This window comes from Nesterenkonia lacusekhoensis, from assembly GCF_017876395.1.
Classification (GTDB): Bacteria; Actinomycetota; Actinomycetes; order Actinomycetales; family Micrococcaceae; genus Nesterenkonia; species Nesterenkonia lacusekhoensis.
In genome coordinates this window covers 1,436,705-1,552,047 of record NZ_JAGINX010000001.1, presented here as the reverse complement: position 1 = coordinate 1,552,047, position 115,343 = coordinate 1,436,705, and the positions used below count along the sequence as shown (strand labels likewise).

Below are 115,343 nucleotides of genomic sequence, written 5' to 3'. Positions count from 1 at the left end.
CGCTGACCGACCGCGTGGAGCAGCTGAGCGTGGACGAGGCCTTCCTGGACCTCACCGGCGCCCAGCGCCGTCTGGGGTCCCCCGAGCAGATCGGTCACATGATCCGCCGCGACATCCGCGAGCAGTTCGGACTGCCGGTGACCGTGGGCATCGCGGACCGCAAGTTCATCGCGAAGATCGCCTCCACCCGTGCCAAGCCGGACGGTCTGCTGCTGGTCCCTCCGCCGCGCCGCGTGGAATTCCTGCACACCCTGCCGGTGCGTGCGCTCTGGGGCGTGGGCGCCAAGACCGCCGCCGCTCTGGAGGGTCTGGGGATCACCACGGTGGAGCAGCTGGCCCATACCCCGGCTGATGCCCTGCGGCGCCGCTTCGGTGTCCACGGCGAACAGCTGCACCGGTTGGCCTGGGGTGAGGACGGCCGTGATGTGGAGACCGAGCGAGCCGAGAAGAGCATCGGAGCAGAGGAGACCTTCGCGGAGGACATCGAGGCGGAGAAGGTCCTGCGGGAGGAACTGCTGCGACTCAGCCATAAGGTGGCCGGCCGACTGCGAGCATCCTCCGTGACGGCCCAGGGGGTGGCGCTGAAGCTGCGGTATCGGGACTTCGAGACCCATACGCGCAGCGCCACCCTGCGCCACCCCACCCATTCGGGCCTGACGCTGTACTCCACCGCGGTCTCCCTGTTGGAGAGGATGGGGGAGCGCCCTCAGCCGGTCCGACTGATCGGGGTCCGCGCCGAGCGGCTCCAGCAGGACGCCGGGGCGCTGCAGCTCAGCTTCGACCGGACTGAGACCAATTGGGTCGATGCGGAGAATGCTGTCGACGCTGTGGCACGGCGCTTCCCGGGGGCCTCCGTGGCCCCGGCATCTCTGCTTTCCCGAGAGCCTCGCCCTGGGATAGAATGATTCCCCAGGTATAACCAGTTCTGCGGGGCCGCTCCGCAGGCCGGGTTGACCGCCGAAGCCGAACCGCGAGGAGCCTCACGATGCCACTGTCGGAGCGCGAGCAGCGCATGCTCAAGGAGCTGGAGGATCAGCTTCAGTCGGAGGACCCCAGTTTCGCCAGCTCGATGCAGGAAGCACCTGCCGGCAAGCTCAACGTCCGCAACCTGGTGCTCGGCCTGCTGGTGGCGGTCGGCGGCATCGGCGTCCTCATCTTCGGCATCTATAACCAGTGGATCTGGTTGGGTGTCATCGGTTTCCTGATCATGGGCCTGGGCGTCTACTTCGCGACCACCGGTGGGCCCTCAGGCAGCGACTCCTCGGCCGACGGCGGCAACGGATCCGGCGGCAACGGCGGTGGCGGAGGGGGCGGAGGCCCACGCTCCTCCACTCCGAGCCCCTCAGGCTCATTCATGAGCGGCCTGGAGCAGCGTTGGGACGAACGACGCCGCCAGGACTGACTCCACCGCACGACTGACGAAGGCCCCCTCTCCACGACGGAGAGGGGGCCTTCGTCATGCCGGTCCGGATTCCTCGGATCCAGCTCGCTCCACTTCCCACCACTCGCTCCACTTCCTCCACTTCCCACCACTCCCGCCACGCCCCTGCCGCCGCGGTCGCGTTCCGCCTGGCATTGCGACCTTCTCCTGCCCGCGTGGCGTGAAAATCCCTCCACCGTCCACCACTGCGCCATCTCTCTCCTGTTTCCCCAGGTCAGGCGCCATTCCGGGGTTCGTCACTGCGGAGAACACTCCCCGCGAGGCCTTCATGATGCGTTGCATGTGGGGGAAAGTGGGGTAAAGTGGAGGACGCAAGAGAGATGGGGGTGTCCCTACTCGGACATGTGAGGTGGTGGTGGCCGTGTTCCTCGGCACCTACACGCCTCGTATGGATGACAAAGGGCGTCTGATCCTTCCCGCGAAGTACCGCGAGGAGCTGGCCGACGGCCTGGTCCTCACCCGCGGGCAGGAGCGCTGCATCTACGTGTTCAGTGCTGAAGAGTTTCAGAACGTGCACCGTCAGATGCGCCAGGCCCCTCTGACCTCGCGCCAGGCACGCGACTACATCCGTGTGTTCCTCTCGGGGGCCTCTGACGAGGTCCCTGACAAGCAGGGGAGGGTCACCATCCCTCCCGGGCTGAGGGACTACGGGGGTCTCGACCGCGAAGTCACGGTGATCGGTGCGGGAGACCGCGCCGAGATCTGGGACACCGCGGCATGGAACGCCTACCTGGAGGAGAAGGAGTCGGAGTTCTCGGCCACGGACGAGGAAGCCATCCCCGGACTCTTCTAGGAGCAGACGGTGCTGGAGGCCTTGGATGAGTTCTCCCGCCGCCCGACGGTCCCCTGACTTCACTTCCCCGATGTCAGGTGACGGCGGAGCGGATGGGGAGCTGGTCCAAGGGTTCACGTCAGAGCAGGACGAGTGGAGGCGACATGGCAGAGCGCGCAGCGGCTGACCGGCATGTGCCGGTGATGATGGACCGCTGCGTCGATCTGCTCCTGGCCGGTGCACAGAACATCCGCGCCCAGGGCGCCGTGCCTGTGGTCATCGATGCCACGCTCGGCATGGGCGGCCACTCGGAGGCGCTGCTCCGCTCGGGAGATGACCTCCACGTCATCGGCCTGGACCGGGACCCCCAGGCGCTGGAGATGGCCGGGGAGCGGCTGCGCTCCTTCGGCGACCGGTTTCGCGGCGTCCGTACGGTCTATGACCGGGTGGACGAGGTCGCCGAGGAGCACCTCGCACAGGGCCAGCAGCTCGCCGGAGTCCTGTTCGACCTGGGCGTCTCCTCCCTGCAGCTGGATGAGGCCGATCGCGGGTTCGCCTACTCCTACGACGCTCCGCTGGATATGCGGATGGACTCCTCCGAGGACTCTCCGGATGAGTCGGTGGCCGAGCTGCTCGCTCGGGTGGAGGAGGCGGAGCTGCGCCGGATCATCCGCGAATACGGCGAGGACCGCTCAGCGGGGCGGATCGCCAGGGCCGTCGTGGCCCGCCAGCGTGTCACCCCCTTCACCACGACCCAGGACCTGGCCCGCGTCATCGATCAGGCTGTCCCCGCCGCGGCCAAGCGCACCGGAGGGCATCCCGCCAAGCGGACCTTCCAAGCACTGAGGATCGCCGTCAACCGCGAGCTCGATGTGCTCGCTGAAGCACTGCCGCACGCACTGGACGCACTCGACGTCGGAGGCAGGGCGGTGGTCCTGAGCTACCACTCCCTGGAGGACCGGATCACCAAACGGGCCTTCGCCGCGCGGACCACCTCCTCCGCGCCGGCCGGGCTGCCGGTGGAGATGGAGGAGCATAAGCCCACCTTCCGTGCCGTGACCCGCGGCGCCGAAGCCCCCGATGAGCAGGAGATCGCGGCCAACCCGCGAGCCGCCTCCGCGAAATGTCGATCAGTTGAGAAGATCAGAACGGCCAGGAGGAGCGAGCGATGAGCGCAGAAGCACGTGCAGAGGACGCACTGCAGGCTGTCCGGGGCAGCACCGCCCGACAGCTGGATGCCGCACCGCTCGAGGAGCAGGAGGGCCTGCGCTCCGTTCGGCCGGCGCTGCGCGCCCTCCCCAAGGTCAAAGAGCGCCAGCGCGGTCTGCTGGCAGGGATCATCGGCCTGCTCGCCGCCGCGCTGGCCATCGTCCTGGCGGTCAACATCCACATCTCCAGCACCCAGTACCAGGCCGTGGAGCTGCAGAACCAGTACACCGCGCTGAGTCAGCAGAACCAGGCCCTCTCGCAGCAGGTCCAGTACCGCCAGTCCCCGCAGTCCCTCTCGGACAACGCGGTGTCCCTGGGGATGGTCATGCCGGCCTCGGCCGGGTCGTTCGATCTCTCCAGCGGTGCCGTCGCAGGCGAGGCGGCCGCGGCGGACTCCTCGGACCGGCCCTCGAGCTTCGTCTCCGCCCCGGTCCAGCCCGGTGACGAGGCCGCCGCACCGGCGGACGTGGCCGAGGAGGCGGCCGGAGCGCCGTCGGGAATGCTCGGCTCCGGCGCGTTGGACACTCTGACACGCCCCGTGGGCGGGCAGAATGGTGAAGAGGCCTCGGGCGCCGAAGAGCCGGTGGAGGACCTCAACGGAGGGACCATCCCGGCCCCCGCTCTGAACTAGCGCCGATAAGGAGGAACCGCACCTATGGGAGCAGCCTCCGCGGCGCGCGGCGCGACCATGATGTCTCATCGGATGAGGATCGCTCTGGCCTTCATGGCCGTGGTCCTGCTGGTCATGGGACTCCGACTCTTCCACGTCCAGGGCCTGGACACCTCGGGCTACGCCCAGGCGGCCGTCTCCGAGCGGCTGCGCAGTGTTCCCGTCCCCGCTGAGCGCGGCGACATCCTGGACGCCCAAGGACGAGTGATGGCGACCTCAGTGGACCGCTACGACCTCATCGTTGATCAGCGGCTGGTGGACGACTTCCGGGAGTGGGATGAGGACACCGGCCTGATGACCACCGTGTCCGTCGGCTCAGCCATCGATGAGCTGGCCCAGATCGTGGACGAAGATCCGGACACCTTGGCGGAGCGGATGACCGGCGACTCCCACTACGCCGTGGTCGCCGAATCCGTGACCCCCGATGAGCAGGAGCGCGCGATGGAGATCGGCATCCCTGGGCTCTATTCCGAGCAGGTGCCTCAGCGCAGCTACCCCTCCGGGCCGGTGGCCGGCAGCATCCTGGGCTTCATAGGCGAGGACGGTCCGCTCGAAGGAGTCGAGAGCATCCATGACGACGCCCTCTCCGGCCAGGACGGTGAGCGGGTCTATGAGATCGGCGCCAGCGGCGTCCGCATCCCCACCGCGACCTATGAGGAGATCCCCGCCGAGAACGGGCAGGACGTGCAGCTCACCATCGATCAGGATCTCCAGTGGTTCGCCCAGGAGGCCATCGCTCAGAAGACCAACCAGTACAACGCCCAATGGGGAAACGCCACAGTGGTGGACCTGCAGAGCGGGGAGATCCTCGCCATGGCTGACTCGGAGACGGTGGACCCCTCCGCCCCGGGCGAGACGGAGGAGCTCTTCCGTCGGCCCCTGGCGCTGACCCAGGACTTCGAGCCGGGATCCAGCGGCAAGGCTGTGACCTTCGCCGCGGCGATGGAGGAGGGGACGATGAGCCCCACCGACGAGTTCACCGTCCCGGACGAGTACACCGTCGAGGGCGAGACCATCCAGGACGCCCGGCCCCATGAGGACTACGAGATGACCGCGGCAGGCATCTTCGCCCGGTCCTACAACACCGGCACTGTGATGATCGGCAATGAGCTGGACGAGCAGACGCGCTATGAGTACATGCGCGATGTCGGCCTCGGCGAACCCATCGACATCGGACTGGGGATCGACGGCGAATCCATCCTGCGGCCCCCGGACGAATGGGACCGGCGTCAGCCGCTGAGCACGCAGTTCGGCCAGGGCTACACCAGCACGGTTCTGCACACCGTCCAGCAGTACCAGACCTTCGCCAACGACGGAGTCCAGGTCCCGCTGAGCATCGTGGACTCCTACGTGGACTCCGAGGGCGGCGTCGAGCCCTACGAGCCCGGCGAGCCCCACCGCATCTTCTCCTCGGAGACCTCTGAGGAGATGATGCGGATGCTCGAGGGCGTGGTCGAGTACGGCAGCGCCCCCGGGGCCGCCATCGAGGGCTACCGCGTCGGCGGCAAGACGGGTTCGGCCGAGGCCGCAGGGGAGTCCGGAGGCTTCGACGGCTACACGATGTCCTTCGTCGGCGTCGCACCGCTGGACGATCCGCAGTATCTTGTCTCGGTGGCCGTGCACCGCCCCCAGGGCGAGTGGGGCGACTGGGAGGTCACCGACACCTTCCAGCAGATCATGAGCCACACGCTGAGCACCTACAACGTGCCGCCCAGCGGCGCCGAGGAGGAGAGCTACGACGGCTTCGTCGGGGATAATCAGGATCAGGCCTGGTGACCTGCAGGCCCCGCAGCCTTGGGGCGTCCGCCCCTGCCAGACCCACGACATTCCGGAATGAGAGAAGCTATGCCCCCATCAGAGACCCACCTCTCCGTCGCCGAGCAGGACAGCGTGCTCCGGCCCCAGCGGGTGGTGGGAACCGACGTCGGGCAGCTGGGCGAGATGCTCCATGGATTGGGCTACGATCCGCTGCTGACTCCGGTCAGCGGTGCGGCGGAGAAGGTTCGGCTCACCGGTGCGGCGATGAACCCCAAGGCCGTCGGGCCGGGAGATCTCTTCGTGGCCGTCTCCGGAGCGCGCGCCCACGGAGCGGACTTCGTCCGCGACGCCGTCGACGCCGGAGCCGCCGCTGTGCTCACCGACGCCGCCGGTGTGGACAAGGTGCGTGAGGCCCTGGGCTATGTTCTGCCGGTGCTGCAGGTGGAGTCGGTCCGCGACGCCGCGGGCCCGGCAGCCGCTGCCATCTACGGGAACACAGCGGACTCCGGTCCTGCCCTGTTCGGGGTGACGGGCACCAACGGCAAGACCACGACCTCCTACTTCCTGCGCTCGCTCCTGGACCAGGTCATGTCCCGCCGGCAGAAGCTCACCGGGCTCATCGGCACCATCGAGATCGCCGCCGGGCAGGAGACCATCCCTTCGCAGCTGACCACGCCGGAGGCGGTCCAGCTGCACAGTCTGATGGCCCTCTTCCGCGAACGCGGCGTGGGTGCTGCGGCGATGGAGGTCTCCTCGCACGCCATCACCTACCACCGGACCTCCGGACTCTTCTACGACGTGGCCGGCTTCACCAACCTCACCCAGGACCACTTGGACCTCCACGGCTCCATGGAGGAGTACTTCGAGGCCAAGGCCCAGCTCTTCGCCCGGCGTCGGACCCGCACCTCGGTGATCACCGTGGACGATCCGTGGGGCCATCAGATGGCCTCGGCGGCCTCCGGCGATGTGGTGACCTTGGCCACTGCCGGTCAGCCGGCGGAGGTGGACTGGGAGGTTCTCGACGTCGAGCCCTCCGGGCTAGGACATGCCTTCACGCTTCATCATGGTCGCAGCGGCGAGCGGATCAGGACTCGGACCGGACTTCCCGGACGCTTCAACGTCTCCAACGCGGCGCTGGCCGCCGTCATGGTCCTGGAGTCCAAGCAGGCCGAATACAGCCGCGACGAGGTCGTGGAGGCTCTCGAGCAGGGAGATCCCTTCACCATCAGTGTCCCCGGGCGTATGCAGGTCATCGGCACCTCGCCGGCGGCCATCGTGGACTTCGCCCATAACCCGGACGCCATGATCCGCACATTGGAGGCCGCCTCCGAGGCGCGCCGCGGCGACGGCAGGATCATCCTGGTCATCGGTGCGGCGGGGGAGCGGGACCGCTCCAAACGCCCGACCATGGGCGCGATCGCTGTGCGGATGGCCGATCATGTGATCATCAGCGATGACGATCCCCACGGGGAGGACCCCGCCCAGATCCGCGAGGAGCTCATGTCCGGCGCCCAGGAGGCCGTGGAGCTGGGCGAGCTGAGCACTGTGCTGGAGGAGGTCTCGCCCCGGGCCGACGCCATCGAGCGCGCCGTCTCATCGGCCTCTCATGACGACACGATTATCCTTGCTGGCCGGGGTCATGAGGTCTATCAGGACTTCGCCGGCGAGCGGCACCCCATCGACGACCGGGCCGAGCTTCGAGAGGCCCTGGTCCGACACGGCTTCACGCCGTTGGAGGACTCCGGTCACCAGAACGGAGGAGAGAGAGCATGATCGAGCTGACTGCCGCTGAGGTGGCATCAGCGGTGTCGGGACGCCTGCGCGGCGTCGCGGATCCGGACGGTCTGATCGTAGACGCGGCCGACACCGATTCCAGGAACATGTCCGGCGGGACCGCCGGACACGGAGCCCTGTTCATCGCCAAGCCCGGCGAGGTCACCGACGGCCACCGCTTCATCGACGCCGCGCTGGAGGCCGGCGCCCGCCTGGTGCTGGCCGAGCGGGAGACCGATGCACCCGACGGCACCGCCCATCCTGCGGTGATCGTCGACGACGTCGTGGACGCCATGGGCCGGCTGGCCGCCGAGATCGTGGCACGCCTCAGGGCTCACTCTGAGACCACTGTCATCGGGATCACCGGCTCTGCGGGCAAGACCACCACCAAGGACCTGCTGAAGTCGCTGCTCGAGCCGGAGGGTCCCACGGTCGCTCCGCAGGGCTCCTACAACGGCGAGGTCGGCCTGCCGCTGACCATCTTCACCGCCTCCCTGGACACCCGCTACCTGGTCCTGGAGATGGGAGCGGACGCGCCCGGAAACATCCGTCAGCTCTGCGAGATCGTCACTCCGGACATCGGAGTGGTCCTCATGGTGGGCTCTGCCCATGCGGGCCGCTTCGGGGGCGCGGACAAGATCGCCCAGACCAAGGGTGAGCTGGCCGAGGCCGTGCCGGCAGACGGGCATGTCATCCTCAATGCCGATGATGTCCAGGTCAGCGCCATGGCGGACCGCGCCCAGGCTCCGATCACCTGGTTCGGCGAAGGTGAGCAGGTCGATCTGCAGGCGCAGTCCCTGACCCTGGACGACGCCGGCCACCCTGACTTCACCCTGGTCCGGCACTCCGCCGCAGGCTCCGCCGGAGTCCGAGTGGTCAGCGGTCTGACCGGCGCCCATCACGTGACCAATCTCCTGGCGGCCGCGGCGGCCGCCCTGCGCGCCGGCGTCGCCTTCGAACAGATCGCCCAGCGGCTGAACGGACTGGGTCCCGGTTCCCGCTGGCGCATGGAGCGCACGGAGCGACCTGACGGGGTCACCGTCATCAACGACGCCTACAACGCCAACCCAGAGTCCATGCGGGAGGCGCTGAAGACCCTGGCTCGGATCACCCGGCCCCAGCAGGGTCCCCAGCGTCGCAGTGTGGCCGTTCTCGGGGCGATGCTCGAGCTCGGCGATGAGCACACCATCCGGCACATCCAGCTCGGTGAGACGGTGGTGCGCCTGAACATCTCCCAGCTGCTGGTGGTGGGTCAGGACGCCTATCAGCTCTACCGCGGTGCCGTGGCGGAGGGCAGCTGGAACGAGGAGGCCCACTGGGTGGAGACCCTGGAGGAGGCCGAGGAGTACCTCAGCCATGAGCTCCGCGCCGGGGACGTCGTGTTGTTCAAGTCCTCGAACGGCGCGGGCCTTAGACTTCTTGGAGAGAGGGTCGCGGCCAGTACCGGTGCTGTCGCGAGCACAGACGACCTCATCGGAGATGGGAAGGCAGGTTCGCAGTGCTAGGTGTAGTGATCGGCTCCGGCCTGGGGCTGCTCCTGACGCTGCTCGGCACCCCGCTGTTCATCCGGCTGCTGGTCAAGCGCGGATACGGGCAGTTCATCCGAGACGACGGACCCACCTCCCATCACGTCAAGCGCGGCACCCCCACCATGGGCGGTGCCGTCATCCTGGTGGCGGTGGTGCTGGCCTATCTGGGCGCCCATGCCTTCCTGCTGATGACCAACGACGCCGCCCAGGGTCCGACGGCCTCCGGGCTGCTCCTGCTGCTGCTCATGGTCGGGATGGGTCTGGTCGGCTTCGCCGATGACTTCGCCAAGATCAGCCGGAAGCAGTCCTTGGGACTGACTCCCTGGGCGAAGATCCTGGGCCAGGGTCTGGTCGGTGTGCTCTTCGCCGTGCTGGCGCTGAACTTCCCCAACGCAGAGGGACAGACCCCGGGCTCCACGGCCATCTCCTTCGTACGGGAGACCGCACTGGACCTGGCCTTCGCCGGGCCGATCATCGGCGGCATCCTCTTCGTCATCTGGGCCAACCTGATCAACACTGCGGCCACCAATGCGGTGAACCTGACCGACGGTCTCGACGGCTTGGCCGCTGCGGCCACTGCGATGGTCACCGCGGCCTATACGATCATCGCGATCTGGCAGTCCAACCAGGGCTGCGGGATGCTTCGCGCCGTGGACGAGGTCTGCTACGAGGTCCGTGATCCGATGGATATGGCCATGCTGGCCGGCATCATCACTGGTGCCCTGGTGGGCTTCCTGTGGTGGAACACCTCACCGGCCAAGATCTTCATGGGCGACACCGGGTCCCTGGCCCTGGGCGGGGCCCTGGCCGGCTTCGCCATCCTGACCCATACCCAGCTGCTGTTCATCGTGCTCGGCGGTCTCTTCGTGATCATCACCTGCTCGGTGATCATCCAGGTGGGCTACTTCAAGCTCTCCGGCGGCAGGCGCATCTTCAAGATGGCTCCGCTGCAGCACCACTTCGAGCTCAAAGGATGGGCCGAGGTCACTGTGGTGGTCCGCTTCTGGATCATCGGCGCCGTGGCGGTCGGCCTCGGCCTGGCCGTGTTCTACGGAGAATGGGTGGTCACCCAGTGACCGGGCAGGAGCCTCCGCGCGAACCTTCGGTCCTGCCCGCCCTGCGGGGTTGGGACGCGGATTGGAAGGGACTGCGCGCCGTCGTCGCCGGTCTGGGCGTCTCCGGCTTCTCCGCCGCGGACACCTTGGCGGAGCTGGGCGTCCATGTCACCGTGCTCGAGGGTCGGACCGCGCAGAAGCAGCAGAACGACGCCGAGACGCTGAAGATCGTCGGGGTCACCGAAGTGCGTCTGGGCCCGGAGCACACCGAGTCCCTGCCGCAGGTCGCCGACGCCGAAGGCAGTCTCGCCGTGCCGGACCTGGTGGTGACCTCTCCCGGATGGCGGCCTGACTCGGCCCTGATCGCCCAGGCGCGTGAGCAGGGCGTCCCGGTCTGGAGCGAGATCGAACTGGCGTGGCGCCTGGGCGCCCGCCCCGGGGCGAAGGACCCTGACTGGCTGGTGCTCACCGGCACCAACGGCAAGACCACGACGGTCACGATGCTGGAGTCCATGCTGATCGCCGACGGCAGGCGTGCGATCGCCTGCGGCAATGTAGGCGTTCCGGTGCTGGACGCCATCCGTGACCCGGAGGGCTACGACACTCTGGCCGTGGAGCTCTCCAGCTTCCAGCTGCACTACACCGAGCTGCTGGACCCGCTGGCCTCGGCCGTGCTGAACATCGCCGAGGATCATGTGGATTGGCACGGCAGCTTCGAGGGATACCGGGCCGATAAGGCGAAGATCTTCGAGAACACCCGCCTCGCCTGTGTCTACAACGCGGAGCAGAAGCTCACTGAGGACATGGTGGCAGAGGCCGACGTCCACGAAGGCTGCCGCGCCATCGGCTTCACCACCCAGACTCCCGCGCTGTCCATGCTGGGCCTGGTGGACGACATCCTGGTGGATCGGGCCTTCCTGGCCGACCGACGGCATCAGGCTTTGGAACTGGGCGCGCTGGAGGACTTCGGCCTGGCCGGCCAGGGTGGTGTCCCGCAGCACCTGGTGGCCAACACCCTGGCGGCGGCGGCGCTGGCCCGGGCCGCTGGCGTCGAGCCTGCTGCGATCCGTCAGGCCATCCTGGACTATCAGCCCGGCGATCACCGCATCCAGCCGGTGGCCAAGTCAGGCGATGTCCTGTGGGTCAACGACTCCAAGGCCACGAATCCGCATGCGGCCGCGGCCTCGCTGCGCAGCTTCGAGGACATCGTGTGGATCGCCGGAGGTCTGCCCAAGGGCGTGGTCTATGACGAGTTGGTCGCCGAGATCGCCTCGCGGCTGCGCGGCGTGATCCTCATCGGCACAGACTCCTCCCAGCTGCGGTCCAGCCTGGAACGACACGCCCCCTCGGTGCCGATCATCGGCCCCGGCGTGCGAGAAGATGAGTCCGAGCTCTCCGCAGAGCAGCTGCGGAGCACCGACGGCGATGCCGCGATGCGCGCGGCGGTGGCGGAGGCCGCACAGCTCGCCCGCCCCGGGCAGACCGTGCTGATGGCCCCGGCGGCCGCCTCCATGGACCAGTTCGAGTCCTACGGGCACCGCGGACAGGCCTTCATCGACGCCGTGGCGGAGCTGATGGACAGCAGGGAAGATCACTGACCCTGCACACCGCTGAGAAGGACGAGGACCCGGGAGGAGGATCTCGATGAGCACAGATCTCACCCCGGAGGAGCGCCGGAGGAATCTCCGCCTGGTCGGAGACTCTGATCAGCAGCCGTCTGAGGAGTCCCCGAGCGACGGCAGCCTCGGCCGGAAGTGGCGCGAGGAGCGCCAGGCTCGCCGCGCCACCCGGATCACCCGCCTCTGGGGATTCCTCGAGGGCGGCAACCCCTATACGAACTATTGGCTGATTCTGGGCTCGACCCTGGCCCTGGCCGTCATCGGTCTGACCATGGTGCTCTCCTCCTCATCGGTGCATGCCTTCGGCGAGTCGGGAAGCGCCTTCACCCTGTTCATCCGTCAGGGCATCTGGGCCGCCATCGGCGTGGTGGGGCTCTTCCTGGTCTCGCGGGTGCCCACTCGTCTGTTGGGCGCCCTGGGCTGGTTCCTCATGATCCTGTCCTCCGTCCTGCTGGCTCTGGTGGCCTTCACCCCGCTCGGTGTGGAGGGAGGCGGCTCCACCAACTGGATCCGCCTGGGCCCGGTCCAGGGGCAGCCCTCCGAGATCGCCAAGCTGGCCCTGGTCCTCTGGGGATCCGCGGTCCTGGCCCGCAAGGGCCGACTCGTCCAGCAGTTCTCCCACTGGATGATGCCCTTCGTGCTTCCGGGCTCGTTCTTCGTGCTGCTGCTGGTCCTCCTCGGCGGAGACCTCGGCACCAGCCTGATCATCCTCGTGCTGGTGGGTACGCTGCTGTTCACCGCCGGCGTCGCGCTGCGCTACTTCCTCATCAGTGCGGGGGCGGCCGCTGTCGCCGTCGCGCTGCTGATGTGGATGACGCCCTACCGCATGATGCGTGTCTACGCCTGGCTGGGCATGAACTGCGATCACCCCACAGAACCGTGTCACCAGAGCGAGCAGGGCTTCTACGCCTTGGCCTCCGGCGGCTTCTGGGGTGTGGGGCTGGGCCAGTCTCGGCAGAAGTGGGCTTATATCCCCGAGGTCGAGAACGACTTCATCTTCACCATCATCGGGGAGGAGCTCGGACTGCTCGGCACTCTGCTGGTGCTCGCCCTCTTCGCGGTGCTGACTCTGGGCATCTTCCGCGTGGCCGCGGCGTCCACCGACCGGTTCACCCGGCTGGTCTGCATGGGCACCGCCTCCTGGCTGGTGGGGCAGTCCTTCATCAACATCGGCATGGTCACCGGCCTGCTGCCGGTGGTCGGCGTGCCCCTGCCGTTCATCTCCTACGGAGGCTCGGCGCTGACCTGTGCGCTGGTCGCCGTGGGTGTGATCCTGAACTTCGCCCGGCGGCAGCGGCTGGATGCCCAGCGCCAGCAGTCATAATGGAGAGGACGAATCTCTCTGCCCACCATGAGACATAAGGACGTTATGCGCGAACCCTCTGTGGTCCTCGCCGGAGGCGGCACCGCCGGCCACATCTCTCCGATGCTGGCCATCGCCGACGCCGTCGCCCGCCTGGCCCCCGGTACACGCCAGACGATGATCGGCACCGAAGTCGGCCTGGAGACCCGTCTGGTCCCGGCCGCCGGCTACGAGTTGGAGACGATCGAGAAGGTCCCCATGCCCCGGCGGCCCTCGCGGGGCCTGCTGAAGTTCCCAGGCCGCTTCAGCGGCGCGGTCAAGGCCGCCGAGAAGATCATCCGCGACCGAGAGGCCGACGTGGTCATCGGCGTCGGAGGCTATGTCTCCACTCCGGTCTACGTGGCCGCCAAGCGTGCCGGCGTCCCGGTGGTCCTGCATGAGGCCAACGCCCGTGCCGGGATGGCCAACAGGCTCGGCAGCCGCTTCGCCGCCTTCTCCGGAGTCGCCTACGAGGGCACTGCGCTCAGAGGTGCCGAATGGGTGGGCATGCCGATGTCTCGGGAGATCTCCCAGCTCGACCGCGGCCAGGAGCGGGACGCCGCCCGCGAACGCCTCGGGTTGGATCCGGAGCGGACCACGCTGGTGGTCACCGGCGGCTCCTCCGGGGCTCTCTCGCTGAACCGTGCGGTCTCTGCCGCCCTGGACGATCTGCTGGCCACCGGTGCCCAGGTGCTGCACCTGACCGGCCGGGACAAGGCAGTGCTGGATGAGGCGGGACGGCCGGTCACCGCCGAGGGCTACCACCAGCGCGAGTACCTGGACGGGATGCAGGCCGCCTATGCCGCAGCGGACCTGATCGTGGCCCGCGCCGGCGCGGCAACCGTCTGTGAGGTCGCCGCCGTCGGGCTTCCTGCGGTCTTCGTCCCGCTGCCCATCGGCAACGGGGAGCAGGAGCTCAACGCCCGAGACCTCGTCGATGCCGGCGGTGCGCTGCTGGTCAAGGACGAACACTTCACCAAGCCGTGGATCAGTCGCAACATCGTGCCTCTGTTGAAGGACCCGCGACTGCTGCTGACCATGGAGAAGCACGCCGCGGAGCGCGGCATCACCGACGCCGACGAACGGATGGCCCGCGCCGCGCTGCGGGCCGCCGGATACGACCTCGACCAGGAGGCCGCTGAGTGACTGCCCTGAACGAACTCGGTCATGTCCATTTCCTCGGGATGGCGGGAGTCGGCGTCTCCGCAGTGGCGCGGCTCATGCAGGCCGCCGGGGTGACGATCTCCGGAACCGATGCCAAGGACCTGCCCGTCCTGGAGGAGTTCCGCTCCGGCGGGACCGCGGTGCGTGTGGGATACCGGGCCGAGAACCTCGCCTCGGTGGAGGCCGAGACCGGCACGGAGATCTCCACGATCATCGCCTCCTCCATCGCCGCCGCCGGCAATCCGGAGTATGACGAGGCGGTGCGCCGCGGCCTGACCGTGCTGCACCGCTCCGAAGGTCTGGCCGCCACGATGGCCGGCCGGCGTGCAGTGGCGGTGGCCGGGACCCATGGCAAGACCACGACCTCCTCCATGACCACCGTCCTGCTGGAGAAGGCCGGGCTCTCGCCGACCTTCGCTGTGGGTGCGACCGTCTCCGGCCTGGGCGTCAACGCCGCGGCCGGGGAGGGGGAGTGGTTCGTGGCCGAGGCGGACGAGTCCGACGGCTCGCTGCTGAACTACGCCCCTGAGGTCGCCGTCATCACCAACGTGGAGGCGGACCACCTGGACCACCACGGCACCGCCGAGGCCGTGCACCAGGTCTTCGTCGACTTCACCCGCCGCATCACCGACGGTGGGCAGCTGATCCTCTGCGCCGACGATGCGGGCGCGCGCCGCCTGTTGGAGGACGTCCGCTCCGAGCTGGCCGGTCGAGACATCAGTGTGGTCACCTACGGCTTCTCCGAGGACGCGGACCTGCGGATCGTCGATCACTCGGAGCTGCTGGCCTCCTCCGTGGGTCAGCAGCTGCGGGTCCAGGCCTTCGGAGTGCCTGCCGATATCCGCCTCACCGCCCCCGGGCGGCACAACGCCTGCAACGCCCTGGCCGCGCTGGCCGTGGGGTTGCGCGCGGGACTGGAGCCCGAGGTCTGCGCAGAGGCTCTGGAACACTTCCAGGGCGCTTCGCGCCGCTTCGACTTCCGCGGCGAGACCGGCGGAGTCCGCGTCTACGACGACTACGCACACCACCCCACTGAGGTCGCGGCCGTGCTGCAGGCCGCCCGCTCCACTGCCGCCGGGAAGGTCCGTGCGATCTTCCAGCCGCATCTGTTCAGCCGCACCCAGCTCTTCGCCGAGGAGTTCGCCCAGGCGCTGAAGGCGGCCGACGACGTGGTGGTCCTGGACATCTATCCGGCGAGGGAGGAGCCCATCCCCGGGGTCAGCGCCGAGCTGATCAGCGCTCCGCTCTTCAGCGGCGAGACCTCGCCGAGGGGCGCGCTGCTGAGCCGGGAGGGGGCGGTGGAGCATGTCTGTTCGGCCGCCGAGTCCGGTGACATCATCCTGACCCTGGGCGCCGGCGATGTGACCGCCCTGGGCCCTGAGATCACCGCGGCCCTGCAGGAACGTTCCCAGTGACACACAGGTCCGACCAGGAGGACCCGCTGAGCTTTCCCGAGCCGGAGGCTGTGGGCCGGCGGCGTCGACGCCGCCGCGGGCTGCTGCTGATCCTGGCCGGGCTGCTGGTGCTGATCGGCATCGTGGCCACGCTGCACTTCTCTCCTCTGCTGACCATCCGCACGGTCACGGTGGAGCGCAACGACCTGCTCTCCGACGAGCGGGCCCAGGAGCTGCTGGAACCGGTCTACGGCCAGCCGCTGCCCCAAGTGGGCAACCGGGAGATCGAGGAGCTGCTCGCCGAGGAGGACGTCGTCGATGAGGTCATCGTCCAGGGGCAGCTGCCGGACACGCTGCAGGTGGAGATCCTGGAGCATCCTCCGGTGGCCGAAGTCCGTCAGGACGGCGAGATCCGGTTCTTCAATGAGCACGGCGATGTCATCCGGACCTTCGACGAGGGCGAGTCGGACGAAACGGAGGGCTATGCGACTCCGGAGATCAGCAGCGATGCCGCTCTGGACAGCGGATCGGTCTTCGGCGCCATCGTCTCGGTGCTCGGTGAGCTGCCGGTTTCGGCCCGCGAGGCCATGGAGTCGGCGACGGCGGAGTCCATCGACTCGGTGCAGCTGATCCTCGAGGACGGCCGCACCATCGTCTGGGGCAGCGAGGAGCGCAGTGCCGAGAAGGCCGCGGTCCTGGAAGCCATCCTGGCCTCCGAGGCCCCGGAGTTCACCGAGGTGGAGACCATCGACATCTCCACACCGGACACACCGATCACACAGGACTGAACACTCATGGCCCGGCTGTAGGGTGGTCAGCGACGAACCGGCTCGAACCTCTAAGGTTCAAGTGCAACTTGAACGTTGCTGGGGGTTCGGGCAGAACAGAAGAATGTCATACGTACGGAGGCTCCCGTCTGCTTGGGACGAGCCGCTGCGACGTCGGAGTCGTCTCCGGCCCGGTATGACCGCGAACCATACCGGTCCGGCAGGTGACTCAGACGGGTTGAGACAGTGAGGAGTCGCGCCGCGGCTCACACAGGCAGCGGGGGCCTTCGTGCATCTGAGATCTGAGACGAGCAAGGGACTAACAACGTGGCAGCACCGAACAACTACCTGGCCGTGATCAAGGTCGTCGGCATCGGTGGTGGCGGCGTCAACGCCGTCAACCGGATGATCGAGGTCGGCCTGCGCGGCGTCGAGTTCATCGCCATCAACACCGATGCCCAGGCTCTGCTGATGAGCGACGCCGACGTCAAGCTCGACGTCGGGCGTGAGCTCACCCGCGGACTGGGAGCAGGCGCGAACCCCGAAGTCGGCCGTGAGGCCGCCGAGGACCACGCCGAGGAGATCGAAGAGGTCCTGCGCGGCGCCGACATGGTCTTCGTCACCGCCGGCGAGGGTGGTGGCACCGGCACCGGCGGCGCTCCTGTGGTCGCCCGGATCGCTCGTTCCCTGGGCGCACTGACCATCGGTGTGGTCACCCGTCCCTTCACCTTCGAAGGCCGTCGCCGCGCAACCTCCGCCGAGGCCGGCATCGAGGCGCTGCGCGACGAGGTCGACACTCTGATCGTCATTCCGAACGATCGCCTGCTCTCCATCTCGGACAAGAACGTCTCCGTCCTGGACGCCTTCCGCTCGGCCGACCAGGTCCTGCTCTCCGGTGTTCAGGGCATCACCGACCTGATCACCACCCCGGGCCTGATCAACCTGGACTTCGCCGATGTGAAGTCTGTGATGCAGGGTGCGGGCTCGGCTCTGATGGGCATCGGTTCGGCCAACGGCGAGGACCGTGCGGTCAAGGCCGCGGAGCTGGCCATCGCCTCCCCGCTGCTGGAGGCCTCCATCGACGGCGCCCACGGTGTCCTGCTCTCCATCCAGGGCGGCTCGGACCTCGGTCTGTTCGAGATCAACGAGGCCGCGCGCCTGGTCCAGGAGGTCGCACACCCCGAGGCGAACATCATCTTCGGTGCGGTGATCGACGACGCCCTCGGAGACGAGGCACGGGTGACCGTCATCGCCGCCGGCTTCGACCAGGTGGACGTCACCTCGGCGCCCCCGCAGGCCCAGGCCCAGCCGGCACCGCGCTCCTCCTCGCCGCAGCCCACCTCCCGCCCGGCTCCGGCGGTGCCGGGCACAGTGCCTGCCGCAGGAGCAGGCGCCGGCGCTCAGCCGACCCAGCCGCCGGCCCAGACGGCCTCCTCGCAGGACACCGCCCCCCAGGAGCGGGCTCTGCCCCAGCAGCAGGCCGGAGGTGCTGAGCAGGAGCAGGAGGAGGAGATCCCGAACATCGTGGAGTCCGACTACTCCGGCGGGCGCAACGATGACCTGGATGTCCCAGACTTCCTGAAGTGAGTCTTTCGGCGAGAACCTTCCCATCGCAGTGATACGGAGGCGACGTGGACACACCGTTCTGGTGGCATGAGGATGCCGCGGACGGGGTCCGCGTCGCCTTCACGTCTGTCCGGGCAGGAAACCTCGGGACCCACGTCGGTGACCCCGCTCAGGCCCTCGAGAACCGACGCCGTCTGGAGGAGCATCTGGGGCTGGAGTCGGATTCCGTCCGCTATCTGCATCAGGTCCATTCCTCGCGGGTCCTCGACGCCTCCGTCACGGAGCATCCCGACCCCGGGGAGCCTGAACCGGAGGCCGATGCCTGGATCTCGCCCAGCGGTGCGCAGCCGCTGGCGGTGATGGGCGCCGACTGCCCGCCCATCCTCCTGGCCGGGCGCACCGGCAGGTCTGTGGTCACCGCAGCGGCCCACACCGGTCGGCCGGGTCTGCTGGGCGGGGTCCTGGAGAACACTCTGCGGGCCATGCGTGCCCACTCGCCGGAGCTGCGTGAGCCCGGAACGATCACCGCCTGGGTCGGGCCCGGAGCGTGCGGGCGCTGCTACGAGATCCCTGAGGAGATGGTCGAGCAGATCGCCGCTGACCGTCCGGCCATCCGATCCCGCACCCGGTGGGGCACCTCTGCTCTGGATCTGCGCGCCGAGGCCGGACACATCCTCTCCCAGGCCGGCGCCGAGGTGGTGGACACCGGTGGCTGCACCATGGAGGATGCGTCGCTCTTCTCACATCGGCGCAGCGCGCAGCAGGGTGCGGCGCCCGGGCGGATCGCCGGGATAATCTCTCTCACGTGAACGACGAGACCTCAGACCCCCGGAGTGCGGAGCTGGCGCAGAACCTCTCCGCAGTGCAGGAGCGCATCGCGCGAGCCGCCCAGGCCGCCGGCCGCGAAGAGCTGCCGGCCCTGATCGTGGTCACCAAGCATTTCCCCGCCGAAGACGTCATCCGTCTCTATGACCTCGGCGTGCGTGATGTCGGTGAGAACAAGGACCAGGAGGCATCCTCCAAAGCGCGGCAGGTGCGGGACCGACTGCGTGCCCGCGATGCTCAGGCCTACGACGCCGACCCGCTGCGCTGGCACTTCGTCGGGCAGCTGCAGTCCAATAAGGCCCGCTCGGTCCTCGGCTATGCCGAGGCGGTGCACTCGGTGGACCGCAGCTCTCTGGTCAGGGGGCTGAAGAAAGCGGCCGTGGGCCGTGAGGCAGAGCTGCGCTGTCTCATCCAGGTGGACCTGCGCGAAGGGGCCCAGGACGGCGCCCGCGGGGGAGCGGCACCGGAGGAGATCCCCGGACTGGCGGAGGCGATCGTCGGATCGGGCGGACTGCGCCTGGCGGGACTCATGGCCGTGGCCCCTCTGGAGGAGCCCGCCGCGGAGGCCTTCGCCCGCCTGAGGCGGCTGCATGCTCAGCTGCTCGCCGAGCACCCCGGAGCAGACATGCTCTCGGCGGGGATGAGCGGTGACCTGGAGCAGGCCGTGGCCGAAGGTGCGACACACCTGCGGATCGGACGCGATGTCCTCGGGCAGCGGCACTCTGCCCGGTAGGCTCGATGTCGCGCAGCGAGAACCCGACCCTTCCCCAGGAGACCCCCTCATGGCCGGTGCATTCAAGAAGACCATGATCTACCTCGGCTTGGCCGACGGAGACGACTACAGCGACGAGAGCTTCAGCAACGAGCAGAAGAGCGCGCCGCGCAGCTCGGAATCTGTCGCAGAGTCCCGCAGCTCCGCACCGGCCGCTGCAGACCGCGAGTCCGCAGCCCGCTCCGCCGCGCCTGCTGTCAGCGCCCAGCAGGCGACAGGCGCTGTGCCGACGGCCGCTGAGAACAGCGCCGTGGTGCCGCTGAACACCGGGGAGCAGCCTGGAGCCTCCTCCGTGCAGCAGTACAACAGCAGCAGCCTGGCTGTGGATCCTGACTATCGGGCCCCCGTGACCCCGATCAAGCGTGCCCCCTCCTCCCGCGACGAGAGCTCCGAGATGCGAAAAATCACCACTGTTCACCCGCGTTCCTACAACGACGCCAAGGTCATCGGTGAGTCCTTCCGGGACGATATCCCGGTCATCATGAACGTCACCGAGATGGGTGAGGCAGAGGCGAAGCGCCTGGTCGACTTCTCCGCAGGTCTGGTCTTCGGCCTCGGCGGATCGATCGAGCGGGTGACCAACAAGGTGTTCCTGCTGACCCCGAAGAACATCGAGGTCTTGGCCGAAGAGCGGGCCGCCGCCGCAGAGGCTCCCTCCTCCGCACAGTTCTTCAACCAGAGCTGAACTGCATCTGCATCGGCACTGAAGTAGTCTGAACCACTGTGGATCTCATCACCGCGCCCCTCTACCTGCTGCTGGTCGTCTTCCAGCTGGCCCTGGTCATCCGGATCATCTTCGACATCACCCAGCAGTACGCCCGCTTCTGGCGGCCCAAGGGGGCAGCTCTGCTGCTGGCCATGGCCGTCTATGCGGTCACTGACCCGCCCATCAGATGGCTGCAGAAGCGTATTCCGCCGCTGCAGCTCGGCGGCGTCGCGCTGGATATGGGATTCCTCATCACGTTCTTCGCCGTGGTCATCGCTCAGATGGTGCTGCGGAGCTTCGCCTGAGGCTCTCCGCCGGCTGTGCCGACGCCGGGCCCCGAAACTGAAAGTCTCACTTGAAGGTTCAGGTCGAAGGTGAGGAACCGCTCTGGGTATCCTGTGCGGTGACCAATGGACTTTTTCGATGAGGTGACACCGCATGGCTCTGACACCAGACGACCTCCTGAACAAGGAATTCCCGGAGACCAAATTCCGTCCCGGCTATGACAAGGACGAGGTCGACGACTTCCTGGACGAGGTGGTTGTCGAGTGGCGACGGCTGATCCAGGAGAATGAGGACCTGCAGGCGCAGGTGACCTCTCTCGAGGAGCAGATCGAGGAGAACCCCTCGAACCTCGAGCCGGACGACCTCAACGACGCCGGCCTCTCCGGCTACGCCGGAACCGCTGCAGAGGTGACCGGCACCTTCGCCCCCGTCACCGACGAGGACGAGCAGGAGGACCAGGAGGCGGAAGACTCGGCTGAGCCGGCCGTCGAACAGTCTGCTGTCAGCGCCCAGCCGGAGTACGCTCCCGGCACCGCACCGGCTCAGCGCCGCCCGGAGGCCGCTGCGGCTCCTGCCGCGGCTGCTCCCTCCGGCGGGGACGAGGCCAACTCCGCAGCCGGCGTGCTGGCCATGGCGCAGAAGCTCCACGACCAGTACGTGGCCGAGGGCGAGCAGACCCGGGCCGCCTACATCTCCGAGGGCGAGCAGACCCGTGCACAGTACATCTCCGAGGGCGAGCAGAAGCGCGAAGAGCTGGTCAACGAGGGCCAGACCAAGCGTGATGAGCTCATCTCCGAGGGTGAGCAGACCCGCGAGGAGTACATCACCGAAGCGGAGCGCAAGCGCCAGGAGATCGTGACCGAGGCTGAGACCCGGGCGAACACCATGATCGAGGAGGCCGAGCTGACCTCGTCCCGGACTCTCTCCGCCCTGGAGCGGAAGAAGGCAGACCTGGAGGGCAAGGTCACCGAGCTGACCAGCTTCGAGCGCGACTACCGCGCCCGCCTGAAGGACTACATCGAAGGCCAGCTCAACGACCTCAACAGCCGCGGCTCCATCGAGAAGGAGACCACCGGCGCCGAGTAGCAGAGCCGCTCAGTGTCGCCTGCGAGAAGGGGCGGCAGAGGACCGAGGGGTCCTCTGCCGCCCCTTCTCGCATGTGTACAGACGCAGAGAGTAAGGTAGATGGGTGTCTGAATCGGTTGCCGGATCCTCCCACCCGCTGCGCGGCCCCTCACGCAGAGCTGCTCTGATCCTCGCCTCCCTGGTGGCGGTGGGCGCCTGGGCCCTCGACCAGGGGACCAAACTCTGGGTGGAGCGGACCCTGGAGCTGCACGAGCAGGTGGAGGTGCTGCCTCCGGTGCTCTACTGGCGTCACCACCTCAACCCCGGCGCAGCATTCTCCATGGGGACCGATCACACCTGGGTCTTCACCCTCATCACGACCGCAGTGCTCCTGGTCGTGATCTGGCAGTCCCGCAGGCTGGGCGGCTCCTGGCTGTGGACGCTGGGTCTGGGCGGCCTCGCCGGCGGCATCACGGGCAACCTGACCGACCGACTCTTCCGGCCGCCGTCGTTGGAGGACGGGTCCTTCGTCTCCTTCGGTCAGGGCCATGTGGTGGACTTCATCGCTGTTCCGAACTTCGCGGTCATGAATGTGGCAGACATCTTCATCACCTGCTCGATGATCGGGATGTGCCTGCTGATGCTCACCGGACGGACCATCGACGGCAGCATCGAAGGACAGGCGTCTGAGCAGGACAGCACTGAGCAGGACAGCACTGAGGAAGACACTGTCGGATGAGCGTGGAGGAGACCACGTTCACCGTCGACGCCGCCTCCGGGGGACGACGGGCCGACGCCGTGCTGGCCGCCCAGTTCGGGATCTCGCGCACCGAAGCCGGCCGATGGCTGAGCTCCGGCTTGGTCCGCTGGGGCCAGGACCGCACTCAGGGGCGCAGTGCGGGAGTCCCGATCAGAAAGTCGGAGAAGCTCAGCGCCGGATCGCTCGTGAGCGTCGAAGTTCCCGAGGAAGAAGACCCCCTGGCAGTGAAGGAGGAAGTCGTGCAGGATCTGAGGCTGCTGCATGAGGACGAGGACCTCGTCGTCGTGGACAAGCCGGTCGGCGTCGCGGCTCATCCTTCGCCCGGCTGGACCGGTCCCACCGTCATCGGGGGGCTGCTCGGCCAAGGGGTGGAGATCGCCACCTCCGGAGCCCAGGAGCGCCGCGGCATCGTGCACCGTCTCGACGTCGGCACCTCCGGGATCATGGTCGTGGCCAAGACCGAGCGGGCCTACAGCGTGCTCAAGGACGCCTTCCGGGACCGCACTCCTTCAAAGACCTATCACGCTCTGGTCCAAGGGCTGCCGGACCCGGTGGACGGCACCATCGACGCACCCATCGGCCGACATCCGGGGCACGACTGGAAGTTCGCTGTGCTCGAGGGCGGACGGTCCTCTCGTACCCATTACCGCCTGCTGGAGGCCTATGGGCGGGCCAGCCTGATGGAGATCCAGCTGGAGACGGGGCGGACCCACCAGATCCGTGTGCACTTCTCCGCCATGGGCCATCCCTGTGCCGGGGATCTGACCTACGGAGCGGATCCGCACCTGGCCTCGCACCTGGGCCTGACCCGGCAGTGGCTGCATGCGGTGGAGCTGGGCTTCGCCCACCCCGCCTCCGGGGAATGGGTGAGCTTCCGCTCGGAGTATCCGCAGGACCTGGCCCAGGCACTGGACATTCTGGACAACGGCTGAGGAAGAAGGCTGGAGACTATGGCGCGCAACGGTGACTTCGTCCACCTGCACAACCACACGGAGTACTCCATGCTCGATGGAGCCGCCAAGATCGGTGAGCTCTTCGAGCAGACCCAGAACCTGGGGATGCCGGCGGTGGCCACGACGGACCACGGCTTCCTCTTCGGTGCCTATGAGTTCTGGAAGACCGCTCAGCAGTACGACGTCAAACCCATCATCGGACTCGAGGCCTATCTGACGCCGGGGACCCACCGCTCTGAGCGGCGCCGAGTCAAGTGGGGAGACGGCGTCGTGGGGGAGAAGGACGTCTCCGGCGGCGGTGCCTACACTCACATGACGATGTGGGCGGAGAACACCGCCGGCATGCACAACCTGTTCCGACTGGGCTCGCTGGCCTCCATGGAGGGTTACTACTTCAAGCCTCGTATGGACCGGGAGCTGCTGGAGACCTACGGCAAGGGGATCATCGCCACCACCGGCTGTCCCTCCGGGGAGATCCAGACCCGCCTGCACCTGGGCCAGTACGAGGAGGCCAAGCGCGCCGCCGGCGAGTTCGAGGACATCTTCGGCAAGGGCAACTTCTTCTGCGAGCTGATGGACCACGGTCTGGAGATCGAGCGCAAGGTCAAGAACGATCTCCTCAAACTGGCCAAGGACCTGAATCTGCCGCTGGTGGCCACCAACGACCTCCACTACACCCATCAGCACGATCACAAGTCCCACGGGGCGCTGCTGTGCGTGCAGTCGAACTCCACGCTGGATGATCCGAACCGCTTCAAGTTCGACTCCGAGGAGTTCTACCTGAAGTCTCCGGCGGAGATGCGCGATCTCTTCCGGGACTTCCCCGAGGCCTGTGACAACACGCTGGCCATCGCTGAGCGCTGCCAGGTCGAGTTCGACGAGTCGGCCTCCTACATGCCGAAGTTCCCCACTCCGGAGGGTGAGACCGAGGACACCTGGTTCCGCAAGGAGGTCGAGCGCGGCCTGGACTACCGCTTCCCCTCCGGTATCCCCTCTGAGGTCCGCGAGCAGGCCGAGTACGAGATCGGCATCATCAACCAGATGGGCTTCCCGGGCTATTTCCTCGTGGTGGCCGACTTCATCCGGTGGGCCAAAGAGAACGGCATCCGTGTGGGCCCCGGACGTGGTTCCGGGGCCGGCTCCATGGTGGCCTATGCCATGCGCATCACCGATCTGAACCCCTTGGAGCACGGGCTGTTCTTCGAGCGGTTCCTCAACCCGGACCGTGTCTCCATGCCCGACTTCGACATCGACTTCGATGATCGGCGTCGTTCCGAGGTCATCGACTATGTGGTCCGCAAATACGGCGACGAGCGGGTCGCGATGATCGTCACCTACGGCACCATCAAATCCAAGCAGGCGCTGAAGGACTCGGCCCGCGTGATGGGCGAGCCCTTCTCCACCGGTGATCAGCTGACCAAGAAGATGCCGCCCGACGCACAGGGCAAGCCGATGCCGCTCGGGGAGATCTACGACGAGAAGTCGGCCCGCTACTCCGAGGCCGGTGAGATGCGCGAGTTCCTGGACTCGGATCCGCGGATGAAGGAGATCTTCGATCTCGCCTCCGGTCTGGAGGGCCTGAAGCGCCAGTGGGGCGTCCACGCCGCAGGCGTCATCATGTCCTCCGACCCGCTGCTGGACATCATCCCGCTGATGAAGCGTGAGCAGGACGGCGCCATCATCACCCAGTTCGACTACCCGATCTGTGAGTCGCTGGGTCTGATCAAGATGGACTTTCTGGGGCTGCGCAACCTCACGATCATCTCTGACGCGCTGGAGAACATCCGGAAGAACCGGGGCGTGGACATCGACCTGGAGACTCTGGAGCTCGATGACCGGCCCTCCTACGACCTTCTGGCCAGCGGTAAGACGTTGGGCGTCTTCCAGCTGGACGGTTCGGGTCTGCAGTCGCTGCTGAAGGCGATGAAGCCTGACAACTTCGAGGACATCTCGGCGACCATCGCCCTCTACCGGCCCGGCCCGATGGGTGCGAACTCACACACCAACTATGCGCTGCGCAAGAACGGGGCCCAGGAGGTCACCCCGATCCATCCTGAGCTCGCCGAGCCACTGAAGGAGATCCTCTCGACCACCTACGGCCTGATCATCTATCAGGAGCAGGTGATGGCCATCGCCCAGAAGGTGGCCGGCTACTCCCTGGGCCAGGCGGACATCCTCCGCCGTGTGATGGGTAAGAAGAAGAAGGCTGAGCTGGATAAGCAGCAGGTCGGCTTCTTCAGCGGCATGAAGGAGAACGGCTTCTCCGAGGAGGCCGCACAGGCCCTGTGGGACATTCTGCTGCCCTTCTCCGACTACGCCTTCAACAAGGCCCACTCCGCGGCCTACGGCCTGATCGCATATTGGACCGCCTATCTGAAGGCCAACTACCCGGCCGAGTACATGGCAGCGCTGCTGACGTCTGTGGGTGAGAACCGCGACAAGCTGGCCATGTACCTCTCAGAGTGTCGGCGCATGGGCATCACCGTCTCGGCACCCTCGGTCAACGACTCCGCGCTGACCTTCACCCCGGTCGGCGACGACATGATCCGATTCGGCATGGGTGCTGTGCGCAATGTGGGCTCCAACGTGGTCGCCGGCATGGTGGAGGCCCGAGAGGAGCAGGGATCCTATGAGAGCTTCTCCGACTTTCTGAAGAAGGTCCCCATGCATGTCTGCAATAAGCGGACCATCGAGTCGATGATCAAAGCAGGGGCCTTCGACGAGCTCGGCCACACCCGCCGCGCTCTGGTCACCGTGCACGAACAGGCGGTGGACCAGGCGATCAGCCAGAAGAAGCAGTCGCAGCAGTACGAGACGGACATCTTCGGGGCGATGGCCGGCGAGGACAGCGACATCGGAGACATCGACGGCGTCGCCGTCCCGGATCTGCCCGAATGGGACAAGAAGGACAAGCTCGCCTTTGAACGCGAGATGCTGGGACTCTACGTCTCGGACCATCCGCTGCAGGGGCTCGATCGCGTCCTGGCCCAACACGCCGATCGCTCCATCACCTCGCTGCTGAGCGAGGACGGTCCGCCGGATGGGACCACAGTGACCATCGCAGGGATGATCACCGGCCTGCAGCGGCGCATCGCCAAGAGCTCGGGCAATCCCTACGCCCGGTTGGAGGTCGAGGACCTGGCCGGCACCATCGAGGTCATGTTCTTCGGCAAGGCCTACCAGCCGGTGTCCATGGTGCTGGCCGATGATCTGGTGGTGGCCATCAAGGGCCGGCTCCAGCGGCGCGAGGACGGCGGGGTCTCCATCTCCGCCCAGGACATGGTCGTCCCGGACCTGGAGGGTGAGGGCGCGAGCACCGGTCCCGTGGTGCTCTCGGTCTCGGCCCAGCGTGCCTCCGAGAAGGTGGTCACCCAGCTGGGGGAGACCCTGCAGCGTTATCGCGGCAGCAATGAGGTGCACGTGAAGCTGCTCTCCGGGGACAAGGTCGAACTGATGCGTCTGGGCCCGGAATACCAGGTCACGCCGTCACCAGGGCTCTATGGCGACCTCAAGGTCCTTCTGGGGCCCAGCTGCCTGGAAGGATAGGATGCCCCTATGTATTGTCCGTACTGCAGGCATGACTCGTCCCGCGTGGTGGATTCGCGCATGCTCGACGACGGGTCCGGCATCCGCCGACGCCGCCAGTGCCCGGTGTGCTCCAAGCGGTTCACCACGATGGAGACCACCTCACTGAACGTCATCAAGCGATCCGGGGCCGCCGAGCCCTTCGACCGTTCCAAGGTCATCAATGGGGTGCGCAAGGCATGCCAGGGCCGTCCGGTCTCCAGCGACGACCTGGCCGTGCTGGCCCAGGAGGTCGAGGAGACGGTGCGTGCCTCCGGCAACGCCGAGGTGGACGCCAACGACGTCGGCCTGGCCATCCTGGGGCCGCTGAAGAAGCTCGACGTGGTCGCCTATATGCGCTTCGCCTCCGTCTACCGCGGCTTCGACGATCTCGACGACTTCGAATCCGCCATCGAGGAGCTGCGCCGTGAGGAGCAGACACCCTCGACGTCAGAGGGTGCAAAAGTCGTGCAGCCGCGGTTCGGCTTCCGGTAGACTTCCAGACAACCGGCGGTGCTCTCTTCAGGGGAAGGTTGAGAGCACCGCCGGTTTTCCTCTGTCCGGGGCTCTGCGATCGACCTCAGCTGAAGGGCACTTTGTGGGCCAGGCCGCGCAGTTCGGCGATGGCGGCCTCGGGGTCCTCGGCTGAGTAGACCGAGGAGCCGGCCACGAAGGTGTCGGCGCCGGCGTCGGCGGCGCGTTCGATGGTCTCCCGGCTGACTCCGCCGTCGATCTGCACGGCGATGGTCCCACCCAGATCGTCCACGGCTCTGCGTGCCTTCCGGATCTTGGGCAGCACGAGGTCCAGGAACTTCTGTCCGCCGAAGCCCGGCTCCACCGTCATCAGCAGCAGCATGTCCAGTTCGCCGAGCATATCCAGGTAGGGTTCCAGACCGGTGGCCGGCTTCAGCGCCATCGCGGCCTTCGAGCCCTGGCTGCGCAGCTCGCGGGCCAGCCGGATCGGGGCGCCCGCCGCCTCGGCATGGAAGGTCACCGATTCGCAGCCGAGCTCCGCATATCTGGGGGCCCAGACGTCTGCGTCCTCGATCATCAGGTGGATGTCCAGGGGAAGGTCGGTGACCTTCCTGATCGACTCCACCACGGGCAGTCCCAGGGTGAGGTTGGGGACGAAATGGTTGTCCATCACGTCCACGTGGACGGCGTCGGCGGATCGGATGCGGGAGAGCTCCCGTTCGAGGTTCGCGAAGTCAGCGTTGAGGATGCTGGGGTGGATGCACGGTGCGGTCATGATCTGATCCTACTGTTCCGGCTGGTCAGGAGGCTGGCTTATGCAGCAGGGCGAAGAACATCGCGTCAGTGCCGTGGGCGTCGGGCCACAGCTGGACGAGCTTGGCGCTGATCGAGTCATCCTGTCCGTCGGCTGAAGCGGCGAACATCGTCTCGGCGCCGCTGGGCAGGGCCGCGGAGGCCATCGCCTCATGGGCATCCAGCAGCTGCAGCTCGGGGTGTCGACGCAGCGTGTCCTCCACCTGGACCAGCGTCTCGGCCAGGTGCGGCGAGCAGGTCACATAGGCCAGCACACCGCCGGGGGAGAGCACCCCGACGCCGGCATCCAGCAGCTCCTCCTGCAGCACGGTCAGCTCTGCCAGATCTGCGGGCTTCCGGCGCCAGCGCGCCTCAGGGCGGCGGCGCAGTGCTCCGAGACCGGTGCATGGGGCGTCGATCAGGATGCGGTCGAAGCTCTCCCCAGTCTCTGAGATGCTGCGACCGTCGCCGGTCCGCACCGTCCAGGACTCCGCTGCCACAGGCGCAAGGGCTTTGGAGACCAGCTCAGCCCGGTGGGCCGTAGGCTCGTTGGCCAGCAGGGTGGCGCCGTGCTCGGCGGCCAGGGCCGCCAGGAGGGCGGCCTTGCCGCCGGGACCTGCGCAGAGGTCCAGCCAGTGTTCACCGGCCACATCAGGGTCTGTGGTCTCCGGGGTCCACGCGCCGGCCAGGGCGCGGGCGATCCACTGGGACCCGATGTCCTGGACGCGCAGCTCACCCTCGGGAACCCCCGGCAGGCGGCCCACATCGCCTCCGCGGAAGACCGCGGCGCCCTCGACCAGCTCGGAGGCGACGGCGCCGGCCTCGAGAGCTGAGGGCAGACGAGCCTGGCCGACTCCTGGCAGGTCCACCAGGTGGATCTCCGGGGAGGCGTTGTCGGCGGCGAGCAGCTCCTCGAGATCCTCACTGCGCCCGTAGAGCTTCAGCGACTGCCTGAGGGCGCGCACCACCCACGCGGGATGGGCGTGCCGCAGCGCCAAGGCAGCATCGCTGCCGGTCTCCTCGGAGTCGGAGATCTCCTCGACCCACTGGTCCATGGACTTCTCACTGACTCTGCGCAGCACAGCATTGACGAAGCCGGAGGGCCCTGCGCCGATCTCTGCGCGCACCAGTCCCACGGTCTCGTTGACTGCGGCGTGGGTGGTGACCCGCATGGCCAGCAGCTGGTGGACTCCGAGACGCAGCGCGTCCAGGATCGGAGCATCCAGCTGATCGAGACCGCGATCCACGCAGTGGGAGAGGATGGAGTCGTAGGTGCCCTGGGCACGCAGGGCTCCATAGGTCAGCTCGGTGGCGAAGCCGGCGTCGCGGCGATCCAGCGAGGCCCGGCGGAGCTCGGCGGGAAGCACCAGGTTGGCGTAGGCGTCATCACGGCTGACCGCGCGCAGGACTCGGAAGGCCACGGTGCGAGCCGGATCGGCTCTGCGGCTGCGCTGGGAGGGAGCCTTCTGGCTGTACTGGCGGCGCTGTCCGCCGTCGGGCCCGCGCCCGGGTCCTCGCTGACCGCGGTTGCGCTCACGCCCCTTGGCGTTGCGGCGGCTGCCGTCTGACGGGGGTGTCTGGCTCACAGTGCGTCCTCATTCCTGTTCGATCCTGCGGCGGGTCCCAGAATGGTGCGGCCCTGCAGGCCACGGAACCAGTCGGCCGCATGGAGCATCTTCTTGCCCGCGGGCTGCACGGCGCTGAGCATCACGGGTGCACCGTCGCCGGACTTCATCACCACGACTTTCCCGGATCCGTCCCGGTCTGCCGGAGCTTCGAGGATCTCCCCGGGTGCCGCGTCCTCCAAGTCCTGCGGGAGATCACCGGCATAGGCACGTGCGACACCGAGCTTCACCCGGTCCTCCCCGTTGAGCGTCCACGCGCCCGGCTCCGGGATGGTGGCGTTGATGCGGCGGATGATCTGGTGCCCGGCGGCGGACGGGTCGATGAAGGCATCCTCGCGGCTGAGCTTGGGGGCCTGGCTGGGCTGACCCTCTTGGGGCTGCGGCTGGGAGGCCCCGGCCAGGAGGTCGGGCAGCAGGGCGCGCAGCAGTGCGGAACCCGAGTGTGTCAGCGCGGTGAGCACGGACCCGGCCGACTGATCGGCGGGAAGGGGATGCTCCACCAACCCGTGGATGGGTCCGGTGTCCATGCCGGTCTCCAGCTGGAACACAGTGGCGGCGGTGACCTCCTCGCCGCCGAGGATGGAATGCTGCACCGGTGCTGCTCCGCGGTACTTCGGCAGCCAGGAGTAGTGGAGGTTGACCCAGCCCAGGGGCAGGGCATCGAGTGCAGGCTGGGGGAGCAGGGCTCCGTAGGCGACGACGACGCCGAGCCGCGCGCCGGTCGCGGCCAGCTCCTCGGTGACGGATTCATCGACCCGGGCCGCACGGATCACCGGGATCCCCGCCTCTTCCGCAGCCTGGGCGACGGGGGAGGGCGTCAGGCGCTTCTTCCGGCCCACCGGAGCATCGGGGCGGGTGAGCACGGCAGCGATCTGGACGCCCTCGGCCAGCAGGAATCGCAGACAATCTGCTGCGATCTCCGGGGTTCCGGCGAAGAGCACAGGTGCGGAGCCGACGGAGCTGGAGTCCTGCTCGGCGACGGACTCCGCGAGCGTCTCAGGGGTGTGATGGATCATCGGTCTCCTCCAGTCGTGCTGCGGCGCGGTCGTGTGCTTCGGCCAGCTTCTGCGCCGCGGCCTGCTCGTGGGCTTCGGCGGGGGCGAACCCGAAGCTGGTGATCTCCTCCAGCGTCCACTCCCGCACGCCGCTCAGGACCCTCAGCTCGTGGGGAACCACGTGGGAGGGCAGGGCATCAAGTCTGAACCACTGCAATGCGGCGGACTTCTCGGGCTCCTGAACAGTGGGAGTGCCTTCCCAGCGGCTGGCGCTGAAGAAGAAGTCGACGCGTTCGTCGATCGGATCCCCGCTGAGGCCGGTCCGGTGCATGACGGTCAGCGGGACGAGGTCCGCCTCGTGGATGTGCACTCCGAGCTCCTCGGCGGCCTCGCGCACTGCGGCGGCGCGCACGGTCTCTCCGCGCTCGATATGGCCGGCCGCCCCGAAGGCCCAGCGGCCATCCATATAACCGGTGCCCCGGCGCAGATTGAGCAGGACTTCGAGAGACTCGTCGCCGGGGCCGCCGTCTCCGGCGGGCTGGGTCAGCAGCACGTAGGCCGCGGGGACCACCTGGAAGCGTTCGGTCATGATGCCGTCCTGCCGTAGTCGCGCTCCCGCAGGGTCTGGAGAGCACGGCGCTTCTCCTCGCCTCGCAGGCGGTCCAGGAACAGCTTGCCGTCCAGGTGGTCCATCTCATGCTGGAAGCAGGCGGCCAGGAGTCCGGTGGCTTCCACTTCGAGGGGGCTGCCGTCTGGGGCCGAACCTGTCAGGCGCGCCTGCTGGGGACGTGCCACGGGACCGTAGATGTCTCTGACCGAGAGGCAGCCCTCCTGCACAAGGTTCTCTCCCTCAGCTGGCCCCCGGGCCTCCTCGCGCGGGGTCAACACGGGCTCTCCGCTGAGCTCGAGCTCCGGGTTGATCACCGCCCCGCGGACGCCGGCGACATCATAGGTGAAGATGCGCAGACCCACGCCGACCTGATTGGCCGCCAGGCCGATGCCGCGGGCATCGTCCATGGTGGCGTACATATCCTGTACCAGGGAGAGGATGCGCTGGTCGATGCTCTGCACGGGCGAGGTAGGGGTGCGCAGGACGGGGTCCCCGATCATGCGGATGTTCAGAACGGACATGCCTCTGATTCTCTCATCATGCCGCTGTGCGGAGAGCCGTGGGCACCGGCAGGTAGCCGGCGGTCTTCAGCCGGTGATGCCTGCGGCAGAGCGCCCAGAGATTGCTCGCCTCGGTATGGCCCCCGGGGTCCCGCCAGGGTCTCTGGTGATCGATGTCGCAGTTCTCGGCAGGGACCTGACAGCCGGGGGCTCGGCAGGTGCCGTCCCGGAAGCGGATCGCTTCCCGCAATATCTTCGGAACGAAACGCCCCCGATGTCTCACGCTCAGGACGTCCGGGTCCTGCGGGCCCGGGGCTTGTGGACCCAGGTTCAGAGCGTGGGGGTCCAGGGCGTCGGAGTCCGGAGCCCCCGGATCCAGAGCTCTCGAGGCCAGCGCTTGTGTGCTCTGAACTCCCAGCTCATACCAGGTGGTGTGCGTGCTGGGGTGAGTCAGGAGGGCCCGGACCACCGGCGCGGGCACGTTGAAGCTGCGGTCTCGGCTGAGGGCGGGGGACTCAGCATCACCGCTGAGGGTCTCCAGCGGCACCAGAAGTCCGACGCTCACGTCAGCCGCGCGCTCCTGGACCCCGCGGCCGGTCAGCAGCCAGGCCGAGAACAGGTCCGCCGTGCGCTGATCCAGCGTGCGGGTATCGCCGGCCTCGCGTGAGGTGGGAAGGCCAGGCGCAGTCGCTGAGGGCTCCGGCACCACCGCAGGTTCCGATGCCACCGCAGGTTCCGATGCCACCGCAGGTTCCGGTATCACCGACGGATCGTGCGGGATCTCCTGCTGAGGGCTCCGAGCCACTGCGCTGAGCCGGCGTCGGATCTGTTCGGCGGTGACCGTGGGCAGCAGCGCAGTCAGGAGGCTGACTCCGTCCTCCACGTGGGTGACGGAGACCCTGCGCTCGCCGACAGCCGCCTGGCTGCGCCGGGCCGAAGCCTCGGGCTCTCGTGCGGCGACGAAGCGCCGCAGCCAGGCCGTCAGCTGTCCAGGAGTGTGTTCTGCCGCGTAGGCGCTGCCGTGCTGATCGAGAAGGATGACGTTCTGGGAGCTGATCAGGGCGAGGGAGCTGCGGGCGATCCGCACCATCTGGGGCACACTGATCGTCCCCTGACAGAAGCTGTCCCAGGTGTGCGGCAGGTGTTGCTGCGCCTGGCTGGCTGCGGTGAGGAGCTCCCCGACGTAGCGTTCGGAGGCCTGGAGTGCTTGCGCGGCGTAGAGGACAGCCGCGCGGCGAGCCTCCGCTGCGGCCTCCGGAGCTCCAGGAGGTCGGAGGTTGGTGGTGAGATGTGCACTGCCTTCGTCGGCGGCGTGTCGATCCTCAAAGCGCCCCACATAGGCCAGGAGCTGCCGGACCTGCTCTGCCTGCGCTCGGCGTATGTCACGCTCAGTCGACCGCAGAGACGCCGTCTCCGGATCCATCAGATGCGCGATACCCCTATCCATGAATCGAATATACATTCGAATGGGTCAGGGTGCAATGCTTCGACCGAACTCTTCGTCCTGCAGATCTCAACCTGTCAGCTTCGGCCTGTCCGGCCTCAGCTGACCAGCGGCGTCGGGGCCGGCGGGGGAGCGATGGGCCGCAGGGCCGGACCGGCAGAGCTGGTGACACGAGCATGTCCCCAGACCTGCCGCAGCGCCCAAAACTTGTGCCAATGGCTCTTCAGCGCCTCCGGATTGGCCTGCAGGGGCACCACCTCCGCCTCAGAGATCGCCACGCCCAGCAGGACCGGGTTCTGGTCGGCGTGGGTCCAGGGCTCCCAGGTGCCGGAGGCGGCATCCACCAGCTGCTCCTCAGCCTGCATCCCGGCCACCAGCTGCATGACCACTGAGTCGCTGAGCGGCTTGGCCCGCCCGTCGCGGGTCAGTCCTTTGGTCTTGAAGTCCATGATGCAGAGGCGTCCGCCGATCTCGGCGATCAGGTCCAGGGTGCCGGCGTAGCCGACTGTGTGATTCCACACTGTGACTTCCGCGGCCACTGGTCTGACGCCATAGAGCTCCCACCACTCGTCGAAGCGATCGGCGAAGCGGGTCTCTCCGTGGGCGGCCAGGGACTCGCGAGCCTGCTCGGCGTGGTGCACCTGGCCCAACTCCCGCAGGGCCACCTGCTCGGCGTAATGGTGCACGCGATCGCCGCGCTCAGCGGCGGCGTCGCGGAAGCGCTCTGCTGCGGAGGAGGCTTGGCGCGCCAGCGACTTCAGCGTGGCGGCTGAGCCGACGGCGCCGGCCAGCCGTGGGTCCTGGGCAAGCTCTGTGGCGGCCATATGCCCGGCCCATCCGGTGAGGTCCTTATGCTCCTGGCCGATCACCGTGGTGATTGACGGGACCTCGGGAGCCGAGGAGGTGGACCGGGAGTACATTCGTCCATAGTCGGTGGCATGTGCGAGAGCTGGCTGTGTCATCGCGCTCCAGTCTCCCACGAGGGGGTGACACCGGACGGTGACACGGAGCGGTGGTGCGGAGCAGCGACACGGTCGGCGGTGACGTCCTGACGCGCCCGGAATTCCGGGGGACGAGGTCGCTTGAGGGGTCCGATTTGTGCAACGCAGAAAAGGTGCGCTAGAGTTTCATGTCGTTGCAAACGGCACGGAGAACCTCCTCGGAGGGGCGAAGGACCGGGGCGACATGCGGATGTAGCTCAGCTGGCTAGAGCATCACCTTGCCATGGTGAGGGTCGCGAGTTCGAATCTCGTCATCCGCTCGCGGGACAGGTAGAACCCGGTAGAAAGACCCGGTGGGGTGGCCGAGTGGCGAGGCAGCGGCCTGCAAAGCCGTATACGCGGGTTCGATTCCCGTCCCCACCTCTGAAGGTTTCGGCCAGCCGAGACCGGTACAGTTGAACAGAAGAACTGAGCAGGCGTGATTGGCGCAGCGGTAGCGCGCTTCCCTGACACGGAAGAGGTCACTGGTTCGATCCCAGTATCACGCACGGAGTCCCACGGGACTTAACGCGGATGTAGCTCAGCTGGCTAGAGCATCACCTTGCCATGGTGAGGGTCGCGAGTTCGAATCTCGTCATCCGCTCAGAGGAGAGAAGCCCCGGTCCCGACGGACCGGGGCTTCTTTGCGTTCCGTGACGTCGTTCTGCCGCCCGAGGCCGCAGGTATGGCACACTGGATCTCATCATTTTCGTGCTCCGGGGTCGGTGAAAGTCCGAACCGGCGGTCATAGTCCGCGACCCGCAGTCGTTCCAGAACCCCTGGGGCAGCTGCGGTTGAACCGGTGGAACTCCGGTACCGACAGTCACAGTCTGGATGGGAGCAGCACGAAAACCGGTGTCCGGCTTCCTTGAGGTGCACACCGGTCTCGACGTCTCACATCGTCACCCCCGGAGCCTCGGACCTCCGGAAGAGAGACGGACAGTATGGAGACGCTTCGCTGGCTCTTGGAAGCCGAGATCGTCGTCGGCGGCAGCGCTCTGGTGCTCCGCGAGGTCATCGGCAACGCCTTCGGTCTGGCCTGCGCCCTGGGCGGGATGTTCCGCAGGATCTGGGCCTGGCCCGTGGGCATCGCCGGCAATCTCATCCTGCTGACCGTGTTCATGGGCTCCTTCATCGGCCTGGACGACAACCCGGCGCTTCTCGGCCAGGCGGGGCGTCAGATCATGTTCCTCGCCGTCTCCGTCTACGGCTGGGTGCGCTGGTCCCAGAGCCGTCGGCAGCGGCTCGCCGGTGAGGACGCCGGCGCGATCACCCCACAGTGGGCCAGCTGGCGGGTCCGCATCGGTCTGGTCCTGGTGATGATCCTGGGCACCGCCGCCCTGACTCCGCTGTTCCGCGCTCTGGGCAGCTGGGAGCCGGTCTGGGCCGATGCCTGGACCTTCGTCGGCTCCCTGCTGGCCACCTACGGCATGGCCAAGGGATGGGTGGAGTTCTGGCTCATCTGGGTGGCTGTGGACATCGTGGGAGTCCCGCTGCTGTGGTCCACCGGTTATTACGCCTCGGCCCTGATGTATCTCTTCTACGGGGCCTTCACCCTCATCGGGTTCTTCGTCTGGTGGCATGCCAATGCCACAGCGAAGCCGAAACCCAGCGTGGAGACCCTGCACCTGGATCCGCGGGTCCACACCGCCGACGACTCGGCGTCCAGCCCTGAGGAGCTTCGATGAACCGGACCGACGCCCAGACGCCGATGATGCGCCGCGCACTTCAGGAGGCCCTGCGCGGAGCCCGGGGCGCCAACCCGCTGGTCGGAGCAGTGCTGGTCTCCGGCGCCGGGGAGGTCCTCGCGGTGGGACATCACCGCGGGGCGGGCAGCCTCCACGCGGAGCGCGACGCCCTGAGCCAGGTGGACCCGGAGACCGACCTGAGTGCGGCCACGCTCTACTCCACGCTGGAGCCCTGCCGCCATCAGGGGCGCCAGCCGGCCTGCACTGAGGCCATCCTCACCGCCGGCGTCGGGCGTGTGGTCTACGGGGCTGCGGACCTCACCGACATCGCCGGGGGAGGCGGACAGGCGTTGGCCGAGTCCGGCGTCGAGACCATCGGGGGAGTCCTCGCCCAGGAATGCGAGCAGCTGAATCACCGCTGGAGCCTCGCCCAGGAGCAGGGGCGCCCCTTCGTCACGGTGCACCTGGCGCAGAGCCTGGACGCGAAGATCGCGGCCTCGGACGGCACCAGCCAGTGGGTCACCTCTGCGGCCTCCCGTGCGCACACCCACCGGATCCGCCAGCGTGTGGACGCCATCCTGGTCGGCACCAACACCGCGCTGGTCGACGATCCGCGGCTGACCGCGCGGGACGAACACGGCAGCCTCACCGAGCATCAGCCGCTGCGCTGCGTGCTGGGCCTGCGCGATGTCCCTCAGGGCGCCGCCCTGCGCCGCGGCCGCCCGGAGGGGCAGGGGTGGACCCAGCTGCGCACCCGCGACCCGCTGGAGGCGCTGCAGGAGCTGGCCCAGACCATCCATCAGGGCCACCCGGTGCGTCATGTGCTGGTCGAAGGGGGCCAGAGCGTGCTCTCGGCCTTCGTGGCCGCGGATCTGGTGGATGAGATCTTCGCCTACCAGGCCCCGATCATCCTAGGCACCGGGCGCTCCAGCATCGCCGACATCGGCGTCACCACACTTCACCAGGCACCGCGCTATGAGTTGGACCCCGCCGACGGCGGTCCCGTCCGGGTCATGGAGGGTGATGTCTGCACCCATCTTCAGCCGAGCAGCGCTTCTGCGCCGCAGAAGGAGACCAGTCACTGATCATGTTCACCGGAATCGTCACGGGCCTCGGCACTGTCCTGCAGCGTCGCTCCCGTCAGGACCACAGCGGGCCCGACCAGGGCGTCGAACAGCTCACCTTCCGCGCCCCGGGCCATCTCGGCGGGCTGGAGCTGGGCGGATCCATCGCAGTCAACGGTGTCTGTGTCAGCGCCGTGGATCTGGACCACAGCGCCGAAGAGATCTCCGTGGAGCTCATCCCTGAGACCCTCCGGCGCACCTCGTTGGGGGCGCTGCAGCCTGGGCACCCCGTGAATCTGGAGCGCTGCCTTCCCTCCGGCGCCCGCCTGGACGGCCACGTGGTCCAGGGCCATGTGGACGGTTTGGGGCGTCTGATCGAGCGCGACCCCGACGACGGACGCCATCGCTTCAGCCTCAGCCCCGAGCTGGCGCCCTACCTGGCGGAGAAGGGTTCCATCGCCGTGGACGGAGTCTCGCTGACGGTGACCGCAGTGAGCGAGCCGACCTCCGGACAGCCCTGGTTCGAGGTGGGGCTGATCCCCACCACCTTGGCCGAGACGACGCTGGGTCGCCTGCAGATCGGCGGCGCGGTCAACCTCGAGGTGGACGTGCTGGCGAAGTACGCTCGCCGCATGCTCGGCTTCCAGGAGCCCGACCCCGCCGACGCCGTCCCTGCTCGCCTGCCGGCCATCGCTCAGCCGGACACCCCGGCTCCGGTGCTGGACCCGGTGGAGGTGGCCCTTGAGCAGCTGGCGACCGGCCGTCCGGTGGTCGTGGTCGACGACGCCGGCCGTGAGAACGAGGGCGACATCATCTTCCCGGCCGCGGCCTCCACTCCCGAGCTCATGGCCTTCACCATCCGGCACAGCTCCGGTGTGCTCTGCGCCCCCATGAGCGCCGAACGAGCCGCGCATCTGCAGCTGCCGCCGATGGTCGCGGAGAACGAGGACCCCAAGGGCACCGCCTACACCATCAGCTGCGACGCCGACGCCTCCCATCACCCGCAGATCACCACCGGCATCAGTGCCGCCGACAGGGCGCTGACCGCCCAGCTGCTCGCGGCTGCCTCCTCCGGGCCGCAGGACCTGACCCGCCCGGGTCACCTCTTCCCGCTGATCGCCCATGCCGACGGTGTGCTGGGGCGGCCCGGTCACACCGAGGCCGCAGTGGATCTCTGCGAGCTCTCGGGCGCACCCGCCGTCGGGATCATCGCGGAGCTCACCCACGACGACGGCGAGATGATGCGACTGCCCGCGCTGCGCGAGTTCGCCGACGAGCACGGACTGGCGCTGATCTCCATCGAGGACCTGATCCGGCATCGCGGGGGGACGCCGGCCCCGGAGGAGGCCGCGGCTCCCGTCGACGCCGAGGCGCTGACCCGGCAGGATCTGGTCGAGGCCGGGCCGGTGGTCGCTCTGCCCACGGACTACGGAACCTTCGCCGCCCAGGTGTGGACCGAGCGCCGCACCGGTCATGAGCACATGCTCATCTCGGCCGAAGGTCATCATCCGCAGCAGAACGGCACGGTGACCCGCCCGCTGATCCGCATGCATTCCGAATGTGTCACCGGAGACGTCTTCGGCTCCCAGCGCTGCGACTGCGGGACCCAGCTGATCTCAGCCCTGGAGTCCATCCAGCGCGACGGCGGGCACCTGCTCTATCTGCGCGGCCACGAGGGCCGCGGCATCGGCCTGGCGAACAAGATGCGTGCCTACCGGCTGCAGGAGCAGGGTGCGGACACCGTCGAGGCCAATGAGATGCTGGGCCTGCCTGCCGAGCAGCGTGACTTCACCGGAGCCGCGGCCATCCTGCACGGCGCCGGGATCACCCGGCTGCAGCTGCTGACGAACAACCCGGAGAAGGTGCGCGTGCTGCGCGAGGCCGGGCTCGACGTCGAACAGGTCCCCTCCACCGGCGTGGTCCATGAGGCCAACCGCCGCTACCTGGAGACCAAGCGCGACCGCATGAACCACCTGTTGGACCACCTCGGACTCACCACCACCCACGATGAACAAGGAGAGCATCAGAGACTATGAGCGGCACCGGAACCCCAGAGATCCCTGCCCAGGAGCTCACTGAGCTCACCGAATCCGCCCGGACCCTGGGGCTGCGGGTGGCCGTCGTGGCGTCCCGGTGGCACACCGAGGTGATGGACGGACTGACCGCAGGGGCCCAGCGCTTCCTGAACGACATCGGGATCACCGAGTACACGGCCCTGCAGGCCCCGGGCAGCTTCGAGCTGCCCGTGCTGGCCTCCCATGCCGCGCAGACCCACGACGCGGTCATCACTCTGGGAGTGGTGATCCGCGGCGGCACGCCCCACTTCGACTACGTCTGCGCTGCGGCCACCGACGGTCTGACCAAAGTCGCAGTGGAGAGCGGCACGCCGGTCGGGTTCGGTCTGCTGACCTGCGACGACGACCAGCAGGCGCTGGACCGTGCCGGGCTCGAGGGCTCCTCGGAGGACAAGGGATATGAGGCCGCTCACGCAGCTGTGGCCGCCGCTGTGGAGATCACGCGTCTCGACGCGTGAGAGCCTGCCGACCCAAATCGCGGGGGAGCGGGTCTTCGGCGTAGTCTGGGGGGCATGAAGACCTTCGATCAGCTCTATGCCGAACTCGCCGCCAAGGCCGCCGAACGTCCGGAAGGCTCCGGAACCGTCGCCGCTTTGGACGCCGGGATCCATCACATCGGCAAGAAGATCGTCGAAGAGGCGGCTGAAGTCTGGATGGCCTGCGAATATGAGTCGGATGCCGAGACCGCTGAGGAGATCTCCCAGTTGCTCTACCACCTGCAGGTCATGATGCTGGCCAAGGGGCTCAAGCCCGAAGACATCTATCGCTATCTGTAGAGAAAGACGAACATGCTGCGCGTAGCTGTGCCGAATAAGGGTGCCCTGTCCGAAGCCGCCATGGAGATCCTCAGAGAGGCCGGGTATCTCCAGCGCCGTGACCGCAAGGAGCTCGTCCTGGTGGACGAGGAGAACGGCGTCGAATTCTTCTATCTGCGCCCCAAAGACGTGGCCATCTATGTGGGCCAGGGCATCATCGACCTGGGCATCACCGGCCGCGACCTCTTCAGCGACGCCCAGGTGACCACCGGTGCGGAGGAGGTCATGGGCCTGGGCTTCGGCCGCGCCACCTTCCGTCTGGCCGCTCCGAAGGGCCGGTTCAGCTCCGAGCAGGACCTGGCGGGCAAGCGCATCGCCACCACCTATGACGGGCTGCTGGCCGGCTGGTTCGCCGACCAGCAGATCCCCGATGTGGAGGTGGTCCACCTCGACGGCGCCGTGGAGTCCGCGGTGCGCCTGGGCGTGGCCGATGCGATCGCCGATGTCGTCGAGACCGGCAATACGCTCAAGGCCGCCGGGATGGAGACCTTCGGCCGCCCGATCCTGGAGTCTGAGGCCATCCTGATCTCCGCCACCGGTGAGCGTTCCTCCGTGGGCGATCAGAACGGTGCGGACCGGATGATCCGTCGACTGCAGGGAGTGCTGACCGCCCGGCACTACGTGATGATGGAGTACGACGTCCGCCGCAGCGATCTGGAGGCGGTCATGGCCGTCACCCCAGGCCTGGAGTCGCCCACGATCTCCTCGCTGGCCGACGAGAACTGGGTCGCCGTGCGTTCGATGGTGCCGGCGAAGAAGACCAACCAGCTCATGGACGAACTCTATGAGCTCGGCGCCCGAGCCATCCTGGTCACCTCCATCAAAGCGTCGAGAGTCTGAGGCGGCGCCGATGAGCCTGGCCATCCGTGTGATCCCCTGTCTGGACGTCGACGCCGGCCGAGTGGTCAAGGGAGTCAACTTCGAGAACCTCCGCGACGCCGGCGACCCGGTGGAGCTGGCCCACCGGTACAACGCCGCAGGGGCCGACGAACTCACCTTCCTGGACGTCACCGCCTCCAGCTCGGACCGGGAGACCACCTACGACGTGGTCACCCAGACTGCTCAGGAGGTCTTCATCCCGCTGACCGTGGGCGGGGGAGTCCGTACGGAGGCCGATGTGGACCGTCTTCTGAAGTCCGGAGCGGACAAGGCCTCCATCAACACTGCCGCAGTGGCCCGGCCGCAGGTCATCGATGAGATCGTCAGCCGCTTCGGCAATCAGGTGTTGGTCCTGTCCCTGGACGCCCGGCGCACAGAGGACCCCTCGGTGGCCTCCGGCTATGAGGTGACCACCCATGGCGGCCGCAAGGGCACCGGCATGGACGCTGTGGCCTGGTGCCGCGAAGCCTCCGAGCGCGGGGTCGGGGAGATCCTGCTGAACTCCATCGATGCCGACGGCACTCGTGACGGCTTCGACACCGAGATGATCGCCGACGTCCGGAAGGTCACCTCGGTGCCGATCATCGCCTCCGGCGGCGCCGGCCGGCCCGAGCACTTCCCTCCGGCGATCGAGGCAGGCGCCGACGCCGTCCTGGCCGCCAGCATGTTCCACTTCGGCCCGGTCGATATGATCGCCCGAGTCAAAGACACCATCCGCTCCGCCGGATATCCCGTGAGGTGATCCCCCTGGACACTGAGACCTATACGTTGGACGAAGACATCCGCAGCCGCCTGCGCATGGACGAGGCCGGGCTGGTCCCGGCCATCGCCCAGGACGCCGCCACCGGTGAGGTCCTGATGATGGCCTGGATGAACGAACAGGCTCTGGCCGCCACTCTGGCCACCCGTGAGGGGACCTACTGGTCACGCTCGCGTCAGGAGCTGTGGCGCAAGGGAGCCACCAGCGGAAACACCCAACGGGTCACCAGTGTTGCTCTGGACTGCGACGGCGACACCGTCCTGCTGCGTGTTCAGCAGCAGGGGCCTGCCTGCCACACCGGCGCCCCCACCTGCTTCAGCGGACGGGAGCTCGCTCTGGGGGAGACCTCGTGATGCAGAGCTTCGGAACGATCGTCCCCGGCGCTGAGGAGTTCGCCCAGCTCGCCGGCTCTCATAAGGTCATCCCGGTGAGCATGACGCTGCTGGCCGATGGTCACACGCCGCTGAGCATCTACCGCGCTCTGGCCATGGATGAGGGGCAGCCGCGCCCGGGCAGCTTCCTCATGGAGTCGGCCGCCCCCGGGGCGGGCTGGTCCCAGCACTCCTTCATCGGGGTGAACTCCCTGGCCACCCTCACGGAGGCCGAGGGCCGCGCTCACTGGTTGGGTGAGGTGCCTGCGGGAATCCCTCAGGAGGGCACGACGGCCGAGGTGCTGCGTGACAGCCTCGAGTTCCTGGGCGGACGCCCCTTCCGAGAGGAGCTGGCCCATCTGACCTCCGGGCTGATCGGCTACGTCGGCTGGGAGACCGTCCGCCACTGGGAGCGGCTGCCCGACCCGCCCGAGGACGACCTGGGTCTGCCCGAGATGGCGATGAACCTGGTGGGCGACCTGGTCATCCACGACAACCGCAACGGCACGGTCACCTTGGTCGCCAATGCCATCAACCGCGACGGCAGGGACACAGGGGTCGAGGCGGCGTATGACGACGCGCTGGCCCGTCTGGACGCGATGCGCCGGAAGCTCGCCGAGCCGGTGCGGCCCGGCCTGGCCGCAGCCGAGCAGGACTGGGCCGCAGCGGTGGAGCAGGACCTGACCGACCGGGTGCAGCACACCTGGGATGAGGACGAGTACCTGGCCACGCTGCGCCGCGCCAAGCAGGCCATCGTCGACGGCGAGGTCTTCCAGATCGTGGTCTCCCGGCGCTTCGAAGTGGAGACGCAGGTGGATGCCCTGACGGTCTATCGGATGCTGCGGCTGCTCAATCCGAGCCCGTATATGTACCTCTTCCACTTCGAGACTCCGCCGGGTCCGGGCCAGGAGCACGGTGAGCCCTACCAGCTGGTGGGGGCCTCGCCGGAGGCGCTGGTCACCGTCGACGAGCGGCCCAGCGGTGAGCGGATCGCTGTCACCCATCCCATCGCGGGGACCCGGCCGCGCGGAGACACTCCGGTCCATGATCGGGAGCTGGCCGAGGACCTGCTGGCCGATGAGAAGGAGCGGGCCGAGCACATCATGCTGGTGGACCTGGCGCGCAACGATCTGGCCAAGGTCTGCGAGCCCGGCTCCGTGCAGGTCACCCAGTTCATAGCCGTGGAGCGCTTCTCCCACGTGATGCACCTGACCAGTCATGTCCAGGGCGTGGTGGCGGAGAGCTCCTCCGCCTACGACGTGTTGGCCGCGACCTTCCCCGCCGGCACACTCTCCGGGGCGCCGAAGCCGCGCGCCCTGCAGCTGCTGGACCAGTGGGAGCCCCAGCGCCGCGGCATCTACGGGGGCGTGGTCGGCTACTTCGACCTGTCCGGACGGATGGATGCCGCCATCGCGATCCGCTCTGCGGTGCTGAAGGACGGGCGCGCCTATGTGCAGTCCGGCGGCGGGATCGTGGCCGACTCCGACGATGAGGCCGAGCGCCTGGAGACTGTGAACAAAGCTGCCGCGCCGCTGCGCGCGGTGCTGGCCGCCGACCGGCTCGAGGAGGGCTGATGTCACGAGCACTCACACGCCGCAATGTGGTGCTGCTGGCGATCCTGGGCGGTGCGCTGCTGATGATCGCCACCACCCAGACCTGGGTCACCGCCAGCGGGCTCGACGATCTCAGCGATGTGCAGGAGGTCGAGATCTCCGGCACAGATGTGGCCGACACTGTCACGGCGATGGCTCTGGTGGGCCTGGCCGGGGCACTGGCACTGACCATCGCACGCACAGTGCTGCGCTATGTCATCGCAGCCCTGCTGATGGCCGCCGGCATCTTCTCCCTGATCACCATCAGCGGAGTCGTAGCCGCTCCGGAGCAGCGTGCCGTGGAGGCTCTGGGCGAGGTCACCCGGACCACTGAGCATGCCGCCGCCTATGAGATCGGCGGCTTCGTGTGGGTGGCCATGGCCGGCGGTGTGATCCTCATCGGCGCCGGGCTGCTGGTGCTGCTGGGATCCTCCCGCTGGCAGGACGCCGCGGCCTCGAAGAAGTACGACAGAAGCGCCTCCGGCGTCGCGGCCTCGGGAGCTGAGGAGGACCCGGACGAGTTCGACCTCTGGGACGGGCTCAGCGCCGGAGACGACCCCACCGATCGCGGCGCATCGAGCCAGAGGCGACGCACAGATCTGGCAGAATAGACGCGGAACACATTTCACCGAGAGGGAACCGATGACCACCACTGATCAGCGCACCGTCCGCGACGTCGAGCAGCGACCCGCCGCCGACGAGTACATCCACTATGACCACATCGGTCACGGATCGACTCCGGCCGCCTGGACGCTCAACCTGACGATCGTGCTGGGCGCCGTGGTCGCCGGCATCGGCGTCATCATCCCCAACCTGACGGTCGCCATCATCGGCGCCGCCCTGGTGCCGGTGGGCATCATCCTGGGAATCGTCATGAAGAAGATGGGGCTGGGCGTGGAGATGGACAGCAAAGCTGTGCTGCGGCGCGGGGAGGACCCCCGGGCCCACGGCGGCCCGGCCACCCCGGACAACTCCAGCGGTGGTGCGGAGAAGCGTCGTCCCGGCGCCTCCACCGACTGACCCGACGATGTCCACAGTTCTCGATTCCATCATCGAAGGGGTTCGTGAGGACCTCACCTCCCGTATGGCGGAGACACCGCTGCGCGAGATCACCGCGAGGGCGGCCGAGGCTTCACCAGCCCTGGACGCCTACGCCGCGCTGCAGGGAGGCCGTTCCGACTCCGCAGGCGTACGGATCATCTCCGAGGTCAAGCGCTCCTCCCCGTCGAAGGGCGCCCTGGCCGAGATCCCGGATCCGGCGGAGCTGGCGCAGGCCTATGAGCGCGGCGGCGCCTCGGTGATCAGTGTGCTGACTGAGGGGCGCCGCTTCCGCGGATCGCTGGCCGACCTGGCCGCCGTCCGTGCCGCAGTGGACATCCCGGTGCTGCGCAAGGACTTCATGGTGGAGGAGTACCAGTTCCATGAGGCCCGTGCCTACGGCGCCGACCTGGTCCTGCTGATCGTCGCAGCGTTGGACGATGCCCAGCTGCGCGACTTCCTCGCCCTGACCCACGAACTGGGCATGAACGCCCTGGTGGAGGCACACACCGAGGAGGAGATCGAACGCGCCGTCGCGGCGGAGGCGAAGATCGTCGGTGTCAACGTGCGCAATCTCAAGACACTCGACGTCGACGTTGCCCACTATGAGGCGATGGCGCGTCACCTGCCCGCCGACGCTGTCCGGATCGCCGAATCCGGTGTGGACGGCCCCGGCGTGGTCGCCGACTACGCCCGGCAGGGCGCCGACGCTGTGCTGGTCGGAGAAGCCCTGGTCAAGGACGGCGAACCGACCGAGGCGCTCCGACGCTTCCGCGCGGCCAGCCTCACCCGCTGAAGGAGACACATATGACGTACCGCGAGCACGAGGGCCCCTATTTCGGCGACTACGGCGGGCGCTGGATGCCCGAATCTCTGGTAGCCGCTCTCGACGAGCTCGAGGAGACCTTCCGCAAGGCCAAGGCGGACCCGTCCTTCGCCGAGGAGTTCGAGGCCCTCTCCCGGGACTACACGGGACGCCCCTCGCTGCTGACCGAGGTGCCCCGCTTCGCCGCCGAAGCCTCCGGTCGGGAGGACGGCGCACGGATCTTCCTCAAGCGGGAGGACCTCAACCACACCGGCTCCCACAAGATCAACAACGTGCTGGGCCAGGCACTGCTGGCTCGCCGAATGGGCAAGACGCGCCTGATCGCTGAGACCGGTGCCGGCCAGCACGGCGTGGCCACTGCTACGGCAGCAGCCCTGATGGGTATGGAGTGCGTGGTCTACATGGGCGGTGCCGACACGCGCCGCCAGGCCCTGAACGTGGCGCGCATGCGTCTGCTCGGCGCGGAGGTCATCCCCGTCGAGCATGGGGCCAAGACGCTGAAGGATGCGATCAACGAAGCCCTGCGCGATTGGGTCGCCAGCGTGGAGAACACCCACTACGTGCTGGGCACTGTGGCTGGTCCGCATCCCTTCCCGGAGATGGTGCGCTACTTCCACCAGGTCATCGGCGAGGAGGCCCGCGAGCAGATCCTGGAGCAGACCGGCCGGCTGCCCGACGCCGTGGCCGCCTGCGTGGGCGGCGGTTCCAATGCCATCGGCCTGTTCCACAGCTTCCTGGACGACGAATCTGTGGCCATCTACGGCTATGAGGCCGGGGGCGAGGGCATCGAGACCGAGCGCCACGCCTCCGCCATCACCCTCGGGCGCTCCGGTGTGCTCCACGGAGCCCGCTCCTATCTGATGCAGGACGAGGACGGCCAGACCGTGGACTCCCACTCCATCTCGGCCGGGCTGGACTACCCGTCGGTGGGGCCCGAGCACGCCTACCTGGCCGACGTCGGACGGGTCAGCTATGAACCGGTCACCGACGCCGAATGCATGACCGCCTTCGAACAGCTCTGCCGGACTGAGGGCATCATCCCGGCCATCGAGTCCGCCCACGCCCTGGCCGGAGCGGCACGGCTCTCGGCCTCATGGGGCGCCGAAGGCAAGGACCGGATCATCCTGGTCAGCCTCTCCGGGCGCGGGGACAAGGATGTGGAGACCGCCGCGCGGTGGTTCAGCATGCTTCCCGGCCAGGACGACGCCCCCGAGCACGACGCCTCCGCCGCAGAGGCCGCCGAGGCACCGACGACAGGAGTGCAGAGTTGAACGAGCAGGAGACCCTCTCCGGACTCAGGACCGCTGAGGTCATCGACCGCGCCACGGCTGAGGGCCGCAGCGCCTTCATCGGCTACCTGCCTGCCTGCTATCCGGACCTGGCCACCAGTGTGGAGGCTGCGGTGCAGCTGGCGCAGAACGGCGCCGACATCATCGAGATCGGGGCGCCGTATTCGGACCCGGTCATGGACGGACCGGTGATCCAGCAGGCCACCACTGAGGCGCTGGCCAACGGGTTCCGCATCTCGGAGCTCTTCGAGGTGGTCCGCCAGGTCTCCGAGCGCACCGATGCCGCCGTGGTGGTGATGATCTACTACAACCTGATCGATCGTATGGGGGCCGAGGAGTTCGCTCGGCGCCTGGCCGAGGCGGGGGGAGCGGGAGCGATCACCCCGGATCTCATCCCTGACGAGGCCCACGAGTGGATGGCCGCCAGCGAGAAGTATGGTCTGGACCGGATCTTCCTCGCCGCTCCCACCTCTTCGCCGGAGCGGCTGTGGCGGATCGCCTCAGATTCGCGCGGATTCGTCTACGGCGTCTCCCTCATGGGGGTCACCGGCAGACGCGATGCAGTCTCCGATGCCGCCGAGCGCGTGGTCGAAGGGACCAAGGCCGCCGGGGCCCAGCGTGTCTGCGTGGGACTGGGGGTCTCCACCCGTGAGCACGTCGAGGAGATCGGCCGCTATGCCGACGGCGTGATCGTCGGCACCGCACTGGTCGCCGCCCTGCGCGACGGCGGCCCGGAGGCCGTGGGGACCCTCACGGCCGAGCTGACCGGGAGGTCCTTATGAGTCAGGCAGCAGCCCCGCAGCGTCGGCGTCTGCGGGAGAGCTTCACCGGCCGCACCGCCTTCATCCTGGTGGCGGTCGGATCGGCTGTCGGGCTGGGAAACATCTGGCGGTTCCCGTACGTCACCTACGAGAACGGCGGCGGCGCCTTCCTGATCCCGTATCTGGTGGCGCTGCTGACCGCTGGCCTGCCGATCCTGCTCTTCGACTATGCGATCGGCTACAGGTTCCGGGGCTCCCCGCCGCTGGCCTTCAAGCGGCTGCACCCCAAGGCTGAAGCCATCGGCTGGTTCCAGGTGGGCATCAGCTTCCTGATCGGCATCTATTACGCCGCGATCGTGGCCTGGGCCGCCATGTACACCTGGTTCTCCCTCGACCAGGCCTGGGGCGACGACGCCGCGGGCTTCTTCATGGGGGAGTACCTCCAGTATGACGAGGGCGGCACCGGAGGATTCGGGATCTCGGTGGACTTCGTGGCCCAAGTGGGCTGGCCGCTGATCGTGGTCTGGCTGATCCTGTTGGTCGCCCTGGCGGCCGGAGTCCGCAAGGGCATCACGCAGGTCTCGCTCATCGGCCTGCCGGTCCTGCTGGTCATGTTCGTGCTGCTGGTGGGCTACTCGCTGACTCTCGACGGGGCCACCGACGGACTGAACGCGCTGTTCTCCCCGGAGTGGTCGGCTCTGGCCAGCCCGACTGTGTGGATCCAGGCCTACGGCCAGATCTTCTTCAGCCTCTCGGTGGGCTTCGGCATCATGGTCACCTACGCCTCCTACCTGAAGAGGAAGTCCAACGCCTCGGGCTCGGGCTTGGTGGTGGGCTTCGCCAACTCCTCCTTCGAGATGCTGGCCGCGATCGGTGTCTTTGCGGCACTGGGATTCCTGGCAGCAGGGGCCCCGGTGGGCGAAGTGGCCGACTCCGGACTGGGTCTGGCCTTCATCGCATTCCCGACCATCATCTCCGAGGCGCCGGCGTCGGCTCTGCTGGGCGTGCTGTTCTTCGGCTCCCTGACCATCGCTGGACTGACCTCGCTGATCTCGATCATGGAAGTCGTGGTCTCCTCGGTGAAGGACAAGACTGGGTGGTCCCGTCCGGTCTCAGTGGCTGTGGCCGGCGGCTCCAGCGCCGTGATCTCCGTGGTGCTGATCGGCGGCGTCTCGGGGCTGACCATCCTGGACGTGGTGGATGCCTTCTCCAACAACATCGGCATCGTGGGGGCGGCCCTGGTCGCCGTCTTCCTGGTCACCTGGGTCTTCCGCCGCATGGATGTGCTGGCGGACGGGCTCAATGCCTACGGGTCCTTCCGGGTGGGGCCGATCTGGAAGGCCCTGATCGGCATCGTGCTGCCGGTGGTCCTGGTCTATCTGCTGATCCTGGATGTGGCCGACAAGGTCCGGAACGGCTATGAGGGCTATGACAGCTGGGTGCTGGGCACCTTCGGCTGGGGCGCTCTTGCCCTGATGCTCGTACTCGCCGTGGCAATGAGCCTGGTGCGGTGGAGCGAACGCTCGCCCATGCACCTGGAGAATCCCGAGATCGATGAGGAGACCGTCTGATGGATACCGCTGCCGTCATCATGATGATTGTGGCCCTGGTGACCGTCTGGGGAGGTCTGATCGGAGCGATCGTGCACCTGGCCCGGAACCCTGACGAATCCTGAGAAACCCTCCGGGAGGAACTGATATGTTGACGGCCATGATCTCTGCAGGATTCCCCGCACCACCCACTGACGGCGTCGATCTGTTCGGCCCGCTGAGCATCACCTTCTACGCCGTCTGCATCCTGGTCGGGGCGGCTCTGGCCGTCTGGCTGGCCAGCAGGCTCTGGGCGTCCCGCGGGGGTGCCAAGGAGAACGTCTTCGACGCGACGATCTGGGCCGTGCTGCTGGGCTTCATCGGTGCGCGGCTCTACCACGTGGTGACCTCCCCGGATGCCTACTTCGGGCCTGAGGGTGAGCTCTCGCGGATCCCGGAGGTCTGGAACGGCGGGCTGAGCATCATCGGCGCGGTCATCTTCGGCGCGCTCGGCGTGTGGATCGCCTGCCGCCGCTACGGCATCAGGTTCGGTGCCTTCACCGACGTCCTGGTCCCCGGTGTGCTGCTGGCTCAGGCGGTCGGCCGCTGGGGCAACTGGTTCAACCAGGAGCTCTATGGCGCGCCGACGAACCTGCCGTGGGGCCTGGTCATCGACACCTCCCAGCGTCACCAGCCTCTGCCGTTGGGTGCCGGTGCGGACACCGCCTTCCACCCCACCTTCTTCTATGAGTTCGTCTGGAACCTGATCGGCGTCGCCCTGCTGCTGTGGCTCTTCCAGCGCTTCCAGTTCAAGCGCGGGCTGCTCACCTGGTCCTACGTGGCCTACTACGCGCTGGGTCGGTTCTGGGTCGAGAGCCTCCGTATTGATGAGTCCGGCAAGTCCACGCAGGTCCCGCTGAGCGACATCGGGATCGAGTGGCGGCTGAATCAGATCATCATGTTCGTGATCTTCCTCGTCGCCCTGGCCATGCTGATCTGGCTGTGGGCCAAGCGTCCGCGCACTGAAGAGGAGCTCGAGGAGGAGATGCGCATCTACGCCCCCGAGCAGGAGGCGTCCGAGCAGGCCGACAGTGCTGAGGACGCCGAGGCTGACAGCGCTGAGGCTGGTGACGAGGCCGCCGCCGACGTCGAGGACTCTGCGGACGCCGAGGAGAAGTCCTCGCCTTCCACATCTTGAGATGCGATTTGCCTCACCCGCACCGGGCGAGGAGGATGTATCTGATCAGGAGCCGCAAGGAAGCGTAAACTGGGCTGTGTCCGTGCCCGAATGCTCCGAAGACTTTTGAGGGAGTCGTACCCAACGTCGTCCCCTCCCCATCGCCGTTCGCATGCGGAGGAAGGTACACCATCATGTCCATTTCCACATCGGAAGCCGCTGGTCTGAGCGCAGAGACACCAGGGGATCGCGTCATCAGCCCCTTTGTGCGCTTTGCCGCCTATCCCGAGAAGGCGGGTCTCTATGACCCGGCCAATGAGCACGAGAACTGCGGCATGGCCGCCATCGCCACGCTGCGCGGTGAGCCGGGCCACGACATCGTGGACCACGCATTGGTCGCGCTGCGCAATCTCGAGCACCGAGGAGCTGTGGGCGGTGACGTCGGCACTGGTGACGGTGCCGGCCTGCTGACCCAGATCCCCGACGAGTTCTTCCGCGCTGTGGTGGACTTCGATCTGCCCGCAGCAGGGGAGTACGCCGCCGGAACCGCTTTCCTGCCTCAGTCCGCCGCTGAGCGCGAGCAGATGGCCTCCGCCCTGGAGGACATGGTCCGTGAGCAGGGCCTGAAGGTCCTGGGGTGGCGAGAGGTCCCCATCGACTCCTCGATGATCGGCACTCTGGCCAAGGAGTCCATGCCGCACTTCCGCCAGCTTTTCCTGGCACTGGCCGATGAGGACTCTCCGGAGTTTCAGGACTCCGCCTCCGGATCGTTGGATCAGCGGGCCTGGCGGCTGCGCAAGCGTGCGCAGAACCGACTGGGCGTGTACTTCCCCTCGCTGTCCTCGAAGACCATCACCTATAAGGGCATGCTGACCACAGCCCAGCTCGAGCCCTTCTTCCCGGACCTCTCCGATGAGCGGTTCAAGACCACGCTGGGCATCGTCCACTCGCGGTTCTCCACCAACACCTTCCCGTCCTGGCCGTTGGCGCAGCCGATGCGCAACATCGCCCACAACGGCGAGATCAACACGGTCAAGGGCAATCGCAACTGGATGCGCGCCCGGCAGTCGATGATGTCCTCCGAGCTGCTGGGGGAGGACCCCGAGTACCTCTTCCCGATCTGCACTCCCGGTGCCTCGGACTCGGCCTCCTTCGATGAGGCCGCCGAGCTGCTGATGCTCTCCGGACGCCCGCTGTCCCAGGCCATGCGCATGATGATCCCGGAGGCCTGGGAGAACCACAGCACCATGGACCCGAACCTCCGGGCCTTCTACCGCTATCACTCCATGCTCATGGAGGCCTGGGACGGGCCGGCGGCGATCGCCTTCTCCGACGGCCGTCAGGTCGGTGCCGTGCTGGACCGCAACGGTCTGCGCCCGGCCCGCTACTGGGTCACCGATGACGGCCTGGTCGTCCTGTCCTCCGAGGTCGGTGTGATCGACATCGAGCCCTCCACCGTGGTCCGCAAAGGCCGGGTCGCTCCGGGCATGATGTTCCTGCTCGACACGGTCGAGGGGCGCATCATCGAAGATGATGAGGTCAAGTCTGACTTCGCCTCCGCCCAGCCCTGGCAGGAGTGGGTGGATCAGAACCTGATCGATCTGAAGGAGCTGCCCGAGCGCCTGCACGTCCGCCACCCGACCGACTCGGTGCGGCTGCGCCAGCAGACCTTCGGCTACACCCACGAGGAGCTCAAGGTCCTGATCGGACCGATGGCCTCCACCGGCGCCGAGCCGCTGGGCGCGATGGGCACTGACACACCGATCGCCGTGCTCGCGGACCGTCCGCGGCTGCTCTTCGACTACTTCATCCAGAGCTTCGCCCAGGTGACGAACCCACCCCTGGACGCCATCCGCGAGGAGTTGGTGACCTCCCTGGGCCTGCACATCGGGCCCAACGGCAACCTGCTGACCGACGAGCAGGTCAAGTCCAAGCAGGTCGCCCTGGACTTCCCGGTGATCGACAACGATCAGCTGGCCAAGATCGCGAACATCCGCAATGACGAGGGCCAGAAGATCGCGACGAAGATCCGCGGCCTCTACCGGGTGGGCAGCTCCGAGGAGGAGTTCCGCCAGCGCATCCGCGAGATCTGCGAGAAGGTCTCCGCGGCGGTGAACCGAGGCGTCAGCTACATCGTCATCTCGGACCGCGACTCCAACGCACAGTGGGCGCCGATCCCGTCGATGCTGCTGCTCTCGGCCATTCACCATCACCTGCTGAAGTCGGCCAACCGCACCCGTGCTTCGCTGATCGTCGAGGCCGGAGACGTGCGTGAGGTCCACCATGTCGCCTGTCTGATCGGCTACGGCGCAGCCGCGGTGAACCCCTACCTGGCGATGGAGACCGCCGAAGACATGGTCCGCCGTGGTGAGATCAGCAACGTCTCGGAGTCTCAAGCGGTGCACAACCTGCTCACCGCTCTGGGCAAGGGCGTGCTGAAGATCATGTCCAAGATGGGCATCTCCACCGTGGCCTCCTACTGCGGCGCGCAGACCTTCGAGGCCGTGGGCCTGGCCCAGCACGTGGTGGATCAGTACTTCTCCGGCACCCACTCGCCGATGAGCGGCGTCGGGCTGGAGGTGCTGACCAAGGAGATCCAGGAGCGCCACGCCAAGGCCTACCCGCCGGACGGCAACGATCTGGGCCGCGGTGATGAGCTCGAGGTCGGCGGTGAGTACCAGTGGCGCCGCGAGGGCCCGCCGCATCTGTTCAACCCGGAGACCGTCTTCAAGCTTCAGCATTCGACGAAGTCGCGCCGCTACGACATCTTCAAGCAGTACACCAGGGCCGTGGATGATCAGTCCGAGGCTCTGATGACGCTGCGCGGCCTGCTGAAGTTCAAGGCCAAGCGGGACCCGATCCCGATCTCTGAGGTCGAGCCGGTCTCTGAGATCGTCAAGCGGTTCAACACCGGTGCGATGAGCTACGGCTCCATCTCCCAGGAGGCGCACGAGACCCTCGCCGTGGCGATGAACCGTCTGGGCGCGCGCTCGAACACCGGTGAGGGCGGCGAACATCCGGCACGACTGGTGGATCCTGAGCGCCGCAGCGCGATCAAGCAGATCGCCTCGGGCCGGTTCGGTGTGACCAGTCAGTACCTGACCCACGCGGACGATCTGCAGATCAAGATGGCCCAGGGAGCCAAGCCCGGTGAGGGCGGCCAGCTCATGGGCAAGAAGGTCTACCCCTGGGTGGCCGAGACCCGTCACTCCACTCCTGGGGTGTCCCTGGTGTCCCCGCCGCCGCACCATGACATCTACTCCATCGAGGACCTCGCCCAGCTGATCTACGACCTCAAGCGCTCCAACACGGATGCCCGGGTCCATGTGAAGCTGGTCGCGCTCAACGGTGTGGGCACAGTGGCCGCCGGTGTGACCAAGGCGAAGGCCGACGTCGTGCTGATCTCCGGGCACGACGGCGGCACCGGCGCCAGCCCGCTGAACTCGCTGAAGCACGCCGGCGCGCCGTGGGAGCTCGGCCTGGCCGAGGCCCAGCAGACGCTGATGCTCAACGGTCTGCGCGAACGTGTGACCGTGCAGGTGGACGGTCAGCTCAAGACCGGCCGCGATGTGGTCATCGCGGCGCTGCTCGGAGCCGAGGAGTACGGCTTCGCCACTGCGCCGCTGGTGGTCTCGGGCTGCATCATGATGCGCGTCTGCCACCTGGACACCTGCCCGGTGGGCGTGGCCACGCAGAACCCCACGCTGCGCGAGCGCTACACCGGCAAGGCCGACCATGTGGTGAACTTCTTCGAGTTCGTGGCCCAGGAGGTGCGCGAGTACCTGGCTGAGCTGGGCTTCCGCAGCCTGGACGAGGCCATCGGTCACATCGACTCCCTCGACATGGACGATGCCAGGCGGCACTGGAAGACCGAAGGCCTGGACCTGGACTCGGTGGTCGGCGGCTATGACCCCGAGGACCCGGTCACCTCGCAGATGCTGCGCCGGACCGCCGGACAGGACCATGAGTTGGAGAAGCACTTCGACATGGCGCTGATCGAGCAGGCCCAGACGGCCATCCGCCAGGGCCAGCCGGTGCATCTGGAGTCCAAAGTGATCAACACCGACCGCTCCGTGGGCACGATGCTCGGCCACGAGGTCACCAAGGCCCAGGGTCTGAGCACGCTGGAGAACAACACCATCACCGTGGATCTGCACGGGGAGGCCGGCCAGTCCCTGGGTGCCTTCCTGCCCCACGGTGTGACCCTGCGGCTCTCCGGCGACGCCAACGACTATGTCGGCAAGGGCCTCTCGGGCGGTCGGATCGTGGTCCATCCGGATGACTCTGCGCCGCTGGTGGCTGAGGACAACGTCATCGCCGGCAACGTGCTGGGCTATGGCGCGACCTCGGGGGAGATGTTCCTGCGCGGCCAGGTCGGGGAACGCTTCCTGGTCCGCAACTCCGGTGCGACCGCTGTGGTCGAGGGCATCGGCGATCACGGCTGTGAGTACATGACCGGCGGCCAGACGCTGATCATCGGACCCACCGGCCGGAACTTCGGCGCCGGCATGTCCGGCGGCACCGCCTTCGTCCTGGACTTCGAGGAGCAGAAGCTCAACGCTCAGGCCCGCGTCAAGGGTGATCTGCTGCTGCTGACCCCGGATGAGGAGGACCGCCAGATCGTGATGGACCTGCTCCGCCGGCATATCGAGGAGACCGGCTCCGCAGTCGCCGAGCGTCTGCTGGCCGATCCTGATGACACTTTCTCGCGCATCACCAAGGTGCTCCCGCGCGACTACGACGCCGTGCTGCGTGCCCGGTCCGAGGCCCTGGACGAGGGCATCGATCCCGACGGCGACGAGGCATGGCAGAAGATCCTGGAGGTGACCCGTGGCTGATCCGCGCGGCTTTCTGAAACATCGTGAGCGGCAGAGCCGGCCCTCACGCCCGGTGCCGGTGCGCATCATGGACTTCAACGAGGTCTATGAGCGCAACGAGCGTGGTCTGGTCCAGACCCAGGCCAGCCGCTGCATGGACTGCGGCGTCCCGTTCTGCCACACCGGCTGCCCGCTGGGGAACCTGATCCCGGAGTGGAACGACCTGATCTGGCGGGACCAGTGGGAGGAGGCCTCCTCCCGGCTGCATATGACCAACAACTTCCCGGAGTTCACCGGGCGGGTCTGCCCCGCTCCGTGCGAGACCTCCTGCGTGCTGGGCATCAACCAGCCGGCGGTGACCATCAAGCAGTCGGAGGTGGAGATCGCCGATGAGGCCATCTCCCGCGGCTATGTGGAACCGGTCCTGCCTCAGCGCCTGACCGGCAAGACGGTGGCAGTGGTGGGCTCGGGCCCGGCCGGACTTGCCGCCGCCCAGCAGCTGACCCGCGCCGGGCACACGGTCGCGGTCTACGAGCGCGACGACCGCCTGGGCGGCCTGCTGCGCTACGGCATCCCGGACTTCAAGATGGAGAAGCAGCACGTCGACTTCCGCATCGACCAGATGCAGGCAGAGGGCACCCGCTTCTACACCTCCACCGAGATCGGGACCGACATCACCTGGGACTCCCTGCGGGAGAGCTACGACGCCGTGATCGTGGCCACCGGCGCCATGGTTCCGCGGGATCTGCCGGTGCCGGGCCGCGGCCTGACCGGTGTGCACTTCGCCATGGAGTACCTGGTGCAGTCCAATAAGGCGGTGGCCGGAGACGAGGTCCCTGACCAGATCCACGCCCAGGACAAGCATGTGGTCATCCTGGGCGGCGGCGACACCGGCGCTGACTGCATCGGCACCGCTCACCGCCACGGGGCGAAGTCGGTCACCACACTGGCCATCGGCAAGGAGCTGCCCACCGAACGTCCTGGGCATGAGCCCTGGCCCATGGACCCGCGGGTCTTCGAGGTCTCCAGCGCCCATGAGGAGGGCGGCGAGGTCCAGTGGCTGGCCTCCACCGTGGAGTTCCTGGGCGACGAGAACGGCAACGTGCGCGCGCTGAAGGTCGCTGAGACCCAGTACAACGCGGACGGGTCCCGCACGCCCAAGCCGGGCACGGAGAAGGAGATCCCCGCGGATCTGGTCCTGCTGGCTCTGGGCTTCACCGGTGCCGAGCAGAACACGTTGAGCCCTCAGCTGGACGTGGAGTTCGCCAAGCGCGGCAACATCGAGCGTGCCGAGGACTATCAGACCAATGTCGAGGGAGTCTTCACCGTCGGCGACGCCGGCCGTGGAGCATCCCTGGTGGTCTGGGCTATCGCTGAGGGTCGGGCCGCGGCGAAGGAGGTCGACGAGTTCCTCGAAGGTTCCTCCCGCCTTCCTGCTCCGGTCAAGCCCAGCGACCAACCCATATCCCTGTCTGCTTGATAGGCTCGTGCTGAAAGACACACTGGCCCAGCGTCGTGCCGGAACTTTCTGAGACATCACACCTCGAAGAAGCAATCCGGAAAAGACAAGGTGAGGCATGAGACACGCCAAGATCGTCGCGACCTTCGGGCCGGCAACTGCCGGCTATGAGACTACCCGCCAGCTCATCGAAGCCGGCGTCGACGTCGCACGGGTGAATATGAGCCACGGCGACTACACCGTCCACGAGGCGACCTACAACGCGGTGCGCGAGGTCTCCAAGGACCTGCGCAAGGCCGTGGCGCTCTTCGCTGACCTGCAGGGTCCGAAGATCCGTCTGGGCCGCTTCGAAGACGACGCCAAGCACGAGTTGGCGGTCGGCGACCGGTTCACCATCACCACGGAGGACATCAGGGGGACCAAGGAGCGCTGCTCCACGACCCTGAAGACCCTCACCCAGGACGTCGCCCCCGGCGACACCCTGCTCATCGACGACGGCAAGGTCTCCCTGCGTGCCCTGGAGGTCACGGACACCGAGGTGATCACTGAGGTGGTCGTACCCGGTCCGGTCTCCAACAACAAGGGGATCAACCTGCCCGGCGTCGCCGTCTCCGTGCCCGCGCTCTCGGAGAAGGATGAGGAGGATCTGCGCTGGGCCCTGCGCACCGGCTTCGACATGATCGCGCTGAGCTTCGTGCGCGATGCCGCCGACATCGAGGCCGTCCACCGCATCATGGATGAGGAGGGCCGTCGCGTCCCCGTCATCGCAAAGATCGAGAAGCCCCAGGCGGTGGACGCGCTGCAGGACATCGTGGACGCCTTCGACGCCATCATGGTCGCCCGCGGCGATCTGGGTGTGGAGCTTCCGCTGGAGGAGGTCCCGGTGGTGCAGAAGCGCGCCGTGGAGCTCGCCCGCCGCTGGGCCAAGCCGGTCATCGTGGCGACCCAGGTCCTGGAGTCGATGATCGACAACCCGCGTCCCACCCGTGCGGAGGCCTCCGACTGCGCCAACGCAGTCCTCGACGGCGCCGATGCGGTCATGCTCTCGGGGGAGACCTCAGTGGGCAAGTATCCGGTGCGCACTGTGGAGACGATGTCGAACATCATCCGGACCACGGAGGACAAGGGCCTGGAGCGCATCCCGCAGCTGGGCACCCGTCCCAAGACCCGCGGCGGTGCGATCACCCGGGCGGCCAACGAGATCGCCGAGACCCTCGACATCGACTACCTGGCCACGTTCACCCGGTCGGGCGACTCGGCCCGGCGGCTGTCCCGACTGCGCCCGAAGCAGCCGGTCTTCGCCTTCACCCACGTGGAGCACACCCATAACAGCCTCTGCCTGAGCTGGGGTGTGCAGCCCCGCTGGGTGGAGTTCGCCGGTCACACCGACGAGATGACCGCCCAGGTGGACAAGCAGCTGCTCGAGGAGGGCATCGCTCAGCCGAACGATCTGGTGGTCATCGCCGCCGGGTCGCCTCCCGGCCAGGCCGGCACCACGAATATGCTCAAGGTCCACCGCATCGGCGACCTGCCCGAGCATCAGGACATCGAGTCGCTGCGTCGCGGCGATGTGCCGCCTCCGAACAAGGAGCCGGTGGGTCCCTGGCCGGCGCAGAGCGCCTCCAGCGCTCGGTAGTTCAGCAGAACAGCTGATTGAGCCTCTCCCAGCATCTCGCGCTATGCTGGGAGAGCTTCATGCCCGAATGGCGGAATCGGTAGACGCGCTCGACTCAAAATCGAGTACCTCAGGTGTGTGGGTTCGAGTCCCACTTCGGGCACCGACTGCCACGCAGACCGAAGGAGAACTGTGACCGAAGACCAGCAGGAAGCTCCGGCTTCCGAAGACGCCGTCCCTGAGGGCGAGGCACCGCAGGGCCGCCGGGTCCTCGTCGCCGAGGACGAGACGCTGATCCGCCTCGACATCGTCGAGATCCTCACCGGCGCCGGATACGAGGTCGTCGGGGAGGCGGACAACGGGGAGAAGGCGGTGGAGCTCGCTCGCGAGACCACGCCGGACCTGGTGGTCATGGACGTGAAGATGCCTGTCATGGACGGCATCACAGCTGCCAAGGCCATCGCCGAGGAGCGGATCGCTCCGGTGGTCATGCTCACCGCATTCTCCCAGCGCGACCTGGTGGAATCGGCTCGCGAGGCCGGAGCGATGGCCTATGTGGTCAAGCCCTTCAGCGAGAACGATCTGATCCCGGCCATCGAGGTGGCCGCGGCCCGTTTCGACGAGATCCGAGCGCTGGAGGAGGAGGTCACCTCCCTGGCCGATAAGTTCGAGACCCGCAAGCTGGTGGACCGTGCCAAATCGGTGCTGACCACCAAGATGGGGCTCTCCGAGCCGGAGGCCTTCCGCTGGATCCAGAAGACCTCGATGGATCGGCGTCTCTCTATGCGAGAAGTTGCGGAGACTGTCATCGACCAGATGGGCTGAGGGATAGAATCGGCCTATGGCCGAGAGCACCCCAGAGTCCACAGCACCGTTCACCCCTCCCACCCCTGTCACCGGGCCCTCCTCGCCGGAGAAGCCGCGCAGCTGGCAGGTGACCGACGGCTACACCCGGGCACCGGCCCGCGGCATGCTGCGAGCCGTCGGCATGGGCGACGACGACTGGTCCAAGGCCCAGATCGGCATCGCCAGCTCCTGGAACGAGATCACGCCCTGCAATCTCTCCCTGGATCGCCTGGCCAAGGCGTCCAAGGAGGGTGTGCACGCCGGCGGGGGATACCCGCTGGAGTTCGGCACGATCTCTGTCTCCGACGGCATCTCCATGGGTCATGAGGGCATGCACTATTCCCTGGTCTCCCGAGAGGTCATCGCCGACTCGGTGGAGACCGTCATGGAGGCCGAGCGCCTGGACGGCTCCATCCTGCTGGCCGGCTGTGACAAGTCCCTGCCGGGGATGCTGATGGCCGCGGCCCGGCTGAACCTCTCCAGCGTCTTCCTCTACGCCGGCTCCATCATGCCCGGCACCGCCCGCTTCTCCGACGGCTCGGAGAAGGAGGTCACCCTCATCGACGCCTTCGAGGCCGTGGGCGCCTGCGCCCGAGGCACGATGAGTGAGGCCGATCTGGGCGTCATCGAACGCGCCATCTGCCCCGGCGAGGGCGCCTGCGGCGGGATGTACACCGCCAACACCATGGCCTGCATCGGTGAGGCCCTGGGCATGTCGCTGCCCGGCTCGGCCGCGCCGCCCTCGGCTGACCGGCGCCGCGACTACTACGCCCACAAGGCCGGCGAGGCCGTGGTGGAGCTGCTGCGCAAGGGCATCACCAGCGGAGACATCCTGACCAAGAAGGCCTTCGAGAACGCCATCGCGGTGACCATGGCCTTCGGCGGCTCCACCAACGCAGTCCTGCATCTGCTCGCCATCGCCCGCGAGGCCGGAGTGGACCTGCAGCTCGAGGACTTCAACCGCATCGCCGATCAGGTTCCGCACCTCGGCGACCTCAAGCCATTCGGTCAGCACGTCATGGCCGATGTGGATAAGGTCGGGGGAGTGCCGGTGGTCATGCGCGCGCTGCTGGACGCGGGACTCATCCACGGCGACGCGCTGACCGTGACCGGCAAGACGGTGGCGGAGAACCTGGAGGCCATCAACCCGCCGGACATCGACGGCACCATCATCCGCAGCCTGAACAGCCCCATGCACCGCAACGGCGGCATCGCCGTGCTGCACGGTTCGCTGGCCCCCGAGGGAGCCGTGGTGAAGTCCGCCGGCTTCGACGCCGACGTCTTCGAGGGCACCGCCCGGGTCTTTGAGCGGGAGCAGGCTGCGCTGAAGGCTCTGGAGGAGAACAGGATCCAGCCCGGCGACGTCGTGGTCATCCGCTATGAGGGCCCCAAGGGTGGGCCAGGGATGCGCGAGATGCTGGCCATCACCGGTGCCATCAAGGGCGCGGGCCTGGGCAAGGATGTCCTGCTGATCACCGATGGCCGCTTCTCGGGCGGGACCACAGGACTGTGCATCGGGCATATCGCCCCTGAGGCTGTGGACGGCGGCCCCATCGCCTACATCGCCGACGGAGACCCCATCCGGGTGGACATCGCCGGACGCAGCATCGAGCTGCTGGTGGAGGAGACCGTGCTCCAGGCCCGGCGTCAGACCCCGGACTGGAAGCCCCTGCCGCCGTATGTCACCACCGGCGTGCTGGGCAAATACGCCAAGCTGGTCCGCTCGGCCGCAGAGGGCGCCTACTGCGGCTGAGCGGCCCGGCCGCCCAGCATTGGGACCGCCAGGTCCACATCATGAGACGCCCATGCCGGGTGTTGACACGTATCACACCTGCGGGAATGATCGGGGTCATGCGCCAGCAGCTAGTCGTAGTGGTACCCGTCATTTCCCCCGCCGGGGAATGAACGGTCCGCTGCACATGCTCTGACGCGCTTGCGATCGTTCACCCCGGCACGAGGGCCCCTGACAGGGACTCCGACAGCCGGGGTTTCGTCTGTGCAGGGGCAGATAGGGATTGAGGCTATGTTGACCACCACCACCGCCGATGCACGGCTCTACGGCCCAGGGCGCACCGTAGCGCCCGAAGAGGTCACCGGCTCCCAGGCCATCATCCGCAGCCTGGAGGAGCTCGGGGTGACCGATGTCTTCGGCATCCCCGGCGGAGCCATCCTGCCCACCTACGATCCGCTCATGGACTCCTCGGAGATCAACCATGTGCTGGTCCGTCATGAGCAGGGCGCCGGCCATGCCGCCCAGGGCTACGCCATGGTGACCGGAGAGGTGGGCGTGTGCTTCGCCACCTCCGGCCCCGGAGCCACCAACCTGGTGACTCCGCTGGCCGACGCGAATATGGACTCGGTGCCGATGGTGGCGATCACCGGGCAGGTCAACGCCCAGGTGATCGGCACCGACGCCTTCCAGGAGGCGGACATCGTCGGCATCGCCCAGCCGATCACCAAGCACGCCTTCCTGGTGACCGACGCCGATGACATCCCACAGGTCATGGCTGAGGCGTTCCACCTGGCCTCCTCCGGACGTCCGGGCCCGGTGCTGGTGGACATCACCAAATCGGCGCAGACGGCCAGGACCACCTTCTCCTGGCCGCCGAAGCTGGAGCTCAACGGCTATAAGCCGGTGACCCGCGGCCATGCCAAGCAGGTCCGGGAGGCGGCCAAGCTGATCCAGGCCAGCCGACGCCCGGTGTTCTACATCGGCGGCGGCATGATCAAAGCCGAGGCCGCAGAGGAGTTCCGCGAGCTCGCCGAGACGGTGGGCGCCCCCGTGGTCAACACCCTGATGGCCCGCGGCGCCTTCCCCGACTCCCACGAGCTCAACGTGGGCATGCCGGGCATGCATGGGGCGGTCTCTGCTGTGGCCGCCCTGCAGAAGGCGGATCTGCTGATCACCCTGGGCGCACGCTTCGACGACCGTGTCACCGGTCAGCTGGACAGCTTCGCCCCCGAGGCCAAGGTCATCCACGCGGATGTGGACCCTGCGGAGATCTCCAAGAACCGTTCGGCCGATGTGCCGATCGTCGGTTCCCTCAAGGAGATCGTCCCTGAGCTGAAGGTCGCCTACGAAGATGTCACCGCCCAGGCCGGAGAGCCGGACCTGAGCCCCTGGTGGCGCCAGCTCAGCCGCATCCGCGACACCTACCCGCTGGGGTGGACCCCGCCGGAGGACGGCAACATCGCCCCGCAGCAGGTCATCCAGAAGATCGGTGAGGCCGCCGGTCCGGAGGCGGCCTATGTGGCCGGCGTCGGGCAGCACCAGATGTGGGCGGCACAGTTCATCCGCTACGAGCGTCCGCGCCAGTGGCTGAACTCGGGCGGTCTGGGCACGATGGGCTACTCCGTGCCCGCAGCCATGGGTGCCGCCGTCGGGAATCCCGAGCGCACCGTCTGGGCCATCGACGGCGACGGTTGCTTCCAGATGACCAACCAGGAGCTGGCCACCTGCGCGATCAACAACATCCCGATCAAAGTGGCTGTGATCAACAACTCCTCCCTGGGAATGGTCCGGCAGTGGCAGACCCTGTTCTACGAGTCCCGCTACTCCAACACGGACCTGAACACAGCGTTGAACCCCGACGGTGACGAGGTCGTGCGCATCCCTGACTTCGTCCGGCTGGCCGAGGCCTACGGCTGCGTGGGGCTGCGCTGTGAGCGGGAGGAGGACCTCGACGACGTCATCGCCCAGGCTATGGCCATCAACGACCGACCCGTGGTCGTGGACTTCGTGGTCAGCCGCGACTCCATGGTCTGGCCCATGGTCCCCGCCGGAGTCAGCAACAGTGACATCCAGGTCGCCAGAAATATGACGCCCGACTTCGACGAGGAGGAATAAGGTGAGTGCTGTGAATCAGAGTGAAGGCTCCCCGGCCCCGGGGGCGGTCCAGCGCCGCACCCTCTCCGTGCTGGTCGAAGACGTTCCGGGCGTGCTCTCGAAGGTCTCCGGACTCTTCTCCCGCCGCGCCTTCAACATCCATTCCCTCGCCGTGGGGCCTTCGGAGATCGACGGCCTCTCCCGCATCACCGTGGTGGTGGATGCCGACGCCGAGCTTCTCGAGCAGATCACCAAACAGCTCAACAAGCTCATCAACGTCATCAAGATCATCGAGCTGGCACCGGAGAACTCGGTCCAGCGCGATCACCTGCTGATCAAGGTCAAGGCCGACTCGCCGACCCGTCTGCAGGTGACCCAGGCTGTGGATCTCTTCCGCGCCAAGATCGTGGACGTCTCCGTGGACTCTCTCACCATCGAGGCCACCGGCGCTCCCGATAAGCTCAACGCACTGCTCGAGGTCCTCGAGCCCTACGGCGTGCGCGAGATCGTCCGTTCCGGGACGCTCGCGATCAGCCGCGGCTCGAAGTCCATGACCGACCGTGCACTGCGCTCAACCCTGCAATAGTCAGCAAGACGAACTGAGGAGATCTCGAAGTGACTGACCTCTATTACGACGACGACGCCGACCTCTCGGTCCTTTCCGGCAAGAAGGTCGCCGTCATCGGATACGGCTCCCAGGGCCACGCCCACTCCCTGTCCCTGCGCGACTCCGGTGTGGACGTCGTCGTCGGTCTGAAGGAAGGCTCGAAGTCCAAGGCCAAGGCCGAGGAGCAGGGCCTGACCGTCAAGCCGGTGGCCGAGGCCGCCCAGGAGGCTGACGTGATCATGATCCTGGTGCCGGACCAGCACCAGGAGAGCGTGTACAAGGAGGAGATCGCCCCTCACCTGGAGGCGAACAACGTCCTGCTGTTCTCCCACGGCTTCAACATCCGGTTCGGGTTCATCGCCCCGCCCGAGGACGTGGATGTGGCCATGGTCGCTCCGAAGGGCCCCGGCCACGTGGTGCGCCGCGAGTACGAGGCGGGCCGCGGCGTCCCCGCGCTCATCGCTGTGGAGCAGAACCCCTCGGGTCAGGCCAAGGACATCGCTCTGGCCTACGCCAAGGGCATCGGCGGAACCCGCGCCGGCGTCATCGAGACCACCTTCACCGAGGAGACGGAGACCGACCTCTTCGGCGAGCAGGCTGTCCTCTGCGGCGGAGCCTCCCAGCTGGTGCAGTACGGCTTCGAGACACTGACCGAGGCCGGCTACAAGCCGGAGATCGCCTACTTCGAGGTTCTGCATGAGCTCAAGCTCATCGTGGACCTGATGGTCGAAGGCGGGCTGACCAAGCAGCGGTGGTCCATCTCCGACACCGCTGAGTTCGGCGACTACGTCTCCGGCCCCCGCGTGATCTCCCCGGAGGTCAAGGAGAACATGAAGGCTGTCCTGGCCGACATCCAGTCCGGTGCCTTCGCTCAGCGGTTCATGGACGACCAGCGCAACGGCGCCCAGGAGTTCGCCGAGCTGCGCCGGAAGAACGAGTCGCACCCGATCGAGTCCACCGGTCGCGAGCTGCGCAAGCTGTTCTCCTGGATCAACGACCAGGAGGACGACTACACCGAAGGCACAGCCGCACGGTGAATGCCTAAGATAGTGGGGGTCGGTCTTCGGACTGGCCCCCACTGTTCTTCGTCAGACCCCCAGAACATCGCCGCTACCCCGAAGAAGGAACTCCGTTGAGCACTCGCCCCGTCGTCGTCCTCGCCGAGGAACTCTCGCCCGCCACCGTCGAGGCCCTCGGGCCGGACTTCGAGATCCGTCAGTCCGACGGCTCCGACCGCGCCCGCCTGTTCGCCGATCTGGCGGACGCGGATGCGATCATGGTCCGCTCCGCCACCCAGGTCGACGCCGAGGTCTTCGCTCAGGCCCCACAGCTGAAGGTCGTCGCCCGCGCCGGCGTGGGGCTGGACAACGTGGACGTCAAGGCCGCGACGGAGGCCGGCGTCATGGTGGTCAACGCGCCCACCTCGAACATCGTCTCCGCGGCTGAGCTGACCTGTGCACACATCCTGGGTCTGGCCCGGAACATCTCCCCAGCGCATGAGGCGCTCAAGGCAGGGGAGTGGAAGCGCTCCAAGTACTCCGGCGTGGAGCTGCAGGACAAGGTCCTCGGCGTGATCGGTCTGGGCCGCATCGGTGGTCTGGTCGCCGAGCGCATGAAGGCCTTCGGCATGGAGATCATCGCCTTCGACCCCTACGTGACTTCGGCGCGCGCCCACCAGCTGGGAGCTCAGCTGGTCACGCTGGAGGAGCTCTACGAGCAGGCTGACGTGGTCACCGTCCACATGCCCAAGACTCCTGAGACCATCGGCATGATCGGCACCGAGCAGTTCCGGACCATGAAATCTTCGGCCTTCGTGGTCAACGTGGCCCGCGGTGGCCTCGTCGACGAACAGGCCCTGGAGGCGGCCCTGGAGGCCGGCGAGATCGGCGGTGCGGCCATCGACGTGTTCTCGACGGAGCCCTCCACCGATCTGCCCTTCTTCAGCCGCGAGAACGTCGTGGTCACCCCGCACCTGGGCGCTTCCACCGCCGAGGCCCAGGAGAAGGCAGGGGTCTCCGTGGCGAAGTCGGTGCGGCTGGCCCTGGCCGGCGAGCTGGTGCCGGATGCGGTGAACGTGGCCGGCGGCGCCATCGACGAACTGGTCCGGCCGGGCATCCCGCTGATCGAGAAGCTCGGCCGGGTGCTCAACGCCCTCGCCTCCGACGCCTTCACCGATGTGGAGACCGAGGCCGCCGGCGAGATCGCCGAGCTCAACGTCTCCGCCCTGCAGCTGGCCGCCCTGAAGGGCCTGTTCACCGATGTGGTCTCCGAGCAGGTCTCCTACGTCAATGCCCCGGTGCTGGCGGAGCAGCGCGGGATCGCCACCCGCCTGACCACCACCAGCGAGGTGGAGGACTACCGCAACGCGCTGACCGTGCGCGGAGCCACCTCCTCGGGCACCAACCTGGAGGTCCGAGGCACGCTGACCGGCCCCAAGCAGATCGAGAAGATCGTCGGGATCAACGGCTATGACCTCGAGGTGACCCTGACCGATCATCTGGTGATCTTCGAGTACGCGGACCGCCCCGGCGTCGTCGGTGCGCTCGGAAGGATCCTGGGGGAGAAGGGCGTGAACATCGCCGGGATGCAGGTCTCGCAGAGCTTCAAGCAGGGCAGCGCTCTGGCCGTGCTGGCCGTGGACGCGGCGCTGCCGGCCGGTGTCCTCGATGAGATCGCTGCGGAGGTCGGCGCCACTCTGGCCGCCGAGGTGGATCTGGAGGAGCATCAGTGAGCACGCCGTCCTACTACCTGACCACTGCGATCACCTATCCCAACGGGGAACCGCATATCGGTCATGCCTATGAGTACATCTCCGCCGATGTGATGGCGCGGTTCAAACGGATCGACGGCTATGACGTCCGGTTCCTCACCGGCACCGATGAGCACGGCCAGAAGGTCCAGCAGACCGCCGAGAAGGAGGGGATCACCCCCTACGAGCTGGCCACCCGCAATGCCCAGGCCATCAGAACTGTGGACGACGAGGTGCTGGGCATCTCCTACGACCGGTTCATCCGCACCACCGACGAGGACCACTACACCGCTTCCCAGGCGATCTGGCGTCGGATGGTCGAGGCCGGAGACATCTACCTGGACAAATACGCAGGGTGGTACTCGGTGCGTGACGAGCGTTTCTTCACCGAGGAGGAGACAGAGGTCGGCCAGGACGGCGAGCGGTATGCTGCTGAGACCGGCACCCCCGTGACCTGGACCGAAGAGGAGTCCTACTTCTTCCGGCTCTCGAAGTACACTCAGCCGCTACTGGACTTCTACGCCGCGAACCCGGACTTCGCCGGTCCGCGCTCCCGCTTCAACGAAGTCATCCGCTTCGTCGAGCAGGGCCTGGAGGACCTGTCCATCTCCCGGACCACCTTCGACTGGGGTGTGCCGGTCCCCAAGGACCTCACCGAGGGCGAGACCGAGCTGGACCACGTCATGTACGTCTGGGTCGACGCGCTGACCAACTACCTCACCGGTGCCGGCTTCCCCGACGTCGACTCCGAGGCCTTCGGTCGCCGCTGGCCGGCGGACCTGCACATCATCGGCAAGGACATCTCCCGCTTCCACTGCATCTTCTGGCCGGCCTTCCTGATGAGTGCCGGGCTGGAGGTGCCCAAGCGTGTGATGATCCATGGGTTCCTGCACAACGCCGGCGAGAAGATGTCCAAATCGGTGGGCAACGTGGTCGCCCCCGCGGCGTGGACGAAGACCTACGGGCTGGACGCCGTGCGGTTCTTCCTGCTGCGCGAGTTCCCCTACGGCCAGGACGGTTCCTACACCCACGACGCCGTGGTGGGGCGGAAGAACTCCGACCTCGCCAACAACCTGGGCAACCTGGCGCAGCGGTCGCTGTCGATGATCGTGAAGAACTGTGAGGGTGCAGTTCCGCAGCCCGGTGATCTCACCGAGGAGGACCGGGCGATCCTGGACCAGGCCGAGGAGCTCCTGGAGATCTCCCGAAAGGCCTATGAGGTCCAGGACTTCCACCACGCCCTGGAGCGCACCTGGTTCGTTCTGGGAGAGGCCAACGCCTACTTCGCCGATCAGGCCCCGTGGCAGCTGAAGAAGACCGATCTGGAGCGTATGGGCACAGTCCTCTACGTGACTGCCGAAGTGCTGCGCCGGGTCGCACTGCTGGCTCAGCCGGTGATGCCGACCTCGGCGACCAAGCTGCTGGATGCCCTGGGTGTGGCCGCAACCGGCGACGCGGGCGCCACCAATGCCTCCAATGAGGGTCCGCGCAGCTTCGCCGCCTTCGGCGAGGCACTGCGTCCCGGCACTCCCATCGCCAAGCCCGAGCCGATCTTCCCCCGCCACGAAGATCCCGACGAGAAAGCTGAGGCCTGATCCCATGGCAGAACAGTTCGACATCGCCGTCATCCCTGGCGACGGGATCGGCCCTGAGGTCATCGCAGAGGCCCGCAGAGTCTTGGACGCCGCCCTGGCCGGCTCTTCGGCGCAGATCAGCTGGACCGAGTACTCGTTGGGCGCTGGGCACTGGCTGGAGACCGGGGAGACGCTCACCGAGGAAACCCTGGAGAAGCTGAAGCGGCACAGCGCGATCCTCTTCGGCGCCGTCGGGGCCGATCCGCTCGACACCCGGATCCCCTCGGGCATCATTGAGCGCGAGCTGCTGCTGGGCCTGCGGTTCAACCTGGATCACAGTGTGAACCTGCGCCCCTCCCAGACCTTCCCCGGGGTCTCCACCCCGTTGGCCGGCGAGGGGGACTTCGACTTCGTCGTCGTCCGCGAGGGCACGGAGGGCCCCTATGCCGGCAACGGCGGCCAGCTGCGCCGCGGCACGCCCCAGGAGATCGCCACCGAGGTCTCGGTGAACACCGCCCACGGTGTGCGCCGTGTGGTCCGGGACGCCTTCGTCCGGGCGCAGGCACGGTCGAAGAAGCTGACCCTGGTGCATAAGAACAATGTGCTCACCTACGCCGGGGACCTCTGGACACGGACCACCCGAGAGGTGGCCCAGGAGTTCCCCGAGGTCACCTGGGACTACATGCACGTCGACGCCGCCACCATCCACATGGTCACCGACCCGCAGCGCTTCGACGTGATCGTCACCGACAACCTCTTCGGCGACATCCTCACCGACCTGGCAGCCGCGATCACCGGCGGCATCGGGCTGGCCGCCTCCGGCTCGATCAATGCCGAGGGCGTGTATCCCTCCATGTTCGAGCCGGTCCACGGTTCGGCCCCGGACATCGCGGGCCAGCAGATCGCCGATCCCACTGCGGCTGTGCTCTCCTCGGCCCTGATGCTCGATAATCTGGGTCTGACAGAGGCTGCCCGTGCCGTGGGGCAGGCCGTGCACGCTCAGCTCACGGAATGGGCGCAGTCCGGCACCACCGGGCTGAGCACCGCCCAGCGCGGCGATGCCTTCGTCGCCAAGATCAAGGAGACACTGTGAAGTTCGACGTCGTTCCCCACCCGAACCCCACTGACTCGGCGCAGATCGCCGAGGTGCTGAAGGACCCCGGATTCGGCACACATTTCACCGACCACACTGCGGTGATCGACTGGACCGCGGCCGGCGGGTGGCAGAACGCGCGGGTGGAGGCCTACGGGCCCATCACATTGGACCCTGCCGCGGCCGTGCTGCACTATGCCCAGGAGGTCTTCGAAGGGACGAAGGCCTACCGCCACAGCGACGGGGGGATCTGGACCTTCCGTCCCTTCGCCAATGCCGCGCGCATGAACAGCTCCGCGCGGCGTCTGGCCCTTCCGGAGCTGGAGGAGCAGGCCTTCGTGGAGTCTCTGGAGCAGCTGGTCTCTGCTGACCGGCAGTGGGTCCCCTCCGGTGAGGGAGAGGCGCTGTACCTGCGCCCCTTCATGTTCGCCTCCGAGGCGTTCCTCGGTGTGCGTCCGGCCAAGGAGGTCAGCTACCGGGTGATCGCCTCCCCGGCGGGCAACTACTTCGGCGGGGAGCTCAAGCCGGTGAAGATCTGGGTCTCCCGGGACTATGTCCGCGCGGCCCCCGGCGGCACCGGCGCGGCCAAGACCGGCGGAAACTACGCCGGCTCCCTGCTGCCGCAGCAGCAGGCCGCGGAGAAGGGCTGTGACCAGGTGCTCTTCCTGGACCCGCTGCATGACAACGCCATCGAGGAGCTGGGCGGCATGAACGTCTTCCTCGTGACCGCTGACGGCCGCATCATCACCCCGGAGCTGACCGGCACCATCCTGGAGGGGATCACCCGCGACTCGGTGCTTCAGCTGGCACGGGACCGCGGTCTGACCGTGGAGGAGCGCCGGATCACTCTGGACGAGTGGGAGGCCGGCGTCGAGGACGGCACCATCACTGAGGTCTTCGCCTGCGGCACCGCTGCGGTGATCACCCCGATCGGTGAGCTGCTGGACGGGGAGAAGACCATCGCCTCCACCGGCACCGGGGAAGTCACCCAGTCGATCCGTGAGGAGCTGCTGGGCATCCAGACCGGAACGGTGGAGGACCGCTACGGCTGGATGCACCGACTGGCCTGAGTTCTGCGGGCCTGAGTTCTGCGGGACGGGGCGATAGACTGGCGCGTATGCGCATTGCACGATTCGTCACAGACGCTGAACCGTCCTATGGCCTGGTCACAGGCGAGCCCGGTGAGGAGATCATCACCCAGCTCGTCGGAGACCCCTTCTACCAGGGCATCCAGCAGGTGCCCGGGGAGGAGGCCACCCACAAGCTGGAGGATGTCCGCTTGGTGGCGCCGATCATCCCGCGGAGCAAAGTCATCGGCGTCGGGAAGAACTATGCCGACCACGCCGAGGAGATGGGCGGCGAGGCGCCGGTCTCACCGCTGCTGTTCCTGGTGCCCAACACCGCGGTCTCCGGACCCAACGAGCCGGTCACCCTGCCCTCCTTCTCGGAGGAGGTCAGCTATGAGGCCGAGCTGGCCGTGGTCATCGGCCGCATCTGCAAGGACGTGCCGGTCGAGCGCGTGCCTGAGGTGGTCTTCGGCTATACCGTGGCCAACGATGTCACGGCTCGGGACGCTCAGCGCACCGACGGGCAGTGGGCCCGCGCCAAAGGCTTCGACGGCTCCACTCCGCTGGGGCCGTGGATCGAGACAGAGCTGGACCCGGAGGATCTGACCGTCATCGGCCAGCTCAACGGAGAGACCGTCCAGGACGGCACCACGGCCGACATGATCTTCGGTGTGCCCGAGCTGATCGCCTACATCTCTCAGGCCTTCACGCTGTTGCCCGGCGACGTCATCCTCACCGGCACTCCGGCAGGCGTCGGGCGGCTGAGCGCCGGCGATCGCTTCGACGCCGAGATCGAGGGCATCGGCACCCTCACCAACCACTTCCGCAACTGAGACCGCTGACAGGAGCGATTTCCAAGATCATGACCACTCCCGTGGCTCCTCCGAAAGACATCCCCTCAGTCGACGCCAGCACCCCGGTGCGCGTGCGCTTCTGTCCCTCGCCGACCGGTCTGCCGCATGTCGGGCTGATCCGTACGGCGCTGTTCAACTGGGCCTATGCCCGGCACACCGGCGGCAAGCTGATCTTCCGGATCGAGGACACCGACGCCGCCCGCGACTCTGAGGAGTCCTACCAGATGCTGCTCGAGGCCCTGCGCTGGCTGGGCATCGACTGGGACGAGGGAGTGGAGGTCGGCGGGCCCCACGGCCCGTACCGCCAGTCTCAGCGGGGTGAGATCTATCAGGACGTGCTGGCCAAGCTGAAGGAGGCCGGGTTCGTCTATGAGTCCTTCTCCTCTCCTGAGGAGGTCGAGGAGCGTCACCGTGCTGCCGGACGGGATCCCAAGCTGGGCTATGACAACTATGACCGTGACCTCACCGAGGAGCAGAAGGAGGCCTTCCGTGCCGAGGGCCGCGAGCCGGTGCTGCGCTTCCGGATGCCCGAGGAGGACATCACCTTCACCGATCTGGTGCGCGGTGAGATCACCTTCGGTGCAGGGTCCACTCCGGACTTCGTCGTGGCCCGGGCCAACGGGAAGCCGCTCTACACGCTGGTGAACCCGGTGGACGATGCGCTGATGGAGATCACCCACGTGCTGCGCGGCGAGGATCTGCTGTCGTCGACGCCTCGGCAGGTCGCCCTGTACCGGGCGCTGCACGCGGTGGGTGTCGCCTCCTACATGCCGGCCTTCGCGCATCTTCCCTATGTGATGGGTGAGGGCAGCAAGAAGCTGTCCAAGCGCGATCCGGAGTCGAACCTGTTCCTGCACCGGGATCGGGGCTTCATCCGTGAGGGCCTGTTGAACTACCTGGCACTGCTGGGATGGTCACTCTCAGCAGATGAGGACATCTTCACCGTGGATGAGCTCGTGGAGAACTTCGATGTCGCCGATGTGCTGGGCAACCCGGCGCGCTTCGACGTGAAGAAGGCCGAGTCCATCAACGGAACCCATATCCGTCGTCTGGAGGCCCAGGACTTCCGCGACCGTCTGGTTCCCTATCTGCAGGCGCGGCAGCTGGTGGATGAGGAGCTCACTGAGCGTCAGGCGGCTCTGCTGGACGGCGCTGCGCCGCTGGTCCAGGAGCGCATCGCGCTGCTGGGGGAGGGTGCGGACATGATGGCCTTCCTCTTCGCCGACGATGATCAGCTTGAGATCGAGCTCAAAGCCTTCAGCGGACTGGGGGAGAAGGACGTGGTCCTGGAGGCTCTGGACGCCTCCACAGCGGCTCTGGAGAAGCTCGGGGAGTGGACCACGGAGGAGATCGAGGGGGCCCTGCGCGAGGCGCTGATCGAGGGGATGGAGCTGAAGCCGCGCAAGGCCTTCGGAGCTGTCCGTTCGGCGATCTCGGGGCGCAAGGTGTCCCCGCCGCTCTTCGAGTCTATGGAGCTGCTCGGCCGGGAATCGTCTCTGTCACGGCTGGCTCGTTTCCGCGCTGAGGTAGTGTCGCGGGGCTGATTTTGCATCTGCTGGGATATCTCGTGTAAAGTATTTATCCGTTGCGGGGGAGCGCAGGAGATGCTCCTGAAGACCTCGAAACAAGGATAATCGAAGAGAGAATCCCAGTATTGGGCTATGGTGTAATCGGCAACACGACGGTTTCTGGTACCGTTATTCTAGGTTCGAGTCCTAGTAGCCCAGCGGATCGATCCTCTGAGGATCGATCAGATATGGCCCCATCGTATAGCGGCCTAGTACGCCGCCCTCTCACGGCGGTAACGCGGGTTCGAATCCCGCTGGGGTCACCACAAGGTGTGAAGCCTCGGACCATGCGGTCTGAGGCTTCACCTCTGTGATGATGAACAATCGAATACTGGTCTATGGCCCCATCGTATAGCGGCCTAGTACGCCGCCCTCTCACGGCGGTAACGCGGGTTCGAATCCCGCTGGGGTCACCATAGAGAAAAGCGCTTCTGGATTTCCAGGGGCGCTTTTCTTGTGTTTGGGATTACTTTTCTTGCCGGTCGGTGTGAAGCGCCCTGGGTTTCGTTCCGAGTCTCAGCAAGGAGAATCGGAGTATGCCCAAGAAGTTCAGTCCAGAGCTGCGTGACCGCGCCGTGCGCATGGTTCACGACCGTCAAGCCCTCGAGGGAGGTCCCAGAGCGCAGTCGATCCGTGCCGTCGCACCACAGCTCGGTGTCGGGGAGGAGACCCTGCGGATCTGGTGCAACCGCTACGGCCCCACCGAGCCGACCGGCCCGGGCGAGCCGCTCGAGGAGGAGAACCGGCGTCTTCGACGGGAACTCGCCGAGGCACGGCGCGCGAATGAGATTCTGAAGGCCGCCTCAGCGTTTTTCGCAGCGGAGCTCGACCGCCCCACGACGAAATGATCGCGTTCATCGACATGCATCGCGAACAGTTCGGGGTCGAGGCCATCTGCCGCATCCTCGGTGCGACAGAATGTGGGTTCATCACCTCCCGCGGATACCGTGCCGCAAAGAGCAGGCCAGCCTGCGCTCGTAGCATTCGGGACGAGATGCTCGTGGAGGAGGTGAAACGAATTCACAAGGAGAACTACAGCGTCTACGGGGTCCGAAAGATGTGGCACGCGATGCGGCATGCGGGATGGGACGTCGGTCGCGACCAGGTGGCACGACTGATGAGGGTCGCGGGACTCCAAGGCGTCCGGCGAGGCCGTAAGCCCGTCACCACCTGCCCTGGAGCCGGACCGGATGAGCGCCCCGACCTTGTGGAACGGAAGTTTGCCGCGGACCGTCCGCGGCAGCTCTGGGTCGCTGACATCACCTACGTCCGGATCCTCGCCGGATTCTGCTACGTCGCATTCATCACCGATGTCTTCAGTCGGAGAATTGTCGGCTGGGCGGTCGCACCCACACTCCACACACAGTCTCTACCTTTGCTCGCACTGGAGCACGCACTTCTTTCCACTGGTGCAAGCAGGAATGATAGCGGATTGGTTCACCACTCCGACAGGGGCAGTCAGGCCGTATTCAACTGGTCGTCGCAACAGTGTGTTGTTGGACTGAGCGTAGTTGATCGGCGAACGCCTCGGCGGGAGTGCGCCACCCCAAGATCCCGCGTGGCCGGTTGTTCATGGCGGTGGCGATAGCTGCGATTTCGGTGGCGTTCCACCTGGAGAGGTCAGTGCCTTTCGGGAAGTATTGCCGAAGCAGACCATGAGGTGCTCGTTGGAGCCACGCTGCCAGGGACTCTTCGCGTCAGCGAAGTACACCGGCAGCCCAGTCTCTTTCGTCAGCAGCGCATGTGCCGAGAGCTCTTTGCCGCGGTCCCAGGTCAAAGAACGGCGCAGCTGCTCAGGCAGATGGGTGATCGACTTCGCCAGAGCGTCTTTCATGGTCAACGCCCCATACCCCGCCAGTGCCGGGCCGTTCTTCGTTGGTCGAATTTGCCCGTACCCGGCCTGGCGGGGCAGGTGGACCAGTATCGCGTAGCGGGTGGTGCGCTCGATCAACGTGGCCACGGCCGAACGCTTCAGTCCGATGATCAGGTCACCTTCCCAGTGGCCGGCGATCTTGCGGTCCTCGACCTCCTTGGGGCGTTTCTGCAGCACGGTCTCGGCAGTGACATGAGCCCAGGCTTCCTGCCGTGTGCGGGCCCGGGGCATTCGCTTGGTGCGACCTCGGCGCAGGTGCCAGGACTGCTTCCGGGCAAGCCCGCCGCGGGATTCGACGTAGAGGGCCTGATAGATCGCCTCATGAGAGATCCTCATGGTCGGGTCATCGGGGAACTCCAGTGGCAGCCGCTTGGCAATCTGCTGCGGACTCCAGGCGGTGACCCATTCACGGTCCCCACGGTGGGGCTTGTTCTTTCCATCCCAGGCCGGGCCCTCGGGGCCGACAACTTCACCTTCGGCGGTGATGATCTCACCGCTGAGCTTGTCTTGGACGTACTGGCGCAGCCGGTCGTTGGTGACCATCTTCGCGGTCTTCGGACGGCGGGCGCGCCGCTCAGCATGCCACTGAGCAATCGAGGCCTTGTACTCCAGCTGATAGGTCCTGGTCGAGGCGTTACGCCGTAGCTCCCGTGAGATCGTCGATGGGCTACGCCCCAGCCGACGGGCGATCTCACGGACCCCGCTGTCTTGGGCTCGCCATAAAGCGATGTCCTCCCGTTCAGAGGAGGAGATATACCGTCCGAAAACAGTCGAGGCCAAGTGTGGATTCACGCCACCAGCATGTCGGAACCAACGGTGAGCTACAGGCTCGGAGACACCGGCGGCTTCACCGGCCTCTCGGGTCTTAGCTCCTGCAGCGATGGCCTGCCAGAACCGCACACGGTCCTCGCGCCAAGCCACCGTTGGGCGCCCAGGAGAGACGATCTGACCGCGATATTCCCTTGCCCTCTTCTGCCTTGGGCCAATGCCCATCGAACACCTCCATCAGGTAGGTGTTGCGACGACCACTTGAATACGGCCAGTATGTCTCACTGGCCTATTCGGACGCTCTCATCGCAGCGGGGGTGAAAGCATCAGTCGGCACCGTTGGCGATAGCTACGATAACGCCCTGGCCGAGACCGTGAACGGTCTCTACAAGACGGAACTGATCTACTCGAAGCGGATCTGGGATTCGGTCAGCGAAGTCGAGTTGGCGACGATGGGCTGGGTCCACTGGTGGAACACGACCCGGCTCCACGAGGCGCTCGACTACCGCACTCCAGCGGCAGTCGAAGCGGCCTACACTCACACCACGACGACCGCGCCCGCGACCGTCTAACCACGGAACGAAACCCAGGGCGCTTCAGTGATGGGCGGCGCCGCGGCTTCTAGGTGGCCCGCCTTCTGCATCTCTCGGAGCGCGGCCTGCAGCAGCTGGAGAGGCCGCCACCTGGGAGAGCGCCGCTGGCTGCTCCGTAGATCATGTAGATCATCAGGCCGCCAGGATGAGTCCGACTCCGCAGCTGATGAGTCCTGTGACGAGGAATCCCGCGCCGCCCCACAGCAGTACGATGAGCCGGTTCGGGGCAGTGCGGCCGGGTCCGAGCGCCGAGAGGAAGAAGCCCGCGGGGATGAGGATTGCGGACACCAGGACGCCAGCGCGGGAAGACCATTCCCAGAAGCCGGTGAGTGACGTCGCTTCTGTGAGCATGAGGCAGATCAGGCCCAGGATGATGAGGATCCCGGCGTGACCGTGGCCGGCGCGGAACACCGTCTCTGAGAACGTGGAGGCCTCCACCCTGCGCCTGAAGGCCGTTGCGGAGGAGGTCTCGTGCGGCCGGCGCTCACTGGCCGAAGGTCTCAGGATCCACTGGGCGTTCCCGACGCGGCAGGTTTCTCTCCACGACGAGCAGGTAGGACTCGGTGACCAGGTCATCCACGAGACCGGCGTCGAGCTCTCCACCTTCGTGCAGGCTGATCCAGTGCCGCTTGTTCATGTGATAGCCGGGCGTGACCTCGGTGTAGGCCTCGCGCAGAGCGGCAGAGTCCTCGGGACGGGATTTGAGGATCACCAGCGGCTCTCCGGTTGCCTGAGTCTGGAGCATGAAGACTCGGCCGCGGACCTTCCAGACGTCCCAGTCTTCGCCGAAGGGTCGGCTCATCTCTGCCGCCGGGAGCTCTTGAGCGCGCGCAGCGGCTCGGGCCTGCAGTGCGGTGCTTTCCATAGACGTCTCCGATCAGCTGCGGCGAGATTTCACGGCGCGGATACAAGCATGTGGTCGTACATCGGGATCCGTCCGCCGGTGGATGTCACAGACGGTGAAGCCCCCTGCCGCCAGCTCACGCGCCAGGTGGTCCACCGACCACCGGTAGGCAGGTGCGACAGCGTGGTCAAAGACCTCTGTGCGTGAGTGGCGGAAGAACCCGACCAATAGCTCTCCTCCAGGGCACAGCAGCTGATTGATCTGGGCCAAGGCCTCAGCCATGCCCCTCGGACGGATATGGATCAGGGAGTACCAGCACAGGATGCCTGTGAGGGAGGCCGCGTCCACGCCCGGAGAGCCCAGAGAAGCTGTCTGGAACTCGATGCCCGGGAACTGACTGCGGGCATAGGCGGTGAACTCCGGCACCGGGTCGATTCCTCGTATGTCCACGCCTTGGTGGCGGAGATAGTTTGTCCAATGTCCGGGACCACAGCCGACGTCGAGAGCGGGCCCCTCAAGGCGACGGCCCCAGGCACTGATCTGATCACGGTCATCGGCATGCATCTGGTCCACAGCCCCTAACGCTGCGGCATACTCAGCGACCCTCGTGGCGTAGGCGTCCCGGACCGCGACATCGACCTTCATACCGTCAGCCTAGCGAGACCGGGGTACGCAGACCTTCGGGGCACGATTCATCGGTCCGCGACCGCGTCGGGAGGGTCCAGGTACCCGTGGGATTTCATCCTATGGTGTCTTCGGCACAGGGCCTGAAGATTCGTGCCGGTGGTCGGCCCTTTCGGCCAGGGGATCCGATGGTCCAGGTCGCAGTGCTCCGCCGGGACTGAGCAGCCCTCGGCACGGCAGGTCCGATCTCGGAACGCCACTGCGTCTCGCAGTCTCTGTGGAGCGAAGCGCCCCTGATATCTGATCTCCAGGACATCATCTTCTGCCGACGAGGGCCTGCGCGTCACCGCCTCGTACCACCGGTGCTGTGCTCCTGGCGCGAAGGCCAGCTCCCGCACAGCCTGGGCGGGGATGGCCCAGGCGCCGTCGGCGCTGACAGCGGGCTCATTGCTCTCGCCGGTCAGAGTCACCTCCGGCACCATGATCGCCAGGGCAGCCTCCACGGGCGTGCCGCCCACTCGACCGTCCAACAGCCATGCGGCCAAGAGGTCAGCCTCGCGCTGATCGAGCGTCCGCGGGTCGTGAGGCTGCGGGGCGGAATCGGTGTGGTCGGAGCAGGCCGGGCCAGATCCCGTGCTCATCAGATCAGGGGAGGGGGCCGGGGTCTCCGCAGCTTCGGGATCCCGCGGCTGCGGCCCGTCCAGGCCCCGCGCAGCGGCACGGAGACGCTTCTCGATAGCGGCGGCCTGCACAGTGGGCAGCAGCGCCTGAAGCAGGCTCACTCCGTTCTCCAGGTGCTGGAGGCGAACATGCCGATGCCTCTGCGCTTGCTCACAGCTGCGGGCGAACTCCTCCGGTCCCAGCCGTGCCACAAAACGGTTCAGCCAGCGCCTCAGCTGTGCCGCGGTGCTCTCCGGGGCCTTCTTCTCCGCGGCGGTGTCCAAGGCCTCCACATGCTCAGCGGACTCCAAGCTCATCGCCGCATCAGCCACCAGCCGCAGCCTCTGCTGATCGACGGCCCCCTCACCGAAGGCCCTCCACGTCTGCGGCAGCTCACGGCGGGCGAAACGCGCGCAGCCCAGCAGCACTGCTACCGTCCGTTCGCTCATCCGCAGTTCCAGGGCCAACTGCCGGACCGGCACCTTCCGTGCCTCTCGGCGGGCATGCAGCGGCAGCTCCGCCAACCGCTCCTCGGCTTCTAGGGCATCCTGATGCTCCACCATGGCGGTCAGCTGTGCGGCCTCGGCGCGGCGAGCCAGAATCTGGAACTGCCGGGCCGCCATCAGCGGATCGGGAGCAGGCACGCCGGGTTCAGTCACCGTGCCCCGCGCCCCGTCTCTCACCCTGTGTCGCACCCCGTCTGAATCCATGGTCCAAGCCTAGGGCGAGGCGGTGACATGGATCCGTGACAGCGCGCTGAGCTGGGACGTGACACCATAAGGAGCTATGGAGAGGTCCCCACGCACTGTTGCCCAGGCGGGCGAGGACGCTGTGCTCAGCGCCATCCTGGAGGTCATCACCCCGCATAACGACGCCGTCGCCCAGCAGCACCGGCAGGAGCCCGGCCAGGAGCGCGCCCAGCAGTCGGGGCAGACGCTCGCCGTGGGCCCAGGAAACGACGACGCCGCTGTCCTCGCCTTCTCCGCCCAGCCCTCGCCAGGCAGCTCTCAGCCCACTGCAGAGGTCGTCATGACCACAGACACGATGAGTGAGGGCCAGGACTTCCGCCGCCGGTGGTGGCTGGGCCCGAACAGCACAGCAGAAGCTGCGGAGCGCACTGAGGTGTGGGCGATGGACGTGGGCACCAAAGCCGCCGCTCAGAACCTCTCCGACATCAGCGCTATGGGCGCCGTTCCCTCTGCCCTGCTGGTCAGCCTGACCCTGCCCGCGGACCTTCCTGTGGAGTGGGTGGGTGATTTCTTCCAGGGGATGGTCCGGGCCTGCCGGGCTCCAGGCGCGCAGCGCTGTGTGATCGCCGGTGGAGACCTGGGCAGCGGTGACACCATCTCAGTGACCATCACCGCCCTGGGACAGGCCGAGGACGCCCCGGTGCTCCGCCGCAGCGGCGCTCAGCCCGGAGACATCCTCGCCGTGGCCGGCCCGCTGGGGCGTGCCGCCGCGGGCTTCGAGCTGCTCGAACACCTATCCGCTCCGGAACATGACGGTGCAGCAGATGCAACCGAGCAGAAGCGGCTCTGGGAGAGTCACGAAGATCTGATCCGAGACTGCCTGGCCGCCCAGCAGCGACCGGAGCCCCCGCTGACGGCAGGCCCTACGGCTGCGGCCCACGGGGCCACAGCTGCCATGGACATCTCCGACGGGCTGATCCGTGACGCCGGCCGCCTCGCCTCCGCAGCGGGCGTCTGCCTGAAGCTCGACGACGCCGCCCTGGAGGCTGAAGCCGTTCAGCTGGAGCCCGTGGCCGGGGTTCTGGGCCGGGACCCGCAGGCCGCGCGTCGTTGGGTCTGTGCCGGGGGAGAGGAGTACGCACTGCTGGCCACCTTCGGGGCCGGCGTCGTGCTCCCGGAGGGCTTCCGCCCGCTGGGAGAGGTGCTCGAACACAGAGACGGCGTGCCCCGTGTGATCACAGAGCACGCCGTCTCAGCAGGTGGGTGGAGCTCCCTCTAGAGCTCGCGGCCGATCAGAGGCCGTCGTAGTAGCGTCCCAGCTGGGCGAAGGACCAGCCGGCCTTCTCCCAGTCCGCTGCGGGCAGCACGTTGCGGGCATCGATGAACTGCTTCTGCGCGACCAGCTCGTCCAGGTCCGCCGGGGTGAGTGCCTTGAACTCGTTCCACTCAGTGGCCAGCACCACCAGATCGGCGTCCTGGGCGGCCTCGGTGAGCGAGTCCACATAACCCAGGCGCGGGAAGCGCTTGGCCGCGTTGGCGTTGCCCTCGGGATCATAGACCGAGACCTCAGCGCCGGCGGTGTAGAGGCGGTTGGCCACATCCAGGCCGGGGGAGTCGCGCACATCGTCGGAGAGCGGCTTGAAGGTCACACCCAGCACCGCGATCCGCTTGCCGGCCAGCTCGCCCAGGATGTTCTCGGCGAGGGTGACCACGCGCTCGCGGCGACGCAGGTTGATCTTGTCCATCTCATCGAGGAACGTCATCGTGTGGTCCAGGCCCAGCTCGCTGACGCGGGTCTGCAGGGCCCGGATGTCCTTGGGCAGGCAGCCGCCGCCGAAGCCGACGCCGGCATTGAGGAACTTCCGGCCGATGCGGGTGTCGAAGCCGATCGCATCGGCCAGGGTGGTGATGTTGCCGCCGACGGTCTCGGTGACCTCGGAGAAGGCGTTGATGAAGCTGATCTTGGTGGCCAGGAAGGCATTGGCCGCGACCTTGACCAGTTCCGCGGTCTCGAAGTCGGTGCTGATCCAGGGGGTCTCGCGCTCCAGCGCCTCGGCGTAGACCTCGCGCAGCACGGCTTCGTCGGCGTCGGTGGCGGTGCCCACGACCAGTCGGTCGGGGGTCAGCGTGTCCTTGACGGCGAAGCCTTCGCGCAGAAACTCCGGGTTCCAAGCCAAGGAGACGGCGACGTCGTCGCGGGAGGTCTCCTCGACCAGCCGGGCCAGGCGGCGGGCGGTGCCCACCGGGACGGTGGACTTGCCGACGATCAGCGAGTCCTTGGTGATCCCTTCGGCCAGGCCGACGGTGGCGGCGTCGACGTAGGTCAGATCTGCGCCGGTGCCCCCGGGCTGCTGGGGAGTGCCCACTGCGATGAAGTGGACGTCTGCCCAGGCGCCGACTGTGGAGTAGTCGGGGTCGGTGATGAACCGCAGCTTGCCGGAGTCGACATGCTTGCGGATCAGCTCGGGCAGGCCGGGCTCGTGGAAGGGCAGCTCACCGCGGGAGAGCGAGTCGATCTTCTCGGGGTCGACGTCCACGCCGATCACGTCGAAGCCGAGCTCCGCCATGCAGGCGGCGTGGGTGGCGCCCAGATAACCGGTACCGATAACACTGATGTTCAAAGTCACGGGCCCATCCTAAGTGCTCAATGTCCAGAACGTGGTGAGAACACGGGTCAGGGGCGACGTCCCGGGTCCGGGAGGCTCTGCTCGGCGGCCTCCGGATTCTTCCGCACCAGCTCGGTCAGCTGATGGGCGGCCTGGACGACGACGGCGGCGTGCAGCCGGCCCGGCTGCCGCGACAGCCGCTCGATGGGTCCGGAGATGGACACTGCGGCGATGACCCGGCCGGACGGTCCGCGCACCGGCGCGGAGACCGACGCCACGCCGGGCTCCCGCTCGCCCAGCGACTCGCCCCAGCCGCGACGCCGGACGCCGGCCAGCACGGTCGGGGTGAAGCGGGCGCCCTGAAGGCCCTCCACCAGGCGTTCGTGGTCCTCCCACGCCAGCAGAACCTGGGCGGCGGAGCCGGCCTTCATGGACAGCTGGGTGCCCACCGGGATGGAGTCGCGCAGCCCGATCGGACGCTCAGCGGAGGCCACGCAGACGCGGGCGTCCCCCTGCCGGCGGTAGAGCTGGGAGGATTCGCCGGTGGCGTCGCGCAGCTTGAGCAGGATCGGGCCCGCCGCCGAGACCAGGCGGTCGTCGCCGGCCGCCGAGGCCAGCTCGGCCAGCCGAGAGCCGATCACGTAGCGGCCGCGGACATCGCGGCTCAGGAAACGATGATGGACCAGGGCGCTGGCCAGCCGGTGGGCTGTGGGCCGAGCCAGACCGGTGCACTCCACCAGCTGGGCCAAGGAGGCCGGCCCCGCCTCGAGTGCGTCGAGGATCATCACTGACTTGTCGATGACCCCGATCCCGGAGGGCGAATGCAGGGGCCGCGGCGGATCCGCCGGCAGCGAGGAAGGCTGCGGAGCTGAAGGCTGGCTGGACATGCCTCACATTCTACTGCGAACTCAGAGAGTGATCTCAAATAGTGAGAACCCCAACCCACACTATGGAACCCCCGTCACAACGGTGTTTCTCTGGTGGTACCGCCAATTCGCCGCCGCAGCCCGTCACCCTCTGAGGCTGAGGTCGGGACAAGGGCTCATACGGAAGGGAACCCGATGACCGCGGAGAAGCCGCTCACTCTGGCAGAGAAGGTCTGGCGCGATCATATCGTCGTGCCGGGCGAGGAGAAGGACGGGCAGCGTTCTCCTGACCTGCTCTACATCGACCTGCACCTGGTCCACGAGGTGACCAGCCCGCAGGCCTTCGAGGGCCTGCGCCTGGCAGGCCGCCCCGTGCGTCGGCCGGATCTCACCATCGCCACCGAAGACCACAACACTCCCACTCTGGAGATCAACAGGCCCATCGCGGACCCGGTCTCCAAGAAGCAGGTGGACACGCTGCGGGCCAACGCTGAGGAGTTCGGCGTGCGCATCCACTCCCTGGGCGACGACGACCAGGGCATCGTCCACGTGGTCGGCCCTCAGCTGGGGCTCACCCAGCCCGGCATGACCGTGGTCTGCGGCGACTCCCACACCTCCACCCACGGCGCCTTCGGGGCGCTGGCCATGGGCATCGGCACCTCTGAGGTGGAGCATGTGCTGGCCACCCAGACCCTGCCGCTGAAGCCGTTCAAGACGATGGCCATCACCGTCGAGGGCACGCTGAAGCCCGGCGTCAGCTCCAAGGACATCATCCTGGCGGTCATCGCGAAGATCGGCACCGGCGGTGGGCAGGGCTATGTCCTGGAGTACCGCGGAAGCGCGATCGAGCAGCTGTCCATGGACGCCCGGATGACCATCTGCAACATGTCCATCGAGGCGGGCGCCCGCGCCGGCATGATCGCGCCGGATGAGACGACCTTCGAGTTCGTGAAGGGCCGCCCACACGCTCCGCAGGGTGAGGACTGGGACGCCGCCGTCGAGTACTGGACTTCGCTGCGCACCGATGAGGGAGCTGAGTTCGACGCCGAGGTCATCCTCGACGCCGACGAGCTCGAGCCCTTCGTCACCTGGGGCACCAACCCCGGTCAGGGCGTCAGCCTCAGCGATTCCGTCCCGGCGCCCAGCGACTTCACCGATGAGGTGGCCCGGGACTCCGCCGAGCGGGCCCTGGCCTATATGGACCTGGAGCCGGGCACGCCTATGAAGGACATCCGGGTGGACACAGTCTTCCTGGGCTCCTGCACCAACTCTCGGATGGAGGATCTGCGCGCCGCCGCCGAGATCATCCAGGGACGACAGAAGGATCCGGACGTCCGCATGATCGTGGTCCCGGGCTCCCAGCGGGTCCGGCTGCAGGCCGAGGCCGAAGGGCTGGACCAGGTCTTCAAGGACTTCGGCGCAGAGTGGCGCTTCGCCGGCTGCTCGATGTGCCTGGGCATGAACCCGGACCAACTGGCTCCGGGGGAGCGCTGCGCCTCCACCTCCAACCGCAACTTCGAAGGCCGGCAGGGCAAGGGCGGCCGCACCCACCTGGTCTCCCCGGTGGTGGCCGCGGCCACTGCGATCCGAGGCACGCTCTCTGCGCCCTCGGACGTTCTGAACCCTGCCCCCGTGCCGGCCTGAGTCCCGGCCCGCCGCATCGCGCACCCAGGAGCACATCATGGAACCCATCACCACCCATACCGGCGTCGGCGTCCCGCTGCGCCAGTCCAACGTGGACACCGACCAGATCATCCCGGCCGTCTATCTGAAGCGGATCACCAAGACCGGCTTCGACGACGCCCTGTTCTCGTCCTGGCGGAAGAACCCGGACTTCGTCCTGAACCAGCCGGAGTACACCCACGGCACCGTCCTGGTGGCCGGCCCCGACTTCGGCACCGGCTCCTCCCGCGAGCATGCGGTATGGGCGCTGAAGGACTACGGGTTCAGAGTGGTCATCGCCTCTCGCTTCGCCGACATCTTCTACGGCAACTCGGCCAAACAGGGTCTGCTGACGGCCAAGGTGGCCCAGTCCGACGTCGAGCGCATCTGGAAGGAGCTGGAGAGCACCCCGGGTGCCGAGGTGACGGTGGACCTGGAGAGTCGCACAGTGCGCTGCGGTGCAGTGGACACCACGTTCGAGATCGACAACTACACCCGGTGGCGTCTGATGGAGGGCCTGGATGATATCTCGCTCACACTGAAGCAGGAGTCCTCCATCAGCGAATTCGAGGCTTCTCGCCTGCCCTTCAAGCCCAAGACCCTGCCTGCGCGCACCTGAGGCTTGACCGAATCGTTGCCTTCGCAGGCGGCGGAATTGGACGGCCGCTGGAGAAACGTTGGTTACAGTGGCATGGCGAGAATCCGGATCTATGAAGGGACCATCGAGTCGATATGGCCAAACTGCTCACCATCCAGGGTGGAAAGCCGCTCCAGGGCCGCGTCCGCGTCCGCGGTGCCAAGAACTTGGTTCCCAAAGCGATGGTCGCCTCTCTGCTGGGCAACGAACCTTCGCAGCTGCGCAACGTTCCGGAGATCAAGGATGTCGAGATCGTCCGGAATCTGCTGCAGATCCACGGGGTGAAGGTCGACGCCGACCCAGAGACCGGTGATCTCACCCTCGATCCGCGTCAGATGCGCAATGCTGAGCATTCCGAGATCGACGCCCACGCCGGAGACTCACGGATCCCGATCCTCTTCTGCGGCCCGCTCATGCACAAGCAGGGCGAGGCCTTCATCCCTGACCTCGGCGGCTGCCGGATCGGTGACCGGCCGATCAACTACCACCTCGAGGTGCTGCGGAACTTCGGCGCCGTCGTGGACAAGCAGGCCACCGGCGTCCACATCACCGCACCCAAGGGTCTCAAGGGAGCCAAGCTCGAGCTGCCCTACCCCTCGGTGGGCACCACCGAGCAGGTGCTGCTGACCGCTGTGCTGGCTGAGGGCATCACGGAGCTGAAGAACGCGGCCGTGGAGCCTGAGATCCACGATCTGATCGCCATCCTCCAGCAGATGGGAGCGATCATCTCGGTCAACACCGACCGAACCATCCGCATCGAGGGCGTGGAGAAGCTCTCCGGCTATAAGCACCGCGCCATTCCGGACCGCAACGAGTCCGCCTCCTGGGCCTCGGCGGCTCTGGTGACCCGCGGCGACATCTACGTCGAAGGTGCGGCGCAGCGCGATCTGACGGCCTTCCTGAACACCTACCGCAAGATCGGCGGCGAGTTCGAGGTCGACGACGACGGCATCCGTTTCTGGCACGGCGGCGGCCAGCTCCAGCCCCTGGTGCTGGAGACCGACGTCCACCCCGGCTTCATGACGGACTGGCAGCAGCCCATGGTCGTGGCGCTGACCCAGGCCCACGGCGTGTCCATCGTGCACGAGACCGTCTACGAGAACCGGTTCGGCTTCACCAACGCGCTGAAGCGCATGGGTGCCTCCATCCAGCTGCACCGGGAGTGCCTGGGCTCGAACCCCTGCCGGTTCGGCCAGCGGAACTTCCTGCACTCGGCAGTGATCTCCGGGCCCTCAGAGCTGAAGGGCACCACGATCGACATCCCGGACCTGCGCGGCGGGTTCTCCCACCTGATCGCCGCACTGGCCGCCAACGGCACCTCTGAGGTGACCGGCATCGAGATCATCAACCGCGGCTACGAGCACTTCATCGACAAGATCAGCGGCCTCGGTGCTGACATCGAGCTGACCACGCGCTGAGCCCTTCGGGCTGCGCCGCACATCCTGCCTCCTCCGATAGGCTGTCTGCCGTGACTTCTGACGATCAGAGCAGCGCAGGAACGCTGCGCACCCCTGGATTCCGCCTCGCCTCCGTGGTGGTCCGTCCCAGCCTGAACCTGCTGATGGGCAAGGACTTGCAGGGGATGGAGAAGCTGCCTGAGGGCGGGTACATCGCCGTGGCCAACCACGTCACGGAGTTGGACCCGCTGGCGGTGGCCCATGCCGTCTACGTCGGAGGCAACACCCCTCATTTCCTGGCCAAGGACTCCCTGTTCAAGGCGCCGGTGCTCGGAGGCGTGCTGCGTGCGCTGAAGCAGATCCCGGTCATCCGTGATCAGCGGGAGTCGCACAGGTCTCTGGAGATCGCCCAGGAGGTCCTCGACCAGGGCGGAACGATCATCATCTACCCGGAGGGCACCCTGACCCGGGACCCGGAACTCTGGCCGATGCGGGCGAAGACCGGCGCGGCGCGTCTGGCGCTGACCACAGGAGCCCCGGTGGTTCCGATCACGCATTGGGGAGTCCAGGACTTTCTGCCGCCCTATGCCAAGACGCCGCGTCCGCTGCCGCGGAAGAAGTACCGGCTCACTGTGGGCGAGACGGTGGATCTCGATGACCTGCGCGCCAAGCCCCTGGGGCGCAAGGTCTTGTCAGAGGCCACCGAACGGATCGAAGACGCCCTGACCTCCGGCGTCGCGGAGCTCCGCGGCGAGGAGGCCCCCGACCACATCTGGGACCGTGCCCTGCGGCAGCGTGTCCCGCGCAGGCAGGTGCAGCCTGATGAGTGAGAAGCCTATGCAGAGGAATGAGGACCCCGTGCAGAAGATCGCCGTGCTCGGAGCCGGAAGCTGGGGGACCACCTTCGCCAAAGTGATGGCGGACGCCGTGACCACCGGCTCAGAACCCGTCGAGATCTCGCTGTGGGCCCGCCGCGCCGAGGTCGCCGAGGAGATCACCGCCCGGCACACCAACAGCACCTATCTGGGGGAGATCGTCCTGCCGGAGGTCATCACGGCCACCAGCAGCCTCACCGACGCGGTTCAGGGCGCCGACGTCGTCGTGCTCGCCGTGCCCGCCCAGCATCTGCGCTCCCATCTGACCCAGCTGGCAGAGGTTCTCGCGCCGCATGCTGTGCTGGTCTCGCTGATCAAAGGCCTGGAACGCGGGACCGATATGCGCATGTCCCAGGTCATCACCGAGGAGCTCGGCCTGGACCCCTCGCGCATCGCAGTGGTCTCGGGGCCGAATCTGGCCATGGAGATCGCCCGCGAAGAGCCCACCGCCTCCGTGGTGGCCTGCGAGGACGAGCAGACCGCCGAACGCATCGCCGAGCTCTGCAACAACTCCTACTTCCGTCCCTACACCAACACCGACGTGGTGGGCGTGGAGATCGCCGGCATCGTGAAGAACGTCATCGCCCTGGCTGTGGGAATCTGCGACGGGCAGAACCTCGGGGACAACTCCAAAGCCTCTGTGATCACCCGTGGGCTGGCGGAGACCACCCGCCTGGCCACTGTGCTCGGCGGCCGCCTGGAGACCTTCTCCGGGCTTGCCGGTCTCGGCGATCTGGTGGCCACCTGTGCCTCCCCGCTGTCCCGCAACCGCTCGGCCGGACGCCTGCTCGGCGAAGGGCTGAGCACCGAGCAGGTCACTGAGCGTCTGACCCAGACCGCTGAGGGCATGAAGTCGGGTTCCGCCGTGCTGGATCTGGCACGCCGCAACGGAGTGGATATGCCCATCTCTGAGGCCGTGGTGGCCGTGCTCAACGGCGCTCTCGACGTGGACACCATCGCCTCCCTGCTGCTCGCCCGCGATCTCAAAGCCGAAGGAAAGTGATCGACATGGCCGCGACGGATCAGACCGAGCAGGGGCGCAGGCCCCGAGTGCTGGTGCTCTTCGGGGGCCAGTCCTCCGAGCACGCGGTCAGCTGCGTCACCGCCGCCGGTGTGCTCAACGCCATCGACGCCGAACGCTTCGACGTGGTGCCGGTGGGGATCACAGCGGCCGGACAGTGGGTGCGCCCCGCCCAGGACCCACGGACCTTCTCCTTCGCCGGGGAGGGGCTGCCGCGCGTGGAGCCTGCTGAGGCCACAGTCCAGCTGTTCTCCGGTGCGGCCGGTTCCACCGAACGCTCCGCGCAGCTGCTGGAGATCGGCGCCGACGGCTCGGCCTCCTCCCTGGGGGAGGTCGATGTGGTCCTGCCGCTGCTGCACGGACCCTTCGGCGAAGACGGCACCCTGCAGGGGAAGCTCGAGCTGGCCGGTCTGCCCTACGTGGGAGCGGGAGTGCTCGCCTCCGCGATGGGGATGGATAAGCACTTCATGAAGGTCGCCTTCGAAGCCGCAGGCCTGAAGGTGGGACCCTACGAGACGATCACGGCCCGGCAGTGGGCCGATGACCCCGCCGCAGCTGTGGAGCGGGTCCAGGGTCTTCAGCTGCCGGTGTTCGTCAAACCGGCGCGGGCCGGCTCGTCGGTGGGGATCACCCGGATCCAGGACTGGTCCCAGCTGGACCAGGCCGTGGCTGAGGCGCAGAAGCACGACCCCAAAGTGGTCGTGGAGCAGGGCCTGGTCGGCCGCGAGATCGAATGCGGTGTGCTCGGCGGCCGAGGGAACGCCCGGGCTCGGGCCTCGATGTGCGGTGAGATCGTGGTTCACGACGGCTCGCAGACCCACCAGTTCTACGACTTCACCGCCAAGTACACCGATGCCTCAGCCGCTGACCTGTCCTGCCCGGCGGATCTGCCGGAGGAGATCAGCCAGGAGATCCGCCGCCAGGCGGTCATCGCCTTCGAGGCGTTGGACGCCGAAGGGATCTCACGGGCCGACTTCTTCTACACCGAAGAGGGTGAGGTGGTGATCAATGAGGTCAACACGATGCCCGGCTTCACCCCGATCAGCATGTACCCGCAGATGTGGAAGGCCACGGGGATCGATTATCCGGAACTGATCTCGGAACTGATCACGCTGGCTCTCGAGCGTCCCTCCGGTCTGCGCTGAGGATCAGTCGGCGACACTCCTGCTCAATCGGCGACCTCGACCTCGTCGTCGGTCTCGGCGATCTCCTGCTCCACGGCGGTGCAGGTCCGGTCCTGCTCGACGTTCTCGACGGCGGCTCCGACGGCCATCATGGCGCTGGAGGAGGCGACGCGCTCCACATCGAGGACCACTTCGACGGCGGGGTCGCGGCCGTAGCTGGTCAGCCGCCAGTTCTCGTCCTCCTCCACGGAGAGCCAGTCCACGCCGTCGGCGCTGACGCAGTGTTCCGTGCTCGGCCCCGGAGGCCGGACCCCGCAGCGCAGCACGGCGGCCGCAGGATCCCCCCAGACAGCTGTCGACTGGGAATCGGTCTGGCGGAGGTCATGATCACCGATGGTCTCCGGCAGGGCCAGCATCACGTCAGCACAGGCTGGATCGGCGGCCTCTGGAGCCGCTTCGACAGAGGCGGTGGAGGCGCAGGCGGCAGTGCTGAGCAGGGCGCCGCCCACCAGGACAGCGCTCAGGGAACGCCTCAACGCGTGAGTGTCTGGCAATTGGGTCTCCGGAAAGATGTCTTCATGACTTATTCTTAGAGGCAGTCTACTCGCACAGCAAGACGGGAAAATCAGATGACGCAGGAGATCTTCCACGAGGAGGATGAGGCGCAGCGCCGTCCCAAGTCCCGACGCCGCGGCCGGAAGGCCGTCTTCATCATCATGGCCTCCATGGTCGTGCTCGTCGGAGGTGCGCTCGTCGCGGCCCTGCTGTATCTGAACTCACTGGGCAGCGCCTACGAGGATCAGGTCCAGACCTTCGACCCGGAGGAGACCTTCCCGGAGGAGTCCGAGCGTCCCGCCAAGGATGAGGACGACGACTCCCTGAACATCCTGCTGCTGGGCGCTGACTCCGGCGGCGGCTCAGGCGAGGACGAGGAGCTGCCCACGGTCCCCGGCGGTGCCCGCTCCGACACCATGATGCTGGTGCACGTCCCCGGTGACCGCGAGAGCATGCAGGTCATGTCCATCATGCGTGACACCTGGGTGCCGATCCCCGGCCACGGCGAGGCCAAGATCAACGCGGCTCTGACCCTCGGTGGGATCCCGCTGACCGTCCAGACCGTGGAATCCCTGATCGATGTGCGCATCGACCACGTGGCCTCCATCGACCTGGCCGGGTTCCAGGGCCTGGTCGGCGCGATGGGCGGAGTCACGGTGGACTCCCCGGAAGCCTTCGAGAGCCGGGCAGGGTACAGCTTCTCCGCAGGTGAGCAGCACCTGGACGGGGAGCAGGCCATGGCGTTCGTGCGTGAGCGCCGTGCCTTCGGCGACGGCGACTACACCCGCGTGCGCAATCAGCAGGTCTTCATCCGTGGAGTCCTCGACGGCGTCCTCTCCCCGTCCACGCTGACCAACCCGGGCCGGGTCCACGAGATGGTCGAGACCTTCTCTCCCTACATGGTCGTGGACCATGAGCTGGACTCCGGTACGGTGGGATCCCTGGGATGGGAGCTGCGCTCCGTCGGCGAGGGCGGCATCGACATGTTCACCATGCCCAACCTCGGCCTCGGCACCTCTGCCGACGGCCAGTCCATCGTGATCCATGATGCCGAGGCTGCCGCCGAGATCGGCGAAGCCCTCCGCAACGACGAATTCCAGGAGTACGTGCAGAGCCGTTGATGAGTGAGCAGCAGCAGAAGGGCAGGATCAGAGGTCACGCCGCCATCCACCGGTGGTTCGTCCTCGCGGAGCAGGCTCTTCGCGCCCATGGGGAGAGTCTGAATCGGCTCAATGTGTTCCCGGTGGCTGACTCCGACACCGGCGCCAACATGCTCGCCACCATGACGGCGGCGCGGCAGGCGATCGAGCAGAGCTCCGAGGACGACCTCGGGGCGCTGCTGGCCACGGCCGGCACTGAGGCCATGGCTGAGGCGCGCGGCAATTCGGGCACTCTGCTGGCCGTGCTGCTCACCGGCTTCGCCGAACCCCTCCACGGCCACGAACGACTCACCATCGATGTGCTGGACCAGGCACTGGAGCACGGCAGCGTCCGCGCCTGGTCGGCCCTGAGCGATCCGGTCGCCGGGACGATGCTCTCCGTCCTCGACGCAGTGCGGTCCTGCGCCCACCAGCAGGTCGTGGCCGCCGAGGAGCCGGAGAGCCGTGCTGCGCTCATCGAGTCGTTGGAATCCATGCTCGCCGTCGCCCGGAACGCGGTGGTGGCTACGGAGACGGAGCTGGAGGCCCTGACTCGGGCCGGCGTCGTCGACTCCGGAGGCACCGGCCTGCTGATCGTCTTCGATGCGCTGCGGGCTGCGATGACCGGGACAGAGCCGGACTCTGACCTGCTGAAGGGGCTGCACGGCCTCGACGGGGAACGTGCCGCCCAGCCCTGCGGCTCCTCGGGCCAGCACGAGGACTACGTGGAGATCATGTGCACCGTCCGTCTGGACCCCTTGGGGGCCGCCTCGCTGCGGCATCAGCTCGACGAGGTGGGGGAATCGGTGATCATCACCCCGGTCGACGCCGAAGCCGATGACCGGGGCATGTACCGGTGGCGCATCCATGTCCACGCGGCCACGGAGGAGGAGGCCTCCCGGGCCATCCATGCCGCCGGCGAGGTGACCACCTACACCGCAGCGCCGCTGTGCAGCACCGAAGCGGAGCACTGATCGTGGGCTCCGACGTCCGCCCGGACACCTCCCTGGAGCGTCTGCTCGGGGGCAAGGCCGCCGCCAAGCTGGAGAAGGCGTTCGGGCTCAGCACCGCGGGGGAGCTGCTGGAGCACTACCCGCGCCGCTACATCGAATACGGTCAGCTCTCCTCGTTCATCGATCTGCGCGAGGACGAGCACGTCACCTTCATCGCCCAGGTGCTGAGCTCCTCGGAGCGGCGCATGCAGCGCCGGCGGGGCATCCTGGTGGAGGTGATCGTCGAGGACATCGTCGGCGGCCGGCTGAAGATGGCCTTCTTCCAGGGGTGGAACGCCCGTCGCGAGCTCACACCGGGGGTCCGCGCCATGTTCCACGGCAAAGTCGGCAGCTACGCAGGCGAGCTGACGCTGAACAACCCCGAGTTCACCGTGCTGGCCGAAGAGGAGGACGACGCCGCGGCTCGGTTCGGCGAAGGCAGCGCGCCGGTTCCGCTCTACCCGGCGAAGGCCGGGCTGACGAGCTGGGAGATCCACCGCTGCGTCCAGATCCTGCTCGACCTCACCGAGGTCGACGATTGGCCGGACCCCCTGCCCGAGTCCGTCCGCACGGCCGAATCCCTGCCCACGCTGGCCGAGGCCTACCGCATGGTCCACCGCCCCGAGCACCTCGAAGAGCCCGAGCGAGGGCTGGAGCGGCTGAGGTTCCAAGAGGCCTTCATGCTCCAGGCCCTGCTGTCCCGACGCCGACAGCACCTCCGTCAGGCTCCCGCTCGGTCCCGACCGGCCTCCCAGCAGGGGCTGCGTGCGTCCTTCGACGCACAGCTTCCCTTCGCGATGACTCCTGGTCAGCAGCGCTGCGGGGAGCTGATCGCGGAGGACCTGGCCGGTGCAGAGCCGATGAACCGTCTGCTCCAGGGCGAAGTCGGCTCCGGCAAGACGCTGGTCGCACTGCGGGCCATGCTCCATATGGCCGATGCCGGGGGGCAAGCGGCGCTCATCGCGCCGACCGAAGTGTTGGCGGCCCAGCACGAACGATCGCTGCGGCGTATGCTCGGTCCGCTGTGCGAGGGGCAGCGGCCGCAGCTGAGACTCACGCTGCTGACCGGATCGATGAGCACCGCCGAGCGGAAGAAGGCTCTGCTGGACATCGCCTCCGGCGCCACGGATCTGGTGGTCGGAACCCACGCCGTGCTGGGCGAGCAGGTCCACTTCGCCGACCTCGGCCTGGTGGTCATCGATGAACAGCATCGCTTCGGGGTCGAACAGCGCAACGCCCTGCGCACGCGGTACGAGTCCACTCCTCATATGCTGGTCATGTCCGCCACACCCATCCCTCGGTCGGTGGCGATGACCGCCTTCGGCGACCTGGAGCTCACCGTGCTGGAGGGCCTGCCCGGGGGTCGTCAGCCCATCGAGACCCATCTGGCGCAGATGACGCTGGGCCCCCGTGTGATCGGGCGGGTGTGGGAACGCATCGCCGAGGAGATCGCTCAGGGGCACCAGGTCTATGTGGTCTGTCCCAAGATCACCCAGAAGGACTCTGCCGGAGCCGAGGACCAGATGGACCGGGCCGGCGTCGATGCCGCCGCTGACGCCTCAGTGGAGCTGATGGGCGAGCGTCTGGCGGAGCATCCGCTGCTCAAGGACGTCCGGCAGGCGACCGTGCACGGCCGCATGGACGCGGCGACCACCGAGCAGACCATGCGAGCCTTCGAACGTGGTGAGATCGACCTGCTGATCAGCACCACGGTCATCGAGGTCGGGGTGGACGTGCCCAATGCCACGGTGATGGCCATCCTCGACGCCGACGCCTTCGGCATCTCCACCCTCCACCAGCTGCGCGGCCGGGTGGGCCGGGGCTCCGCGCAGGGGCTGTGCCTGCTGGTGACGCGGCTGCCCGAGGGTCATCCCTCTCTGGAGCGGCTGCGTGAGGTGGCCTCCCACAGCGACGGGATGCAGCTGGCCAAGCTGGACCTTCAGCGGCGCCGCGAAGGCGACATCCTGGGAGCCTCGCAGGCGGGACGGGCTTCGTCGCTGAAGCTGCTGCGGGTCAGCCGCCATGAGGAGGAGATCGCCCGAGCGGCGGAGCACATCCGGCGGCTCACCGAACAGGACCCGGACTGGCAGGACCACCCTGCCCTGCGTGAGACGGTGGACGCCTGGCTCAGTGAGAATGAGCGGGCCGAAGAGTTCATCCAGCACGGCTAGGGCCACAGAAGCGGAGGAGGACTGATGTCCAGGATCATCGCCGGAACGCATAAGGGCCGCCGGCTGCACGCAGTGCCCACAGACGCCACGCGGCCGACCAGTGACCGGGTCAAAGAGTCGCTGTTCTCGCGGCTGGCGGGCTATGACGCGCTGATCGATGCGGTGGTCGTGGATCTCTTCGCCGGGTCCGGGGCTCTGGGCTTCGAGGCGCTGAGCCGCGGAGCGGCCTCTGTTGAGCTGGTGGACAAGGCGGAGGCGGCTCATCGGACGCTGAGCCGCAACGCGGCGCTCTTCGGTTCGGCAGCCACAGTCCATAAGGCCGATGCTCTGCGTCACCTCAAGGCCCGGCAGGGCCCGCCCGTCGAGCTGCTCTTCCTGGATCCTCCGTATCAGCTGACGGAGCAGGTCCTGGCCGATGTTTTGGCCGCAGCGCTGCCGCAGCTGCATGAGGCGGCCACCGTCGTCGTCGAACGCGATGAGCACAGCCCGGAGCCCACCTGGCCCGAAGGCCTGGTCCGGTTCCAGGACAAGAAGTACGGCAGCACCCACATCTGGCTGGCAGAACCGGCCTAGAGCCGTACGGCTCAGAGCAGCGCAGGCAGGCGGGAGACCATCCGGTCGATGCCCTCCTCCAGAGTGCTCAGGCGCTTGCAGAAGGCGAAGCGCACCAGCTTCTGCAGCGGATCGCCCTCTGCGGGGTCTCGATGCTCGGCGCGGTGCCGGATGGTCAGCGAGGAGACCGGGATGGCGGCCACCCCCACCTCTTCGGCCAGCAGGCGGCAGAAGGCGACGTCGTCGAGTGCGGTGATCTCGGAGATGTCAGCCAGCAGGAAATACCCCGACGCCGCCCGGTTGGGGCGCAGCCCTGCGCTCTGCAGGCCGCTGTGCAGCAGATCCCGGGCTGCGGAGAGCGAGGCGGCGTTCTCGGCGAAGAATCCTCGGTCATCCTGCAGGCCCTGGGCCACGGCCCACTGGAAGGCCGGGCCCGAGGAGAAGGTCAGGAACTGCTTGACCCCGCGGATGCGGTTCACCAGCTCGGCCGAGCCGCAGAGCCATCCGACCTTCCATCCGGTGACGGAGAAGGACTTTCCGGCTGAGCCGATGGCTACGGCCACCTCGGCGGCGCCCGGGACAGAGAGCACCGAACGGTGCGGCTGGGGTGCCGCCTCGCCCTCGGGGCCGGTCAGCACCAGCTGCTCGTAGACCTCGTCGCACATGATGACCAGGTCGTGGCGTCGAGCGATCTCCACCGCCCTGCGGAGCTCCTGCTCGGTGAAGACGGTGCCGGTGGGGTTGTGGGGAGTGTTCAGCAGCAGCATCGAGGTCTGCTCGGTCACCGCGGCCTCCAGGGCGTCCATATCCGGGCGGAACTCGGGCCCGCGCAGCGGCACGCCCACCAGCTCCGCGCCGGCCAGGGCGGCCATCGCCCCGTAGGAGTCGTAATGAGGCTCGAAGGTCAGCACCTGGCTGCCCGGGGAGGCGAAGGCCAGGATGCTGGCGGCGATGGCCTCCGTGGCTCCCGTGGTGATCATGACTTCAGATGACGGATCCAGGCTGACTCCGCCCCGTCGCAGGTGGTCCTCGGCCACAGCCTCGCGCAGCACCGGCAGGCCCAGGCCTGGGGCGTACTGGTTGGACGGTCCCGACGTCGGATCGGTAAGCGCCTGTGCCGCGGCCTGGCGCAGCCACTCCGGCCCCTCCTGGTCCGGGAAGCCCTGCCCCAGATTGACCGCCTCGTGGGCGAGGGCGGCCGCGGTGGTGCGCTCGTAGATGGTGGGGAGCACCGTGTCGGCGTCGTGGTCGAAGGTGTTGGCCCCGGCGGCGGAACGAGCCCAGGGGGAGGGCAGCGACAGCGGATCGGCGGCGGGCCGTGCGGCGGGGGCAGGGGTCATGTGGTCCTGCGGAGACTTCGGGAGCATGGCGTTCATAGTAGTGTCGGACTCATGCAGTCCGCAGTCTGTCCCGGATCCTTCGACCCGCTGCACAACGGCCATGTCGAGATCATCGCCCGTGCCACCAACCTCTTCGACGAGGTGGTCGTGGCCGTCTCTGCGAATATGCACAAGACGCCGCTGTTCAGCCTCGACGAGCGGATCGAGATGACCCGCGAGACCTTCTCCTATGTCCGCGGCGTCACCGTCAAACCGCTGGGCGAGGGCCTGCTGACCGATTTCTGCCGGGCGGAGGGGATCCATGCTGTGGTCAAGGGCCTGCGCGACTGCAGGGACCTGGCCTATGAGAGCCCGATGGCCACGATGAACCGTCATCTCTCCGGGCTGGAGACCGTCTATCTGCCGGCCGACGGGCATTACACCCATCTGTCCTCCACACTGATCAAAGAGGTCCATTCGCTGGGTGGAGACATCTCGGACTTCGTGCCGCGGGCGGTGTGCCGCCGCCTCACCGACCGTGGCGTCAGCGGCTGAAACATCAAGTGGGCTAAGGTGACCTCATGAGTTCGACGACTTCCATCCGCAAAGCTGTCATCCCTGCGGCCGGTCTCGGCACGCGCTTCCTGCCTGCCACCAAGGCCATGCCCAAAGAGATGCTCCCGGTGGTGGACGAGCCCGCCATCCAGTATGTGGTGGCCGAGGCGGCAGGCGCCGGTCTCGATGACATTCTGATGATCACCGGCAGCAACAAGAAGGCGATGGAGGATCACTTCGACTCTGCTCCGGCGCTGGAGGCCACGCTGCGGGCCAAGGGGGACGAGAAGAAGCTCGCCGCCGTGAACAAGGCCACGGAGCTGGGCGAGATCCACTATGTCCGCCAGGGTGAGGCCAAAGGCCTGGGCCACGCTGTGCTCTGCGGCCGGCAGCACGTCGGCGATGAGCCCTTCGCCGTGCTCCTGGGCGATGACCTCATCGATGCGCGCGACGAGCTGCTGACCACCATGCTGGAGACCCAGCAGCGGCTGGGCGGCTCCGTCATCGCCGTCATGGAGGTCCCGGAGGAGAACATCTCCGCCTACGGCGTGATCGACGCGCGGGGCCGGGACAAGGCTGAGGACCGCTTCACCGAGTCCGGCGCGGAGGTCGTCCCGGTCGGAGGTATGGTGGAGAAGCCCGAGCCGGCTGATGCGCCGTCGAACCTGGCCGTGATCGGCCGCTACGTCCTGCACCCGGCGATCTTCGATCAGTTGGAGCAGACTCCTCCCGGCAAGGGCGATGAGATCCAGCTGACCGACGCGCTGGAGGCTATGGCCTCCAAGCCGGTCGAGCAGGGCGGCGGAGTGCACGCGGTCATCTTCCGCGGTCGCCGCTATGACACCGGCGATAAGCTCTCCTACATCAAGGCTGTGGTGACCCTGGCCGTGGACCGTGAAGACCTCGGCACAGATCTGCGCGGCTGGCTCAAGGAGTTCGCGGCGGATCTCTGATAGACTGTTATGTCGGTCTTGATGTCTGCCGTCTATCAAGAAGATTCACCAGAAGTTTCACCGCGACGTTCCAAGGGGGAGTGATGGCCATGACCGAGCTCTCCGTGGATGTGAAAGAGCTGAAGGGCAAGCCCGGCACTCAGCAGCATCTGAACAGGACGGCCGCGGTCCCCGCGGATTTCGCGGCGGTGCTGGTCGGCTTCCCGGAAGGCAGCGATCTCGACCTCGACCTGCGGCTTGAATCTGTGCATGAGGGCGTGCTGCTGACCGGCACCGCCTCGGCGCAGGTGGCCGGACAGTGCGGGCGCTGCCTCGATGAGATCGGCTATCCGCTCACTGTGGACGTCATGCAGCTGTTCGTCTATCCGGATCGGGCTCAGTCCGATGCGGAGGAGGCCGACAGTGAGGATGAGCGGGTCATCGGTGAGGATCTCATCATCGACCTGGAGCCGGTGCTGCGGGACCTGATGGTCTCGGCGCTGCCGTTCCAACCGGTCTGCCGAGAGGACTGCCCGGGACTCTGCTCCCAGTGCGGATTCCGCATGGAGGAGGACCCGGAGCATGCTCATGAGCAGCTCGACCCCCGCTGGGCCGCTCTGGCGGACCTAGACTTGAACACTGACCAAGACAACTGACCACCATCGAGAGAGAAGAGAGACGCTGTGGCTGTTCCGAAGCGGAAGAAGTCCCGTGCCAACACCCGTCACCGCCGTTCCCAGTGGAAGGCTGAGGCCCCTAAGCTGGTGAAGACTGTGGAGAACGGCCGTGTGGTCTACAGCAAGCCCCACCAGGCCAAGCTGGTGACCGATTCGGCCGGCTCCGCCCTGTTCTACGAGTACAAGGGTCGCAAAGTCGCCGACGCCTGAGTCCCCTCGTATGAACGTGGAGGGACACGAAGAGCTGACGAAGAGTCTCGGGGTGCATATTGCCCCCGAGACTCTTCGTCTTGCCCTGACGCATCGCTCGTACTCCTACGAGAACGACGGCATCCCCACCAACGAGCGCCTGGAGTTTCTGGGCGACTCCGTGCTGGGATTCTCCGTCACCGATTACCTCTACCGGAGCTACCCGGACCTTCCCGAGGGCGACCTCGCCAAGCTGCGCTCTGCGCTGGTGAGCACCCGGTCCCTGGCGCGGATCGCCCGCAGCCTGGACATCGGCCCGCACATCAGCTTGGGCACCGGAGAGCGCCGAACCAAAGGCCAGCAGAAGGACTCCATCCTCGCCGACACCATGGAGGCGCTCATCGGAGCGGCCTATCTCTCCACCTCGCTTGAGACGGCCCGGAAGCTCGTGCTGCGCCTGGTCACCCCGCTGCTCTCCGACAAGGAGGCGATGACTGCGGGCAAGGACTGGAAGACCACCATCCAGGAGATCGCCTCGGAGCGGGAGCTCGGCGACATCCGCTACGTGATCGAGGATTTCGGCCCCGACCACGACAAGTCCTACACGGCCACGCTCACGATGGGCGGAACCTCCTACGCCTCCGGATCCGGCCCCTCCAAGAAGGAGGCCGAGCGGGAAGCTGCCCGCGCCACAGTGGAGGAGCTGGTCGGACTCTCCGGCAGCGACGACATCCTCACCCTGGTCCTGGACCGGGCACCCGGCACACCCGCCTGAGCGGAGGAGGCCCATGCCAGAGCTTCCTGAAGTCGAAGTGGTGCGCCGCGGCGTCGAGACCTGGGCTGCCGGACGCAGCGTGCGCCGCGCTGAGGTGCACGACCCCCGCAGTCTGCGCCGCCACATCGAGGGGCCCGATCACTTCGTCGAGAGCCTGGCAGGTGCCCAGCTCGGCACCCCGCAGCGGCGCGGCAAGTTCCTCTGGATCCCGCTGAACGTCGTTGAGGCTGGCGGATCTGACCCTGGCGGATCCGCACCCGGCGTGCCGGCGGGCGCCGCGCTGCTCATCCACCTGGGGATGAGCGGCCAGGTGCTCATCGAGGACAGCGAGGCTCCCCGGCAGAAGCATCTGAAGATCACGCTGAGCCTCAGCGGGGCCGAACCGGCACAGCTGCGTTTTGTGGATCAGCGCATCTTCGGCGGGATGCAGATCTCCCCGCTGATTCCCGCTTCCCACCCCAGCGGGACAGTACCTGAGGCTGCGGCCCACATCGCCCCTGACCCGCTGGAGCCCGCCGTGACTGCGGAGACGCTGTTCAGGGCGCTGCGCCGGCGGCGTTCGGGGCTGAAGCGCGCCCTGCTGGATCAGCAGCTGCTCTCCGGAGTGGGCAACATCTATGCCGATGAGGCGCTCTGGCTGGCCGGACTGCACTTCGCCCGCCGAACCGAGACCATCACCCGGGCCGAGACGGCACGGCTGCTCACCGCAGTCAGGGAGGTGATGGAGGCCGCATTGGCTGCCGGCGGGACCAGCTTCGATGCGCTCTATGTCAATGTCAACGGCGCCTCAGGCTATTTCGACCGGTCCCTGCAGTGCTACGGCCGGCAGGGGCAGCCCTGCAGGCGCTGCGCCGATGCCGGTGTGGAGACGCTCATCCGCCGGACCCCCTTCATGGGTCGCTCGTCCTCCTGGTGCCCGCGCTGCCAGCCCCGCCCACGGCAGGGACGCTGGTGACCCTTCACTAACTGTCAAGATTCCTCGGCTAGCATGAATGGGTGCATGACGAGCATCCTTCCCGGCCACCGCACCGGCCCCGCCGCGCGCGGCCCGGTGCCCAGCCGGACGCGCCTGACAGCTCCGCCCCGCTCCCGGAGGGGCAGGCGCCCGAGCAGAAGAGGCGTCGCCGCCGTCGCGTCGCGGCGTGGACGCTGAGCGCAGTGGCCGTCCTGGTGGTGGCCGCAGTCGCCGTCGTCGGGATCTATCTGTATCAGCTGCGCAGCGCTTTCGACGATCAGCGCAATGTGCTGGAACTGCAGATGGAGGACGACACCGCCCATCGGACCAGCGACGGCACCATCAACATCCTGCTGCTGGGCAGCGACAGCCGCGGTGACGATGAGGCCTCCTATCGCGAGCAGATCGGCGACATCGAGGGCCAACGCTCCGACACGATGATGCTGGCCCATATCCCCGCCGACCGTTCCGGGGTCTACATCATGTCCCTGGTGCGCGACCTCTGGGTCGATGTCCCGGGTGAAGGGGAGGGCCGGATCAACACCGCGCTGGGCTTCGGCGGCGAAGAGCTCGTGGTGGACACCGTCGAGGAGCTGCTGAACACCCATATCGACCACGTGGCCACGATCGACTTCACCGGCTTCAGCGATCTGACCACCGCGCTGGGCGGGGTCTACGTCGACAACCCGCGATCCTTCTCCGCAGGCCAGCACAACCCGGCCTTCTTCCCCGAAGGAGACATCCGGCTCGAGGGGGCCGACGCGCTGCGCTTCGTCCGCGAACGCAAGTCATTCCCCACCGGTGACTACATCCGCGTGGAGAATCAGCAGCTGGTGGTCAAAGCCATCGTCGACCGTTTCCTCTCCGCCGACACGCTGACGAGCCCTCAGCGGGTGATGGACGTGGTCAACGGCATCGTGCCCTATCTCAGCATGGATGAGGGCCTCGACGCCGACACTGTGGCCGGTTACGCGCTGGAGATGTCGGATGTGCGCTCTGAGGACATCCACATGTTCACCATCCCCACCGGTGAACAGGCCACCACCGCCGGCGGTGCCCAGGTGATCCTTCAGGACGAGTCCATGATGGAGCTGCTGCGGCGCTCCCTGCGCAACGACAACATGGACGGCCTCATGGAGTACCTCGAGGTGCAGGAGGAGTCCGGCGAGGACCAGCCCGCCCAGCAGGACCAGCCCGCCCAGCAGGAGGAGACCCCCACCGGTGAGGTCGCGGCTGAGTGATGTCTCAGGCGAAACCTCGGCTGCAGCTGCTCATCCATTCCTATTGGCCTGAGAGCACTCCGCCGCAGCGCCGCTGGCAGCGACTGACGGAGTCGCTGATCGCCGACGGCTGGGAGGTGGACGTGATCACCCCCGCAGCCAATGCGCGCCATACCCCGGTCGAACAGATGTCCGTGGGGGCCTTCACGATGAAGCCCCAGCGGGGCCCGGCGGGGGAGGCCGTCCGCCGCACCCCGTACCTTCTGCTGCGCAATTCGCGGGTGGGCCGCTTCCTCTCCGACGCCGTGTCCTCGATGATGATGGTCCCACGGGCCGTCGCAGCGCCGCGGCCGGACGTCGTCCTGGCCACCGTGCCGGCGCTTCCGGTCATCTGCGCCGGCTGGCTGGCCGCCCGACTGCGCCGGGCCCCCTTGGTCGTGGATATGCGCGATGCCTGGCCCGAGCTGGCCCGTGAGGCGGAAGTCCGGGCAGGGCCGGCCGGCCGCCTCATGGAGGCGGCGGTCACCAGCGTCCAGCGCCGCGCCGAGCTGGTCGTCACCGTCACCGCCGGCTTCGCTGAGCGCCTGCGCGGCCGCGGGGTGGATCGCGTCGAGACCATCAGCAACGGCGTCACGCTGGAGCAGATCCCGCAGCTGGAGCACCGGCGACGCCGTGCCGGTGAGCTCCGCGTGGCTTATCTGGGTAATCATGGTGAGAGCCAGGCCTTGGAGACGGTCATCCGTGCGGTCAGGCGCATCGTCGAGCGCGGCGAGGTGGAAGTCACCCTGCGCCTGGTGGGCTCCGGAACCCAGAAGGATCAGCTGAAAGCTCTCGCAGAGGGATGCCCAGCGGTGGAGTTCCACGACGCCGTCCACGGCGAGCAGGTCTGGGAGCACTACCGATGGGCGGACACCGCATTGGTGAGTCTGCGCACCGACTGGGCCTCCTTCGCCTGGACCGTGCCGTCGAAGACCTTCGAGCTGATGGGGCTGGGCAAGCACATCACCGCCACCGTCACCGGCGAGGCCGCCGAGATCCTCTCCCACGCGGAGAACGTCTCTGTGGTGGACAGCAGCGTCGAGGCGCTGTCCGAGACCTTCACCGAGCTGGCCCGCGACCCGGAGTCGACCCCTGTCTGCCGGACCGGGCGGCGCTGGGTCGCCGAGCATGCCGACCTGCCGCGGCTGGGCGAGCGGTACTCCGCACTGCTGAGGACGTTCCTGCGCCCATGAGCACACCGACCTACGAGCACAGCTGGATCTGCGTGTGCACCTACCGCCGCAACGATCTGCTCGCGGATCTGCTGACCTCGGTGCGTGCCGCCGGGCGCGATGATCAGGCTCCCCAGGTGATCGTGGTGGACAACTCCCCGGAGGGCCAGGCCGCGGAGGTCGTCGGGAGGCTCTACCCCGAGGCTCGCTATGTCCACGAGTCGGAGCCGGGCATCGCCGCCGCGCGCAACGCCGCCGTGGAGGCTGTTCCGCAGGACGCTCAGGCGGTGATCTTCGTCGACGACGACGAGAGGGTCCGCCCCGGGTGGCTCGACGCTCTGCTGGAGTGCGCCCGGCGCAGCGGAGCGGACACCGTCTCCGGGCCCGTGGCATCGATCGTCCCGGCTGAGGAGGCCGAGCGGATCGAGCGCACCGGTTTCATCCGGCGCAGCGATTTCCCCACCGGGCCGTGGGCCTACCGTCCAGCCACCAACAACGTGCTGGTCCGCGCCGAATGGTTCACCCGCCGCGGCTTCCGCTTCGACACCGCCTTCAACTTCACCGGCGGCGAGGATTCGGACCTCTTCGAGCGGATGCAGTCCGCCGGGGCGGTCTCCTGGTGGTGCGCCGAGGCGCAGGTGGAGGAGGACGTCCCCGCTGAGCGGCTCACCGAGGAGTGGATGCGGCAGCGGGGAGTCCGTGCCGGCCATGTCCGTGCTCTGAAGCTGACCCGACGTGGGCACGGCCGGCTGCGCGTGGCCGCAGAAGGCACAGCACGGCTGACCTACGGCATCCTCGCCTACGGCGCGCGCAGACTGCGGCGCCGACCGGTGCGCTATGCGGATGCAGCCTATCTCCGCGAGGGCCGCGGCATGCTCCAGGCGGCCGCCGGCTCCCGCTACGAGGAGTATCGGCGCTCGGTGAGCTGACGCCGGGCGGCTTCGGCCGCAGCTTCGCGCTGCGGGATCTGCAGCTGGTCATAGACCTCGTCGATCACGGCGATGTCAGCGGTGACGGCCTCCAGCTCCTCGCGCAGCCCCTGGTCCGAGGGTTTCACCGTGTGGCGGTAGATGACCGCTGCGGCTCGTCCCGCACGGCTCTGCCTGAGCTGCTGCAGGCTCCGACGCGCTCGGCCCGCCAGCTGCTGCTGGGCTGAGGGCCGGCGGGCGGCAGAGCCCGCGATCTCTTTTTCGAAGGGGTCCTTCGGCGGAGCCTCCCAGTGCTGACCATGGGGGAGCAGGTAGATCCGCCGCCGCTGGGCCAGCTCCCGCAGCGCCTGCGGGTTCAGAGCAGTCAGATCATCCAGCCCGGGCAGCCACCAGGCGCTGAGCTCCACGGCGAATCCGGGCACCTGCGCGCAGCCATGGACGTGCCGGTGCACCAGGTGGTCGGTCTTCTCAGCGGTGCCGGGCACCGTCGCCGTGGCAGGTGCGGACTGGTAGCGGAATGCGGCCAGGTGATCGGCCGCGTAGTGGGGCGGATAGTGATGCTCTGCGCTGACCGGCAGCAGGATGTCGACCTGAGCAGAGTCCAGCTGCTCCCACGTGGTCAGGGTGAGCTGAGCGCCGTCGGGAAGCTGCTGGGCCTCCATGGCGGAGGTGAGCTCGGCAGTGATCTCCTCGGTCACCGCCACCACCCGTTCCTGGGGCAGAGAGACCTCGAGGCCGGTGCGGCGGGCGGCGGCGGCCAGAAGGTCGGCTCCGTGGTGGCGCAGGAAGACCTCACGGATGCCGGTGGACTGCACCGCACGCAGCTCCTCCAGGTCGAGACGCTCCAAGCGCCGCCTGACGTCCTCGGCGGAACGGGCCGTATGCACCTGCGGGTACCGAGCGTCGACTCCGCGGCTGTAGGTGGAGAGCACCATGGTTCCGGAGGCCTGCAGCTCCAGGACACGGTTGGCGAACATCGTCATGGAGTCGGTCACCGAATTGAAGTTCACCGCCACATCGGTGACGCGCTGCAGCTGCATCAGCTCGTCATGAGCCATGGACTCGCTGCGGTGGGGCCAATACTCGAAGGGCACCAGCTGGTTGGGGGTGGGCAGTCCGGTCACCGGGTTCTTCGCGCCCCAATAGCGGTCCACCAGGGCGAAGGGGCGTCCGGCGGCCAGCACGCCGTCTAGGATCCACCGGGCATAGCGGGCCCGCTGCGGGTATTTCTTCCCCATCCATGAGCCGGCGAAGAAGATCAGGTCCTGGGGAGCCACCGGATGCTCAGCGGGACCGGGACGCGGACGCCGAGAGCCCAGTGGGGTGTGCAGCTGCGGGTTCACCGCGAAGGGCAGCACAGAGATGCTGCGCGCCTGCGGACAGTCCTGGGCATAGCGCGGCAGCATCTCCTCGGCGGTGGTGGCGATGTGCTCACAGGCCTGGGCGACGTCGAGGAACTCTCGGTAGTCCGGCGGATCCTCCTTGCCGTAGAACAGCGTGGGTGTTCCCTCCCGGCGGAAGGCAGGCAGGATCTCCTCGATGAGCATGCGGCGGTTCGCGGCGGCTTCGGGGGCGGTGACGTCCCAGGAGGCGCCGTCATGGCCGCGCCAGGTGGCGGCCACCAGCAGCAGATCCACCTGGCCGAGATGCTCCCGCCAGCTGCTCGGGGTGATCGGGACTAGCTGGGCCAAGCCGGTGAAGGTGTCGTAGAGAAAGCGATCGCAGATGATGCCGATGCGCAGCTGCAGCCTCGGACGGGAGATCCCGGGCTCGCCGGTGGGCAGTTCGGCGGCGGCGTTCAGAGTCTGTTCGATCAGCTGGTGCGGCCGGGCCGCGGCGAGGGCGGCAGTGCTGTGCTCCTGCTCCGGCCGGGGGTCCTCCGCCCGCGAGGCGAGATCGGCGGCACGGCGTTCGTGCGCTCGGCGCAGCGGCTCCCAGCGCTCCGGGAAGCGGGTGGTCTCCTGCAGTCGCTGTGCGGCGCCGCGGTGGGCCTGGGCGGCCTCGTCCAGGCGCTGGAGGTACTCCTGCCGAGCGTGGTCCTGTGAATGCACGTACCGACTCTAACGGCTTCTGCCCGCCGGATTTGGCATAGCCGTGCAGGCTGGGGCTAAGATATGTGGAGCGTTCACAGCGCGACGCCGGACCGCAGGAGGGCCGGCAGAGCGGGGATGTAGCTTAATGGTAAAGCTTCGGTCTTCCAAACCGACGACGCGGGTTCGATTCCCGTCATCCCCTCCGATGGAAAAGCCCAGGGTCTACTTCGTGGTCCAACCGACAGTTGCCCACTACCGTGAGCCCCTGCTGAAGAATCTGCTGAAGTCCCGCAGGATCTCCTATGACCTGGTCGGACGGTTCAAGAACTCAGAAGGCGCTGCGGCCGACCGCATCCAGCCTGCCTCTGAGGATGTCCTGAGTCATGTCACTCCGATGACCTTCCGTACCTTCGGGCCCCTGTGGTGGGAGGACGGCCAGGTCCGCGATGTCTTCACCGGCGGCCATGATGCCTATGTGCTGGCCGGACGCATCTACACCCTCTCCGCCTGGGCGGCGCTTGTGGTCGGCAAGCTGCGGCGCCGTCGGGTCATCTTCTGGGGCCACGGCTGGAAGCGCCCGGAGAGCGGCGCCAAGCGTCGGCTGCGCCTGGCCTTTTACGCCCTGGCTGACGGCCTGCTCGTCTACGGCGACCGAGCCAAGGAGCTCGGGGTCTCCTATGGCGTCCCGGAGCAGAAGATCAAGGTCGTCTACAACAGCATCTACCCGGAGTCGCTGACCGGCCAGGCCGCGGAGGAAGGCCACGCCGCGGACCAGCGCCGGGCTGAGCAGGGCCCCGACGCCGGCCGCCCCACGATCATCTACAGCTCCCGCCTCACAGCACGTCACCGACTGGACACTCTGGCCGAGGCGCTTCATGCCTTCCCGGAGGAGGCGCCTCGCCCGCGCGTGGTGGTGGTCGGCGATGGGGCTGAGCGTCCCCGGCTGGAGGAGAAGTTCGCCGCCCTGGGCGTCGAGGCCGAGTTCCTGGGTGCGGTCTATGACTACGAGCGGCTCAGCGAGCTCTATGCCCGCGCCGATGTGGCCGTCTCCATCGGTGGGGCCGGACTGAACGTCACTCAGGCGCTGAGCTTCGGCGTACCCGTGGTGGCCGAAGACGGGCACCCGGACTCCAGCCCCGAGATCGAAGCGGTGATCGAGGGACAGACCGGCCGGTACTACGCCACCGGAAGCGCGGACTCCCTGCAGCGGGTGCTCAGCGAGGTCCTGGCGGACCCGGAGCAGCTGCACCGCCTCGGCGAGCAGGGTCTTGCCGTGGTGCGCGACCGCTACACCGCGGAGAAGCACGCGGCCGCCATCGACCAGGCTCTGACGGAGCTGCTGCAGGACTGAGGCTCAGCGCGGCCGCAGGATCATATTGGTCATCCGCGCGGTGGAGAGGCGGCGTCCGGCGTCGTCGCGCATCACGATCTCGTGGCTGGTCATCTGCCGCCCCAGGTTCAGCGGCGTGCAGGTGGCGGTCACCGTTCCCTCGCTGACCGAGCGGTGGTGGGTGGCGCTGAGCTCGGTGCCCACTGTCGGATGGACCTCACCGAGGTTCTGGTAGACGTGCAGCAGCGCGGCCACTGAGCCCAACGACTCGGCAAGCACGAAATGGGCGCCCCCGTGGAGGATCCCCACGTTCTGCTCATTGCCGGCCACCGGCATCGTGGCCACCATGCGCTCCGCGGACATCTCCACCATCCGGATGCCCAGCCTGCGGTTCAGCGGTGCCACGCCGTGCGGGCCCAGCAGGTGATGGAACTCCTCCGGGATGCCGCTCTCCTCGAGCAGCGCGCGGCGCTCCGCGTCAGTGGGGAAGGGTGTCGGTCCGGCGGGGGCGGTGGTCTCAGGGGCAGTGATCTCGGGGGTGGAATCGCTCATAGGGGCCACTCTATCGATAGGCTTGTCCTGTGAACCCGAGCCCTGTGAACCCCGCGAGCGAGTCCCCCAAGAAGCTGTTGGTGGTCGATGGCCACTCCATGGCCTTCCGTGCCTTCTACGCCCTGCCCCCGGAGAGCTTCATCACCGATTCCGGGCAGTACACCAATGCCGTGCACGGCTTCACCAATATGCTGCTCAAACTCATCCGCGAGGAGCAGCCCACCCATGTGGCGCTGGCCTTCGACCTGGACACTCCGACCTTCCGCCACCAGTCCTATGACGAGTACAAGGGCGGACGGGACAAGACCCCGGAGGAGTTCCGCGGCCAGATCGACCTGATCAAGCAGGTGGCTGAGGCGCTGCGGATCCCTGCGGTGACCGTGGAAGGCTATGAGGCCGACGACATCGTGGCCACCTACGTCACCCAGGCGGAGGAGGCCGGCTGGCAGACGCTGATCGTCTCTGGGGACCGCGACGCCCTGCAGCTGGTCACCGAGAACACCCACCTGGACTACCCGACCTCCGGAGTCTCCAAATCGGTCCGCCTGGACCCCGCCGGGGTGGAGGCCAAGTATCTGGTGCCTCCGCAGCGCTACCGCGATCTGGCGGCACTGGTCGGCGAGAGTGCGGACAACCTGCCCGGAGTGCCCAAGGTCGGCCCGAAGACGGCGGCCAAGTGGATCACCGAATACGGCTCCGCGGCCGAGATCATCGCCCACGCCGAGGACATCCGGGGCAAAGTGGGCGAGAACCTGCGCGCCGCCCTGGCCGACGTCGAGCGCAACTTGGAGCTCAACTGGTTGGTCCGCGACCTCGACCTGCCGGTCCAGCTCGAAGACTGCCTGCTCACCTCTCCGGACCGTGAAGCGGTGGAGCCGCTCTTCGATGCTCTGCAGTTCAACCAGATCCGTGAGCGGCTCTTCGAAGTCTTCGCCAGTCGCTTCCCGGAGGCCGACCTCTCCGCTGAGCCCACCGAGGCCCTGCCGGAGGTGCGGGTGGCCGCCTCAGCTGCGGAGCTGAACACGTTCCTCAGCGAGCATGAGGAGGCCCCGCTGGCGCTGAGCCTGTGCCTGGACCGCTCGGGGGAGTCGCGATCCACCAAGGCCCAGCGCGATGAGGCGGCGCGGACCGCTGAGGCGCTGGCCGTGGTCCTGGTCCCCGCGCCGCATCAGCACGAGGGTGAACCGTCCCGGGAGCCGGTGACCGCGCTCGCCGTTCCGCTGAGTTCTGCCGATGAGGAGCTGGAATCGGCCCTCGCCGACTGGCTGCTCGCTGCGGAGAAGCCCAAGCTGCTCCATGACGTCAAGGACGCGGGCAAGCGCCTGGCGTGGCGCGGCCTGCCGCTGCGCGGCGCGGTGGAGGACACGCTGATCTCCGGCTACCTCGTTCAGCCTGACCGGCGGAACTTCGCCTTCGACGATCTGGTCGCCCAGCACCTGAGCAGCTCGACCGAACCCTCGGACTACATCGGCGGGGAGCGGTTCGCAGGATCCGGGGAGGAGCCGGTCCAAGGCTCGCTCTTCGACGCCGCCCAGGAGCCTGTCCCCGGCGTCACCGAGGAAGACCTGGCCCGGGCGGGGGTGCGCGGCATGCTGCTGCACAGCCTCTCCTCCCGCCTGCACGCCGAGCTGGTGGACCGCAAGGCCGAGCAGCTGTTCTACGAGATGGAGATCCCGCTGGCGGAGATCCTGCTGCAGATGGAGCTCACCGGTATCGCGGTCAGCACCGAGATGCTCCAGGAGCTCGACGCAGAGTTCGCCCGGAGCATCGAGGCCTCGGCCCAGGCGGCCTATGACGTGGTCGGCCATGAAGTGAAGCTTGGCTCGCCCAAGCAGCTGCAGACCGTGCTCTTCGAGGAGCTGGAGCTGCCCACGGCGGGGGTGCGGAAGAACAAGACCGGCTACTCCACCGACGTGGAGACTCTGCAGGACCTGCTGACCAAGACCTCCCCGGAGACCCCGGGCAACCAGTTCCTGGTCAACCTGATGGCACACCGGGATGCCACCAAGCTGCGCCAGACCGTCACCGGGCTCATCGAATCGGTCCAGGGCGGTCGCATCCACACCACCTACGCCCAGACGGTGGCCGCCACCGGCCGGCTCTCCTCCCTGCATCCCAATCTGCAGAACATCCCGGTGCGCACTGCGGCGGGCCGGCTGATCCGGGACGCCTTCGTGGTCGGCGATGGGTATGAGAGCCTGCTGACCGCCGACTATTCGCAGATCGAGATGCGCATCATGGCCCATCTCTCCGGGGACGAGGCGCTGATCGACGCGTTCAAGGCCGGCGAGGACCTGCACAACTTCGTGGGCGCCCGGGTCTTCGGTGTGGGCACTGAGGAGGTCAGCGCCGAGCAGCGCTCCAAAGTCAAGGCCATGAGCTACGGCCTGGCCTACGGCCTCTCCAGCTTCGGACTGTCCAAGCAGCTGGGCATCGGTGTGGACGAGGCCCGGAACCTGATGAATGAGTACTTCGAACGCTTCGGATCCGTGCGCGACTACCTGCGCGAAGTGGTCACCCAGGCCAAGAAGGACGGCTTCACCTCCACCATCTACGGGCGGCGCCGCTATCTGCCGGATCTGACCAGCGAGAACAGGCAGCTGCGTCAGATGGCCGAGCGGGCCGCACTCAACGCCCCGATCCAGGGTTCGGCCGCCGACATCATCAAACGCGCGATGATCGACGTGGATGCCGCACTGACCGAGCGGCAGCTGCAGTCCCGCATGCTGCTGCAGGTCCACGATGAGCTCATCTTCGAGGTCGCCCCCGGAGAGCGCGAGACGCTGGAGGCTCTGGTGCTGGAGAAGATGGGTGCCGCCGCTGATCTCTCTGTGCCGCTGGAGGTCCACGTGGGCGTCGGCTCGAGCTGGCACCAGGCGGCTCACTGATGACTGCCCAGCCGCCTCTCGTGACCCCTCTGGCCGAGGGGCTGAGCGCTCGCACCTTCCCGGCCTCGCTGAATGAGGACGGCACGCCCGACGCCGCCAGCGCAGCCTTCACCCGCAGCGTCGAGCACGGCTTCTACCAGCCCTGGCAGAGCGAAGAGCAGCTCGGCCGCCGTGTGCCCACCTCGGTGGAGGACGGTCAGCAGCTCACCGGCGTCTACGTGGACCCCGGCTCCGCCGCGCTCGAGCCCTGGGGCGAAGCCTTCGAGTCCTACGGCTTCGGTGCGGAGCACCCGGTGGGGACCTTCATCGACTACGACAAGACCCTCAACGCCGGGGGAGCGGAGCCTGTCCCGGCGCGGCTGATCACCGGGGTGACCGTGAACCCCAGCTTCCGGCGTCGTGGGATCCTCAAACACATGATGACCTCCCGGCTGGCCGCCGCAGCGGAGGACGGCGCTGCCGTGGCCGCCCTGACCGCCACCGAAGGCGGCATCTATGGGCGGTTCGGCTTCGCACCGGCCACCCGCGAACAGGAGATCCACCTCAACGTCACCGCCGCTGGAGAAGGTTTCGCGCTGCGCCAGGCTCCCAGCGGACGGGTACTGTCGGCGGACCCCTCCAGCCTGCAAGGGCCCCTGCAGGAGATCTTTGCGCAGTTCCATGTCCGCAGCCGCGGTTCCGTCGGGCGCCAATCCGTCTATCGGAAGGACGGGACTGCGCGCTGGGACCCGGAGGACATCACCCGCTGGAACAGGGCGCTGCGGACTGTGGTCCATGTGACCGAGGAAGGTGAGCTCGGCGGATTCGCAGCCTTCACCCATGAGGGTCGGGGCGCTGAGCCCTACACTCTGCGGGTCCGCGATCTGGTCGCGGTGGACGCCGTCTCTCGGGCTGAGCTGATCCGACATCTGGCTCAGATGGACCTGGTCCAGCGGATCATCATGCCGCAGGCCCCGGTCCAGGACGCCTTCGTCCCCATGCTGGTCAATCCACGGGCCGCCGCGGTGAAGTCGGTGGGCGATCACCTCTGGATCCGCGTGCTGGACCCGGTGGCCGCACTGCAGGGCCGGGGGTGGGGCGCCGATGGCGACGTCACGCTGAGCCTGACGGATCCTCTCGGGATCAGCTCGGGGACCTTCGCTCTGAGCGTCCGCGCAGGTGCGGCGCAGGTCAGCCGTGCTGACCGGGGGAGCGCGGAGCAGGCTCAACATGTCACCATGGACGTGGAGACTCTCGGGGCGCTCTATCTGGGGGACGTTTCTGTGCTGACCATGCGCGATGCCGGACGGGTCGCCGCCGTCGGTGAGGTGGCCTGGGACGCACTGGCCGCCACCGTGGACCTGCCTGGGGCCCCGTACTGCGCCACGCACTTCTGAGCTGCTCTGCGAGTGGACGGCCGTTCTGTGAGTAGACTGTCGTTCTGCGAGTGGACTGTCTTCCCGGTGAGCTGTGTCCCGAAGCACTGCTCCCGGCCCGTCATGGCAGTTGAACCGGATTGGGCGGGGAGTATAGACTGGCCTGGCGCGTTCTGCGCACAGAGTCGATTCCAGACTGTTTGACTCCAAACTGTTTGACCGTCCATCGCTCAGTGCGTGACCTGATGCTCCCCAGCCTTGTGCTCATGCTCTTGTGCTGACGCTTCAGGGCCGTGCACTGACCAACAAGCTAACAATCCATATCGGAGCCCCTACTACATGACCACCACTACCACCGCCCCGCAGGTCGCCATCAACGACATCGGCACCTCCGAAGAGTTTCTCGCCGCCGTCGACGAGACCATGAAGTACTTCAACGACGGCGACCTCGTTGAGGGCACGATCGTCAAGGTCGACCGCGACGAGGTTCTCCTCGACATCGGGTACAAGACCGAAGGCGTCATCCCGTCGCGCGAGCTGTCCATCAAGCACGATGTTGATCCGGACGAGGTCGTCGCCGTCGGTGATCAGGTGGAGGCTCTGGTCCTCACCAAGGAGGACAAGGAAGGCCGCCTCATCCTCTCCAAGAAGCGCGCTCAGTACGAGCGTGCCTGGGGCGACATCGAGCGCATCAAGGACGAGGACGGCGTCGTCTCCGGCACCGTCATCGAGGTCGTCAAGGGCGGCCTCATCCTCGACATCGGGCTGCGCGGCTTCCTGCCCGCCTCCCTGGTCGAGATGCGCCGCGTCCGCGACCTGGCTCCCTACATCGGCCAGGAGATCGAGGCCAAGATCATCGAGCTGGACAAGAACCGCAACAACGTGGTCCTGTCCCGCCGCGCATGGCTGGAGCAGACCCAGTCCGAGGTCCGCTCCTCCTTCCTCAACAAGCTGGAGCGCGGCCAGGTCCGCACCGGCACCGTCTCCTCGATCGTCAACTTCGGCGCCTTCGTGGATCTGGGCGGCGTCGACGGCCTGGTGCACGTCTCCGAGCTGTCCTGGAAGCACATCGACCACCCGAACGAGGTCGTCGAGGTGGGCCAGGAGGTCACCGTCGAGGTCCTCGAGGTGGACATGGACCGCGAGCGTGTCTCCCTGTCCCTGAAGGCCACCCAGGAAGACCCGTGGCAGACCTTCGCCCGCACCCACGCACTGGGCCAGATCGTGCCCGGCAAGGTCACCAAGCTGGTGCCCTTCGGTGCGTTCGTGCGCGTCGAGGACGGCATCGAGGGCCTGGTGCACATCTCCGAGCTGGCCATCCGCCACGTGGACCTGGCTGAGCAGGTCGTCTCCGTCAACGACGAGGTCTTCGTCAAGGTCATCGACATCGACCTGGAGCGTCGTCGGATCAGCCTGTCCCTGAAGCAGGCCAACGAGGGCGTGGACCCCGAGGGCGAGGAGTTCGACCCCGCGCTGTACGGCATGGATGCCGAGTACGACGAAGAGGGCAACTACAAGTACCCCGAGGGCTTCGACCCGGAGACCAACGAGTGGATGGAAGGCTTCGAGGAGGCCCGCGCCGCATGGGAGGCTCAGTACGCAGCCGCTCAGGAGCGCTGGGAGGCTCACAAGAAGCAGGTCGCCGCTTCGCTGGCCGCCGACGCCGAGGCAGCGGCCGAGGCCACTGTGGGCGCAAGCAGCTCCAGCACCCGTAAGGCTGAGCCGGCACCGTCCAACTACTCCTCCTCCCAGCAGGCACCTGTTGAGGATGCAGGAACCCTGGCCTCCGACGAGGCCCTGGCAGCTCTCCGCGAGAAGCTGACCGGAAACTGAGCCTGACTCAGATCTGAACACGAAGAAGCCCGCCCCACCGATCAGGTGGGGCGGGCTTCTTCGTGTCTGCGAGGCGCCTCAGCTGCTGCGGCGCACCGAGCGGGTCACCGTGAAGGTGGGGTTCTTGGCCAGCTGCTCGGTGGCCCCGACCCGACGCTCCAGCCAGGGCCGATACTTCAGGTGCGAGTTCCACACGGTGCAGAGCACGCCTCCAGGGCGCAGAACACGGGCAGAGTCGCTGATCAGACGATGCGCCACAGAAGTGTCCACGGCATTGCCCTGGTGGAAGGGCGGATTGAGCAGGATGAGATCCTCGGAGGCATCCGGCAGGCTGCTCAGGGCGTCATCACGCAGGGTGCTCACGCGGTCGGCCACCCCGTTGGCCCGTGCCGTCAGCTCCGTGGAGACCACAGCTGAGGCGGACTGATCCGCCGCCAATACGCTCAGCTGCGGGTGGCGCAGCGCAGTCCAGACGCTGATCGTCCCATTGCCGCACCCCAGATCCACTGCACGCTGCGGGAGTCGCTGATCGCTGCCGTGCTGGTCGCTGACTGCGGGGAAGTCCGGCTGCTGTGCGAGCACCTCCAGGAGGAACCGGGTGCCGTGATCCAACTTGGTTCCACCATAGGCGGCCCCCAGACTGACCAGCTCGATCGGGGCCTCCAGGCCGGCCTCACGGCGGGCGCGACGGGGGAACGGGGCGGGCAGTCCGCGCCGCGGCGACCGCGCGGTGAGGACACGGGCCTTGGAGCGGCCCCGTCCGGGCACCACGTCGTCGAAGTGCCGCTGCAGCACGGCGTTCATCGAGCGACTCATGTGCTTATCGCGTCCGCCGGCGAGCAGCACGACATCAGCGGCGGCGTATTCTGCGATCATCCACGCCCAGTCCTCGAGGGCGTCCTGAGAGCGCGGCAGCGGGAGCACGACCATCCGCGCGCCGCGGAACAGCTCGGCGTCGATCTGGCCGGGGGCCGGGGCTGCCACCCCCAGTGCCCGTGCATTGGCTTCCAACGCCTTCTCTGCGATGACACCGTCGCTCGCAGTGCGGACCTGCCCCGGGGCGAAGGCCGAGAGAGCCAGGGTCAGAGCACCCCATCGGTCATCGAGCACGACCAGGTCCTCCGTACTGTGCCCTGCAGCGAACCAGGCCGCGGCGGTATCGAGCAGCAGCAGATCCGCGGCGTCGCACCCGGGGGCCTCCCGTCGGCGAGGCCAGGCTCTGACCTGGGAGAAGTCGATGATCTCGGTCAGGTCTGAGTGCGTGACATCAGGAGTCCGCCCGGGCGGGATATGGGAAGGCATCCACCACAGTCTAGAAGGGCCGCGGTCGCAGCCACCACGTCGATGTGTTGGCTCGCGGAAATATGTGCATGAGATTCAGTGTGATCTGCGGTAAGTATGGTGTCAGAACGCGAAATTGGGAAAGATCGACCGAAACCAGAGCTGAGCCAGTACGAAAGGCCCCTGATGTTACAGAAAGTCCATGATCTGTTCAGGCTGCGGACCAATCCGCTGCTCTTCTTCACGTCGTCGGGGATCATGCTCCTCTTCGTAGTCGCCACTCTGTTCATCCCGGAGGCGATGGGGGCCTTCTGGGCCGACGTCGCAGGCTTCGTCTTCGACTACTTCGGCTGGTTCTTCGTCTTCGGCGTCTCGGTGTTCCTGATCTTCCTGATCTACATCGGCATGAGCAGGTTCGGCCGGCTGAAACTGGGGGCCGATGACGAGAAGCCCCAGCACTCGGACATCGCCTGGTTCGGCATGCTCTTCGCCGCCGGAATCGGGACCATCCTGATGTTCTGGGCCGTGGCCGAGCCTGCCAACCATTTCGCCGCGCCCCCGCGCGCTGAGGACCTGGGCATCGAGCCGCGCAGCCAGGAGGCCGCCCAGGAAGCCATCGGGTTCACCCTCTACCACTTCGGTCTGCACACCTGGACGATCTTCGCGCTGCCCGGCCTGGCCTTCGCCTACTTCATCTATAAGAGGAACCTGCCCCCGCGCGTCTCCTCGCTGTTCCAGCCGATCCTCGGTGACAAGATCCACGGCGGCATCGGCAAGGCCATCGACATCTTCTCCATCGTCGGCACGATCTTCGGCATCGGCATGTCCATCGGACTGGGCACACTGCAGATCCACTCGGGCCTGGCCGCGCGCTTCGGCGTCCCGGAGGAGGATTGGGCGATCTGGGTGATCGTCGCGACGGTGACCGTGGTGGCCACCATCTCGGCGGTGGCCGGCATCGACAAGGGGATCAAGCGGCTCTCGAACTTCAACATCGGTGTGGCCATCGCGCTGCTGCTGTTCATCCTGCTGACCGGCCCCACGATCTTCCTGCTGCGCGGCATGGTGGAGTCGGCCAGCATCTATGCCGGGATCCTGCCCGAGGTGATGTTCTGGAACGACACCTTCGCCGACACCGGATGGCAGCAGAGCTGGACCATCTTCTACTGGGCCTGGACCATCTCCTGGGCGCCCTTCGTGGGCATCTTCATCGCCCGCATCTCCCGAGGCCGCAGCGTGCGACAGTTCGTGGCCGGGGTGCTGGGGCTGCCCACTCTGTTCACCATCATCTGGTTCGGCATCTGGGCCGCCGG

The 115,343-nt window shown here is 67.3% G+C and carries 100 protein-coding genes, 9 tRNA genes, 2 pseudogenes, 1 riboswitch and 1 other annotated feature (2 of these 113 running past the window's edge); of the genes and pseudogenes, 92 read left to right on the top strand and 19 right to left on the bottom strand.

Features of this window, described 5'->3' with window-relative positions; all coding sequences use genetic code 11:
* From dinB to nrdR, 24 genes are all read left to right on the top strand, one after another.
* Positions 1-905, top strand: partial view of a DNA polymerase IV gene (gene dinB, locus JOF45_RS07330; RefSeq protein ID WP_210048776.1) — the 3' portion only. It extends 310 nt beyond the left edge of the window; the window shows 905 of its 1,215 coding nt (coding positions 311-1,215); the start codon falls outside the window, past its left edge; it ends in the stop codon at positions 903-905.
* 80 nt (positions 906-985) lie between these two features.
* Positions 986-1,402, top strand: coding sequence for a DUF3040 domain-containing protein (locus tag JOF45_RS07325; RefSeq protein ID WP_210048774.1), 417 nt, complete (start codon positions 986-988; stop codon positions 1,400-1,402).
* A gap of 400 nt (positions 1,403-1,802) precedes the next feature.
* Positions 1,803-2,234, top strand: a complete 432-nt coding sequence (gene mraZ, locus JOF45_RS07320) for a division/cell wall cluster transcriptional repressor MraZ (protein ID WP_210051369.1) — start codon at positions 1,803-1,805, stop codon at positions 2,232-2,234.
* Positions 2,235-2,377: 143 nt separating this feature from the next.
* On the top strand, positions 2,378-3,385 hold the full coding sequence (gene rsmH / locus JOF45_RS07315) for a 16S rRNA (cytosine(1402)-N(4))-methyltransferase RsmH (protein WP_210048773.1): 1,008 nt from the start codon (positions 2,378-2,380) through the stop codon (positions 3,383-3,385).
* Positions 3,382-4,053, top strand: coding sequence for a cell division protein FtsL (ftsL, locus tag JOF45_RS07310; RefSeq protein ID WP_210048772.1), 672 nt, complete (start codon positions 3,382-3,384; stop codon positions 4,051-4,053). The genes rsmH and ftsL overlap by 4 nt, the downstream gene beginning before the upstream one ends.
* A 24-nt stretch (positions 4,054-4,077) precedes the next feature.
* A complete protein-coding gene (locus JOF45_RS07305) occupies positions 4,078-5,868 on the top strand; it encodes a peptidoglycan D,D-transpeptidase FtsI family protein (protein ID WP_210048771.1) in 1,791 nt (596 codons plus the stop codon).
* A gap of 69 nt (positions 5,869-5,937) precedes the next feature.
* Positions 5,938-7,623: a UDP-N-acetylmuramoyl-L-alanyl-D-glutamate--2,6-diaminopimelate ligase gene (locus JOF45_RS07300; protein WP_210048770.1), complete on the top strand. Its 1,686-nt coding sequence runs from the start codon at positions 5,938-5,940 to the stop codon at positions 7,621-7,623.
* On the top strand, positions 7,620-9,128 hold the full coding sequence (locus tag JOF45_RS07295) for a UDP-N-acetylmuramoyl-tripeptide--D-alanyl-D-alanine ligase (RefSeq protein ID WP_210048769.1): 1,509 nt from the start codon (positions 7,620-7,622) through the stop codon (positions 9,126-9,128). The genes JOF45_RS07300 and JOF45_RS07295 overlap by 4 nt, the downstream gene beginning before the upstream one ends.
* A complete protein-coding gene (gene mraY / locus JOF45_RS07290; protein WP_210048768.1) occupies positions 9,122-10,228 on the top strand; it encodes a phospho-N-acetylmuramoyl-pentapeptide-transferase in 1,107 nt (368 codons plus the stop codon). Before JOF45_RS07295 ends, mraY begins: the two co-directional genes overlap by 7 nt.
* Positions 10,210-11,805: a UDP-N-acetylmuramoyl-L-alanine--D-glutamate ligase gene (murD, locus tag JOF45_RS07285; protein ID WP_210048766.1), complete on the top strand. Its 1,596-nt coding sequence runs from the start codon at positions 10,210-10,212 to the stop codon at positions 11,803-11,805. The genes mraY and murD overlap by 19 nt, the downstream gene beginning before the upstream one ends.
* Positions 11,806-11,851: 46 nt before the next feature.
* A complete protein-coding gene (ftsW, locus tag JOF45_RS07280) occupies positions 11,852-13,150 on the top strand; it encodes a putative lipid II flippase FtsW (RefSeq protein WP_210048764.1) in 1,299 nt (432 codons plus the stop codon).
* 45 nt (positions 13,151-13,195) lie between these two features.
* The gene (gene murG / locus JOF45_RS07275) at positions 13,196-14,314 is read left to right on the top strand and encodes an undecaprenyldiphospho-muramoylpentapeptide beta-N-acetylglucosaminyltransferase (RefSeq protein WP_210048763.1); all 1,119 of its coding nucleotides are present in this window, start codon (positions 13,196-13,198) and stop codon (positions 14,312-14,314) included.
* A 38-nt stretch (positions 14,315-14,352) separates the two neighbouring features.
* The gene (gene murC, locus JOF45_RS07270) at positions 14,353-15,747 is read left to right on the top strand and encodes a UDP-N-acetylmuramate--L-alanine ligase (protein ID WP_210051367.1); all 1,395 of its coding nucleotides are present in this window, start codon (positions 14,353-14,355) and stop codon (positions 15,745-15,747) included.
* Positions 15,744-16,514 carry a cell division protein FtsQ/DivIB gene (locus JOF45_RS07265; RefSeq protein ID WP_210048762.1) on the top strand — a complete coding sequence of 257 codons (771 nt, stop codon included), beginning with the start codon at positions 15,744-15,746 and terminating at the stop codon, positions 16,512-16,514. The genes murC and JOF45_RS07265 overlap by 4 nt, the downstream gene beginning before the upstream one ends.
* A gap of 306 nt (positions 16,515-16,820) precedes the next feature.
* Complete coding sequence (ftsZ, locus tag JOF45_RS07260) at positions 16,821-18,080, top strand: cell division protein FtsZ (protein WP_210048761.1); 1,260 nt, start codon at positions 16,821-16,823, stop codon at positions 18,078-18,080.
* Positions 18,081-18,124: 44 nt separating this feature from the next.
* The gene (locus JOF45_RS07255; RefSeq protein WP_210048760.1) at positions 18,125-18,868 is read left to right on the top strand and encodes a purine nucleoside phosphorylase YfiH/LACC1 family protein; all 744 of its coding nucleotides are present in this window, start codon (positions 18,125-18,127) and stop codon (positions 18,866-18,868) included.
* Positions 18,865-19,617 carry a YggS family pyridoxal phosphate-dependent enzyme gene (locus JOF45_RS07250; protein ID WP_210048759.1) on the top strand — a complete coding sequence of 251 codons (753 nt, stop codon included), beginning with the start codon at positions 18,865-18,867 and terminating at the stop codon, positions 19,615-19,617. The genes JOF45_RS07255 and JOF45_RS07250 overlap by 4 nt, the downstream gene beginning before the upstream one ends.
* A 49-nt stretch (positions 19,618-19,666) precedes the next feature.
* Positions 19,667-20,341: a cell division protein SepF gene (locus JOF45_RS07245; protein WP_210048758.1), complete on the top strand. Its 675-nt coding sequence runs from the start codon at positions 19,667-19,669 to the stop codon at positions 20,339-20,341.
* A gap of 38 nt (positions 20,342-20,379) precedes the next feature.
* Positions 20,380-20,667 carry a YggT family protein gene (locus tag JOF45_RS07240; RefSeq protein WP_210048757.1) on the top strand — a complete coding sequence of 96 codons (288 nt, stop codon included), beginning with the start codon at positions 20,380-20,382 and terminating at the stop codon, positions 20,665-20,667.
* Positions 20,668-20,800: 133 nt separating this feature from the next.
* On the top strand, positions 20,801-21,733 hold the full coding sequence (locus JOF45_RS07235) for a DivIVA domain-containing protein (RefSeq protein ID WP_210048755.1): 933 nt from the start codon (positions 20,801-20,803) through the stop codon (positions 21,731-21,733).
* A 103-nt stretch (positions 21,734-21,836) separates the two neighbouring features.
* Positions 21,837-22,451: a signal peptidase II gene (locus JOF45_RS07230; RefSeq protein WP_342591429.1), complete on the top strand. Its 615-nt coding sequence runs from the start codon at positions 21,837-21,839 to the stop codon at positions 22,449-22,451.
* Positions 22,448-23,404 carry an RluA family pseudouridine synthase gene (locus JOF45_RS07225; RefSeq protein ID WP_210048754.1) on the top strand — a complete coding sequence of 319 codons (957 nt, stop codon included), beginning with the start codon at positions 22,448-22,450 and terminating at the stop codon, positions 23,402-23,404. The genes JOF45_RS07230 and JOF45_RS07225 overlap by 4 nt, the downstream gene beginning before the upstream one ends.
* An 18-nt stretch (positions 23,405-23,422) precedes the next feature.
* Positions 23,423-26,971, top strand: a complete 3,549-nt coding sequence (gene dnaE / locus JOF45_RS07220) for a DNA polymerase III subunit alpha (RefSeq protein WP_210048752.1) — start codon at positions 23,423-23,425, stop codon at positions 26,969-26,971.
* Positions 26,972-26,980: 9 nt separating this feature from the next.
* Positions 26,981-27,484: a transcriptional regulator NrdR gene (gene nrdR, locus JOF45_RS07215; RefSeq protein ID WP_210048750.1), complete on the top strand. Its 504-nt coding sequence runs from the start codon at positions 26,981-26,983 to the stop codon at positions 27,482-27,484.
* 85 nt (positions 27,485-27,569) lie between these two features.
* On the opposite strand, the gene rpe is transcribed toward nrdR, so the two are convergent.
* The 7 genes from rpe to JOF45_RS07180 all read right to left on the bottom strand — a co-directional run bounded on the left by rpe (position 27,570) and on the right by JOF45_RS07180 (position 34,391).
* The gene (rpe, locus tag JOF45_RS07210; protein WP_210048748.1) at positions 27,570-28,238 is read right to left on the bottom strand and encodes a ribulose-phosphate 3-epimerase; all 669 of its coding nucleotides are present in this window, start codon (positions 28,236-28,238) and stop codon (positions 27,570-27,572) included.
* Positions 28,239-28,263: 25 nt separating this feature from the next.
* Positions 28,264-29,841: an RsmB/NOP family class I SAM-dependent RNA methyltransferase gene (locus JOF45_RS07205; protein ID WP_210048746.1), complete on the bottom strand. Its 1,578-nt coding sequence runs from the start codon at positions 29,839-29,841 to the stop codon at positions 28,264-28,266.
* The gene (locus JOF45_RS07200; protein ID WP_210048745.1) at positions 29,838-30,896 is read right to left on the bottom strand and encodes a methionyl-tRNA formyltransferase; all 1,059 of its coding nucleotides are present in this window, start codon (positions 30,894-30,896) and stop codon (positions 29,838-29,840) included. The genes JOF45_RS07205 and JOF45_RS07200 overlap by 4 nt, the downstream gene beginning before the upstream one ends.
* Positions 30,877-31,464, bottom strand: a complete 588-nt coding sequence (locus tag JOF45_RS07195) for an NUDIX domain-containing protein (protein ID WP_210048744.1) — start codon at positions 31,462-31,464, stop codon at positions 30,877-30,879. The genes JOF45_RS07200 and JOF45_RS07195 overlap by 20 nt, the downstream gene beginning before the upstream one ends.
* A complete protein-coding gene (gene def / locus JOF45_RS07190; protein WP_210048743.1) occupies positions 31,461-32,006 on the bottom strand; it encodes a peptide deformylase in 546 nt (181 codons plus the stop codon). The genes JOF45_RS07195 and def overlap by 4 nt, the downstream gene beginning before the upstream one ends.
* A gap of 16 nt (positions 32,007-32,022) precedes the next feature.
* Entirely contained in the window at positions 32,023-33,432 is a 1,410-nt protein-coding gene (locus JOF45_RS07185; RefSeq protein ID WP_210048742.1) for an HNH endonuclease signature motif containing protein, read from the bottom strand.
* 95 nt (positions 33,433-33,527) lie between these two features.
* Positions 33,528-34,391, bottom strand: a complete 864-nt coding sequence (locus JOF45_RS07180; protein ID WP_210048741.1) for a PD-(D/E)XK nuclease family protein — start codon at positions 34,389-34,391, stop codon at positions 33,528-33,530.
* A gap of 225 nt (positions 34,392-34,616) precedes the next feature.
* Between JOF45_RS07180 and JOF45_RS07175 the strand changes: the two genes are divergently transcribed.
* The 41 genes from JOF45_RS07175 (at position 34,617) to JOF45_RS13760 (ending at position 73,936) form a co-directional block, all read left to right on the top strand.
* Positions 34,617-34,690: transfer RNA gene (locus JOF45_RS07175), tRNA-Gly, on the top strand.
* A 32-nt stretch (positions 34,691-34,722) separates the two neighbouring features.
* A tRNA-Cys gene (locus tag JOF45_RS07170) sits at positions 34,723-34,793 on the top strand.
* Between the two features lie 53 nt (positions 34,794-34,846).
* Positions 34,847-34,918: transfer RNA gene (locus tag JOF45_RS07165), tRNA-Val, on the top strand.
* A 21-nt stretch (positions 34,919-34,939) separates the two neighbouring features.
* Positions 34,940-35,013 (top strand) — tRNA-Gly (locus tag JOF45_RS07160).
* Positions 35,014-35,116: 103 nt separating this feature from the next.
* Positions 35,117-35,260: riboswitch (FMN riboswitch) on the top strand.
* A gap of 93 nt (positions 35,261-35,353) precedes the next feature.
* Complete coding sequence (pnuC, locus tag JOF45_RS07155) at positions 35,354-36,097, top strand: nicotinamide riboside transporter PnuC (protein ID WP_210048740.1); 744 nt, start codon at positions 35,354-35,356, stop codon at positions 36,095-36,097.
* Positions 36,094-37,182, top strand: a complete 1,089-nt coding sequence (ribD, locus tag JOF45_RS07150) for a bifunctional diaminohydroxyphosphoribosylaminopyrimidine deaminase/5-amino-6-(5-phosphoribosylamino)uracil reductase RibD (protein WP_210048738.1) — start codon at positions 36,094-36,096, stop codon at positions 37,180-37,182. The genes pnuC and ribD overlap by 4 nt, the downstream gene beginning before the upstream one ends.
* A gap of 2 nt (positions 37,183-37,184) precedes the next feature.
* Positions 37,185-39,197, top strand: a complete 2,013-nt coding sequence (gene ribB, locus JOF45_RS07145; RefSeq protein WP_210048736.1) for a 3,4-dihydroxy-2-butanone-4-phosphate synthase — start codon at positions 37,185-37,187, stop codon at positions 39,195-39,197.
* Entirely contained in the window at positions 39,194-39,694 is a 501-nt protein-coding gene (ribH, locus tag JOF45_RS07140; RefSeq protein ID WP_210048734.1) for a 6,7-dimethyl-8-ribityllumazine synthase, read from the top strand. Before ribB ends, ribH begins: the two co-directional genes overlap by 4 nt.
* 54 nt (positions 39,695-39,748) lie before the next feature.
* A complete protein-coding gene (locus JOF45_RS07135) occupies positions 39,749-40,012 on the top strand; it encodes a phosphoribosyl-ATP diphosphatase (RefSeq protein WP_210048732.1) in 264 nt (87 codons plus the stop codon).
* 12 nt (positions 40,013-40,024) lie between these two features.
* Complete coding sequence (hisG, locus tag JOF45_RS07130) at positions 40,025-40,891, top strand: ATP phosphoribosyltransferase (protein ID WP_210048730.1); 867 nt, start codon at positions 40,025-40,027, stop codon at positions 40,889-40,891.
* A 10-nt stretch (positions 40,892-40,901) separates the two neighbouring features.
* Positions 40,902-41,672, top strand: a complete 771-nt coding sequence (hisF, locus tag JOF45_RS07125; protein ID WP_210048729.1) for an imidazole glycerol phosphate synthase subunit HisF — start codon at positions 40,902-40,904, stop codon at positions 41,670-41,672.
* Positions 41,672-42,043: a phosphoribosyl-AMP cyclohydrolase gene (gene hisI, locus JOF45_RS07120; protein WP_378578712.1), complete on the top strand. Its 372-nt coding sequence runs from the start codon at positions 41,672-41,674 to the stop codon at positions 42,041-42,043. Before hisF ends, hisI begins: the two co-directional genes overlap by 1 nt.
* Complete coding sequence (locus JOF45_RS07115; protein ID WP_210048728.1) at positions 42,043-43,635, top strand: chorismate-binding protein; 1,593 nt, start codon at positions 42,043-42,045, stop codon at positions 43,633-43,635. Before hisI ends, JOF45_RS07115 begins: the two co-directional genes overlap by 1 nt.
* Positions 43,635-44,264: a Trp biosynthesis-associated membrane protein gene (locus JOF45_RS07110; RefSeq protein ID WP_210048727.1), complete on the top strand. Its 630-nt coding sequence runs from the start codon at positions 43,635-43,637 to the stop codon at positions 44,262-44,264. Before JOF45_RS07115 ends, JOF45_RS07110 begins: the two co-directional genes overlap by 1 nt.
* Positions 44,265-44,295: 31 nt before the next feature.
* Positions 44,296-44,673, top strand: a complete 378-nt coding sequence (locus JOF45_RS07105; RefSeq protein WP_210048726.1) for an HGxxPAAW family protein — start codon at positions 44,296-44,298, stop codon at positions 44,671-44,673.
* 7 nt (positions 44,674-44,680) lie between these two features.
* The gene (gene trpC, locus JOF45_RS07100; RefSeq protein ID WP_210048725.1) at positions 44,681-45,487 is read left to right on the top strand and encodes an indole-3-glycerol phosphate synthase TrpC; all 807 of its coding nucleotides are present in this window, start codon (positions 44,681-44,683) and stop codon (positions 45,485-45,487) included.
* Positions 45,488-45,498: 11 nt separating this feature from the next.
* On the top strand, positions 45,499-46,788 hold the full coding sequence (trpB, locus tag JOF45_RS07095) for a tryptophan synthase subunit beta (RefSeq protein ID WP_210048724.1): 1,290 nt from the start codon (positions 45,499-45,501) through the stop codon (positions 46,786-46,788).
* Positions 46,785-47,588 carry a tryptophan synthase subunit alpha gene (trpA, locus tag JOF45_RS07090; RefSeq protein WP_210051492.1) on the top strand — a complete coding sequence of 268 codons (804 nt, stop codon included), beginning with the start codon at positions 46,785-46,787 and terminating at the stop codon, positions 47,586-47,588. Before trpB ends, trpA begins: the two co-directional genes overlap by 4 nt.
* Positions 47,585-49,138: a sodium-dependent transporter gene (locus JOF45_RS07085; RefSeq protein ID WP_210048723.1), complete on the top strand. Its 1,554-nt coding sequence runs from the start codon at positions 47,585-47,587 to the stop codon at positions 49,136-49,138. Before trpA ends, JOF45_RS07085 begins: the two co-directional genes overlap by 4 nt.
* The gene (locus tag JOF45_RS07080) at positions 49,138-49,242 is read left to right on the top strand and encodes a methionine/alanine import family NSS transporter small subunit (RefSeq protein ID WP_210048722.1); all 105 of its coding nucleotides are present in this window, start codon (positions 49,138-49,140) and stop codon (positions 49,240-49,242) included. Before JOF45_RS07085 ends, JOF45_RS07080 begins: the two co-directional genes overlap by 1 nt.
* Positions 49,243-49,265: 23 nt before the next feature.
* Positions 49,266-50,294, top strand: a complete 1,029-nt coding sequence (gene lgt / locus JOF45_RS07075) for a prolipoprotein diacylglyceryl transferase (protein ID WP_210048721.1) — start codon at positions 49,266-49,268, stop codon at positions 50,292-50,294.
* A 173-nt stretch (positions 50,295-50,467) separates the two neighbouring features.
* Positions 50,468-55,111 carry a glutamate synthase large subunit gene (gene gltB / locus JOF45_RS07070; protein WP_210048720.1) on the top strand — a complete coding sequence of 1,548 codons (4,644 nt, stop codon included), beginning with the start codon at positions 50,468-50,470 and terminating at the stop codon, positions 55,109-55,111.
* Positions 55,104-56,570, top strand: coding sequence for a glutamate synthase subunit beta (locus JOF45_RS07065; protein WP_210048719.1), 1,467 nt, complete (start codon positions 55,104-55,106; stop codon positions 56,568-56,570). Before gltB ends, JOF45_RS07065 begins: the two co-directional genes overlap by 8 nt.
* A gap of 97 nt (positions 56,571-56,667) precedes the next feature.
* The gene (pyk, locus tag JOF45_RS07060; protein WP_210048718.1) at positions 56,668-58,185 is read left to right on the top strand and encodes a pyruvate kinase; all 1,518 of its coding nucleotides are present in this window, start codon (positions 56,668-56,670) and stop codon (positions 58,183-58,185) included.
* 61 nt (positions 58,186-58,246) lie between these two features.
* Positions 58,247-58,327: transfer RNA gene (locus tag JOF45_RS07055), tRNA-Leu, on the top strand.
* A gap of 29 nt (positions 58,328-58,356) precedes the next feature.
* Entirely contained in the window at positions 58,357-58,989 is a 633-nt protein-coding gene (locus tag JOF45_RS13625) for an ANTAR domain-containing response regulator (protein WP_210048717.1), read from the top strand.
* Between the two features lie 16 nt (positions 58,990-59,005).
* Positions 59,006-60,763 (top strand): dihydroxy-acid dehydratase, encoded by a 1,758-nt coding sequence (gene ilvD, locus JOF45_RS07045; RefSeq protein WP_210048716.1) that lies wholly within the window; start codon positions 59,006-59,008, stop codon positions 60,761-60,763.
* A gap of 270 nt (positions 60,764-61,033) precedes the next feature.
* Complete coding sequence (locus JOF45_RS07040) at positions 61,034-62,857, top strand: acetolactate synthase large subunit (RefSeq protein ID WP_210048715.1); 1,824 nt, start codon at positions 61,034-61,036, stop codon at positions 62,855-62,857.
* 10 nt (positions 62,858-62,867) lie between these two features.
* Entirely contained in the window at positions 62,868-63,422 is a 555-nt protein-coding gene (gene ilvN, locus JOF45_RS07035) for an acetolactate synthase small subunit (protein WP_210051364.1), read from the top strand.
* A gap of 29 nt (positions 63,423-63,451) precedes the next feature.
* A complete protein-coding gene (gene ilvC / locus JOF45_RS07030) occupies positions 63,452-64,480 on the top strand; it encodes a ketol-acid reductoisomerase (protein ID WP_210048714.1) in 1,029 nt (342 codons plus the stop codon).
* A gap of 95 nt (positions 64,481-64,575) precedes the next feature.
* Positions 64,576-66,174 (top strand): phosphoglycerate dehydrogenase, encoded by a 1,599-nt coding sequence (gene serA / locus JOF45_RS07025; RefSeq protein WP_210048713.1) that lies wholly within the window; start codon positions 64,576-64,578, stop codon positions 66,172-66,174.
* Positions 66,171-67,787, top strand: coding sequence for a methionine--tRNA ligase (metG, locus tag JOF45_RS07020; protein ID WP_210048712.1), 1,617 nt, complete (start codon positions 66,171-66,173; stop codon positions 67,785-67,787). The genes serA and metG overlap by 4 nt, the downstream gene beginning before the upstream one ends.
* 4 nt (positions 67,788-67,791) lie before the next feature.
* Positions 67,792-68,859 (top strand): 3-isopropylmalate dehydrogenase, encoded by a 1,068-nt coding sequence (locus tag JOF45_RS07015; RefSeq protein ID WP_210048711.1) that lies wholly within the window; start codon positions 67,792-67,794, stop codon positions 68,857-68,859.
* Positions 68,856-69,929 carry a branched-chain amino acid aminotransferase gene (locus JOF45_RS07010; protein ID WP_342591427.1) on the top strand — a complete coding sequence of 358 codons (1,074 nt, stop codon included), beginning with the start codon at positions 68,856-68,858 and terminating at the stop codon, positions 69,927-69,929. Before JOF45_RS07015 ends, JOF45_RS07010 begins: the two co-directional genes overlap by 4 nt.
* Before the next feature lie 47 nt (positions 69,930-69,976).
* Positions 69,977-70,759 (top strand): fumarylacetoacetate hydrolase family protein, encoded by a 783-nt coding sequence (locus JOF45_RS07005; protein ID WP_210048709.1) that lies wholly within the window; start codon positions 69,977-69,979, stop codon positions 70,757-70,759.
* 29 nt (positions 70,760-70,788) lie between these two features.
* Entirely contained in the window at positions 70,789-72,324 is a 1,536-nt protein-coding gene (gene gltX, locus JOF45_RS07000) for a glutamate--tRNA ligase (protein ID WP_210048708.1), read from the top strand.
* A 111-nt stretch (positions 72,325-72,435) separates the two neighbouring features.
* Positions 72,436-72,507: transfer RNA gene (locus JOF45_RS06995), tRNA-Gln, on the top strand.
* A 31-nt stretch (positions 72,508-72,538) separates the two neighbouring features.
* Positions 72,539-72,614, top strand: a tRNA-Glu gene (locus JOF45_RS06990).
* 74 nt (positions 72,615-72,688) lie between these two features.
* Positions 72,689-72,764: transfer RNA gene (locus tag JOF45_RS06985), tRNA-Glu, on the top strand.
* Between the two features lie 120 nt (positions 72,765-72,884).
* Positions 72,885-73,196 carry a transposase gene (locus JOF45_RS06980; RefSeq protein ID WP_087483962.1) on the top strand — a complete coding sequence of 104 codons (312 nt, stop codon included), beginning with the start codon at positions 72,885-72,887 and terminating at the stop codon, positions 73,194-73,196.
* Positions 73,154-73,256 (top strand) — a sequence feature (AL1L pseudoknot). It overlaps the preceding gene by 43 nt.
* The gene (locus JOF45_RS13760) at positions 73,193-73,936 is read left to right on the top strand and encodes an IS3 family transposase (protein WP_210048460.1); all 744 of its coding nucleotides are present in this window, start codon (positions 73,193-73,195) and stop codon (positions 73,934-73,936) included. It overlaps the preceding feature by 64 nt. The genes JOF45_RS06980 and JOF45_RS13760 overlap by 4 nt, the downstream gene beginning before the upstream one ends.
* On the opposite strand, the pseudogene JOF45_RS06970 reads toward JOF45_RS13760, so the two are convergent.
* A pseudogene (locus JOF45_RS06970) lies at positions 73,818-75,214 on the bottom strand (IS30 family transposase). The gene JOF45_RS13760 and the pseudogene JOF45_RS06970 sit on opposite strands and share 119 nt — an antisense overlap.
* Before the next feature lie 47 nt (positions 75,215-75,261).
* Here JOF45_RS06970 and JOF45_RS06965 point away from each other — a divergent pair.
* Positions 75,262-75,561 (top strand): annotated as a pseudogene (locus JOF45_RS06965) (integrase core domain-containing protein); the annotation flags it as partial.
* A gap of 153 nt (positions 75,562-75,714) precedes the next feature.
* Here the strand turns inward: JOF45_RS06965 and JOF45_RS06960 are convergent.
* From JOF45_RS06960 to JOF45_RS06945, 4 genes are read right to left on the bottom strand one after another with little or no spacing between them, the layout of a single operon-like run.
* On the bottom strand, positions 75,715-76,020 hold the full coding sequence (locus JOF45_RS06960) for a hypothetical protein (protein ID WP_210048707.1): 306 nt from the start codon (positions 76,018-76,020) through the stop codon (positions 75,715-75,717).
* 46 nt (positions 76,021-76,066) lie between these two features.
* Entirely contained in the window at positions 76,067-76,447 is a 381-nt protein-coding gene (locus JOF45_RS06955) for an MmcQ/YjbR family DNA-binding protein (RefSeq protein ID WP_210048706.1), read from the bottom strand.
* Between the two features lie 12 nt (positions 76,448-76,459).
* Positions 76,460-77,071, bottom strand: coding sequence for a class I SAM-dependent methyltransferase (locus JOF45_RS06950; RefSeq protein ID WP_210048705.1), 612 nt, complete (start codon positions 77,069-77,071; stop codon positions 76,460-76,462).
* Between the two features lie 47 nt (positions 77,072-77,118).
* Complete coding sequence (locus JOF45_RS06945; protein ID WP_210048704.1) at positions 77,119-78,369, bottom strand: HNH endonuclease signature motif containing protein; 1,251 nt, start codon at positions 78,367-78,369, stop codon at positions 77,119-77,121.
* A 127-nt stretch (positions 78,370-78,496) separates the two neighbouring features.
* Here JOF45_RS06945 and JOF45_RS06940 point away from each other — a divergent pair, with 127 nt between their 5' ends.
* Positions 78,497-79,678, top strand: coding sequence for a thiamine-phosphate kinase (locus tag JOF45_RS06940; protein ID WP_210048703.1), 1,182 nt, complete (start codon positions 78,497-78,499; stop codon positions 79,676-79,678).
* 13 nt (positions 79,679-79,691) lie between these two features.
* Here the strand turns inward: JOF45_RS06940 and JOF45_RS06935 are convergent, their stop codons facing one another.
* Both JOF45_RS06935 and JOF45_RS06930 read right to left on the bottom strand, forming a co-directional pair.
* Positions 79,692-81,020, bottom strand: coding sequence for a UDP-glucose dehydrogenase family protein (locus JOF45_RS06935; RefSeq protein ID WP_281069729.1), 1,329 nt, complete (start codon positions 81,018-81,020; stop codon positions 79,692-79,694).
* Between the two features lie 53 nt (positions 81,021-81,073).
* A complete protein-coding gene (locus tag JOF45_RS06930; RefSeq protein ID WP_378579040.1) occupies positions 81,074-81,892 on the bottom strand; it encodes an IclR family transcriptional regulator in 819 nt (272 codons plus the stop codon).
* 174 nt (positions 81,893-82,066) lie between these two features.
* Here JOF45_RS06930 and leuC point away from each other — a divergent pair, with 174 nt between their 5' ends.
* The 6 genes from leuC to JOF45_RS06900 all read left to right on the top strand — a co-directional run bounded on the left by leuC (position 82,067) and on the right by JOF45_RS06900 (position 88,608).
* On the top strand, positions 82,067-83,515 hold the full coding sequence (leuC, locus tag JOF45_RS06925) for a 3-isopropylmalate dehydratase large subunit (RefSeq protein ID WP_210048701.1): 1,449 nt from the start codon (positions 82,067-82,069) through the stop codon (positions 83,513-83,515).
* 37 nt (positions 83,516-83,552) lie between these two features.
* Positions 83,553-84,152: a 3-isopropylmalate dehydratase small subunit gene (gene leuD / locus JOF45_RS06920; protein ID WP_210048700.1), complete on the top strand. Its 600-nt coding sequence runs from the start codon at positions 83,553-83,555 to the stop codon at positions 84,150-84,152.
* Between the two features lie 113 nt (positions 84,153-84,265).
* Positions 84,266-85,588 (top strand): UDP-N-acetylglucosamine 1-carboxyvinyltransferase, encoded by a 1,323-nt coding sequence (gene murA, locus JOF45_RS06915; RefSeq protein WP_210048699.1) that lies wholly within the window; start codon positions 84,266-84,268, stop codon positions 85,586-85,588.
* A 50-nt stretch (positions 85,589-85,638) separates the two neighbouring features.
* Positions 85,639-86,397 carry a lysophospholipid acyltransferase family protein gene (locus tag JOF45_RS06910; protein WP_342591426.1) on the top strand — a complete coding sequence of 253 codons (759 nt, stop codon included), beginning with the start codon at positions 85,639-85,641 and terminating at the stop codon, positions 86,395-86,397.
* Positions 86,390-87,445, top strand: coding sequence for an NAD(P)H-dependent glycerol-3-phosphate dehydrogenase (locus JOF45_RS06905; RefSeq protein WP_245324169.1), 1,056 nt, complete (start codon positions 86,390-86,392; stop codon positions 87,443-87,445). The genes JOF45_RS06910 and JOF45_RS06905 overlap by 8 nt, the downstream gene beginning before the upstream one ends.
* A gap of 5 nt (positions 87,446-87,450) precedes the next feature.
* Positions 87,451-88,608, top strand: a complete 1,158-nt coding sequence (locus tag JOF45_RS06900; RefSeq protein WP_210048698.1) for a D-alanine--D-alanine ligase family protein — start codon at positions 87,451-87,453, stop codon at positions 88,606-88,608.
* A gap of 23 nt (positions 88,609-88,631) precedes the next feature.
* Here the strand turns inward: JOF45_RS06900 and JOF45_RS06895 are convergent, their stop codons facing one another.
* Positions 88,632-89,123: a DUF3515 family protein gene (locus JOF45_RS06895; protein WP_245324168.1), complete on the bottom strand. Its 492-nt coding sequence runs from the start codon at positions 89,121-89,123 to the stop codon at positions 88,632-88,634.
* 93 nt (positions 89,124-89,216) lie between these two features.
* Here JOF45_RS06895 and JOF45_RS06890 point away from each other — a divergent pair, with 93 nt between their 5' ends.
* From JOF45_RS06890 to rsmD, 4 genes are read left to right on the top strand one after another with little or no spacing between them, the layout of a single operon-like run.
* The gene (locus JOF45_RS06890; protein WP_210048696.1) at positions 89,217-90,263 is read left to right on the top strand and encodes an LCP family protein; all 1,047 of its coding nucleotides are present in this window, start codon (positions 89,217-89,219) and stop codon (positions 90,261-90,263) included.
* The gene (locus JOF45_RS06885; RefSeq protein WP_210048695.1) at positions 90,263-91,255 is read left to right on the top strand and encodes a DAK2 domain-containing protein; all 993 of its coding nucleotides are present in this window, start codon (positions 90,263-90,265) and stop codon (positions 91,253-91,255) included. The genes JOF45_RS06890 and JOF45_RS06885 overlap by 1 nt, the downstream gene beginning before the upstream one ends.
* The gene (locus JOF45_RS06880) at positions 91,231-93,444 is read left to right on the top strand and encodes an ATP-dependent DNA helicase RecG (protein ID WP_342591425.1); all 2,214 of its coding nucleotides are present in this window, start codon (positions 91,231-91,233) and stop codon (positions 93,442-93,444) included. Before JOF45_RS06885 ends, JOF45_RS06880 begins: the two co-directional genes overlap by 25 nt.
* A 24-nt stretch (positions 93,445-93,468) precedes the next feature.
* Positions 93,469-94,017, top strand: a complete 549-nt coding sequence (gene rsmD / locus JOF45_RS06875; RefSeq protein ID WP_210048694.1) for a 16S rRNA (guanine(966)-N(2))-methyltransferase RsmD — start codon at positions 93,469-93,471, stop codon at positions 94,015-94,017.
* Between the two features lie 11 nt (positions 94,018-94,028).
* On the opposite strand, the gene JOF45_RS06870 is transcribed toward rsmD, so the two are convergent.
* Complete coding sequence (locus JOF45_RS06870; RefSeq protein WP_245324167.1) at positions 94,029-95,372, bottom strand: aminotransferase class I/II-fold pyridoxal phosphate-dependent enzyme; 1,344 nt, start codon at positions 95,370-95,372, stop codon at positions 94,029-94,031.
* Positions 95,373-95,387: 15 nt separating this feature from the next.
* On the opposite strand from JOF45_RS06870, the gene coaD reads away from it, so the two are divergent.
* The 9 genes from coaD (at position 95,388) to JOF45_RS06825 (ending at position 102,758) form a co-directional block, all read left to right on the top strand.
* Complete coding sequence (gene coaD / locus JOF45_RS06865) at positions 95,388-95,870, top strand: pantetheine-phosphate adenylyltransferase (RefSeq protein ID WP_210048693.1); 483 nt, start codon at positions 95,388-95,390, stop codon at positions 95,868-95,870.
* 26 nt (positions 95,871-95,896) lie between these two features.
* Complete coding sequence (gene galU, locus JOF45_RS06860) at positions 95,897-96,823, top strand: UTP--glucose-1-phosphate uridylyltransferase GalU (protein WP_210048692.1); 927 nt, start codon at positions 95,897-95,899, stop codon at positions 96,821-96,823.
* Positions 96,824-96,906: 83 nt separating this feature from the next.
* On the top strand, positions 96,907-97,458 hold the full coding sequence (locus JOF45_RS06855; protein ID WP_245324166.1) for a YceD family protein: 552 nt from the start codon (positions 96,907-96,909) through the stop codon (positions 97,456-97,458).
* 27 nt (positions 97,459-97,485) lie between these two features.
* Positions 97,486-97,689 (top strand): 50S ribosomal protein L32, encoded by a 204-nt coding sequence (rpmF, locus tag JOF45_RS06850; RefSeq protein ID WP_210048691.1) that lies wholly within the window; start codon positions 97,486-97,488, stop codon positions 97,687-97,689.
* Positions 97,690-97,705: 16 nt separating this feature from the next.
* Entirely contained in the window at positions 97,706-98,443 is a 738-nt protein-coding gene (gene rnc / locus JOF45_RS06845; protein ID WP_210048690.1) for a ribonuclease III, read from the top strand.
* A gap of 13 nt (positions 98,444-98,456) precedes the next feature.
* On the top strand, positions 98,457-99,398 hold the full coding sequence (mutM, locus tag JOF45_RS06840) for a bifunctional DNA-formamidopyrimidine glycosylase/DNA-(apurinic or apyrimidinic site) lyase (RefSeq protein WP_210048689.1): 942 nt from the start codon (positions 98,457-98,459) through the stop codon (positions 99,396-99,398).
* A 41-nt stretch (positions 99,399-99,439) separates the two neighbouring features.
* Positions 99,440-100,639 (top strand): LCP family protein, encoded by a 1,200-nt coding sequence (locus JOF45_RS13300; RefSeq protein ID WP_210048688.1) that lies wholly within the window; start codon positions 99,440-99,442, stop codon positions 100,637-100,639.
* Positions 100,639-101,850: a glycosyltransferase family 4 protein gene (locus JOF45_RS06830; RefSeq protein ID WP_210048687.1), complete on the top strand. Its 1,212-nt coding sequence runs from the start codon at positions 100,639-100,641 to the stop codon at positions 101,848-101,850. Before JOF45_RS13300 ends, JOF45_RS06830 begins: the two co-directional genes overlap by 1 nt.
* The gene (locus JOF45_RS06825; protein WP_210048686.1) at positions 101,847-102,758 is read left to right on the top strand and encodes a glycosyltransferase family 2 protein; all 912 of its coding nucleotides are present in this window, start codon (positions 101,847-101,849) and stop codon (positions 102,756-102,758) included. The genes JOF45_RS06830 and JOF45_RS06825 overlap by 4 nt, the downstream gene beginning before the upstream one ends.
* Here the strand turns inward: JOF45_RS06825 and JOF45_RS06820 are convergent.
* Positions 102,728-104,809: a glycosyltransferase family protein gene (locus JOF45_RS06820; protein ID WP_210048685.1), complete on the bottom strand. Its 2,082-nt coding sequence runs from the start codon at positions 104,807-104,809 to the stop codon at positions 102,728-102,730. The two genes, JOF45_RS06825 and JOF45_RS06820, sit on opposite strands and share 31 nt — an antisense overlap.
* A gap of 113 nt (positions 104,810-104,922) precedes the next feature.
* Between JOF45_RS06820 and JOF45_RS06815 the strand changes: the two genes are divergently transcribed.
* Together JOF45_RS06815 and JOF45_RS06810 are read left to right on the top strand one after the other, a co-directional pair.
* Positions 104,923-104,993: transfer RNA gene (locus tag JOF45_RS06815), tRNA-Gly, on the top strand.
* 3 nt (positions 104,994-104,996) lie between these two features.
* On the top strand, positions 104,997-106,142 hold the full coding sequence (locus JOF45_RS06810; protein ID WP_210048684.1) for a glycosyltransferase family 4 protein: 1,146 nt from the start codon (positions 104,997-104,999) through the stop codon (positions 106,140-106,142).
* A 3-nt stretch (positions 106,143-106,145) separates the two neighbouring features.
* Here JOF45_RS06810 and JOF45_RS06805 read toward each other — a convergent pair whose 3' ends face one another.
* Positions 106,146-106,673, bottom strand: coding sequence for a hotdog fold thioesterase (locus tag JOF45_RS06805; protein ID WP_210048683.1), 528 nt, complete (start codon positions 106,671-106,673; stop codon positions 106,146-106,148).
* Positions 106,674-106,702: 29 nt separating this feature from the next.
* Here JOF45_RS06805 and polA point away from each other — a divergent pair, with 29 nt between their 5' ends.
* From polA to rpsA, 3 genes are all read left to right on the top strand, one after another.
* A complete protein-coding gene (polA, locus tag JOF45_RS06800; protein WP_342591424.1) occupies positions 106,703-109,561 on the top strand; it encodes a DNA polymerase I in 2,859 nt (952 codons plus the stop codon).
* The gene (locus JOF45_RS06795) at positions 109,561-110,937 is read left to right on the top strand and encodes a GNAT family N-acetyltransferase (protein WP_210048682.1); all 1,377 of its coding nucleotides are present in this window, start codon (positions 109,561-109,563) and stop codon (positions 110,935-110,937) included. Before polA ends, JOF45_RS06795 begins: the two co-directional genes overlap by 1 nt.
* A gap of 318 nt (positions 110,938-111,255) precedes the next feature.
* On the top strand, positions 111,256-112,749 hold the full coding sequence (rpsA, locus tag JOF45_RS06790) for a 30S ribosomal protein S1 (RefSeq protein WP_210048681.1): 1,494 nt from the start codon (positions 111,256-111,258) through the stop codon (positions 112,747-112,749).
* Between the two features lie 78 nt (positions 112,750-112,827).
* On the opposite strand, the gene JOF45_RS06785 is transcribed toward rpsA, so the two are convergent.
* Complete coding sequence (locus JOF45_RS06785; RefSeq protein ID WP_210048680.1) at positions 112,828-114,051, bottom strand: class I SAM-dependent methyltransferase; 1,224 nt, start codon at positions 114,049-114,051, stop codon at positions 112,828-112,830.
* A 165-nt stretch (positions 114,052-114,216) separates the two neighbouring features.
* Between JOF45_RS06785 and JOF45_RS06780 the strand changes: the two genes are divergently transcribed.
* Positions 114,217-115,343, top strand: partial view of a BCCT family transporter gene (locus tag JOF45_RS06780; RefSeq protein ID WP_210048679.1) — the 5' portion only. Its footprint extends 700 nt past the window's final position; 1,127 of the gene's 1,827 nt are visible here — the first part of the coding sequence; its start codon is at positions 114,217-114,219; the stop codon falls past the right edge of the window.

Coding starts and splice junctions, on each gene's coding strand:
- JOF45_RS07325 (WP_210048774.1), top strand. CDS start 986: ATGCCACTGTCGGAGCGCGAGCAGCGCATGCTCAAGGAGCTGGAGGAT.
- rsmH (WP_210048773.1), top strand. CDS start 2,378: ATGGCAGAGCGCGCAGCGGCTGACCGGCATGTGCCGGTGATGATGGAC.
- ftsL (WP_210048772.1), top strand. CDS start 3,382: ATGAGCGCAGAAGCACGTGCAGAGGACGCACTGCAGGCTGTCCGGGGC.
- JOF45_RS07305 (WP_210048771.1), top strand. CDS start 4,078: ATGGGAGCAGCCTCCGCGGCGCGCGGCGCGACCATGATGTCTCATCGG.
- JOF45_RS07300 (WP_210048770.1), top strand. CDS start 5,938: ATGCCCCCATCAGAGACCCACCTCTCCGTCGCCGAGCAGGACAGCGTG.
- JOF45_RS07295 (WP_210048769.1), top strand. CDS start 7,620: ATGATCGAGCTGACTGCCGCTGAGGTGGCATCAGCGGTGTCGGGACGC.
- murD (WP_210048766.1), top strand. CDS start 10,210: ATGGGTGGTCACCCAGTGACCGGGCAGGAGCCTCCGCGCGAACCTTCG.
- ftsW (WP_210048764.1), top strand. CDS start 11,852: ATGAGCACAGATCTCACCCCGGAGGAGCGCCGGAGGAATCTCCGCCTG.
- murG (WP_210048763.1), top strand. CDS start 13,196: ATGCGCGAACCCTCTGTGGTCCTCGCCGGAGGCGGCACCGCCGGCCAC.
- murC (WP_210051367.1), top strand. CDS start 14,353: ATGGCGGGAGTCGGCGTCTCCGCAGTGGCGCGGCTCATGCAGGCCGCC.
- JOF45_RS07245 (WP_210048758.1), top strand. CDS start 19,667: ATGGCCGGTGCATTCAAGAAGACCATGATCTACCTCGGCTTGGCCGAC.
- JOF45_RS07235 (WP_210048755.1), top strand. CDS start 20,801: ATGGCTCTGACACCAGACGACCTCCTGAACAAGGAATTCCCGGAGACC.
- JOF45_RS07225 (WP_210048754.1), top strand. CDS start 22,448: ATGAGCGTGGAGGAGACCACGTTCACCGTCGACGCCGCCTCCGGGGGA.
- dnaE (WP_210048752.1), top strand. CDS start 23,423: ATGGCGCGCAACGGTGACTTCGTCCACCTGCACAACCACACGGAGTAC.
- nrdR (WP_210048750.1), top strand. CDS start 26,981: ATGTATTGTCCGTACTGCAGGCATGACTCGTCCCGCGTGGTGGATTCG.
- rpe (WP_210048748.1), bottom strand. CDS start 28,238: ATGACCGCACCGTGCATCCACCCCAGCATCCTCAACGCTGACTTCGCG.
- JOF45_RS07200 (WP_210048745.1), bottom strand. CDS start 30,896: ATGATCCATCACACCCCTGAGACGCTCGCGGAGTCCGTCGCCGAGCAG.
- JOF45_RS07195 (WP_210048744.1), bottom strand. CDS start 31,464: ATGACCGAACGCTTCCAGGTGGTCCCCGCGGCCTACGTGCTGCTGACC.
- def (WP_210048743.1), bottom strand. CDS start 32,006: ATGTCCGTTCTGAACATCCGCATGATCGGGGACCCCGTCCTGCGCACC.
- JOF45_RS07185 (WP_210048742.1), bottom strand. CDS start 33,432: ATGGATAGGGGTATCGCGCATCTGATGGATCCGGAGACGGCGTCTCTG.
- JOF45_RS07180 (WP_210048741.1), bottom strand. CDS start 34,391: ATGACACAGCCAGCTCTCGCACATGCCACCGACTATGGACGAATGTAC.
- pnuC (WP_210048740.1), top strand. CDS start 35,354: ATGGAGACGCTTCGCTGGCTCTTGGAAGCCGAGATCGTCGTCGGCGGC.
- ribD (WP_210048738.1), top strand. CDS start 36,094: ATGAACCGGACCGACGCCCAGACGCCGATGATGCGCCGCGCACTTCAG.
- ribB (WP_210048736.1), top strand. CDS start 37,185: ATGTTCACCGGAATCGTCACGGGCCTCGGCACTGTCCTGCAGCGTCGC.
- ribH (WP_210048734.1), top strand. CDS start 39,194: ATGAGCGGCACCGGAACCCCAGAGATCCCTGCCCAGGAGCTCACTGAG.
- JOF45_RS07135 (WP_210048732.1), top strand. CDS start 39,749: ATGAAGACCTTCGATCAGCTCTATGCCGAACTCGCCGCCAAGGCCGCC.
- hisG (WP_210048730.1), top strand. CDS start 40,025: ATGCTGCGCGTAGCTGTGCCGAATAAGGGTGCCCTGTCCGAAGCCGCC.
- hisF (WP_210048729.1), top strand. CDS start 40,902: ATGAGCCTGGCCATCCGTGTGATCCCCTGTCTGGACGTCGACGCCGGC.
- JOF45_RS07115 (WP_210048728.1), top strand. CDS start 42,043: ATGCAGAGCTTCGGAACGATCGTCCCCGGCGCTGAGGAGTTCGCCCAG.
- JOF45_RS07110 (WP_210048727.1), top strand. CDS start 43,635: ATGTCACGAGCACTCACACGCCGCAATGTGGTGCTGCTGGCGATCCTG.
- JOF45_RS07105 (WP_210048726.1), top strand. CDS start 44,296: ATGACCACCACTGATCAGCGCACCGTCCGCGACGTCGAGCAGCGACCC.
- trpC (WP_210048725.1), top strand. CDS start 44,681: ATGTCCACAGTTCTCGATTCCATCATCGAAGGGGTTCGTGAGGACCTC.
- trpB (WP_210048724.1), top strand. CDS start 45,499: ATGACGTACCGCGAGCACGAGGGCCCCTATTTCGGCGACTACGGCGGG.
- JOF45_RS07085 (WP_210048723.1), top strand. CDS start 47,585: ATGAGTCAGGCAGCAGCCCCGCAGCGTCGGCGTCTGCGGGAGAGCTTC.
- JOF45_RS07080 (WP_210048722.1), top strand. CDS start 49,138: ATGGATACCGCTGCCGTCATCATGATGATTGTGGCCCTGGTGACCGTC.
- lgt (WP_210048721.1), top strand. CDS start 49,266: ATGTTGACGGCCATGATCTCTGCAGGATTCCCCGCACCACCCACTGAC.
- gltB (WP_210048720.1), top strand. CDS start 50,468: ATGTCCATTTCCACATCGGAAGCCGCTGGTCTGAGCGCAGAGACACCA.
- pyk (WP_210048718.1), top strand. CDS start 56,668: ATGAGACACGCCAAGATCGTCGCGACCTTCGGGCCGGCAACTGCCGGC.
- ilvD (WP_210048716.1), top strand. CDS start 59,006: ATGGCCGAGAGCACCCCAGAGTCCACAGCACCGTTCACCCCTCCCACC.
- JOF45_RS07040 (WP_210048715.1), top strand. CDS start 61,034: ATGTTGACCACCACCACCGCCGATGCACGGCTCTACGGCCCAGGGCGC.
- JOF45_RS07015 (WP_210048711.1), top strand. CDS start 67,792: ATGGCAGAACAGTTCGACATCGCCGTCATCCCTGGCGACGGGATCGGC.
- JOF45_RS07005 (WP_210048709.1), top strand. CDS start 69,977: ATGCGCATTGCACGATTCGTCACAGACGCTGAACCGTCCTATGGCCTG.
- gltX (WP_210048708.1), top strand. CDS start 70,789: ATGACCACTCCCGTGGCTCCTCCGAAAGACATCCCCTCAGTCGACGCC.
- JOF45_RS06980 (WP_087483962.1), top strand. CDS start 72,885: ATGCCCAAGAAGTTCAGTCCAGAGCTGCGTGACCGCGCCGTGCGCATG.
- JOF45_RS13760 (WP_210048460.1), top strand. CDS start 73,193: ATGATCGCGTTCATCGACATGCATCGCGAACAGTTCGGGGTCGAGGCC.
- JOF45_RS06955 (WP_210048706.1), bottom strand. CDS start 76,447: ATGGAAAGCACCGCACTGCAGGCCCGAGCCGCTGCGCGCGCTCAAGAG.
- JOF45_RS06950 (WP_210048705.1), bottom strand. CDS start 77,071: ATGAAGGTCGATGTCGCGGTCCGGGACGCCTACGCCACGAGGGTCGCT.
- JOF45_RS06940 (WP_210048703.1), top strand. CDS start 78,497: ATGGAGAGGTCCCCACGCACTGTTGCCCAGGCGGGCGAGGACGCTGTG.
- JOF45_RS06930 (WP_378579040.1), bottom strand. CDS start 81,892: ATGTCCAGCCAGCCTTCAGCTCCGCAGCCTTCCTCGCTGCCGGCGGAT.
- leuC (WP_210048701.1), top strand. CDS start 82,067: ATGACCGCGGAGAAGCCGCTCACTCTGGCAGAGAAGGTCTGGCGCGAT.
- leuD (WP_210048700.1), top strand. CDS start 83,553: ATGGAACCCATCACCACCCATACCGGCGTCGGCGTCCCGCTGCGCCAG.
- murA (WP_210048699.1), top strand. CDS start 84,266: ATGGCCAAACTGCTCACCATCCAGGGTGGAAAGCCGCTCCAGGGCCGC.
- JOF45_RS06905 (WP_245324169.1), top strand. CDS start 86,390: ATGAGTGAGAAGCCTATGCAGAGGAATGAGGACCCCGTGCAGAAGATC.
- JOF45_RS06900 (WP_210048698.1), top strand. CDS start 87,451: ATGGCCGCGACGGATCAGACCGAGCAGGGGCGCAGGCCCCGAGTGCTG.
- JOF45_RS06890 (WP_210048696.1), top strand. CDS start 89,217: ATGACGCAGGAGATCTTCCACGAGGAGGATGAGGCGCAGCGCCGTCCC.
- JOF45_RS06885 (WP_210048695.1), top strand. CDS start 90,263: ATGAGTGAGCAGCAGCAGAAGGGCAGGATCAGAGGTCACGCCGCCATC.
- rsmD (WP_210048694.1), top strand. CDS start 93,469: ATGTCCAGGATCATCGCCGGAACGCATAAGGGCCGCCGGCTGCACGCA.
- JOF45_RS06870 (WP_245324167.1), bottom strand. CDS start 95,372: ATGAACGCCATGCTCCCGAAGTCTCCGCAGGACCACATGACCCCTGCC.
- coaD (WP_210048693.1), top strand. CDS start 95,388: ATGCAGTCCGCAGTCTGTCCCGGATCCTTCGACCCGCTGCACAACGGC.
- galU (WP_210048692.1), top strand. CDS start 95,897: ATGAGTTCGACGACTTCCATCCGCAAAGCTGTCATCCCTGCGGCCGGT.
- JOF45_RS06855 (WP_245324166.1), top strand. CDS start 96,907: ATGGCCATGACCGAGCTCTCCGTGGATGTGAAAGAGCTGAAGGGCAAG.
- mutM (WP_210048689.1), top strand. CDS start 98,457: ATGCCAGAGCTTCCTGAAGTCGAAGTGGTGCGCCGCGGCGTCGAGACC.
- JOF45_RS06830 (WP_210048687.1), top strand. CDS start 100,639: ATGTCTCAGGCGAAACCTCGGCTGCAGCTGCTCATCCATTCCTATTGG.
- JOF45_RS06825 (WP_210048686.1), top strand. CDS start 101,847: ATGAGCACACCGACCTACGAGCACAGCTGGATCTGCGTGTGCACCTAC.
- JOF45_RS06810 (WP_210048684.1), top strand. CDS start 104,997: ATGGAAAAGCCCAGGGTCTACTTCGTGGTCCAACCGACAGTTGCCCAC.
- JOF45_RS06805 (WP_210048683.1), bottom strand. CDS start 106,673: ATGAGCGATTCCACCCCCGAGATCACTGCCCCTGAGACCACCGCCCCC.
- JOF45_RS06795 (WP_210048682.1), top strand. CDS start 109,561: ATGACTGCCCAGCCGCCTCTCGTGACCCCTCTGGCCGAGGGGCTGAGC.
- rpsA (WP_210048681.1), top strand. CDS start 111,256: ATGACCACCACTACCACCGCCCCGCAGGTCGCCATCAACGACATCGGC.
- JOF45_RS06785 (WP_210048680.1), bottom strand. CDS start 114,051: ATGCCTTCCCATATCCCGCCCGGGCGGACTCCTGATGTCACGCACTCA.